This is a genomic window from Nonomuraea solani, from assembly GCF_900108335.1.
In the GTDB taxonomy this organism is placed as follows: domain Bacteria; phylum Actinomycetota; class Actinomycetes; order Streptosporangiales; family Streptosporangiaceae; genus Nonomuraea; species Nonomuraea solani.
The window spans coordinates 173,015-288,084 of record NZ_FNVT01000002.1 but is presented as its reverse complement, the minus strand read 5'-3'; the positions used below and the strand labels follow the sequence as shown (position 1 = coordinate 288,084).

The 115,070-nt window shown below is 68.4% G+C and carries 98 protein-coding genes and 2 pseudogenes (2 of these 100 running past the window's edge); 56 read left to right on the top strand and 44 right to left on the bottom strand.

What is annotated here, in order from left to right; all coding sequences use genetic code 11:
* The 5 genes from C4V41_RS06975 to C4V41_RS06955 form a co-directional block, all read left to right on the top strand.
* Positions 1-923 carry the 3' portion of a CHAT domain-containing protein gene (locus C4V41_RS06975; RefSeq protein WP_103954951.1) on the top strand. The gene continues 346 nt to the left of window position 1, outside the view, so the window shows 923 of its 1,269 coding nt (coding positions 347-1,269); its start codon lies off the left edge, out of view; its stop codon occupies positions 921-923.
* Between the two features lie 9 nt (positions 924-932).
* The gene (locus C4V41_RS06970) at positions 933-1,439 is read left to right on the top strand and encodes a hypothetical protein (RefSeq protein ID WP_103954950.1); all 507 of its coding nucleotides are present in this window, start codon (positions 933-935) and stop codon (positions 1,437-1,439) included.
* Between the two features lies 1 nt (position 1,440).
* Complete coding sequence (locus C4V41_RS06965) at positions 1,441-2,967, top strand: hypothetical protein (protein ID WP_103954949.1); 1,527 nt, start codon at positions 1,441-1,443, stop codon at positions 2,965-2,967.
* Between the two features lie 10 nt (positions 2,968-2,977).
* Positions 2,978-5,650, top strand: a complete 2,673-nt coding sequence (locus C4V41_RS06960) for a hypothetical protein (RefSeq protein WP_103954948.1) — start codon at positions 2,978-2,980, stop codon at positions 5,648-5,650.
* Positions 5,651-6,099: 449 nt separating this feature from the next.
* Entirely contained in the window at positions 6,100-6,309 is a 210-nt protein-coding gene (locus C4V41_RS06955) for a hypothetical protein (RefSeq protein ID WP_200823808.1), read from the top strand.
* Between the two features lie 207 nt (positions 6,310-6,516).
* On the opposite strand, the gene C4V41_RS06950 is transcribed toward C4V41_RS06955, so the two are convergent.
* A complete protein-coding gene (locus C4V41_RS06950) occupies positions 6,517-7,389 on the bottom strand; it encodes an alpha/beta fold hydrolase (RefSeq protein WP_103954947.1) in 873 nt (290 codons plus the stop codon).
* Positions 7,390-7,628: 239 nt separating this feature from the next.
* On the opposite strand from C4V41_RS06950, the gene C4V41_RS06945 reads away from it, so the two are divergent.
* The 5 genes from C4V41_RS06945 (at position 7,629) to C4V41_RS06930 (ending at position 11,145) form a co-directional block, all read left to right on the top strand.
* Positions 7,629-8,066 (top strand): hypothetical protein, encoded by a 438-nt coding sequence (locus tag C4V41_RS06945; protein WP_235029955.1) that lies wholly within the window; start codon positions 7,629-7,631, stop codon positions 8,064-8,066.
* A 172-nt stretch (positions 8,067-8,238) separates the two neighbouring features.
* Entirely contained in the window at positions 8,239-8,487 is a 249-nt protein-coding gene (locus C4V41_RS60620; RefSeq protein ID WP_146103575.1) for a hypothetical protein, read from the top strand.
* 60 nt (positions 8,488-8,547) lie between these two features.
* Positions 8,548-9,243, top strand: a complete 696-nt coding sequence (locus C4V41_RS06940) for a TetR/AcrR family transcriptional regulator (RefSeq protein ID WP_160150206.1) — start codon at positions 8,548-8,550, stop codon at positions 9,241-9,243.
* A complete protein-coding gene (locus tag C4V41_RS06935; RefSeq protein ID WP_103954945.1) occupies positions 9,236-10,732 on the top strand; it encodes an FAD-dependent monooxygenase in 1,497 nt (498 codons plus the stop codon). The genes C4V41_RS06940 and C4V41_RS06935 overlap by 8 nt, the downstream gene beginning before the upstream one ends.
* Positions 10,733-10,743: 11 nt before the next feature.
* Positions 10,744-11,145, top strand: coding sequence for a nuclear transport factor 2 family protein (locus C4V41_RS06930; RefSeq protein WP_160150205.1), 402 nt, complete (start codon positions 10,744-10,746; stop codon positions 11,143-11,145).
* A gap of 64 nt (positions 11,146-11,209) precedes the next feature.
* Here C4V41_RS06930 and C4V41_RS06925 read toward each other — a convergent pair whose 3' ends face one another.
* Positions 11,210-11,545 carry a winged helix-turn-helix transcriptional regulator gene (locus C4V41_RS06925; protein ID WP_235029954.1) on the bottom strand — a complete coding sequence of 112 codons (336 nt, stop codon included), beginning with the start codon at positions 11,543-11,545 and terminating at the stop codon, positions 11,210-11,212.
* Positions 11,546-11,714: 169 nt separating this feature from the next.
* Here C4V41_RS06925 and C4V41_RS06920 point away from each other — a divergent pair, with 169 nt between their 5' ends.
* The 4 genes from C4V41_RS06920 (at position 11,715) to C4V41_RS62790 (ending at position 14,337) form a co-directional block, all read left to right on the top strand.
* Entirely contained in the window at positions 11,715-12,533 is an 819-nt protein-coding gene (locus tag C4V41_RS06920) for an NAD(P)H-binding protein (protein ID WP_103954942.1), read from the top strand.
* Positions 12,534-12,903: 370 nt separating this feature from the next.
* Positions 12,904-13,887 carry an aldo/keto reductase gene (locus C4V41_RS06915; RefSeq protein WP_103954941.1) on the top strand — a complete coding sequence of 328 codons (984 nt, stop codon included), beginning with the start codon at positions 12,904-12,906 and terminating at the stop codon, positions 13,885-13,887.
* A 130-nt stretch (positions 13,888-14,017) separates the two neighbouring features.
* Positions 14,018-14,170 carry a hypothetical protein gene (locus tag C4V41_RS62795; RefSeq protein ID WP_200823807.1) on the top strand — a complete coding sequence of 51 codons (153 nt, stop codon included), beginning with the start codon at positions 14,018-14,020 and terminating at the stop codon, positions 14,168-14,170.
* Positions 14,170-14,337: a hypothetical protein gene (locus C4V41_RS62790; protein ID WP_200823806.1), complete on the top strand. Its 168-nt coding sequence runs from the start codon at positions 14,170-14,172 to the stop codon at positions 14,335-14,337. Before C4V41_RS62795 ends, C4V41_RS62790 begins: the two co-directional genes overlap by 1 nt.
* 14 nt (positions 14,338-14,351) lie before the next feature.
* Here the strand turns inward: C4V41_RS62790 and C4V41_RS06905 are convergent, their stop codons facing one another.
* A complete protein-coding gene (locus tag C4V41_RS06905; protein WP_103954940.1) occupies positions 14,352-15,218 on the bottom strand; it encodes a polysaccharide deacetylase family protein in 867 nt (288 codons plus the stop codon).
* Between the two features lie 134 nt (positions 15,219-15,352).
* Between C4V41_RS06905 and C4V41_RS06900 the strand changes: the two genes are divergently transcribed.
* Positions 15,353-16,252, top strand: a complete 900-nt coding sequence (locus tag C4V41_RS06900; RefSeq protein ID WP_103954939.1) for a LysR family transcriptional regulator — start codon at positions 15,353-15,355, stop codon at positions 16,250-16,252.
* A 146-nt stretch (positions 16,253-16,398) separates the two neighbouring features.
* Here C4V41_RS06900 and C4V41_RS61710 read toward each other — a convergent pair whose 3' ends face one another.
* Positions 16,399-17,142, bottom strand: coding sequence for a hypothetical protein (locus C4V41_RS61710; protein ID WP_160150204.1), 744 nt, complete (start codon positions 17,140-17,142; stop codon positions 16,399-16,401).
* Positions 17,143-17,467: 325 nt separating this feature from the next.
* Positions 17,468-17,926: a hypothetical protein gene (locus C4V41_RS06890; RefSeq protein ID WP_103954938.1), complete on the bottom strand. Its 459-nt coding sequence runs from the start codon at positions 17,924-17,926 to the stop codon at positions 17,468-17,470.
* 194 nt (positions 17,927-18,120) lie between these two features.
* Between C4V41_RS06890 and C4V41_RS06885 the strand changes: the two genes are divergently transcribed.
* Complete coding sequence (locus C4V41_RS06885; protein WP_146103574.1) at positions 18,121-18,345, top strand: ANTAR domain-containing protein; 225 nt, start codon at positions 18,121-18,123, stop codon at positions 18,343-18,345.
* On the opposite strand, the pseudogene C4V41_RS06880 reads toward C4V41_RS06885, so the two are convergent.
* Positions 18,339-20,120, bottom strand: a pseudogene (locus C4V41_RS06880) (acetolactate synthase large subunit); the annotation flags it as partial. The gene C4V41_RS06885 and the pseudogene C4V41_RS06880 sit on opposite strands and share 7 nt — an antisense overlap.
* A 357-nt stretch (positions 20,121-20,477) precedes the next feature.
* On the opposite strand from C4V41_RS06880, the gene C4V41_RS06875 reads away from it, so the two are divergent.
* The gene (locus C4V41_RS06875) at positions 20,478-20,876 is read left to right on the top strand and encodes an ArsR/SmtB family transcription factor (RefSeq protein WP_235029953.1); all 399 of its coding nucleotides are present in this window, start codon (positions 20,478-20,480) and stop codon (positions 20,874-20,876) included.
* A gap of 2 nt (positions 20,877-20,878) precedes the next feature.
* The gene (locus C4V41_RS06870) at positions 20,879-22,219 is read left to right on the top strand and encodes an alpha/beta fold hydrolase (RefSeq protein WP_103954934.1); all 1,341 of its coding nucleotides are present in this window, start codon (positions 20,879-20,881) and stop codon (positions 22,217-22,219) included.
* Positions 22,220-22,371: 152 nt separating this feature from the next.
* On the opposite strand, the gene C4V41_RS06865 is transcribed toward C4V41_RS06870, so the two are convergent.
* Entirely contained in the window at positions 22,372-23,025 is a 654-nt protein-coding gene (locus C4V41_RS06865) for a hemerythrin domain-containing protein (RefSeq protein ID WP_103954933.1), read from the bottom strand.
* Positions 23,026-23,150: 125 nt separating this feature from the next.
* Between C4V41_RS06865 and C4V41_RS06860 the strand changes: the two genes are divergently transcribed.
* Positions 23,151-24,011, top strand: a complete 861-nt coding sequence (locus tag C4V41_RS06860) for a MarR family winged helix-turn-helix transcriptional regulator (RefSeq protein WP_235029952.1) — start codon at positions 23,151-23,153, stop codon at positions 24,009-24,011.
* 93 nt (positions 24,012-24,104) lie between these two features.
* Here the strand turns inward: C4V41_RS06860 and C4V41_RS06855 are convergent, their stop codons facing one another.
* The 3 genes from C4V41_RS06855 to C4V41_RS06845 all read right to left on the bottom strand — a co-directional run bounded on the left by C4V41_RS06855 (position 24,105) and on the right by C4V41_RS06845 (position 35,296).
* Positions 24,105-24,938 (bottom strand): HEAT repeat domain-containing protein, encoded by an 834-nt coding sequence (locus tag C4V41_RS06855; protein ID WP_103954932.1) that lies wholly within the window; start codon positions 24,936-24,938, stop codon positions 24,105-24,107.
* A gap of 57 nt (positions 24,939-24,995) precedes the next feature.
* Positions 24,996-33,164, bottom strand: coding sequence for a DNRLRE domain-containing protein (locus C4V41_RS06850; RefSeq protein ID WP_103954931.1), 8,169 nt, complete (start codon positions 33,162-33,164; stop codon positions 24,996-24,998).
* A gap of 1,181 nt (positions 33,165-34,345) precedes the next feature.
* Positions 34,346-35,296 carry a LysR family transcriptional regulator gene (locus tag C4V41_RS06845; RefSeq protein ID WP_103954930.1) on the bottom strand — a complete coding sequence of 317 codons (951 nt, stop codon included), beginning with the start codon at positions 35,294-35,296 and terminating at the stop codon, positions 34,346-34,348.
* 99 nt (positions 35,297-35,395) lie between these two features.
* Here C4V41_RS06845 and C4V41_RS06840 point away from each other — a divergent pair, with 99 nt between their 5' ends.
* Positions 35,396-36,208, top strand: a complete 813-nt coding sequence (locus tag C4V41_RS06840; protein ID WP_160150203.1) for a TIGR03619 family F420-dependent LLM class oxidoreductase — start codon at positions 35,396-35,398, stop codon at positions 36,206-36,208.
* Positions 36,209-36,252: 44 nt separating this feature from the next.
* Here the strand turns inward: C4V41_RS06840 and C4V41_RS06835 are convergent, their stop codons facing one another.
* Positions 36,253-36,549, bottom strand: a complete 297-nt coding sequence (locus tag C4V41_RS06835) for a hypothetical protein (RefSeq protein ID WP_103954928.1) — start codon at positions 36,547-36,549, stop codon at positions 36,253-36,255.
* A 2,781-nt stretch (positions 36,550-39,330) separates the two neighbouring features.
* Positions 39,331-40,110, bottom strand: coding sequence for an NPP1 family protein (locus C4V41_RS06830; protein WP_160150202.1), 780 nt, complete (start codon positions 40,108-40,110; stop codon positions 39,331-39,333).
* 374 nt (positions 40,111-40,484) lie between these two features.
* Here C4V41_RS06830 and C4V41_RS06825 point away from each other — a divergent pair, with 374 nt between their 5' ends.
* Positions 40,485-40,898, top strand: coding sequence for a hypothetical protein (locus tag C4V41_RS06825; protein WP_146103571.1), 414 nt, complete (start codon positions 40,485-40,487; stop codon positions 40,896-40,898).
* Positions 40,899-41,095: 197 nt separating this feature from the next.
* Here C4V41_RS06825 and C4V41_RS06820 read toward each other — a convergent pair whose 3' ends face one another.
* A complete protein-coding gene (locus tag C4V41_RS06820) occupies positions 41,096-43,138 on the bottom strand; it encodes an ATP-binding protein (RefSeq protein WP_103954925.1) in 2,043 nt (680 codons plus the stop codon).
* Between the two features lie 280 nt (positions 43,139-43,418).
* On the opposite strand from C4V41_RS06820, the gene C4V41_RS60615 reads away from it, so the two are divergent.
* Positions 43,419-43,811, top strand: a complete 393-nt coding sequence (locus C4V41_RS60615) for a hypothetical protein (RefSeq protein ID WP_146103570.1) — start codon at positions 43,419-43,421, stop codon at positions 43,809-43,811.
* A 796-nt stretch (positions 43,812-44,607) separates the two neighbouring features.
* Here C4V41_RS60615 and C4V41_RS64050 read toward each other — a convergent pair.
* From C4V41_RS64050 to C4V41_RS62775, 3 genes are read right to left on the bottom strand one after another with little or no spacing between them, the layout of a single operon-like run.
* Positions 44,608-45,588 (bottom strand): glycoside hydrolase family protein, encoded by a 981-nt coding sequence (locus C4V41_RS64050; protein ID WP_103954924.1) that lies wholly within the window; start codon positions 45,586-45,588, stop codon positions 44,608-44,610.
* Complete coding sequence (locus C4V41_RS62780) at positions 45,585-46,028, bottom strand: alpha/beta fold hydrolase (RefSeq protein WP_327536767.1); 444 nt, start codon at positions 46,026-46,028, stop codon at positions 45,585-45,587. Before C4V41_RS62780 ends, C4V41_RS64050 begins: the two co-directional genes overlap by 4 nt.
* A complete protein-coding gene (locus C4V41_RS62775; protein WP_200823804.1) occupies positions 45,941-46,207 on the bottom strand; it encodes a hypothetical protein in 267 nt (88 codons plus the stop codon). Before C4V41_RS62775 ends, C4V41_RS62780 begins: the two co-directional genes overlap by 88 nt.
* Before the next feature lie 503 nt (positions 46,208-46,710).
* Between C4V41_RS62775 and C4V41_RS06805 the strand changes: the two genes are divergently transcribed.
* Complete coding sequence (locus C4V41_RS06805) at positions 46,711-47,001, top strand: hypothetical protein (RefSeq protein ID WP_103954923.1); 291 nt, start codon at positions 46,711-46,713, stop codon at positions 46,999-47,001.
* A 69-nt stretch (positions 47,002-47,070) separates the two neighbouring features.
* Here the strand turns inward: C4V41_RS06805 and C4V41_RS06800 are convergent, their stop codons facing one another.
* Positions 47,071-47,613 carry an RICIN domain-containing protein gene (locus tag C4V41_RS06800; RefSeq protein WP_160150201.1) on the bottom strand — a complete coding sequence of 181 codons (543 nt, stop codon included), beginning with the start codon at positions 47,611-47,613 and terminating at the stop codon, positions 47,071-47,073.
* Positions 47,614-48,008: 395 nt separating this feature from the next.
* On the opposite strand from C4V41_RS06800, the gene C4V41_RS62770 reads away from it, so the two are divergent.
* Genes C4V41_RS62770 through C4V41_RS64040 form a run of 3 tightly spaced genes read left to right on the top strand, consistent with a single transcriptional unit; the run spans position 48,009 to position 48,977 of the window.
* A complete protein-coding gene (locus C4V41_RS62770) occupies positions 48,009-48,482 on the top strand; it encodes a reverse transcriptase domain-containing protein (RefSeq protein ID WP_200823803.1) in 474 nt (157 codons plus the stop codon).
* A gap of 19 nt (positions 48,483-48,501) precedes the next feature.
* Complete coding sequence (locus C4V41_RS64045; RefSeq protein ID WP_235029951.1) at positions 48,502-48,723, top strand: alpha/beta fold hydrolase; 222 nt, start codon at positions 48,502-48,504, stop codon at positions 48,721-48,723.
* Positions 48,720-48,977 carry an alpha/beta fold hydrolase gene (locus C4V41_RS64040; protein WP_235029950.1) on the top strand — a complete coding sequence of 86 codons (258 nt, stop codon included), beginning with the start codon at positions 48,720-48,722 and terminating at the stop codon, positions 48,975-48,977. The genes C4V41_RS64045 and C4V41_RS64040 overlap by 4 nt, the downstream gene beginning before the upstream one ends.
* A gap of 65 nt (positions 48,978-49,042) precedes the next feature.
* Here the strand turns inward: C4V41_RS64040 and C4V41_RS65275 are convergent, their stop codons facing one another.
* Positions 49,043-49,168 carry a hypothetical protein gene (locus tag C4V41_RS65275; protein WP_268808546.1) on the bottom strand — a complete coding sequence of 42 codons (126 nt, stop codon included), beginning with the start codon at positions 49,166-49,168 and terminating at the stop codon, positions 49,043-49,045.
* Between the two features lie 146 nt (positions 49,169-49,314).
* Here C4V41_RS65275 and C4V41_RS06775 point away from each other — a divergent pair, with 146 nt between their 5' ends.
* On the top strand, positions 49,315-50,796 hold the full coding sequence (locus C4V41_RS06775; protein WP_103954920.1) for an NAD(P)/FAD-dependent oxidoreductase: 1,482 nt from the start codon (positions 49,315-49,317) through the stop codon (positions 50,794-50,796).
* Here the strand turns inward: C4V41_RS06775 and C4V41_RS06770 are convergent.
* Positions 50,793-51,515 (bottom strand): hypothetical protein, encoded by a 723-nt coding sequence (locus tag C4V41_RS06770; RefSeq protein ID WP_146103569.1) that lies wholly within the window; start codon positions 51,513-51,515, stop codon positions 50,793-50,795. The genes C4V41_RS06775 and C4V41_RS06770 overlap by 4 nt on opposite strands.
* Positions 51,516-52,143: 628 nt before the next feature.
* On the opposite strand from C4V41_RS06770, the gene C4V41_RS06765 reads away from it, so the two are divergent.
* Positions 52,144-52,719, top strand: a complete 576-nt coding sequence (locus C4V41_RS06765) for a ricin-type beta-trefoil lectin domain protein (RefSeq protein WP_103954918.1) — start codon at positions 52,144-52,146, stop codon at positions 52,717-52,719.
* Positions 52,720-52,823: 104 nt separating this feature from the next.
* Here the strand turns inward: C4V41_RS06765 and C4V41_RS06760 are convergent, their stop codons facing one another.
* Positions 52,824-53,264 (bottom strand): hypothetical protein, encoded by a 441-nt coding sequence (locus tag C4V41_RS06760; protein WP_103954917.1) that lies wholly within the window; start codon positions 53,262-53,264, stop codon positions 52,824-52,826.
* Positions 53,265-53,318: 54 nt separating this feature from the next.
* Positions 53,319-53,621, bottom strand: coding sequence for an ATP-binding protein (locus C4V41_RS61705; protein ID WP_160150200.1), 303 nt, complete (start codon positions 53,619-53,621; stop codon positions 53,319-53,321).
* Between the two features lie 414 nt (positions 53,622-54,035).
* Between C4V41_RS61705 and C4V41_RS06750 the strand changes: the two genes are divergently transcribed.
* Both C4V41_RS06750 and C4V41_RS06745 read left to right on the top strand, forming a co-directional pair.
* Positions 54,036-54,458 carry a nuclear transport factor 2 family protein gene (locus C4V41_RS06750; RefSeq protein WP_235030039.1) on the top strand — a complete coding sequence of 141 codons (423 nt, stop codon included), beginning with the start codon at positions 54,036-54,038 and terminating at the stop codon, positions 54,456-54,458.
* Positions 54,459-54,701: 243 nt separating this feature from the next.
* On the top strand, positions 54,702-55,313 hold the full coding sequence (locus C4V41_RS06745) for a TetR/AcrR family transcriptional regulator (RefSeq protein WP_103954915.1): 612 nt from the start codon (positions 54,702-54,704) through the stop codon (positions 55,311-55,313).
* A gap of 447 nt (positions 55,314-55,760) precedes the next feature.
* Here the strand turns inward: C4V41_RS06745 and C4V41_RS06735 are convergent, their stop codons facing one another.
* From C4V41_RS06735 to C4V41_RS06725, 3 genes are all read right to left on the bottom strand, one after another.
* Positions 55,761-57,029, bottom strand: coding sequence for a M48 family metalloprotease (locus C4V41_RS06735; protein ID WP_103954914.1), 1,269 nt, complete (start codon positions 57,027-57,029; stop codon positions 55,761-55,763).
* Between the two features lie 262 nt (positions 57,030-57,291).
* Positions 57,292-57,489, bottom strand: a complete 198-nt coding sequence (locus C4V41_RS62765) for a hypothetical protein (protein WP_200823801.1) — start codon at positions 57,487-57,489, stop codon at positions 57,292-57,294.
* A 450-nt stretch (positions 57,490-57,939) separates the two neighbouring features.
* On the bottom strand, positions 57,940-58,395 hold the full coding sequence (locus C4V41_RS06725; protein ID WP_103954913.1) for a hypothetical protein: 456 nt from the start codon (positions 58,393-58,395) through the stop codon (positions 57,940-57,942).
* Between the two features lie 388 nt (positions 58,396-58,783).
* Here C4V41_RS06725 and C4V41_RS06720 point away from each other — a divergent pair, with 388 nt between their 5' ends.
* Positions 58,784-59,236 (top strand): hypothetical protein, encoded by a 453-nt coding sequence (locus C4V41_RS06720; protein ID WP_103954912.1) that lies wholly within the window; start codon positions 58,784-58,786, stop codon positions 59,234-59,236.
* A gap of 272 nt (positions 59,237-59,508) precedes the next feature.
* Positions 59,509-60,024: a nitroreductase family deazaflavin-dependent oxidoreductase gene (locus C4V41_RS06715; protein ID WP_235029949.1), complete on the top strand. Its 516-nt coding sequence runs from the start codon at positions 59,509-59,511 to the stop codon at positions 60,022-60,024.
* Here the strand turns inward: C4V41_RS06715 and C4V41_RS65790 are convergent.
* Positions 60,021-60,236 (bottom strand): annotated as a pseudogene (locus C4V41_RS65790) (IS630 family transposase); the annotation flags it as partial. The gene C4V41_RS06715 and the pseudogene C4V41_RS65790 overlap by 4 nt on opposite strands.
* Positions 60,237-60,603: 367 nt before the next feature.
* On the opposite strand from C4V41_RS65790, the gene C4V41_RS06710 reads away from it, so the two are divergent.
* The 5 genes from C4V41_RS06710 to C4V41_RS06690 all read left to right on the top strand — a co-directional run bounded on the left by C4V41_RS06710 (position 60,604) and on the right by C4V41_RS06690 (position 74,237).
* A complete protein-coding gene (locus C4V41_RS06710; protein ID WP_103955655.1) occupies positions 60,604-61,500 on the top strand; it encodes a helix-turn-helix domain-containing protein in 897 nt (298 codons plus the stop codon).
* Positions 61,501-61,997: 497 nt separating this feature from the next.
* Positions 61,998-65,921 (top strand): LamG-like jellyroll fold domain-containing protein, encoded by a 3,924-nt coding sequence (locus C4V41_RS06705; RefSeq protein ID WP_160150198.1) that lies wholly within the window; start codon positions 61,998-62,000, stop codon positions 65,919-65,921.
* Positions 65,922-65,941: 20 nt separating this feature from the next.
* Positions 65,942-72,019, top strand: coding sequence for an RHS repeat-associated core domain-containing protein (locus C4V41_RS65270; protein WP_160150197.1), 6,078 nt, complete (start codon positions 65,942-65,944; stop codon positions 72,017-72,019).
* Positions 72,020-72,184: 165 nt separating this feature from the next.
* A complete protein-coding gene (locus C4V41_RS06695) occupies positions 72,185-72,568 on the top strand; it encodes a hypothetical protein (protein WP_103954909.1) in 384 nt (127 codons plus the stop codon).
* Positions 72,569-73,031: 463 nt separating this feature from the next.
* Positions 73,032-74,237, top strand: coding sequence for an alpha/beta hydrolase family protein (locus C4V41_RS06690; protein ID WP_235029948.1), 1,206 nt, complete (start codon positions 73,032-73,034; stop codon positions 74,235-74,237).
* Between the two features lie 157 nt (positions 74,238-74,394).
* Here the strand turns inward: C4V41_RS06690 and C4V41_RS06685 are convergent, their stop codons facing one another.
* Entirely contained in the window at positions 74,395-75,585 is a 1,191-nt protein-coding gene (locus C4V41_RS06685) for an MFS transporter (RefSeq protein ID WP_200823800.1), read from the bottom strand.
* 78 nt (positions 75,586-75,663) lie between these two features.
* On the opposite strand from C4V41_RS06685, the gene C4V41_RS06680 reads away from it, so the two are divergent.
* Positions 75,664-76,053 (top strand): MerR family transcriptional regulator, encoded by a 390-nt coding sequence (locus tag C4V41_RS06680; RefSeq protein ID WP_103954908.1) that lies wholly within the window; start codon positions 75,664-75,666, stop codon positions 76,051-76,053.
* 38 nt (positions 76,054-76,091) lie between these two features.
* Here the strand turns inward: C4V41_RS06680 and C4V41_RS65265 are convergent, their stop codons facing one another.
* Positions 76,092-76,223, bottom strand: a complete 132-nt coding sequence (locus C4V41_RS65265; RefSeq protein WP_268808545.1) for a hypothetical protein — start codon at positions 76,221-76,223, stop codon at positions 76,092-76,094.
* A gap of 381 nt (positions 76,224-76,604) precedes the next feature.
* Positions 76,605-77,117 (bottom strand): cupin domain-containing protein, encoded by a 513-nt coding sequence (locus C4V41_RS06675; RefSeq protein ID WP_103954907.1) that lies wholly within the window; start codon positions 77,115-77,117, stop codon positions 76,605-76,607.
* A gap of 27 nt (positions 77,118-77,144) precedes the next feature.
* Here C4V41_RS06675 and C4V41_RS66035 point away from each other — a divergent pair, with 27 nt between their 5' ends.
* Both C4V41_RS66035 and C4V41_RS06670 read left to right on the top strand, forming a co-directional pair.
* A complete protein-coding gene (locus C4V41_RS66035; protein ID WP_407669931.1) occupies positions 77,145-77,342 on the top strand; it encodes a putative leader peptide in 198 nt (65 codons plus the stop codon).
* A gap of 86 nt (positions 77,343-77,428) precedes the next feature.
* Positions 77,429-78,718 carry a dicarboxylate/amino acid:cation symporter gene (locus C4V41_RS06670; protein WP_235029946.1) on the top strand — a complete coding sequence of 430 codons (1,290 nt, stop codon included), beginning with the start codon at positions 77,429-77,431 and terminating at the stop codon, positions 78,716-78,718.
* 108 nt (positions 78,719-78,826) lie between these two features.
* Here C4V41_RS06670 and C4V41_RS62760 read toward each other — a convergent pair whose 3' ends face one another.
* On the bottom strand, positions 78,827-79,024 hold the full coding sequence (locus C4V41_RS62760; protein ID WP_200823799.1) for an integrase core domain-containing protein: 198 nt from the start codon (positions 79,022-79,024) through the stop codon (positions 78,827-78,829).
* Positions 79,025-79,304: 280 nt separating this feature from the next.
* Here C4V41_RS62760 and C4V41_RS06660 point away from each other — a divergent pair, with 280 nt between their 5' ends.
* Together C4V41_RS06660 and fabD are read left to right on the top strand one after the other, a co-directional pair.
* The gene (locus tag C4V41_RS06660) at positions 79,305-81,074 is read left to right on the top strand and encodes a polyketide synthase (RefSeq protein WP_103954905.1); all 1,770 of its coding nucleotides are present in this window, start codon (positions 79,305-79,307) and stop codon (positions 81,072-81,074) included.
* Positions 81,071-81,949 carry an ACP S-malonyltransferase gene (gene fabD, locus C4V41_RS06655; RefSeq protein WP_103954904.1) on the top strand — a complete coding sequence of 293 codons (879 nt, stop codon included), beginning with the start codon at positions 81,071-81,073 and terminating at the stop codon, positions 81,947-81,949. The genes C4V41_RS06660 and fabD overlap by 4 nt, the downstream gene beginning before the upstream one ends.
* On the opposite strand, the gene C4V41_RS06650 is transcribed toward fabD, so the two are convergent.
* A complete protein-coding gene (locus tag C4V41_RS06650) occupies positions 81,935-82,714 on the bottom strand; it encodes an AfsR/SARP family transcriptional regulator (protein ID WP_103954903.1) in 780 nt (259 codons plus the stop codon). The two genes, fabD and C4V41_RS06650, sit on opposite strands and share 15 nt — an antisense overlap.
* A gap of 78 nt (positions 82,715-82,792) precedes the next feature.
* Here C4V41_RS06650 and fabG point away from each other — a divergent pair, with 78 nt between their 5' ends.
* The 5 genes from fabG (at position 82,793) to C4V41_RS06625 (ending at position 87,659) form a co-directional block, all read left to right on the top strand.
* A complete protein-coding gene (fabG, locus tag C4V41_RS06645) occupies positions 82,793-83,644 on the top strand; it encodes a 3-oxoacyl-ACP reductase FabG (protein ID WP_200823798.1) in 852 nt (283 codons plus the stop codon).
* 91 nt (positions 83,645-83,735) lie between these two features.
* Positions 83,736-83,996 carry an acyl carrier protein gene (locus C4V41_RS06640; protein WP_103954901.1) on the top strand — a complete coding sequence of 87 codons (261 nt, stop codon included), beginning with the start codon at positions 83,736-83,738 and terminating at the stop codon, positions 83,994-83,996.
* On the top strand, positions 83,993-85,816 hold the full coding sequence (locus tag C4V41_RS06635) for an acyl-CoA dehydrogenase family protein (protein ID WP_103954900.1): 1,824 nt from the start codon (positions 83,993-83,995) through the stop codon (positions 85,814-85,816). Before C4V41_RS06640 ends, C4V41_RS06635 begins: the two co-directional genes overlap by 4 nt.
* A 98-nt stretch (positions 85,817-85,914) precedes the next feature.
* Positions 85,915-86,889, top strand: a complete 975-nt coding sequence (locus tag C4V41_RS06630; protein WP_103954899.1) for a beta-ketoacyl-ACP synthase III — start codon at positions 85,915-85,917, stop codon at positions 86,887-86,889.
* Between the two features lie 380 nt (positions 86,890-87,269).
* Positions 87,270-87,659 carry a hypothetical protein gene (locus C4V41_RS06625; RefSeq protein WP_103954898.1) on the top strand — a complete coding sequence of 130 codons (390 nt, stop codon included), beginning with the start codon at positions 87,270-87,272 and terminating at the stop codon, positions 87,657-87,659.
* Between the two features lie 203 nt (positions 87,660-87,862).
* Here the strand turns inward: C4V41_RS06625 and C4V41_RS06620 are convergent, their stop codons facing one another.
* The 4 genes from C4V41_RS06620 to C4V41_RS06605 form a co-directional block, all read right to left on the bottom strand.
* Positions 87,863-90,610: a heparinase II/III family protein gene (locus C4V41_RS06620; RefSeq protein ID WP_146103568.1), complete on the bottom strand. Its 2,748-nt coding sequence runs from the start codon at positions 90,608-90,610 to the stop codon at positions 87,863-87,865.
* Between the two features lie 474 nt (positions 90,611-91,084).
* Positions 91,085-92,122 carry a CU044_5270 family protein gene (locus C4V41_RS06615; protein ID WP_235030037.1) on the bottom strand — a complete coding sequence of 346 codons (1,038 nt, stop codon included), beginning with the start codon at positions 92,120-92,122 and terminating at the stop codon, positions 91,085-91,087.
* 23 nt (positions 92,123-92,145) lie between these two features.
* Entirely contained in the window at positions 92,146-92,694 is a 549-nt protein-coding gene (locus C4V41_RS06610) for an RNA polymerase sigma factor (RefSeq protein WP_103954895.1), read from the bottom strand.
* A 785-nt stretch (positions 92,695-93,479) separates the two neighbouring features.
* On the bottom strand, positions 93,480-94,007 hold the full coding sequence (locus C4V41_RS06605; protein WP_200823796.1) for a hypothetical protein: 528 nt from the start codon (positions 94,005-94,007) through the stop codon (positions 93,480-93,482).
* A 403-nt stretch (positions 94,008-94,410) separates the two neighbouring features.
* Between C4V41_RS06605 and C4V41_RS06600 the strand changes: the two genes are divergently transcribed.
* Positions 94,411-94,626, top strand: a complete 216-nt coding sequence (locus tag C4V41_RS06600; RefSeq protein WP_103954894.1) for a hypothetical protein — start codon at positions 94,411-94,413, stop codon at positions 94,624-94,626.
* Between the two features lie 121 nt (positions 94,627-94,747).
* Here C4V41_RS06600 and C4V41_RS06595 read toward each other — a convergent pair whose 3' ends face one another.
* Positions 94,748-95,932 carry a DUF2786 domain-containing protein gene (locus C4V41_RS06595; RefSeq protein ID WP_146103567.1) on the bottom strand — a complete coding sequence of 395 codons (1,185 nt, stop codon included), beginning with the start codon at positions 95,930-95,932 and terminating at the stop codon, positions 94,748-94,750.
* A 123-nt stretch (positions 95,933-96,055) separates the two neighbouring features.
* A complete protein-coding gene (locus C4V41_RS06590) occupies positions 96,056-97,411 on the bottom strand; it encodes a YncE family protein (RefSeq protein ID WP_103954892.1) in 1,356 nt (451 codons plus the stop codon).
* Between the two features lie 152 nt (positions 97,412-97,563).
* On the opposite strand from C4V41_RS06590, the gene C4V41_RS61700 reads away from it, so the two are divergent.
* From C4V41_RS61700 to C4V41_RS06580, 3 genes are all read left to right on the top strand, one after another.
* Entirely contained in the window at positions 97,564-97,728 is a 165-nt protein-coding gene (locus C4V41_RS61700; RefSeq protein ID WP_160150196.1) for a hypothetical protein, read from the top strand.
* A gap of 233 nt (positions 97,729-97,961) precedes the next feature.
* Positions 97,962-98,405: a DUF6623 family protein gene (locus C4V41_RS06585; protein WP_103954891.1), complete on the top strand. Its 444-nt coding sequence runs from the start codon at positions 97,962-97,964 to the stop codon at positions 98,403-98,405.
* Between the two features lie 76 nt (positions 98,406-98,481).
* Positions 98,482-98,703, top strand: coding sequence for a hypothetical protein (locus C4V41_RS06580; protein WP_103954890.1), 222 nt, complete (start codon positions 98,482-98,484; stop codon positions 98,701-98,703).
* A gap of 75 nt (positions 98,704-98,778) precedes the next feature.
* Here C4V41_RS06580 and C4V41_RS06575 read toward each other — a convergent pair whose 3' ends face one another.
* The 5 genes from C4V41_RS06575 to C4V41_RS06555 all read right to left on the bottom strand — a co-directional run bounded on the left by C4V41_RS06575 (position 98,779) and on the right by C4V41_RS06555 (position 105,678).
* Positions 98,779-99,705, bottom strand: a complete 927-nt coding sequence (locus C4V41_RS06575; protein WP_160150195.1) for a LuxR C-terminal-related transcriptional regulator — start codon at positions 99,703-99,705, stop codon at positions 98,779-98,781.
* A 161-nt stretch (positions 99,706-99,866) separates the two neighbouring features.
* Positions 99,867-101,285 carry a tryptophanase gene (locus tag C4V41_RS06570; protein ID WP_103954888.1) on the bottom strand — a complete coding sequence of 473 codons (1,419 nt, stop codon included), beginning with the start codon at positions 101,283-101,285 and terminating at the stop codon, positions 99,867-99,869.
* Between the two features lie 7 nt (positions 101,286-101,292).
* On the bottom strand, positions 101,293-102,327 hold the full coding sequence (locus C4V41_RS06565) for a methyltransferase (RefSeq protein ID WP_103954887.1): 1,035 nt from the start codon (positions 102,325-102,327) through the stop codon (positions 101,293-101,295).
* Positions 102,324-103,913, bottom strand: a complete 1,590-nt coding sequence (locus C4V41_RS65785) for an O-methyltransferase (protein WP_327536224.1) — start codon at positions 103,911-103,913, stop codon at positions 102,324-102,326. Before C4V41_RS65785 ends, C4V41_RS06565 begins: the two co-directional genes overlap by 4 nt.
* 490 nt (positions 103,914-104,403) lie before the next feature.
* Entirely contained in the window at positions 104,404-105,678 is a 1,275-nt protein-coding gene (locus C4V41_RS06555; protein ID WP_103954886.1) for an aspartyl protease family protein, read from the bottom strand.
* Positions 105,679-105,811: 133 nt separating this feature from the next.
* Between C4V41_RS06555 and C4V41_RS06550 the strand changes: the two genes are divergently transcribed.
* A complete protein-coding gene (locus C4V41_RS06550; RefSeq protein WP_103954885.1) occupies positions 105,812-106,333 on the top strand; it encodes an RICIN domain-containing protein in 522 nt (173 codons plus the stop codon).
* Between the two features lie 671 nt (positions 106,334-107,004).
* Complete coding sequence (locus tag C4V41_RS65780; RefSeq protein ID WP_327536766.1) at positions 107,005-107,109, top strand: aromatic-ring hydroxylase C-terminal domain-containing protein; 105 nt, start codon at positions 107,005-107,007, stop codon at positions 107,107-107,109.
* Positions 107,110-107,134: 25 nt separating this feature from the next.
* On the opposite strand, the gene C4V41_RS06540 is transcribed toward C4V41_RS65780, so the two are convergent.
* Complete coding sequence (locus C4V41_RS06540) at positions 107,135-108,301, bottom strand: sensor histidine kinase (protein ID WP_146103565.1); 1,167 nt, start codon at positions 108,299-108,301, stop codon at positions 107,135-107,137.
* A gap of 130 nt (positions 108,302-108,431) precedes the next feature.
* On the opposite strand from C4V41_RS06540, the gene C4V41_RS06535 reads away from it, so the two are divergent.
* A complete protein-coding gene (locus C4V41_RS06535) occupies positions 108,432-109,169 on the top strand; it encodes a PIG-L deacetylase family protein (protein WP_200823795.1) in 738 nt (245 codons plus the stop codon).
* 7 nt (positions 109,170-109,176) lie between these two features.
* Here the strand turns inward: C4V41_RS06535 and C4V41_RS06530 are convergent, their stop codons facing one another.
* Entirely contained in the window at positions 109,177-109,836 is a 660-nt protein-coding gene (locus tag C4V41_RS06530) for a M15 family metallopeptidase (protein ID WP_103954881.1), read from the bottom strand.
* Positions 109,837-109,924: 88 nt separating this feature from the next.
* A complete protein-coding gene (locus tag C4V41_RS06525; RefSeq protein ID WP_103954880.1) occupies positions 109,925-112,936 on the bottom strand; it encodes an AfsR/SARP family transcriptional regulator in 3,012 nt (1,003 codons plus the stop codon).
* Positions 112,937-113,032: 96 nt separating this feature from the next.
* Here C4V41_RS06525 and C4V41_RS06520 point away from each other — a divergent pair, with 96 nt between their 5' ends.
* Complete coding sequence (locus C4V41_RS06520) at positions 113,033-114,610, top strand: FG-GAP-like repeat-containing protein (RefSeq protein WP_160150194.1); 1,578 nt, start codon at positions 113,033-113,035, stop codon at positions 114,608-114,610.
* Between the two features lie 21 nt (positions 114,611-114,631).
* Positions 114,632-115,070: the 5' end (the start) of an FG-GAP-like repeat-containing protein gene (locus C4V41_RS06515; protein ID WP_103954878.1), read on the top strand. Its footprint extends 1,106 nt past the window's final position; 439 of the gene's 1,545 nt are visible here — the first part of the coding sequence; the start codon lies at positions 114,632-114,634; its stop codon lies beyond the right edge, outside the window.

Genomic DNA, 115,070 nt, shown 5'->3' with positions numbered 1-115,070 from the left:
CGCTGTCTCGCCGGAATCCGGTGGTGGTGACGCCGAGCGCGTCCGTGCTGCAGTACTGCCTGGCCAAGAGGACGGAGCGGCGGCGCGACTCCGCGCTGATCGTCGCGGACCCGCCCTCCGATCGCCCCCTGGTCTTCGCCCGCGAGCAGGCGCGGGCGATCGCGTCGCAACTCGGGCACATCCGGATGCTGGTCGGCAGGACCGCCTCACGGGCGGAGCTGCTGGCGGCGCTCGCGTCGAAGGACGCCTCTCCCGCAATCCTGCACTTCAGCGCGCACGGCGTCTTCGACCCCGACGAGCCCATGCGGTCCGGCATCGAGCTGGCCGACGGGCGCCTGAGCGCCCAGGACCTCCTCGGTATGACTCTCGACGTGGATCTGGTGACGCTGGCCGCGTGCGAGACCGGCGTCAGCGACCGGCGGCCGGGCGACGAGCTGATCGGGCTGACCCGCGCCCTGCTCTACGCGGGCGCGCCGTCGGCGCTGGTGACCTTGTGGCGCGTGGACGAGCTGTCGACCAGCATGCTGCTGCGCGACTTCTACGCCGCCCTGGCCGGCGGCACCTCCAAGGCCGAGGCGCTGCGGCAGGCGCAGGCCCTGCTGTGCGAGCGGACGCTCGCGGACGTGCTCGCCCATGCCCGCGAATCACGCGAACGCCTCGGCGACGATCCCGCCGCGACGGCCACCCTGGCCCGCGAGGAGGCCCGCATGCTCGCCCGCTCCGGCGACGGCGAGGCGGCGCTGCGCCTCCTCGCCGACACGCTTAGGACACCCGGCCTGAACGCTTCGGACCTGGAGCTGCTGCGGGTGGCCCAGAAGCGGATCATGCTCGCCGGGCCCGCCACCGACGCCGGGCCCGGGTCCCGGGTGTTCGCGGACCCCTACTACTGGGCTCCTTTCATCCTCGTCGGCGACTGGTACTGAGAGGTGGAGATGGGAGAGGTGACCTCGGGGCGGCCGGTCTCCGAGCTGGCGGACGCCGACTTCCTCCACGGGCAGAGCGTCCCCGAGCAGGTGGGAGAGCGGCCGTTCGTGCTCGTGGACGCGCAGGGCCGCACCGCCGGCCTGGTGGGGCCCACCGGGCCGGGCCCGGCGATCGCGATCCCCGCGGACACCCCGCTCGCGGTGGTCCTCAACTCCGAGGAGGTGCTGGACGCGCTGCTCGCCGGCGCCGACGCGCTGGTCCTCACCGATCTAGGGGAGCGCCCGGTCGGCGTCGTTCCCGTGTCCGTCATCCGCGCCGAGCTGGCCCGCGCGCTGGCCGACCCTCACGAGTTGGGCGCCGGCGGCGGGCTCGGCCGGCCCCGGTCCCTGGCGCCGCCCCTCCGCATCCGCTGCCGGACCTGCGGGGAGGTCAACACCTTCGCCCGCTTTCAGCAGACCCAGACCTACGACTGCGTCTCGGGCCACGAATTCGTGCCGTTCTACGGGGCGGGCTGACGTGGGTGGCCTGTTCGACGCGCTCTTCGGCGCCCTCGATCGCCGGTTGTTCTCCACCGTGCTCATCCCGATCCTGTTCTTCCTGTCCGCACTCGGCGCGCTGATCGCCGCGGGCGTCGGCTGGACGGAGACCCTGCGCTGGTGGACCGGCCTGAACGCCGAGTTACGCGTCCTGCTGGCCCTCCTGGCGCTGGTGCTGGTGCTGCTGTCGGCTCAGCTGTTCGCCGCGCGGCTGCCCGCCCTGATCAAGCGGTATCAGGGCGAATGGCGCGACCTGCCCGGCGGCGAGTGGCTGGCAGGGCGGCTCACCCGCCGGCACCGGGTGTTCTTCCAGTGGCTCACGGAGGAGGATGATCGGTGGGCCTCCTACCCCGTGAGCGAACGGCAGCTCATGCCGACCACGTTCGGCAACATCCTGCGGGGTGCCGCCGAGCACAGCGCCGACCGCTACCGCCTCGACTCCTCCACCGCCTGGCCGCGCCTCTACCCGGTGCTGCCGGAGGCGTTTCGGCAGGCGTTCGCCCTGGCCACCGCGGACCTGGAGCACGCCATCACGATCAGTGCGCTCGGCGGCGCGTTCGCGGTCGTCGGAGGGCTGCTGGGCGCGTTTCTGCTGCCCTGGTACGGGGCGTTCCTCTGCTTGTCCGGCGGCCTGCTGGTCGCCTGGGGCGGCTACCGGGCGGCGATCCGCGCCGCCGAGCCGTACGGGCAGCTCTACCGGGCGGCGTTCGACGTGCACCGCTGGCTGCTGCTGGACGCCATGGGGCTCGACCGTCCCGCTGACTTCGACGCCGAGCTGAAGCAGTGGACCGCGCTCGACCAGATGTGGATGCGCGGCAGCGTCAGCACCGACCGGGCCGCCCACCTCGGCTACCCCAAGGGGCTGCCCCCGGCTCCCGAAGGCGGCGAGTCGGAGCCCACGCCGCTCCCCCCGTCCGCGTCCGAACCTCCGCCGGAGATCGAGCGGCCGCCCAGCGTGGCCACCAGGCCGATACCGCCCTCCCGGGTGCGGCGCTCGCGCACCCGCCCGGTGCTCGTCGCCCTCCTGGCCGTGGTGTTCCTCGGGTGCGCGGTCCTCAGCGTCACCGCGGTCGGGCGGTCCTCCGGGTCCGGCGCCGCCGCCCGCGACCTGCCCGCCTACCACGTGCTCGCCGCCGGCGACGTGACCGGTGCCGCCGCCGACCGCCTGCTCGGCCGGTACACGCTCCGGCCGATCGCGGCGAAGTCGCCGATCGCGCCTGGCGAGCTCGGGCCGCCTCTGCCCAGCGGGCGCCTTACGAGACGTTCCGCCCTCGCGCTCGGGCCGCCCCAGGTGACGGTCATACCCGCGCTGGGCCGGGGAGGGATCATCACGATCCACGTCGTCCCGAAGAACCGGGAAAAGGCCTCTGTCACCGCCTCAGGCGCCGTGGTCCTCGACGTGCTGGGCGAGCGCGGCGTCGTCCTGGCCGTGACCCGCGACCAGCTTGCCGCGCTCACGGCCGCCCTGCCCGACGGCACCGTCCACCTTGTGCTCGAACTCCCGTAGGGAGGGACTCATGCGTGTCAACCTCAGGTTCTTCCGGTATCCGGAGTTCATCGAGAAGACATTCGTCAACGCCGATCTGGCTCTGCGCGTGCGGCAGGAGGGTGCGGTGGTGGCCACCTTCCGGCCGGGCCGGGTCGTGTGGTGGGCGCTGGTCGGCCTGCTGGCCGTCGAGCCGTACACCGCGGTGTTGCGGGCCGGACCGGGCGCGCTGACATGCGTGGCCGCGCTGGGGTTGGCGCTCGGGCTCCTCGGCTGCCTGGCGGCGCTGGCCGCCGGCGCCGCGATGGTGACAGGCGGCATGCCGTTCGCCGATCTGTCCTGGTGGACGATCCCGCTGCTGGCCGGCTGGGTCGTCGGGGCGCTGCCCTGGCCGCTGGCGAAGGCGCGGATCGCCAAGACGTTCTGCATCCTGGCGCCGATCGCGCCGATCACCGCCCTCTGGGTGCACGCCCGCTCGTGGCCTACCGCCCTGATCACCCTACTCATCATGTACGTGCTGCTGATCCGCCCGCACTTCGGCCTGGTGGGCGTCACCACGGCGGGGCTGACCCGCTGGCACCGCGGCCAGATCTGGCTGGGCGCGGTCATCTGGCTGCTCGGCATGACGCTGCTCGCCCTGGGGCCGGCGGGAGCCTGGTTCGTCCGGACGTGGCCGGCCGGCGTGCTGGGATTCGTGCTGGGCACGGTGTGCGTGGCGGCGGCCATGCTGGTCGTGAAGTTCGTGTACCTGCTGGTCGGCAGGGGCTCGCTGGCCAAGGTCACGCTCATCAAGGCCCCCGCGGGCATGCGGCTCAACCGCGACAGGTTCTCCGGCCTGTACGGGGCGGAGCTGGGCCTGGCCTGGTTCTGCGTGACGGCGGCGGGCGTCTTCCACGACGACCTCGGCGCCCTGATCGGCTCCACCATCGCCCTCGTGCTCTTCTCCACGCGCTACGCCGAACGCCGGATCGAGGTCCCCATCCGCCACACCATCGACCGCCTCGACGCCGCGCACTATCTGTTCTCCGTGTGGCTGCGCCGCGAACAGCTCCGGCTCGCCTGGTCCGACGACCTCGGCAGGGCACTGAGTGTCATGGAGCGGATCCGCCTCGCCCGCAATCGGCTGCGGCCGGAGCACCAGCGCAAGGCTCGGCAGCTCGAGCGCTTGTGGAACATCCACGCCAACTCCGCCCTCCAGCTCGTGGAGGTCATGACCGACGAGAGTGAGAAGACGGCTCTAGGCGACGTCGACGACACGCTCTGGCTGCCCTTCGAGCGAGCCGAGGGCCGCCCGCCGCTGCTGGACGTCGCGCTCAGATGGGCGGACGAGGCCCTGTCCCTGCTCGACCTGGCCGACAGCACCTACCCGTGGCTGCTGACGGCCAAAGAGCCCCTGCGTTCCACCTACGCCGCGTACCGCTGCTATCTCCACACCGTCCGCGGGCTGGCCAACCGCCTGCACGGCCGCCACGAGGAGTCGGTCATGGAGTACTGGACCGCCGCGCGGCTGTACCGGGACACCGGGGCGGTCAACGCGGAGGCGATGGTCCTGGTGAACATCATCACGACCTTTCCAGGCGTCGATCCCCGACGGCCGACCGCGCGGCGTACGGTGCCGCTGGCCGAGGCTGACGCCGGGGTGCTGCGCGCCACGACGGACGAGCGGGTGCACCCCGAGGTGCGCCGGGAGATCGCCGTGACCGCCGCACTGATGCACGCCTCCTACGGCGACCTCCGGTCCGCCGAAGAGCTCCTACGGCGGGCCGCCGCCCTGCCACCCGCCCAGCCCGGCACGACGACGATGGGAGTGGAGACGATCGTCGCCGACGCGGACACCATCCGGAGCAGCGTCGGGAGGCATGAGATGCGCCTCTCACGCAACCCCACCGACTACGGCCGGCTCCTGCGCGGCGAGGTGACCGCCGCCCACTTCCAGCCCGGCTCCTTCCTGAGCAATCCCTGGATCCTCCGCGAGCTCATCAACGGGAGCGTCCCTGCCCCCGGCCAAGACCGGCTCGCCCGGGGCATCATCGGCATCGCCCAGCCGGACGGTTTCAGGGTCGAGATCCCCGACACCATGGTCATCGAGGAGTGGATCGAGCGCACGGAGAAGCGCGGAGGTTTCGCGATGAGCGCCCAGTTCCACGAACTGCTCGGCCTCGCACTCCGCCGGCTCGACCCGTACCCGGCCGCGGGTCATCTCATCGCCGCCCTCGACCACCTGCAGACGGTGCACTTCGCCATCATCGACGACGAACTGCGCGGCGCGGCCCGAGGCGCCGCCGAGAGGTCCGCCGAGCTCGTGATCGACCACCTGGCCACGCTGGCCACCCAGCCGGTGCCGCCCGGCGTGCAACCTGAGCCGGGCGACCTCGCGGCCCACGTCGTCCGCACGGTGAAGTCCAGGGCACTGAGCGAGCTGCTCGGCGAGACCGTTCCCACGCCGGGCGACGACGCGCTGATGACGCGCGAGCAGGAGGCCCGAGCGCGCTACCAGGACGCGCGGGCCGCGGGCGACCACGACCGGCTTCGGCAGGCCAGAGAGGAGCTCGAACACTGCTGGGGCGAGCTCATCGAGCTCGGCGGACCCGGCGCGGAGTACGCGAGCCTGCGGGCGGGCTTGCCCATCGAACCGGAGCGCATGCCGGCACTACTCGCCCAGCTCGCCTCCCCCAGACGACCGCCTCAGTTACAGGCGACGTGATGTAGAGCAGGTCGCGGTCCCGGAAGAAGCTGCGGACAAGCTCAGGCGTTGCCTGGAGTCGGTCAACGGCTCGCCCGCTCCTGTCCGTCAACTCCTCTACGGAGCGGACGATGGCCCGGCCAACTCGATCATGGTGAAATCGACCCAGGGCGCGGTTCCGGTCTCTCGATCGGTCCGTTTCCCTGGGCCGTTTCCCGCGCCCGGCGTGCCCCTCTCAAGGCACCGGGCGCTCCACAAGCCCCGTGCAGTGTCGCTCTGAGTGGCCTCATGTCTTGCTCGGCCAGGGCGAGGGGATGACTGATCCTCGGTAGCGGTAGCGCGTCGTGCGCACCTTTGCCGGGTTGAACAGTTCTCGTTCCTCGCTGGCTGGCCTGTTCCGCGTCAAATGCAGCCACGATGGCTGACCTGTGGTTTGACGGGTTCCGTACCTGCAGACAAGATTGCGTCTTGTGTTTGTCCGCCTGCTCTATCTGATCATGCTCCGGGTGTTCGGCTGGCTGATGTTGCTGGGCCGCGGCCAGGCGTCGAAGGATGCAGAGATCATGGTGTTGCGTCATGAGGTGGCGGTGCTGCGGCGTCAGGTCGGACGGCCAAAGCCGGACTGGGCCGATCGGGCGCCCGCGTCGAACTTGGGGCCTTTCCCTGGCCTTTCCCCTTGAACGTGGACACCTTGGAACGCAGGAAGTCGGCCCACGTGGTGGATGCTCGCTGGGGTGCCGGATCAAGGCATTCAGGCGCAAGGTAGGTCTGCGGCATGCGTTGCATGCGCCGTGCACGTGGCCGTACGGGCTGCTGCAGCGTTCCTTGTCCGCCAACTGCTGCCGGTACGGCTTGGCGGCCCGGCCGCCAAGCCGTACCCGGCCTTGCTAGATCGCCGCCTTGTCCAGAATGGCGGCCACCTCATCGGCCCTGAACAGGAACCCCACGTGTGAGGTGTCCAGGGTGTGCACGTCGTACGGGTTGCCGGGCGTCAGGGCGTCCGCTTCGGCGATCAGCCTGTCCTGCATGGCCACCGGGAGGGCCCGGTCGCCGGTGAGGCGGATGTAGGTGCGGGCGATCGTGCCCCAGGTGCCGGCGTCGACGCGGGCGTCGGCCGTCATCACCGCGATCGACTCGTCCGGCTGCAGGATGTTGAGGAAGGCACGGAACTGCTCGTCGGTGACGTCCGCCAGGGTCGCGGCCTTGAGCGCGTTGAGCAGTTCCACGTCTGCGGTGCGGTAGTTGGCCCGGCCGACACCGAGCTGTGCGGGGTCGCCGACGTTGAACGCGTACAGCGGGCCCATCAGGTTGTCGGCGAACTCCGGCTCCTGCATGTACTCGATCGGGTTGGCGCGTTGCACGCACGACCAGGCGGAGATGTAGACGAGCCGATCCACCAGTTCGGGGATGGCGTTGCCCACACCGGTGATGGTGACGCCGCCGAGGCTGGCCGCCACCAGCACCACGGGCCCGTGCTCCGCCACGCGTCGGACCACGTCGACAACCGCGTCGACGTTGTCCCGCAGGGTGACCCCGGCCAGCGTGGACGGCTCGGCCGCCCACGCGTCGAGGTCCTGGGGGGCCTGGAAGGCGAGCGGGTACTGCGCGTCGAGGCCATGGCCCGGCAGATCGACGGCGAAGCTGCGGTGGCCGAGCAACGCCAGTTCGCGCTGGACGGGAGCCCACATGAAGGAACTCGTGCCGGAGCCGTGGACCAGCACGAACGTAGGCGACGACGAGTGGTTGGAGATGGATCGCATGAAGAACAGTCCGTTTCGATGAAAGGCATGGCGAACATGCCTGCATTGCCGGGGAACGGCATGCGGCTGCCGGACGAGAACGCAGCAGGACAAGCCGTGAAATGAAGCCGGCGGTCGGCGGCGGGCGAGCTCCCTGTGGTGCGCTGCTTGTGCTGTGGCACCTGTCTGCGGGGTCGCCTCAACTGGCGCTGGTCGCTGAACGACCGGCGGGCAGACCGCGTCAGCTGTTACGAAGACGGATGAACTTCTGGATCATGCCTGTCACCATAGCAGGGGTCGGTCACCAGCAGGACGCCGCTCCCAGAGCCCTGACCTGTGCTGGTGGTGGTCATGCGACACGCTTGACCGGCAAGATGGCGGCCATGTCCGTCATCCCCGCCTCCGCCAAGACCTTCCTGCGCCAGCGGCTCCGCGAGCACGCCAGAAAGAGTTGGCCCCAACTGGCCATGGTTTACGTGCGCTTTCGCGCGTCGTATGGCTACGTCAGCGTGAAATTGATCGACGGTGATGTCCTGCCGTCGATGCGCCTGCGCTATGACAGGTCAGCCGACCGCTGGGGAGTGGCCATTTACTCGGCGCGCAAAGGCGGCTACGAAGACCAGCTTGGGTTCACCGGCAGCCCAGAAGACTCCCTCGACTTCATGTGCGACCCATACCTGACCAAGGCTGACCGTTGAAGCCAGCCCGCCCACACGATCGACTCTCACGTCAACCTCCGAAGGACTTCCGAAGCCGACCACTGCCGGGGTGCCCGTCCATGTGCCCGAATATCGCGGTTCGGGTGACCTTTGCGGGCTGAGTTGTCCGGCTAGAGCTCATCTGACGCTACCGCGTTCCGTCGCCGATGTGATGTCCGATCACGTGGTCTTCGAGGTCGAAGCAATCGATCGGATGCTGCTGCACCTCTATCAGCCGCGACTGCAGTACGCACCCGGGGTGTCCATTTTCCTTGTTGTCCATTGTGGCAACAAGTACGCCTCATCTGTGCCGACATCCATCACCACATCGCGGCTCATGATCTGGACCTGGTGCGGAGACTTCGCCAGAGGCGAGGCGGCCCTCCTCGGCTGCGGAAATGCGCCGCCGACCAGCCGGTGATGTGAGTCACAGATCGCAATGGGCTAGAAAAGTAAGCGATCGATCACATATATTTCAGCCGTGAGCACGGAACCTCAACGGCCCCGGCGGCCGGGACGCCCGCCCAAGTCCGAGGCCCAGGACACCAAGGGCGCGCTGATCGAAGCGGCGCTGGACCTGTTCGCCCGGCACGGCTATGGCGGCACCTCGGTACGCGCCATCGCCCAGGCCACCGGGCTGAGCGAAAGCGTCCTGTACCGGCATTTCGCGAACAAGCAGGCGATCTTCGAGGAGGTGCTGTTCCAGGCCGGCGTCGGGCTGTTCGAAAGCCAGCGCGCACAGGTGGATCCCGCGCTGGCGGCACACGATCCCGCCGCCTTCCTGCGCGCCCTGGCCAGGAACCTGGTGACCGCCTGGACAGAGCCCCGCAACCGCCTGCTGACCAGCGTCCTGGTCAGGGCCATCGGCGACAGCCACCTTCAGGTGATCTCAACGTTCAAGACCGCCCAGGAGGAGATGAGCCACCTGATCGCCCACTGGATCGGCGCCGGCCTCATCCCGCCCGACCGCGGCAGGCCCGACCAGCTCGCATGGGAGCTGTTCGCACCGGCCGCGTTCGTCCGGCTGCTGTACCTGCACGCCGAAGCCGACCCGGACACGCAGCGGGCCGGACACGAGCTCGTGCTGGCCCATGCCGAATTCTTCATCGCCCGGGTGCTGCCCACCTCGGCAAAGCCGACAGCCGTTTCGACCGACTCGGGAGACGACCATGACTGACACCCAGGTTCTCGTGGCAGGCGCGGGCCCCACCGGGCTTATGCTGGCGGCCGAACTGGCCCTTCGGGGCGTCGCATGCCGTGTCGTGGAGCAACGCGCGCAGGAGTCGAACCTCACCCGCGCCTTCGGGGTGCACGCGCGGACACTGGAACAGCTCGACATGCGCGGGCTCGCCGACCCGCTGGTGACGCAGGGAATCCAGGTCGCCGAGATCCGGCCCACCTTCGGCCGGGCATCGGTACGGCTGCCGATGCGGCACCCGGAAAGCCGGTTCCCCTACGTCCTGATCGTCGCGCAGGCACGTACCGAGGCCATGCTGACCGAACGGGCCCGCGCGCTGGGAGTGGAGATCGTACGCGGTGCCAAGGTCGTCGACGTGCGGGAAGACGGCGACGGCGTCGAGGCGACCATCGAAGGAGCTGACGGCACGCGAACGGAGCGGGCCGGCTACGTGGTCGGCTGCGACGGTGCCCACAGCCAGGTCAGGCGGAGCATGGGCGTGGGGTTCTCCGGGTCCACCTACGCCACGCACATCCTGCTCGCCGATCTCCGCCTGGCCGACGCCGACGTGATGGCTGTGCGGACCTTCGTGGGACGGGACGGCATGGTGTTGATGCCGCCCTTCGGCGACGGCTGGGTACGCGCGGTCATCTGGGACCGCCGGCGCCAGGATGTGCCGCTCGACGAGCCTTTAGGCATCGAGGAGGTGGCCGCGTCGCTGAACCGGCTGGCGGGTCACGACCTCGGCGTGCGTGAAATGCGATGGTCGACCCGCTTCCGCAGTGAGCGCCGCCAGGCGGACGCCTACCGCAAGGGGCGCGTGTTCCTGGCCGGCGATGCCGCCCACGTTCACTCTCCGCTCGGCGCCCTCGGTATGAACACCGGCATCCAGGACGCGATGAACCTGGGCTGGAAGATCGCCGCCGCGGTCCACGGCTGGGCCGCGCCCTGGCTGCTGGACTCCTACCACCCCGAACGCCATCCCGTCGGTGCGGCCGCCCTGCGCCTCACCGACCTGCTCCAGCGCATCAGCGTGGCTCCGGCCCCCATCCGGGCCATCCGCCCCTTCCTGGCGCGAGGCGCGCTCGCCATACCCGCGATCAGCGACACGCTGCGCCGACGCGTGGCGGGCCTGTCCATCGCCTATCCACCGCAAGACCCCGGCCACGCGCACGCCTGGGAAGGCCGCCGAGTCGCCGATGCCCCGCTATCCACCGGTCGCCTGTACGAGGCACTGCGCCCCGGCCGGTTCCTGCTGGTCCAGCGCGGCGACACCAAGCCACTGGACACCGGCGACCGGGCCGATCGTCTCGACACCGCGCGCCTGGCCGAGACAGCGGACTCCGCGATCCCGGCGGTGATGCTGGTCAGACCCGACGGATACGTCGCCTGGGCCGCAGACGAGGGCACCAAAGATCATCCCGACGAGGTCCGCACCGCGTTATCCCGGTGGTGCGGACCGGCCCACAACCACACCCCGACCACATGAAGGAGACGAACATGAGTGTCGAGCGTTCCCCACAAGAAGCCGTGACCGCCCTGTACGACGCCTTCCTCGCGGGTGACTTCGGGGCGGTGGAACTCGTGCTGGCCGACGACGTCCAGTACACCTACCTCAGCGGCGGGCCGTCCCCCCAACGACTCACGCGGCGCGGGAAGGCCGAGGTCCGCTCGTTCTTGATGGACATATCCCAACAGGCTGACCTGCAGGACTTCTCCGTCCACCGCATCCTGCCGAGCGCCACAACGGTGGTCGTCCAGGGGTCGGAGACCGCGCGCCTGAAACAACAGGGCATCGCGGTGACCAGTGACTGGGTGCAGGTGTTCGATGTCCAGGCCGGGGCCATCACTCACATGGCTGAATACAGCATTCCGGTGCCCTCCCCGACCGCCGAATCCTAGCCGCCGGCCGTAGTCACGTTGGCGCGCATTCTGCGCCAGCCCATGTTCCGGTGAACCCATCGGGTCAGGTTCGGCGGCTGCGGACCGGTTCCCTGGCATCGTAGTCCTGCCGGGCCTGCTCGACCTTGCCCAGGTTGATCGACCACTCGCCGAGTGCTGCGAACAGCGGCGCCAGGCTTCGTCCCAATTCGCTGATCTCGTACTCCACCCGCGGCGGAACCTCGGGGTGGTAGGTGCGCACGACGAGTCCGTCGCGTTCCAGTTGCCGTAGCCGTTCGGTCAGCACTTTGGGCGTGATCGTGGTGATACGGCGTTCCAGCTCCACGAACCGATGCCGCCCGTGTTCATTGAGCACCCAAAGGATGGGAGTGGTCCAGCGGCTGAAGACGATGCCGACCACCGGGGCGATCGGGCACGCCTGTTCCGGGGCGACGTCGACAGGGGTCGTTCAGGCTGTGTCGCTGGTCACAATGAGTCCTTCCTCCTATTACTTTCGTCTAGGTACCTACTATCTCGGCACCAGTAGCTTCCATCGAGTCCACAAAGGGCGTCGACAACTGGGAGTGAACATGATTGTGGTGACCGGAGCCACGGGCAACGTCGGGCGGCCGCTCGTGCAGGCGCTTGTCGCGGCCGGCGAGCAGGTGACGGCGGTGTCACGAAGGATCTCAGACGTGCCGGTGGGGGTGCGGCACCAGCAGGCCGACCTGGCCGAGCCGGAGAGTCTCAAGCCCGCCCTCCAAGGAGCCGAAGCGCTGTTCGTGCTGACCTCCCCCGACTTCATGGCGAACGGCGATCTCGGTGACGTCATGAACGTCGCGCGGACGGCCGGCGTCCGGCGGGTCGTGTTGCTGTCCTCCCATGGTGTAGGAACGCAACGCCACCCCTCGCATCTGGAAGATGCCGTCAAGCGGTCGGGTCTGGAATGGACGATGTTGCGGCCGGGCAACTTCGACTCCAACGCGTTCCAGTGGGCCGATTCGGTCCGCGCGCACCGGGTGGTCCGGGCGCCGTTCGGCGCCGTCGCGGTCCCGGCCATCGACCCGGCCGACATCGCCGAGGTCGCCGCCGTCGCTCTGCGCGAGCCGGGCCACGAGGGCAACATCTACACGCTGACCGGACCGGCACCGGTCTCACCCCGGCAGCAGGCCACGGCGATCGGGGACGCCTTGGGCGAGTCGGTGAGGTTCATTGAGCAAAGCCGCGCGGAGGCGCGGAACCAGATGCTGGCATACATGCCCGAACCGGTCGTTGAGGCCACCCTCGGCGCCCTCGGCGCACCGTCCGCCGCCGAGCAGCGGGTGAGCCCCGACGTCGAGCGGATCCTCGGCCGTCCACCCCGCGCCTTCGCCGAGTGGGCGGTGCGCAACATCGCGGCCTTCAAATAGTCCGTCCGGAGACCGGATATGGCACCGCTACCGGCCCCGGCCATGGCCCGCCTGGCCGAGGCCGCACGACTGGGTCCACCACGTTCGCCTACCTGCAGACCACGATGCACGCAAAGGATTCGGACCGACCGACCGTATCGGGCAGCACGTTCTGGCCCAAGCCATCGCCACCGGTCATGACGTCACGGCGGTGGCGCGCAATCCAGCCAAACTCAGTCCCGGCTGCTGGCGTGGAGGCTGGGGGGCAATGACAGGGACTCTCACCTGCGCTTCGGACGTGTCTAGCGTGGGGACGTGGCATGCGGGACGCGAGGGCGAACATCGCCCTCAACGGTCTGGCCGCTACTCAAATCACTGAAAGGGCCATCTGATGGATTACACACTGCTCGGCAGTTCGGGCCTGAAGGTCAGCCGAATCGCGCTCGGGTGCATGAGCTTCGGCCGGCCCGCCCCGGGGCGAAGCTGGACCCTCGACGATGACGCGGCCGAGCCGATCTTCCGGCAGGCACTGGAGTTGGGCATCACGTTCTGGGATACCGCGAACGTCTACGGCATGGGCACCAGCGAAGAGATCGTCGGGCGTGCGATCAGGAAGTACACGACCCGCGAGCAGATCGTGCTGGCGACCAAGCAGTGGGGGCCGATGCACGACGGCCCCGGCGGTTCTGGGCTGTCGCGCAAGGCGATCATCGAGCAGACCGACGCGTCGCTGCGACGACTGGGCACCGACTACATCGACCTGATGCAGATCCACCGCTTCGATCCGAACGTCCCCGTCACCGAGACGATGGAAGCGCTGCACGACGTGGTCAAGTCCGGGAAGGTGCGCTACATCGGCGCCTCATCGATGTGGGCCTGGCGGTTCGCCAAGATGCAGTCCGTGGCCGAGCTGCACGGCTGGACGAAGTTCATCTCCATGCAGGACCAATTCAGCCTCACCCACCGCGAAGAGGAGCGAGAGATGTTCGGCCTGCTGGCCGACCAGGGCGTGGGCTCGATCCCGTGGAGTCCGCTGAACGCCGGGATCAACGCGCGCCCGTGGGGGGATCAGAGCACCGAGCGGGCGAGGCAGAACCCGAAGGTCGACATGTTCGGCAACCCGCTGTATCTCGACAGCGACAAGGCGATCGTCGACGCCACGGAGAGGATCGCCGTTGACCGCGGCGTACCGATGGCGCAGATCGCGCTCGCCTGGGTGTTGCGCAATCCGGTCGTCGCCTCCGTTCTGGCCGGCCCCACCAAGCCGCACCACCTCGCCGACGCGGCGGCCGCGCTGAAGATCGCGCTCACCGACGACGAACTGCGCGCCCTGGAGGAGCCGTACGTGCCTCGCACGCCCACCTATTTCCAGTAAAGCCTGCGAACGCCGAGCCCCACTAGGGAGGCCGCCGGCCCGGCACGCCGTCGCGGCCGACCCATCCCGACCCGCGAGGACCTGACTTCCGGCCCGAGTGGGCGCCACCGATCACACGAGGAGGAGCCTCATGCAGAGCGTCATTCTGAACAACGGCGTCCAGATGCCGATCCTGGGGTTCGGGGTCTTCGCCACCAAACTCTGGGTCCAGGACAACCCCGCCGAAGAGCACACCCGGCGGGCGTTCGAGACTTCGGCCTGGACTACCTCGACCTGTACCTGATGCACCAGCCCTACGGCGACGTCTACGGCCAGTGGCGGGCGATGCGGGCCCTGCAGCACAAAGGGCGGATCCCTGACCGGGCGGTCGACCTCGTCGACCACAACGACATCACCCCGGCGGTCAACCGGCAAGACGTGTCAGGATCTCACGCCGAAAGCGGAGCATGAGGCACACGCGGCGGTCATGGTGTCATGGCGGTTGTGCGTGCGTAGTGCTCGGCGATCTCGTCGCTGGTCGTCAGCCACACGCCGGGGTGGTCGGCGACATATTCCAGCGCCTGGTCCAGGTACTTCGCCCGGAACGGCTGGCCGGTGACGAACGGGTGCAGAGCCAGCGCCATCACCCGGCCACTGTCGGCCGAGTCGGCATAAAGCTGATCCAGTTGATCCTTGACCACCTGGACGAAGTCCGGACCGCTGACGGCATGCATCGTGAACAGGCCGAGGTCGTTGAGCTCAAGGGAGTATGGCACGCTCAGCATCCCGGGCACCTTCAACCGGTACGGCTGGTCGTCGTTGGTCCAGTCCAGCACGTAGTTCAAACCGAGTTCGGCCAGCAGCGAGGGTGTCTGGAAGGTTTCGGTCAGCGCCGGCCCCAGCCAGCCGCGCGGCCGGTGACCGGTGGCCTTCTCGATGGTCTCGACAACGGCGGTCAGGTAGGCGTGCTCATCGGCGGCCACCTCGGTCTGCAGGGTCGAGTTGTTCTTGCCGTGGGCCAGCCAGGCCCAGTCCCGAGCCCGGCCTGCCTCGATGATCTGCGGGTAGCGCTCGGCGACATCGGAGTTGAGTAACACGCTCGGACGAATTCCGTGACGGTCGAACACCTCGATCATCCGCCAGATGGCCACGCGCGGTCCGTAGTCACGCCAGCCGTAGTTCAGCGGATCAGGCACCAGCGCCGCGGTCGCCTCATTGAGGCTCGTGGACGGGCGATCCACCAGGAAGTGCTCCACGTTGAGCCCCACGTAGAAGGCGACTCGGGCGCCACCTGGCCAGTGGATCGGCGCACGCTCGACGATCGGGCTGTAGTCGAACAGGTCATTCTCCATGATCGTTCTTTCTGGGAGATCGGTGCCGGCCCCGAGGGGTGACCTGCGCCATCCACTGTGCGACATGACGGAAAGCCCCAACAAGCAGGCAAAATAGAACAGTCATTTAGCCACGTTCAACGATCGGGGGCCGGATGCTCGACCGGGTCGAACTGGAATCGTTCCTGGTTCTGGCCGAGGAACTGCATTTCGGCCGCACCGCGCAGCGCCTGCATGTGACCACCGGCCGGGTCAGCCAGGCCATCAAACAGCTCGAACGACGCGTGGGCGTGCCGCTGTTCGAACGCACCAGCCGCTTTGTCCGGCTCACGGCCGTCGGCAGCCGGCTCTACGACGACCTGCGTCCGGCATGCGACCAGATCGAGGCAGGGCTGGCCCGGGCGATCGCCAGCGGTCGCGGGATCCGCGGTGTGCTGCGGGTCGGCTACTCCTCGCCATGGTGCGGCGACCTGGTGGTCAGGGCCGCGGACGTCTTCCGCGTACGCCACCCCGGCTGCGAGGTCCACATCCAGGAGGTACAGCTCCGTGACCCTCTCGGCCCTCTGCGCGCGGGCGAACTCGACCTCCAGCTCACCGAGTTCCCCATCGACGAGCCCGACATCACCACCGGTCCCGTGATCTACACCGAGCCCCGGGCCCTCATGGTCGCCTCCGGCCACCCGCTGGCACGCCACGAGTCGGTGTCCCTGGAAGACCTCGCCGAGACGACCCTCGTGAGCATCTCCGGCCAGGTTCCGGCGTACTGGCTCGAATACCACTACCCACGCCACACCCCGGCAGGCAGACCGATCCCGCAGGGCCCAGCGGTCGGCTTCTGGCAGGAGACGCTGTCCCACGTCTCCGCAGGCAAGGTGGTATCCACCGCCGCCGCCCGCGCCGCCCACTACTTCTCCCACCCCGGCGTCACCTACGTCCCGTACCGCGATGCCCCGCCCATCGAATACGGCCTGCTGTGGCCGGCCGCCGCCGAGAACACCCGCGTCCGCGCCTTCGTCCACATCGTCTGTGACCTGGCCACAGCATCACGCGCGTGATCTCTGCCCGCTCGGCCGCCACACACGGAGTAGCTCGCCGCGGCCCCCGGCGGCGGGGCGGCCGGACCGGGGCCGCACGCCGAATTCGTCGTACAGGCGCAGAGCCATGACGGACAGCCGGCCGGCCCGGGCGAACGCCTCGATCGTCAGCTCGCCACGACGGTGTCGACCTCGCTGTTGAGCTGGAGGATCAGCGACGGGTAGCCATTGACCTGTGCCCGCCGCAGCTCGCCGCGAAGGCGGTCGGCCCGATCCGCCGGCTCGGCACGGTGATCGACGACGACACCTATGAGGGCAGCGCAGCGATCGAACGCCGGCTGAACCGGGCCACCACCGAGTTCACATACACCATCGAACTCACCGGCGCCTCGACGCCGAAGCCGCGAAGCAGGCGGCCTGCTCTCCGGATGCAGAGGAAACCTCGATGCCGCCCAGTCCGGGCGCTCGCCCTTGGCCGGCGCGGCGTGCGCGGCGGCGAGCGCGTGGTGCAGCCGAACCACCCGTACGTAGGACTTGGGCCGCAGCCCGATCGCCACCCCGAACGCCGCCGTAGTTGCCGCCCGGACAACCCGGCCTGGGCGGCATGCCGGCGCACCTGGCCTCGCATGCATGGCCGCCAGTACGACGGGCATCCGCTCGTCGACCCGGCATCGCCCGGCCCGCGTCCGCACCAGGGCCAGCGCCCCGGCCAACCGCTCGGTCACCGACCCACCCAGGTGCCCGACCTCAATGGGCGCCCCGGCCAGCGGCACCTCATCGGCCGCGACCCCGAACAGCCCGGTCACCGTCCCCGGCCGCAGCCGCACCCCGACCAGTGGCCCGCCCTCGGGCAGCGTCCCCTGCCGGCCACGCGTCTCTGGTCCGGCCAGCCGGCACGCCCCATCAGGCATGACCAGCAGATCAACGGTGGGTTGCGGCAACCCTCTCGGCACCGCGCCGCCGTCCAGCACCCAATTTCCGGCCAGCCGTCTAACGAGCGGGCCCTGCCACGTTGAGGCCACCAGGGCCGCCGTGCCTGGATGGACACCACCGGCGCCGCTGATCAACGCTTGGAACAGACCGGGAGCCCCGTCCGCCTCCTTCGGGAGGCGGACGGGGCTCTTTCGCGTTGTCAGGCCAGTCGGTCCAGGATCTTGAAGCTGTAGCCGATCTCCTTCAGGTCCTCCGACGAAGATCAGGCATCACCTGGTACGCGTGCCGTTCGCGTTCAGGAACTCACACCCACCAGGTGATGCACTTGGCCGCGCTGCCGCCGGGCATGACGTCCTTCGCGCAGGCCTTGTAACCCCAGCCGGCCATTGAGCGGTGTGCCTTGGAGTAGGCGGTCTTGCTCTTGATCTGCGTAACGCCGCTGCTTGTCCACTTCTTCGTCTTGGGGTTGTAGACCTCCAGCCAGAGGTTGTCGTTGTCGCCCGCATCGCCAGCGGGGTTGGGGACCCGGGCCCACAGATAGTAGTTACCGCCCCACTTGCCCGACCGGATCTGCAGCGTGTAGGTGTCGGGCGTGACCGTGACCGTCTTCGAGGTCACCGTTCCCACGTTGGTGGCAGACGTGGGCGCGCTGGACGACCAGTAGTCCGCCGCCTGGGCGCTGGAGGTGCTCATGGCCAGGGTGGCCGCCGCCACCAAGCTCACGGTGCCGATAGACGCGATGCGCCCCACGATCTTCCGCATGCGTACGATCTTCTCCTTCTGACGACTTCTTGACCAGCTCGACCCTAGGGAGCGCCGGTATAGCGCGGGTATGCCGCAACGGGCCGGAGAAGGCCAGGTCAACGATGGGATGCCGCCGAGCCGGTTTCGCCGGCGTCGGCTCGTGGAGGCGATGGCGTGTTGTGGTCGCCGGTCGCTCGCGGGTAGTTCCGGCCGTGCTCGGTGCGTGCTCGTACGCTCCGAGCACGCGCCGTCCGCTCGGCGCGCTGAGGTCGACCGCGGAAATTCACCAGGCCGGCCAACTCGGCTGCCCGCCTGATCAGGCGCTGTCGCGGCTCCGCGCCCACGTCTCCGCCGACGACGAGCCGCTGTCACAGGTCGCCCGCCGGGTGCCGGCGCACACGCTGCGGTTCTCCCGCGAGCCGTGGTTGGCTCAGTAGTCGGCGTCCCAGGTCGGAGCGGTGTCGCGGGCGATGCGGATGTCGTCGTTGGAGGCTCCGGCCGCGATCATCGGCCAGACCATCTCCTGCCGGTTCACGCGGAAGTCGATGACGACGGGGACGTCGTTGATCTCCATGGCCTTGCGGATGGTCGCGTCGAGGTCGTCGGCGTGGTCGCAGCGCAGGCCGACGCCGCCGTACGCTTCGCCCAGAGCGGCGAAGTCCGGCAGCTGCGGGGTGCTGCAGTCGACGCCGAAGTGACGGTCGTCGAAGAACAGGGACTGGAGCTGGCGCACCATGCCCAGGCCGGAGTTGTTGATGACCGCGACCTTGATCGCGATGCCCTCGACGGTGCAGGTGGCCAGGGTGCGGCAGGTCATCTGGAAGCAGCCGTCGCCGTCGACGGCCCACACGGTGGTACCGGGATGGGCCAGCTTGGCGCCCATCGCGGCGGGCAGCGCGTATCCCATGGTGCCCGCGCCGCCGGAGTTCAGGAACGAGCGGGGCCGTTCCAGCGGAAGGTAGTGGCTGGCCCACATCTGGTGCTGTCCGACGCCGGAGACGTAGACGGCGTCGGGGCCGGCGAGCTGCCCGATCCGCTCGATGACCTGTTGTGGCGCCAGCGAGCCGTCGGCGGGCCGGTCGTAGGTCATCGGGTGGGCGGCGCGCAACGTTTCGATGGCGTCCCACCATGGTCCGGAAGCCGGCCAGGGGGTGGGGTCGCCGATCTGGCGGACCGCTTCTATCAGGCCGGTCAGGACGTCGCGGGCGTCGCCGACGATGGGGATGTCCACCGCGCGGTTCTTGCCGATCTCCGCCGGGTCGATGTCGGCGTGCACGATCTTCGCGTGCCGGGCGAAGGTCTTCGGGTCGCCCGTGACGCGGTCGTCGAAGCGGGCTCCCAGCGCGAGGACGAGGTCGGCCTGCTGCAACGCGGTGACGGCGGGCACCGTGCCGTGCATCCCCGGCATGCCCAGGTTCTGCGGGTGGCTGCGCGGGAACGCGCCGCGGGCCATCAGCGTGGTGACCACGGGGATGCCCGTGAGCTCGGCGAAGGTCATCAGCTCGCCGGCCGCGTCGGCTTTGATGATCCCGCCGCCGGCGTACAGGACCGGCCGCTCCGCCGCGCGCAGGGCGGCCGCCGCCTGCGTGAGACTGCGCGGGTGCGGGCGCGGCGTCTGGGGCACTCCTGGCAGGTGGATCCGCTCCGGGCGCACGTACGGCGCATGTTCCTGCAGGACATCCTTGGGAATGTCGACCAGGACCGGGCCGGGGCGGCCGGTGGTGGCGACGTGGAAGGCTTCCGCGATCGCACGCGGGATGTCCACGGCCGCGCGCACCAGCCAGTTGTGCTTGGTGATGCCCTGGGTGATGCCGCAGATGTCGGCCTCCTGGAAGGCGTCGGTGCCCAGCAGGGGGCGACTGACCTGGCCGGTCACCGCCACCACGGGCACCGAATCCATCGCGGCATCGCACAGCGGCGTCACCAGGTTCGTCGCGCCGGGCCCGGAGGTCGCCATGCACACCCCGGGCCGGCCGGTCGCGGTGGCGTAGCCGGCCGCCGCGTGACCGGCGTCCTGCTCATGCCGCACCAGAATGTGGCGCAGCCGGGTGGAGTCCATCAGCGGGTCGTAGGCGGGCAGGATCGTCCCGCCCGGCATCCCGAAAATGAGCTCCACACCCGCTTCTTCCAGGGCCTGGATCAGGATCTGGGCACCCGTCATCGTCTCTGTCACAGCGTCTTCCTCATGTGAGCGCGCGTGTGCACCATCCCGATGGGCTCGCGGACGTCGCGCGTTGCTGGATTCGGACGGCTCTCACCATTGCGCCATGAGCGGATCGCGTACGGATCGGGCGACGCGATGGAGAGCCGGAGCAGACAACCGCACGAGGATCTACTCGAAGCAGTAACGACGGAACCCGCCCGCGACCCCCGTGATTTCAGGGCCTGCCCGGTGTCTCCGCAGGTTCCGTCCGCCCACTATAGGCGCCCCCGCCAACTGATCGGCAACCACCCCCGAGGGCGCGCACGCGGATCACCTGGGGAGATCAGAGGCGAAACCGCTCGGTGGTGGTGGCACGCGCACACAGCTCACCGCTCGTTACATATGCTTGCGTGTATATACACCTTCATGTATGTTCGGGTTGTGGTCAACGACGTGCAACAGCGAATGACGGCGATCGCGGAGCCGAACCGGTTCCGGATCGTCGAGTTGCTCAGGGACGGCCCGCAGCCGGTGGGGGGCATCGTCGACGCGCTGGGCCTGGGCCAGCCGCAGGTGTCACGGCATCTGCGGCTGCTCGCCGAGGCGGGCGTGGTCGAGGTGACCAAGCGGGCCCAGCAGCGGATCTACCGGCTGCACCCCGAGGCGATGCGTGAGCTGAGCGACTGGGTGCAGGGATTCGCCGCCCTGTGGTCGGAGCGGATGGATCGCCTCGGCACCTTCCTCGAAGACGACCGTGGCCTCGAAGACGACCGTGGTCCCGAAGACGACCGTGGCCCCGATGAGACGAACCGGAAAGGAGCCTGAGCATGTCCGGAGACACCGCGGACGGCATCGTGATCGACAGGTCGACCAACACCGTCCATATCAGCCGTACCTACGCCGCCGGCGTCGACCGGGTGTGGTGGGCTTGGACCGACGCCGAGGCGATCACCCGCTGGTGGGGCCCGCAGGGCTGGGCCGCGACCGTGTACGAGATGGACGTGCGGCCGGGCGGACGCTGGCGGTTCCAGATCGCGCCGGTGGACGGATCGGCCGCCCCGGTCCGCAGTATCGCCACCTACAAGACGGTCGTCGCCCGCGCCGAGCTGGACTACGACGACACCTTCGCCGACGAGGCGTGGCAAGCCGACGGCACCGGCACCTTCCCGACCACGGTCACCTTCGCCTCGGCCGGCACCGGCAGCACCGTCGAGGTCGCGGCGAGCTTCCCCGACGGCCAAGCGCTCCAGCGGGCGGTCGAGCTGCAGATGGCCGAAGGCTACGCCGAGGCCCTCGACCGGCTCGCCACCCTGCTGGACACCCACCCCCATACACCCGCAACCGAAGGAGAACCGATCATGTCCCACCTTTCCACCGTCACCTCCGCCGACGGCACCACGATCGCCTACGAAAAGACCGGTTCGGGCCCCGCGATCATCGTGATCAGCAATGTCGCCGAGGACCACACCGGGGTCGCGGGCATGGCCAAGGCGTTGTCCGAGCACTTCACCGTGATCAGCTTCGACCGCCGCGGCCGCGGCGCCAGCGGTGACCCCCAGCCCTACGACCCGGCCCGCGAGATCGACGACATCGCCGCACTGATCGAGGTCGCCGGCGGCTCCGCGGCTCTGACCAGCGGATCCGGCGGCTGCGGGCTCGCCATGGACGCGGCCGGCGCGCTGGGCGGCAAGGTGACGGGGCTCTACCTCTACGAGCCGCCGTTCATCGTCGACGACTCCCGGCCCCCGGCGCCCGCCGACTACGTCGAACACCAGGAAGCCCTGGTCGCGGCGGGCAAGCGCAGCGAGGCCGTCGAATACTTCATGACCGAGATGATCGGCGTCCCGGCCGAGTACATCCCCGCGATGAAGCAGGACCCCTCCTGGGACGCCATGGCCGCATACGCCCACACCTACGCCTACGACGGCCGGATCCTGCGCGGGCTCCAGGACGGCAAGCCGCTGCCTGCCGACCGCTGGTCGATCGACGCCCCGATCGCGGTGGCCGTCGGCGGCAACGGCGAGGCCTTCATCCGTGCGGGTGCCGACGCGCTGGCCGCGATCCTGCCGGACGTCACCGTGCTGACGCTGCCCGATCACGATCATTCCGCGTTCTGGACGGCACCGGAACCGGTCGCCCGGCAAGCCCGCACGTTCCTGCTCGGCTGACGATCACACGCTCCAACTCATCGTCCTGGCCACTCATGCCACCAGGACACGATCAGAGATGGCGGCCATCGTACGGCTCGAGAGCCTGGAGGGCGTTCGCGATCCCTCCCGAGGCGGTGTACCGGGCCAGGACGACTCGATCGCTGCCGGGGTCACGCGGCGTGGTCGTGACGGGTGGGGGTCCACAGGCCCAGCTCGATGTAGGCGGGGCGCCATTCGGCGGCGTAGGCCTGGCGGATGGGTTCGGGCAGGGCCGCCAGGATGGCGGCGGAGCGTTCGGGCGCCAGGTCGTCGAGCATCCATGGCAGGTAGCGCCGCACCTCTTCGGCGCCTTGGAGTTCGTGCTGCCGTTGGCCGACCCGGCTCCACTGCTCCTGGGACAGCACGTCGTCGATGAGCGCCAGCGACTGGTTCTCCTCGTGCTCGAGGTGGGCGGTCAGAGCGCTGCGCAGATAGTCGACCAGGCTGCCGAGCCGTTCCGGTCTCGCCTCGCGGTCGGCGAGTGTGGTGTCGATGGCCGCCAATATCGGGTCGATGACCGCGTGCTCGGCCTCCATGGCGTCCAGCAGCGCCAGATCGGCCTCGCGGCCGGTCAGCAGCTCGGCCATCACCGGCCAAAGCGTCTCGTCCTCGGCTGCGTGGTGAGCGCGCAGGTATTTCTTGAACATCTCCCAGCCGGCGGCCGTGCGCAGGATCTGCCGGGGGTCGTCGCCCGCCCTGTCGATGATGCGGGCGATCCGCTCCAGCTCCCGGCGGAGCGCGTCGTGCATCACGTACATCATTGTCATGTCCAGCGAGAAGCTCATCGCTGCCACCTCTTCCCATCTCAGTCGACCGCCAAGGTAATCCGCGCCCGACGCAACTGTCAACTTTCCAACTATCAATTCTTCATTCATCAACTCTCGTATCGTCATGAGGTAGCCTGATCGCCGTGCCGGATGAAATACAGGCCCCGCTGGGTCACCTGCTGCGCCGCGTATACACGTTCGCCGCCACGCTCGCGATGGCCGACGGCCCCCGGTCGCGCGAGTTCGTCGTGCTGGACGCCCTGGCCCAGGAGGACGCCCGGTCGCAGCACGACCTGGCACACCGTCTCGGCATCAACCGAACGCTCATGGTGAAGGTCCTGGACGGGCTCCAGGAGGCCGGCTACCTGACGCGCACCCGCAACCCGGCCAACCGCCGCACCTACGTGCTGTCACTCACCGGCCCGGGCCGGCAGGCGCTCGCCGACCTGCGCGAAGCCGCCGCCGACAGGGATGCCCAGATCACCGCCGCGCTCACTCCGGCCCAACGGCACCGGCTCAACGAGTTGCTCACCCGGCTGCTGCCCGAGCCCGAGCGGCCCGCCCTCCCCAGCACCGCGCATCTCATCACCCAGGCGCACTTGCGCATGCGGGCACTCGGCGACCGGTTCCTGGATCCGTACGGGCTGCGCACCCGGCACTTCCTGCTGCTGCCCGCGCTGGAGCGGCTCGGCCCGTGCCCACAGCAGACACTGGCCCGCGCGGTCGACCTCACCGAGCCGGCCACCGCCTCGGTCGTCGAGGAGCTGGTCCAGGCCGGACTGGTGGCGCGCGGTCAAGATCCCCACGACCGCCGCCGACACGCGCTCGAGCTCACCGACCTCGGCCGCTCCACGATTCCAGCCGTGCGGCAGGCACAGCACCGGATGACCGCCGCCACGACAGAGCTGCTGGGCCAGGACGGCACGGCCGAACTCCAGGCCCTGCTGTCGGCGCTGCTCGCCGACGCGTCCGCTGAAGTGCCTGTCTCGGAACAGGCACTTTAGCGGGCCGGGCTCGACCTGCCCCATTCTGTACGTGCCCGATTTTCAAGCGGGACAGGTCAGAAGATTTTGTCGACGGGACCCAATGGCTCGGGTTCAGTACGGGGGCTCCGCACCGGATTCCCGGCGCATGAGCCAACTCGCCAAGAGACCCGTTGTGCCGTTCATGAAAGGAATCGGGGTCCGGTCTGCCGAGGCACATTCCTCGAGTGTGTCGATGATGCCTGGTGCGCCGGGCACGCCGTCCCAGCTTACGGCGATTGCCGCACCCCACCTGATAAGCGTGTTCGTATGGTGCAGTCGTTCGTACAGGGCCGGCCTGACTTCGGGTGTGGCGCCCTGGCCGAGGAGGCCCAGCGCTATTTCGAGGGTGGCTACCACCGCCGGATCGGCATCCTCGTGCATGTGGTCGAGCAGATGGGGGACGGTTGTGGCCCTCTGGAGGGGGAAGTAGCTCAGCAACGCGGCGGCTTGGAGCCGTTCTTGGACGTCGCCCGTCCGGAGGGACTCCAGATAGACGGGGACCCCGTCCATGACCTTGTGGTACACCCCGATGCTGGTGCCGTCTTCGTCTCCCAAGTGGTCGCTGTCGTTGTGGCGCGCTTCCGGGATGAAATAGCCGAAGATGTATTCGTGTTCATCGCGAAATGCGAGTTGGCGCAGCAGTTGCAGGATGGCCAGGCGATCGATGGCCAGGTCGTCGCGCAGCAGGCTCAGCAGGAAAGGGGTGACGTGGAGCGCCGCCTCGAATTTGAGGTCCTCGGCCATTATCGCATTTCTGATTTCGAGAAGTGCCTTGTGCCGGACCTCGGCGTCGTCCGTGGTGAGCGCGACGATGTGCTCGGGCAGGCGACCGGCATCACCGTATGCCACCTCGAACTCGGTCCAGGCCTTCTCGTGCAGCTCGGACAGCCATGGAATGGTCGGCACGGGATCTCCACTTCCGCGGCAGCCGCAGGAGTCTCCTCCTGCGACTGCCAGTGCAATCTAGGCCAACAATTGCTCACGTGACGCGCATGCGTCCCCTGGCATGGTGGCACAGTACATCATGCCTAACCATGCGTCGAATCCGTAGCGATATATGTAGAGGCCGTGCTGGGTCGCGCTGAGAATGTCACCTGCGATTCCGAAGGCACCGAGCATGCGGCCTCCCATTCGGCCGAAGCCGCGCATCGCGCCGGCCGGTTTTCCGGTCCCCGTGACCTTGGGTGAGGCTATGGTGCCCTTCCAGGTTCCGTCGGATTCGAAGACGTCGTCCACCGCCAGTCCGCCGCCTCCCATATTGGGTCTGCCGTATGGGGCTACAGCCGCTCCTCTCGAAGTCCACTGGATATTGACTCCGTTGTTCTGGCTGTACTCCCTGAGGAAGGTGTCGCAGCCCTTTTTAAGGCCTTTTCCGCAGGGGGCCTGCGTGCCGCTTGTGATGATCTGCAGGGTGTTCCCTTTCTGGAGAAGTCCCTTCTTCTCGAGGTAGGCGACTATGCGCCTTTCCAAGTGTGAGCTTCCCTTGTCCATCTTCGCGTTGTAATGCCCGCTGAAGAAGCCCGTCTCGAAAGCGATCATCTTGCCGTTCTTGTCGTAGACGGCTGCCGCGCCGAGCATGCTCTGGCCATTCCGAGTCACCCAGTTGGGGTCCTTGCCTGCCATTCGCCAGGTCCACTGGAATTCCTCCTGCCAGGACATCATCCCCTTCGCGTACCGATAAGCCTTGTATGCCTTGTAACCACCCTTGTGGGCGCCGTAGCCGTGTTGGTACGCATTCCACTCGCCGGCCGTGAAACCGTCTGGAATGTGGCCGTCGAGCTCGATGCCGGTGATGGGATTGCCGCCCGCGAACGCGTAGCGATTGGCTGTCCAGGGGTCCAGGCTGAGAGACAGGTCGGCGAGGGCGCCGTTGTAGGCGTCGAGGTTGAGGAAGCGGTTGAGACCGGGGTTGTAGTTACGGAACCCCATGTCGTACATGCCGGTGGAGTTGTCCCAGCGCTTGGCGTTGAAGCGGTAGGGGTTGTACTCCTCCTTGGCCGTGGGGTCGGCCGGGTCGGGTTTGTCGACACCGGTGAACAGGTTGTCGTCGTTGTTGCCGTAGGCGGTGTAGCCGTAGGTGGCTCTGGTGTCGCCCGACTCGTTGGTGATCTGCTCGACATCGGTGTGCGCGTTGTAGCCGTAGTAGGAGGATTCCTCCGTGTTGTCGGGCTTGATCTTGACCTGTGACAGTCGCTCACCCCATGGCGAGTACTGGAAGGACTTGGTGAGCTTGCCGGCCACCTCCTCGTCCAGAACCTCCTCGGAGAGGCCGAGGTAGGAGTAGGCGGTGGTCTTGGCCGTGCCGGTCCCCACCTTCTCGGTCTTGGACGTCGTCCGGTCGAGCGGATCGTAGGTGTAGGAGGTCGCTGTGCTGGTCACGCCGTCGCCACCGAGCTTGTCGTGTCGGGTGACGTGGTCGAAGCCGTCGTAGGTGTACTTCTCCCAGGTCAGGCCGCCTCCCTGGACCGTACGCAGCCGACCGTAGGGGTCATAGGTGTAGGTGCTGCCGGCTCCTTCGGTGTCGGAGGACACCAGGCGGTTGCGGTCGTAGGTGAAGGTGGTCTTCACCCCGGAGAGGTCCTGCTCCCAGACATTGCCGTTGGCATCGTGGGAGTAGGTCTCGATCTCGACCGGGCCACCCCCGGCAGAGGTCCTCATCGACTTTGAGACCCGGTCGCGGGGATCGTAGGTGTAGGTGGAGGTGTGGTCCAGGTAGGCGCCGGGGTTGTCGGCGTTCTGGATTTTGGCGTGGTCGCTGGCTCGGTGCAGGTTGCTCTGGTAGCCAATGGTGTGTTCGGCGACGATCGTGCCGTTGGACTTCTTCTCGACGGAGTGGCGTAGCAGGCCGGTCAGGAAGTAGTCGTAGTCGATGGTGTTGCCGTTGGCCTTGGTCTCCTTCAGATGCTCGCCGCGGGGTGTGTAGGTGTAGAGGGTGGTCTTGGGGTTGGTGTCGGTGGCGGACTTGCGGTTGGTGACCGAGCTGACCAGGTCGCGTGCGTCGTAGCTGTAGGTGGCGCGGGTCTTGTCGTGGGTGAGCTCGGTGACGGCGCTGTTCTCGTTGTAGGCGTAGGTGGTGGTGTTCTTGACGGCTCCGTCCAGCTTCTCGACGATCTTGGCGATCTGGTTCAGACCGGTGTACTCGATCGCCCAGTCGTCGATCTTGGCCGTGGTGGTGTTGTCGAGGATCTGGGTGAGGTTGGCGTTGGGGTCGTAGACGTAGCCGAAGTCCTTCTTCTCGACGTCGGCCGCGTTGGTGTCGCGGACCAGCTTGACCGCGTCGGCGGCGACGGTGCCGTTGGCGTCGTCGGTCAGGGTGATGGCGGCGGGTTCGCCGGCGGTGAAGGCGTGGCTGCCCAAGGAGACCCACTTGCCGGCGTGCTTGGTCTGGTCGACCGTCGCCTTGCCGTCGCCGTTGATGACGTAATGGGCGTTGGTGGCGGTGGCGCCGGCCGGATACTTCGCCCACACCTGGTACGTGCCGGTGGTGTTGGGCGTCACGGTCCAGGTGAAGGCGGACCTGCCCTTGCCCGCGGGGGCGGCGGCGTAGTCGTAGCCGGTGACCGGGCTCTTGGAGGTCGTCGTACGGGCGGCGAAGGCACCGGTGGCCTTGACCTGTCCGAGGTCGCTGTTGTCGGCGAGTACGACGTCGATGTCGAGGGGGACGCCGTTGTCGGAATGGGTCTTGAGCTTGCCGTCGGGGTAGTAGGACCAGTCCATGGCCCGCTGCGATGAGCCGCCCGCCGAGGTGAGGGTGCGGTTGGTCTGCAGGCCGAGCGTGTTGTAGTCGTAGCTGGTCTGGATGCCCCAGGGGTCGGTGCTGGTCTTGTTCCAGCCGGTGTCCCAGTAGGTCAGGGCGGTGACGTTGCGGACGGTCTGGCCGTGGGAGGGGGGTGCGCTGATCTCCTTCAGCCGGGACAGCTCGTCGTACGTGTACTCGACGTGGTCGGGCCGGTTGTAGGCGGGGTCGTCCTTGTCGTAGGGGTAGATCTCCTTGTTCGGCCGGTTGAGCTTGTCGTACGTCGTCTCGCTGACGAAATCGTCCGGGTCGTCGGTGGTCTCCACGCCGCGCGGGGTGATGACCTTGGTCCGGTTGCCGACCTGGTCGTAGGCGAACTGGGTGGTGACGTACTTGATCACGCCGTCGGTGGACGAGTGCGGCACCTTGGTCTCGATGACGGCGCCGCGCTTGTCGTAGACGGTGATCGTCTTGTTGCCTTCCTGGTCGGTCTGGCCGATGGGCAGGCCGTCGCGGTCGTAGTCGGCGCTCGTCTGGTGGCCGGCCGCGTCCTTGACGCTTTTGACCTGGTGGTTGCGGTCGTAGGTGGAGGTGGTGGTGTAGTCGGCCGCATCGGAGGTGGCGTTCTTGCGGGGGTCGACGACCTTGGTGACGTTGCCGACGTTGTCGTAGCTGTAGGTGATCTTCTGCTGGGCGGCGTTGACGACGTCGGTCAGCTGGTAGACCGGGTCGTAGGTGTAGGTGGTGGTGTAGTCACCGGCGGTGGCGGTGAGGTTGCCCTTGGGCTCGGTCTGGGTCTTGATGTTGCCGGCCGCGTCGTAGGTGACGATGGCCTTGCGCTCGGGCGAGTCGGTGGTGTCCTTGGGCAGCAGCGACTCGATGAGCTGGTCGGCCTTGTCGTAGACGGCGGTCGAGGCGGCGCCGTTGGGCGCGGTCATCTTGGTGACGTTGTCGTTGGCGTCGTAGACCGGGGCGGGGGTGGTGATGAACACGCCCGCGTCCTGGTCCTTGGGGATCTTCGATTCCAGGGGCCGTTTGAACAGGTCGTAGGTCTGGGTGGTCTTCTTGCCGAGCGCGTCGGTGACCGACAGCACGTTGCCGCGCACGTCGTAGGCGGTCGTGGTCACCTTGCCGTTGGCGTCGGTGATCGCGCGAGGGTAGCCGGTCGGGTCGTAGTCGGTGTAAGCGGTGGGGTTGCCGTTGGCGTCGGTGCTCTTGGTGAGCTGCCCGTAGCCGTTGTACTCGTAACCGGTGGTGTAGTCCCCAGCGGTCGTGGAGGCGACACCGAGGGGGTCGGTGACGGTCTTGAGGTTGCCCTTGGCGTCGTAGCCGAAGGCCCACTTACGCCCTTCGGGCGACGTCTTCTCGATCAGGTCGGCGATGTGGCCGTTGAGCGCGGTCGTATAGACCAGCGTGGTCGCCGCTGTGTTGTTGGCGGTCGCCTCGGCGTCGCGCAACTCCAGTGGGTAGCCGGTCTTGGCGTCGAACTTCCAGGTGGCGTACGCCTGGTTGGGCTCGGTGAGCTTGACGACGTTGTGGTCGGTGTCCCATTGCAGGGCCGTGGTCTCGGTCTTGGCGTTGGTGATCTGCTCGGCCCGGCCGTACGGATCGAGCAGGTATTTGGTGGCGTTGTTGAGCGGGTCGGTGACGGTCGCGCGGACGTATTTCGAGGTCGGCCCGTTGTCGTAGTCGAAGCGGGTGACGCCGCCCAGCCGGTCCTTGATGGTCTCCACGCGCAGCTTGCACCAGCCCAGCACAGGGGTGCGGTGGTAGGTGAAGGAGGTGGTGTTGCCGCGCGGGTCGGTGACGTCGGTGAGCTTGGCGTTCTGGTTGCCCCAGCCGGCGTCGTAGCCGAAGCCGAACGTCTTGGCGGCGGCGTCCCCGGCGCCGTCGACCATGCGCGCCATCAGGCCCTTGGCCGTGTAGGTGAAGGTGACCTTGCGGCCGGCGATGTCGGTGACCGACTCGACGTTGTCGATGATGTGCTTGTTCGACAGTTTCCGGGCGGACACCTCCTGGCCGTTGCCGTCGATGTAGGCGTAGTCCTGGCCCTTCTTGTAGTAGTCGACGCTCAGCGTGCGGAGGCCGGTCGCGTCGGTGATGTGCTGCAGGAACTTGGTCGTCTTGCCGAAGCACTCGTTGCGGCGCTCGTAGGCGAAGTTCATGGTGTTGCCGTTGGCGTCCACGACCGCCGACTGGTAGCCCTCTTCGTCGAAGAAGAACTGGGTGCGGTCCGGCTTGGTGAACACCCACCGGCGCAGCGGGTCGGTCGAGATCCGCGTGGGGTCGTCGGCGCGGGCCACCCGCTGCAGGTACAGGTGCACGCCCTTGGGGCTGACGTAGTCGCACACCTGCGGGTTGCAGGCGGAGTTGCCGTGCTTGTCCAGCGTCCACATGTGCGTGGTGCCGTCCCCGTCGGTCAGCCGCACCTTGTTCGGCCAGGTCTGGCGGCGCGGCTCGAACGACAACGCCGTGCCCAGCCGTTGCAGCGTCGAGGTCTGCAGCGACCAGCCGTACCCCATCGAACTGGAGGCGGTGTCGAGGCTGTTGTAGGTGGTGCGGACGAACGTCTGCGGCCCGCGCGAGGGGTTGGACAACACGTTGTAGGACCAGTTCAGGTTCCCGGCGAACGTGTTGACCAGCGCGACGCTGCCCGCGCCGGTGTTCTTGCCGGAGTAGGAGTAGAACTTCTCCGCACCGAGCTGGTCGCTGGTCGGCGAGGCCAGCCGGATCCGCTGCGGGTGCTGCGGCGTGTGGTGGCTGGCCGACTTCCAGGTGCCGGCCGCGCTGTCGTAGACGTCCCAGTCCAGGGTGGTCGCCTCGGCCTTGTTGGTGCCGTCCCCGGTCAGCGCCGGGGCGGTGATGTCGGCCGTGACCAGGACGGACTCGCCCGGCGGCAGCGCCTCGGGCAGCGCGGTCTTGATCTGGTTGGCGGTGGTGGACAGGTCGGTGCCGTCGGGCTGCTTCCACCGGTAGCTGAGCTGGGTCGTGCCCGTCGGCCAGGTCTGGTCGGTGGTGTTGGTGACGGTCACCGGCACCTGCGTGCTGCTGCCGGTGTCCATTTCCAGCGGTGTCTCGGGCGCGTAGAACGCGCTGGAGCCGTCGCTCTTTTCCAGGTACGTCACCCGCAGCCGGGGGCGCAGCACCGGCTCATCGCCCTCGGTGGACAGGAACGAGGCCGCCTGCTTGCTCGTCCCGGCCTCGTTGGCGACCTTGACCAGCAGGCCGTGGTTGGTGGCCGGGTCGGCGGTCCACGCGGTGGCCGCGGCGGTGACGTTCCACTGCTTCCAGCCCGGCGCTGCGGTCACGTTGGCGATGCTGGACAGGGCGGTGGCGTCGAAGTCGCCGCCCGGCGTCGTCCAGGGGCTGGTCCAGGTCGCCGCCTCATCGAAGGCCTTGGTCAGCTTGTGCGCGCTGAACTGCGCTCCGCTGCCGGTGGCGTTCGCGTTCCACAACGACAGCGTCGCCTCGGTGATGCGGGCGTCGGCCGGGATCTTGTCGGCATAACCGGCGAAGCCAACCACCGCGCGGGTGTTGCCCGGCGTGCCGGTGGTGTTGCCCACCGCCAGCCGCTTGCCGTCATGCCCGACGGCCGGTTCGCCGGAGGCCAGCGCGGTGTCGGCGCCGCCGTAGATCGTCGTGGTGATCCGGCCCGGCCGCGGCAGCACCACCGTGGCCTGTTGCGACGGCACGATCTGGCCGTTGGCCAGCACCGCCTCCACCCAGTAGGTGGCCTCGTGAATGTAGGACTCATCGGCCACCGCTTCGGGGTCGCCGCCGCTGCTGGTGTCGGTGAAGGAGGTGGTGTCCTTGCCGATCGAGGCGACCAGCGTGTCGTAGTCCTCGGTCGGCGAGTTCTGGCAGCCGGACGGGCAGGTGCGGTGCAGCCGGTACTCCACCAGATCGTCGGAATTGTCGGAGGGGGTCCGGTCGGCGTAGGCGGACCACGACAGCGACGCGCCCTGCGAGGTCACGGTGTCCGCCGGTTGCAGGACGACCGACGGGTTGCCGTAGGTGATGATCAGGCGCGGGTGGTTGGCGGTCTCGCCGAACATGCCGTCGCCGCCGTAGACGTCCTCGCTGGCCTCGTACACCGGGCCGCCCACCTTGCCGGCGGTGCTTTCGTCGGCGGCCTTCAGCATGAACCCCGGCGTATCGCCCTCGGACGTCATCCACTTGTTGACCACACTGGTCACGTTGAAGGTGTGCCAGCGCGAGGCCTCGCCCGGGCTGCGGGTCACCGTGGCCGCCGCGGTCGCCGCGACCGCGGGCTGGGTGTTCCAGGTCACCGTCCAGGAGTCCCACTCGCCGGTGATCTCCCGCGCCTCCACCGTGACCGGCCCGGCCTCACCCAAAGCCTGGTCGAAGTACGTCTCCAGCCGCGCCTCATCCACCGTGGTGCCCAGCGGCATCGGCAGGTTGAACCGCAGCAACGACCGATTCACCCCGGTCGCCGTCTTGCCCACCGGCAGTTGCCACGCCGCGTCGAAGTTCGTCGTCTTCTTCGCCGAGTCGACATAGGTGTCGAACGCCTCCGGCGAGATCCGGATCGTCGGATCGATCACCACCGGCCACGTCCGTCCGGCCGCCGCCAGCCAGCCCGGATCCGGCGTGAGGGTGATCGTCGCCTGCCCGTCCTTGTCCGCGACGCTCTGGGTGACCGCCTCGGAGAAGCTCTTGCCGTACGGCGAGGCCGGATCGTTCGTCTGGTCGATCATGAACGGCTTCGGCACCGTGAACGCCGTCGCCCCGTCCTGGCCCACGAACGCGATCGACCCGTCCTGCTGCGCCTGGGCCAGCAAGCCGTCCGTCCTGACCGTGAACTCCAGCGGCACCGACGGCGCCTTGTGCAGCACGACGAACTCCTTCACCCCCTCAGGAGTGATCTTGTAAACGAGATCGACGCCGTCCCACACGCCCGCGTACGTCACCGCGGACCCGGTCACCTTGGGCGCGATCTCGCGGTCCTCGCCCGGCACGCCCAGCGTCAGCCGCCGCCCGTCCAGCTCGACCTCGGCCAGGCTGCTCGACCGGCCGCCAAACCGGGAACCGAACCCCGAGCTGTCATTGACCGCCGCGACGCCGTCCCCGGCCCGCAGCCGCGTGTCGATCTCCTGCCAGGCGCCCTTGGCGTCCTGGAAGTGCACCGGCACGGACGACAGCTCCACCTGCAGCCGCCCGTCGTCGAGCTGCCACACCTTGCCGCCGGCCGTCCGCCGGCCGGTCAGCTCCTTCACCCGCCTGCCGGGCGGCTTGGGCTGCCGAGCTTGTGGGGGAGCCGCGCCGTCGCGGCCGGGCAGCACGACGGGCGCCCCGCCCTGCCGCATCTCACCCTTCGGATCCTCGGTGAACAGGCCGCTGACGCCTTCCGACACCCAGGCGGCGAATCGCGCCATGATTCCTGCTTCGTGCGAGGAAGCAGGACTCTGCGCGGACGCCGGCAGTGTCGAGGCGAGCGAGACGACCAAAGTGGTCGCCAGGATCATGCTGAATGCTCTACGTAACCGTCTGTGGTGGGATGGAACGGAGGGTCTCTTGCTCGATAACCAGGACAATCTTCTACCTCCATGCAGGTCAAAGCAGCCCTCGGCGTGCGAGGGCCGACTTGGAGGGAACTCAGAAAGATCAACGCATGTCCTGACGACCCAGTCAACGGTTACTCATAGTGATGATCCTTGACTCGAACGCACTCTCGAATCTGACGTGATCGCCGGGCCTATCAGGGAAAAGGCGTTGGGGATATATCGATTTGCCGGCCAATCGTCAATGTCACCGTTGGTAAACGATGCAGGTCGCAACAATCTTCTCGTTATGGAAACGTGACATTCGGAAACTCGGCAATGGCAAAGTGCGGCCGAATGGAACGCTCCCCAATGGGCGAATCGAATATAGATGGAATCTAGAGGCGCTGTGCTAGAAGAGTTGGTGGGCGGCACCATGATCTCTCACGGTCGACAGAAATCTAACCGAACCTTCAGCTTGACGGTGGGCCAATGCTATGCATAATTGCACTTCTTCTGGCCGGCGCGAGCACGGCGAGACCACCAGGCATTGACCCATGAAGCTTGACCTGCATGGGTGAAAGTCGGCAAGTTCGATCCTCGAAGGAAAATTTATTTGTCCTTCGCAACGAGACCCGAATCAACGTTCCGCTGTCGGCGCGGGTCGTACCTTAAGAGGCGACCATTCAAGAGAGCCCGGGTTGATCCCGTTGGCCGGATCCTCCCGGCGAACTTCCTCCCGTAGGCCCATTTCCACAGCGTCGGTGGCGAATTCCCTCCACGTCCTTGGAGGCGTTTTCCCGAGTGAGCAGGCGGGCGCGGGCTTGATGGCGGCGTTGCCAGGTCGACCAGTGGGCGGCGTGTTCGAGCGTCGGTATGTGGCCGGTGACGGCGTTGAACAGGCGTTTGACCTCGGCCACCGTCAACGGGTGTTTCGTTGGGGCGGGTGGGGCGTGTCAGGTTGTACCGGGATCCCGCCAGAAGCTCACATCGACCCGGCGCCATGTCGTCCCAGTTCACACGGGAAATGGCGGCTGCCGTACTAGACCGCACCCTATTAAATGAGCCTCAAAGGATCACAGAACGCCGCCGTGGCCCTTTAGTGCGTTCAAACGTTCTTCGTCACCGCGATGATCTGCCTGGTGGGGTGCTGATGACCACCTGCCTGCGACGGAGGTCTCTCGCAGGCAGCGGATGAACTCCGACTGGAGCAGTGCCACGCCCTTCCTGGTGGCCGCGTAGACGGTCCTGGTCGGCTCGTCCTCCAGGCGCGCCAGCGCAATGTCGGGGCGGATGGCGCCCGCCGCCAATGACGGTACGAGTGCCAGCCCAAGTCCTGCGGCGACGAAGCCCTGCTTGGCTGTCCACTCCCTGGCCGCGAAGGCGATGTGGGGTCGGAAGCCGGTGCGTCGGTGGAGAGCGATCAATGTCTCCGAGCCGCCGGGGAAGCCCTCGATCCAAGGCTCGCCTTCCAGCTCGGCCAGGCGCAGGCTGGTCCTGCCCGCCAGCCGGTGCCCTGCAGGCAAGGCCACCAGCAGCGGGTCGTCCAGGAGGTGGTGCAAGGTGAATCGGTCCGCCTCCAACGGCCTGCCTGGGTATGCGCTCACCACCGCCAAGTCGATCTCGCCGGTCCGGAGGTGGGCCAGCAACGGGCCGGTCGTGCTCTCCACCAACGACAGAAGCACGCTCGGGTGTGCCCGCCCGAACGCGGCCATGGCGCGAGGGACCAGATCAGCGTCGGCGGTGTCGAACGCTCCGACGCGCAGCTGGCCCACGTCGTGCAGATCGTGCCTTGCCGCCTCCAGCCTGGCCAGGATCGCGATCGCGTGCTCCAGCAGGCGGCGGCCCTCCTCGGTGAGCTCCACACCGCGCGGATGACGATCGAAGAGCGCGACGCCGAGTTCGCTCTCCAAGGACGCGATCTGGCGTGACACAGCGGACTGGGTGTAGCCGAGTGCCTCCCCGGCCGCCGTAAAAGTCTTCCTGGCGGCCACCTCGGCGAACACCTCCAGCCAGGAGACATCCATGACGCTTCCTCCAACAGTGGCTTGATATGCGGGTTTCGCATGGTAGCGATGCCAGACATTCGTTGGTCACATCGGCGCGGAAAACCTACGGTGATCGTCATGAAGATCGGACTCTATGGGCTGCACCGCGACGAGAACGTCGACCCGGACACGCTGGCCAGGCGGGCGCGGTTGGCCGAAGAGATGGGCTTCGAGTCGATCTGGGTGGGTGATCACATCGCGATGCCCTCGTCCTTGGATGAGCAGGGCCGCCTGGAAGCCGTGGTCGCTCTGGCCCATTTGGCGGCCCTGACCACCACGATCAAGCTCGGCTTCGGCGTTCTGGTGCTGCCTCAGCGTCAACCGGTCCTGCTGGCCAAGCAACTCACCTCTCTCGACCTGCTCTCGCGGGGCCGCCTGATCGTCGGCGTCGGCGCAGGGTATGTGGAACAGGAGCTGGCCGCCATGGGAGTCTCGCTGGACAGCCGCGGTGCCCGTACGGACGAGTATCTGGCCGCCATGCAGGCTCTTTGGGACGATCAGCCATTTGCCGGAAATTTCGTGACCTTTGCGGATGTTGTGCAGCGTCCACGTCCGCAACGGCGCCCACCGATCGTGGTCGGCGGCCACTCCCGGGCGGCCATGCGCCGGGCGGTTCAGTCAGCTGACGGCTGGTACGGCGTCTACCTGACCCCGAAGGAGGCGGCCCGTGCGCTGTCCGACCTCCAGGACGCGGCCAAGCTCTACGACAGGCCTGCGGGCCTGGGTCAACTGGAGATCACGATCACCCCGCCCCCGGGCCCCGTCGATCGAGACAGCGCCCAGCGCTACGCCGCATTGGGCGTCCACCGGCTGACGATCCAGCCGCTGGACGCCGAAATGGAAGCCACGGTGAGAGCCGGCGCAGGTCTCGTGCATGAGCAATTCCGCTAGTACGGCAGCCGCCATTCGTTGGTTGAGCTGGATGTATGCGGTGGTCAGACGGGCTCGGTGATGGAACCGGCGGGCGCGGGCTTGATGGCGGCGTTGCCAGGTCGACCGGTGGGCGGCGTGTTCGAGCGTCGGTATGTGGTCGGTGACGGCGTTGAACAGGCGATGGTCCACCGGCGTTTCTGCCGCAGGTGCTTGGCCACGGCTTGTTCGCAGGTCAGGCAGTTGCCGCCGCCGAGGGTGAGGGCGAAGGTGGCGCGCACGCGCAGCACGTAGGCCTGCCCGTGGTCCTCCAGATAGGTGCGCGGCTCACATCGACCCGGCACCATGTCGTCCCAGTTCACGCGGGGAATGGCGGCTGCCGTACTAGAAGACCAGATCAACCCCTATGTGCGAGTTCTGGCACCGGACAAGGTCAAGCGGCATGTGAGGACCGGTCTCGTCGGCGTATGTTCAGGTCGATGATTCGCCCAGGGTCGGTGATCGGGTTTGGGGCTGCTTGGCCCAGGGCTTGGTGGGCGCGGTGGTGATTGTGGAACCGTTCGTATTGGCGCGAGAGAACCCGACCTGGGGCCACAGGAGAATCTAAGGCGAGTTGACCCGTATCCGAATGATCAGCGCCTTGACCGGCCGTCGGGTGCGAGGCCGTCCTGGGCGCCGTCTGTCCGTGAAGGTCCACTTACGCGCTACCAGGTGACGGTGCCAGCGCAAGATTGTCGCTGGGGTGACCGGGAAGACTTCCGCCCACCGGCGGCGATGGATCAGCCTCGACAACGCCGCTGGCCAGAGCCGGTCGGTGTGATCCAGCGCGGCCGGTGACCGAGCCGGCGGTGTAGTACCTGGTTCTCGTTCCGGAGCACCAGCAGCTCAACGCTCTTGTACAGGTCAGAGCGGACCAGCCCTGTCAGCAGGCGGAACAGGCACCTCACCAACCGATAGACAAGCGACAACACCACCTTGCGATGGTAGCAGGTCCTGATCACGCAGCAAAACCCAGTTCAGAGGGCGAAACCGTGTTTTCGAGCGGGGACACCACAGGTTGAGGCGACAGAGACGCGAAAGGCTTGAGAAAGAGGAGCTCATTACGGTTCACATACAGGGACTCGCCTGCGCATTCCTCGCAGGCATCAAGAGAGAAAGGAAGGAGAGCAGAATTATCCTCAACATCGGCTAAGTATCAGCCCAACTACCTAGGAGAATGCATTGAAAGCGAGAACAACTGCCGGTGCTCTTCTGCTCAGTCTCCCCGCCGCAGCTATTCTCGGCATGGCGATCGGGAGCCCGGCAAACGCATCACCCATTTCGGCTGCCGCCGGACCGGCTGTAGTCACACCGGGAAACACTGCTGCCGCAAAGATTCCTTACATTTGCTCTTCGCAACGCTGGGGGGCAACTGGCAACTCATGGTGGGTAAGCTGCACGGACACCGGTCGAACACGCTATCGGGCGGTAACGCAATGCGCCAACGGCGAAACGGCACGCGGGGCATGGGAGTACGCTCCAGCCAACAGTGTGGCTATATGTAATCCCGGAGTTACGGCAAGCAGCGGGTGGCCTGAGTTCGAATGCGCGGTCATCTGCCGCAGTGGCGCTACTGCGGCCCCACGTACTGAGAACACCCATACCGCGGGCCTGTCGCTTGCGCTTGCCGGGTAACCTCTCGAGCGATCGGCCCGTCGAAGTCGATCGGACGGGAGATCGCCGGAGCGTTGTCGCTAACGGTGTACCGCCATCGTAGATATGGCGTTCCAGGCTGGGCGTTGGAGTTCGTGGCTATCGGCGATCATTCTTGTTGTCGGCAAGAAGATCACATCAGACCAGCCACGAGCACGGTCGACGATGCGATGCTGTTGCCCGCCTGGGAGCTTGACCATCACCTGAGAGACATGAGAGTGACCTAGGGTGCACCTGGCCACACATGCTGGACAGGCCCGGGCCTGTCCAGCATGTCGACTGCTCGCGGTGCGGGCCAGAGCATCGGTGAGCACCCGTCCTCAAGACTTGCCCGTGGCGGGCAGGACCCCGTGAGCTGCGCTGGTTTCGTGGCAGCCGGTGTGCCCCCGTCGGCGTCGACCGAGCAGACCGTTCAGGCCGGTGTGGAATGCTTCGTCATGGCGCCTGCCGATGATCACATCGCCCAGGTCATGACCATGTGAGGCTTCGCGTCGCGGCGCGAACTCCAGCCTGTGCGTTGCCAAACACGGATACTGTTGTTGAGCTGGGCGTTCGCAGAGCGATGTGCACGCGCCCCGTGTTGACCTCCATCATGAGCAATACGTACAGGCGCTTCAGGAAGATTGTGTCAACGTGGAAGAAATCGCAGGCCAGGAGCCCTTTGGTTAGAAAGGTGCGCCATGGGGTGTCGAGATGACGGGGTGCCGGAGCGAAGCGGCGGGAGTGCAGAATGCGCCACACGGTCGTTTCGCTGATCTGAATACCGAGCCTTACCAGTTCCCGTGTACCCGTCGATGACCCCACATGGGGTTCTCCCGCGCGAGGCGAAGGATCAAGTCCCGGATCTCGACTCGTTGTTGGACGTCCGGGCCGATGTGGATAGGTGCAGGCCCGTCGGAGCAAACGCCGGGAGCGCGGGTCAGCGGCGCTGTGGTGGCTTCACGTGTCGCGTGGGGGAGGTGCACGCCAGTGCGATCATGATCGTCGATGTCACCCAATCGCGCAGAGCGTTCAGCACACGGGTTGCCTTCATGGTGCCCTTCTCTCGATTCGTCGTGAGGCTCGGAAAGACGATCGGCGGTCGAGGTGGCCGCCTGGAAGGTCGTTTCCTGTCCACTTACTGCTCATGAGGGCCGAGTCACGGGCTCGCTGGTCGTCGGCAGGAGCGGCCTGGTGTTGTCGAAAGGCCGTCGACCCGGTTATCCATCGGCGACGGTCCACGGTGCGCGTCACGCTGATACCGGAACACCGGCAGACCCGCCGGCTGAGCGGACGCGGGTCTTTATCTGATTCGTTCAGGTGCTGGATGGTCAACATGCCTCCGATGCTGAGGGCGGACGTTGGGGCGCACTTCGCATGACGGGCCGAGGCGTTTCCGGACGGCTCCCTGAAAGGCTCCGGCCGCCCGGGTCAGGTCTCACTCTCCGGAACCCCGGTCGGCCGGGAGCCGGTCATACGCCAGGTTCGTAGATCCAGGTGTACTTGCACAGGTTGCGGGAGACGACCTCAGGGGTGCTGGTCGCCGACCCCCAGTTGTATCGATCCCACAGGCCGGCGTGCAGCTTGTCGCCGACCAGCCAGGTGTTCTTGGGCCAGACTCGCCAGGTGGTGCTGCGGTATTCGTCGTTGGTGAACTGGGAGGTGAGGTCCTTCAGGCCGCCTTGGCTGTTGAACATGGCGTGCTTGCCCCAGCCGACATAGATGGCCGGATGCTCCAAGCCCAGGCCGGCGCCGGCGCGCGCGCCGTTCCAGCTCTCCACATCGGCCCAGTTGCGGCCGAAGTGCTTGCCGTGCCTGCTCATGATCAGCTTGTCCCGGTAATAGGCGCCGTCGCGCTTGCGCCACTCCACGATGACGTACTCGAAGTCGTGACCGTGTCCGAGCTCGCCGGGGGCGAACCCATCCTTCTTGAAGTAGAGCGTGTAACTGGTACGTACTACGCCCTCGGCGCACTTCCTGGCCGAGACGTAGGTCGGGAACGACGAGTTGACAGCGGGGCAGCCCGAGTCGGCGTCCGGCCAGGCCTTGCGGCCGGCGGTCGCGGACTGGGCGAAATTCGAGCCGACGAGGGAGTCCGAAGGCCAGCAGGTGGGGTTGTTGTTGGCCTGCGCGAAGTTCCACTGCGGCATCGCCGGCATGATCAGGTCGACGGGCGCCTTGGGGTAGAAGGGCTCGTTGGCCCAGGCGGGAGGGGTGGTGACGCTGGTGATGCCGGCCAGGGTGAGTGCCATGGTGGCACCGGCCAAGGACACGCGGCGCACAAGGGATGAGAGTTGCGCGACCATAAGGGTCTCGATCTCCAGGATGTCCGGCTGCGACGGGGCAGCGGTGGGGCTTACAAAGCCTGCACAGCGTCGTACGAACTTCTGTCCATTTGATAGATCATTCGGTGTTCAATGCCGCGCCCTGTTCTGCGTCCTCCGTCGCCCGGCGTGACCGCTAGACACCCTGGAGAACGGCGTCCAGACGGTCGCCGGCGCTTTAGGCGCGTTGGGCCGGTATGCCTCACGAAAGCCGGGTCCAGGCTCCGATGAAGTGCGGCAGGACGATGGTGGCGTTCGCGGCGGTCACCTCGGCGTGCAGCCGTTCCTCCAGCTTGTCGCACGTGTGGCTCATCCGCCACGAATGGCACGTCACGATCGGCCTCGGGAGCCTGGTGAAGGCGCTCGACTGGCCGATGTACCTCAAACCCGACCAACAGGGGCGTGCCATGACTGGAACATGGACACCCGTCTGGTCGGCTACCACGGCGACCCGCGAAGAGATCCAGGGCCTTCTCGACCACGCCGACGCACAGGTCGATGTGGCGCTGCGCCGCGGTAACAAGGGAGCCCTGGTCCGTTGCCGGGGCGCCACCGTCTTCAAGGTCCTCTACGCCTCGGAGGTGTCCGCTTTGGACGTCACCGACTTCCGCCCGCACGAAGCGGCACCGGAGCGGCGCGGTCGTCTGGGAACCAAGGGAGATCGAGGGGCCGGTTCGGGGCCTACCGGGACGCTCTCGGGCCGGACAAGGCGCTGACGCCGCATTGCCTGCGCGGCGCGTACACGGTGCATGTGCTGGAGAGCGGCGCGCGAGATCCTCAGTCGATCCACGGTGAGAAGTGACGTGACGGCGACGTTGGGCGTGATGCTCCGGCCGTCGACCGCCGAGGCGTGATTCGGCGGTGGAATGCCAAGGTCATGAGACGGGTCTTCCCGCACGGCCGCGACTCACCTTCAGCCGTCGACCGCCCCGTAGATCTCGCGGTGCCAGAGCTCCTCGCACACGCGCTCGATGCCGGCGGCGAGATGGCGGCGGTAAGTGGTGAAGGGCAGCCCCAGGCGCTCGGCGGCGGCTTCCTGCGTCGGGGCGCCACGGAGGTAGGTCGTGACCAGGGCCCGATGGAACTTGTCCGCGCGTGGATCGCCGCTCAGGCGGCCGATGGCCTGCTCGATGAGATCCCGCAGCGCCTTGGCGGGGTCCGTACCGCCGTGTTCGACGACGATCCTGGTGCGGGTCAGCGGATTGGCGGCCAGCTCACCAGGGCGGGACAGGTGACGCAGCGCCTTGCGTACGGCGTCGGCGAAATCCGCCTGTGACAGCACCGCCATGCTGGACGCCGGGACGGCCACGGCCTCCTGCGCGCCCTCGAGCAGCAGCCGGTCGAGCCGGTCGAGCCAGGCCTGCGCGGCGACCGCCCGCCAGTCGTGGGCGAACAGCGCGTACTCGGTGTTGCCGAGCCAGGCGTGCTCTCCGACATCGTGCATGTCGTAGGTCCGCAGGTAGTCACGCATGGGGTCGTCGTCGCGCATGGCCATGAACGACCAGGCCATGCGGTCGGCCCGCAGGCAGTAGCCGACGGCCCGCCACTGGATCAGGTCCGTGACCGGGGACGCGCCGCTGTATTCCGCGCGCACCCACGTCCGGCCGATGGCCAGGTGCTCGCCGGGCCGTAGTGGAGCCATGGCGCGGGCGTTGGCCCAGGCCGTGGCGACGATCGGATCGATCCGCGCCTCTTCCTCGGAGGGCTCGTACAGCCGCAGCCAGGAGCAGAAGCCCACCAGCTCGCCGGTCTCCGCCCTGCGGTAGAGGCGGAACGCCTGCGGCTGACGGGCGGTCCAGTAGGCCACGGCGGTGCCCGACTCGTCGTTCTCCACCTCCGAGGCCATCCGTGTCAGCGCCTCGGCGTCCTTGGGGCGGAGGGCGTCCTCGTACACCTCGCCGTCGCCCCGCCAGCTGTGGAACTCCGCCGTCGATCCGACGGCGCGGTACAGATAGAAGAGCGAGCCGACGGCTCCGAGAACCTGGGCGTCGCTCGCGACACGCGTGCGGCCGGCGAGGAAGGCGGTGATGCGCCGATGCATGTCCGCGTATCCCCGCGGGTCGCGCCAGCGCAGGTCGGCCTCCAGCACCTCGCGGACGACGTCGTGGGGGAACAGGCCGAGCCGGCTGGACTCCACGAAGGGCAACCGGCGCAGCCAGGCGAACAGAGCCGCGGCGTTGTCCGGCAGAATCTCGCGCAGCAGGTCTTCGGTCGTCACGTACGAGTGCGCGCAGACCTCCAGCGCGTGCCGGTGCGCGGCGCTGGGCACTTCGCCGACGAGCTGGTCGAGCAGGGTGGAGATCACGTCCTGCGCGGGCGTCCAGCGCGAACTCGCCCCATGGTCCTTGACCGCCACCGCCGCCCCCAGGGACAGGGCCAGGGGATGGCCACCCGCGAAGGCCAGCAACGGCCCGCGCAGGTCGTCCGCCACGCCGCGGACGTCCAGCAACGCCGCCGCGTCCGCGGGGGCCAGGTCGCGCAGCGGCATCACCCGCAGCGCCTCCGCCCAGCCGGGGTCGGCCGTCCACAGCAGGTCCGGCGCGATGCGCCCGGCCACCACGACCAGCGCGCCGACCGGCAAACGCGGGAGGAGCCGCTCGCGCAGCCAGCCCTCCAGACCCTGCACTCGCTCGAACGTATCGATGATCAGCACCCCGCGCTCATCGCCGAGCACTGATCCGGCCGCGGCCTCGAACGCCGCGGGCGTAGGCTCCAGTGTGTACGCGTTCAGTGGCGTCACGGGCCGCCCCGCCGCCTTCGCCTCCTGCTCGAAGCGCCTCAGCAGCGCGGACTTGCCCACACCGCCAGGACCGTGGACGTAAAGGACGCTGCAGGCGCCGCGCAGCGCCGACCTGAAGACGTCGAGCTCTTCCTCCCTGCCGATAAAGGTCCGCTCACGCATGGCCTGCAGACGTTGTTCCAACACCATGGCATCCTGCTCGTCCGCCGAACTCATGGGGACAACTGTAGTAACTCCAGACGGCCAGACCCGGCGCACAATTTTATGTACTTCTACGCATTCTGCTCCTGGGCCGTCTACGCCGACGCCAGGAAAAGGCAGGTCTCCGCATCATCCTCATAATCCGCTGGAGGCTTGCTTCATGTCCCCTAAACCCGCCGGCGCGGCCACTCGGCGGTGCCACCTGATCAGCGAAGGCCGGCCTTCAATGACGGGACCGGTCAGCGTCGGAGACGCGTGGGCGACCACCAACCCGACGCTCTGCCAAGGGGTGTTGATGGCATTGGTACAGGCGGAGTTGCTACGCGATGCGTTACGGGCGCAGACCGACCAGGAGAACCCCATCCTCCGGTACGAGGAGGCGGCCCTCGGCCCGTTCAATGAAACGCTGCGCTTTTGGGAACGAAACCGGCTGGCGGAGATCTACACCCGGATACGCGGCGGGCGCTTCTACGGCAGTGCGGGCTGGACCACCGCTAAGGCGCTGGAGGCCGCGACACCGGCCGACCCGGAGGTACTGACGGCCATGGGAGACATCGGTTCCATGCTGGTCTCCCCCGAGGAGGCACTGGCGAGCCCGGGCGTCGTGGGTCGGGCGATGTCCGTGGGGGCGGACGCGCCGGCGACCGGCCTGAGGAGGGCGGAACTGGTCGGCACGATCACCCGATGACACGACCCCTTCTCGCCCACGGCGGCCGTCCCATTCGGGCAGGACGGGCGCCCGTTCAGCCGGCGAGAGCGGCGAGTAGCTTCGCTCGGGAAACGGGGGGCGCCGCCGAGCGTGGCGAGGCGCTCGCAGCGGCCCGGGAGGCTCAGTACCTCCTCGGAGCGGCCGCCTCCTGGTCGTCCCATGCTGGACCCGGACGACGCCGTGCGAGTCGCTGTCACATATGCCGCAGAAGGCCGTCAGACACCATGTCGTCAATTCACTGCTCGCCCCGCGCGAAACCTCACGCTTCTGCTTCGATGTCGAGCACGCCGCCCGTCGAGCCCGGAGCACCTCTACGGCTACCGCGAGAAGCAGTGGCGGTTCACTCCCGCCCCTGGCCACGAGCACCTGGCCGACCAATGGCGGAGCGACGTCGAGAGCGGGCACCTGCTGCAGATCGGGGCGGTCCTGGACGTGCTGAGCCGCGCGTCAAGGAGGACGTATGACCGCGCTGGCCACCCGCGGGGGCACCGAGGCAGGGCTCACGGTGCAGGACAGCGGCACGGAGCTCACTGTCCTGCAGTGACGGAGCTGCTGCGCCTCCTCTACCGCTCCGGCACAGCCGGCTGGAGTCCCCGAAGTCGTATCTGCACCCGGTGTGGACCCGCTCCGGCCGCCTGGTCAGCCTGTTCCGGCTCTGGGACCACGTCTGGCAAAGGGTTCGCCGGGCGAACGCCCCTGCCAGACCTTCCCCTCCTCGGCGTCACCTCCCCAGTCCCAGCTCAGAGAAGCCGTCGAGCGCGAGCGCCGAGGCCGCTCAGACGGCCCGGGCTATGCAGATACGCGCCTTCAGACGCGCTCCGGCCTCGTAGAACATGTACTCGGTGCCGTCCTGCGTGCCGAAGGACGGCGCGGCCACCCGGCCTTCGTCCGAGGCGATCGGCGAGTGGAAAACGCCGAGGTGGACCTCCTTGTCGAAGTTCTCGCCGACTTCAGTGATGCGCATCTTGCCGTCGCTGCCGTGGTAGGCGACGTACACGGTGCCATTGCGCTTGACCAACGTGGGGCCGGAGATGTCGCTCACGCCGTCGGCTTCGTGGTTGACGAGCGGGGTCGAGCTGAACTGCCAGTTGTCCCAGCCGTTGGGAGACCAGCCGTAGAAGATTCGCCGACCGTTCCTGACACCCATGAAGACCATGACGTATTTGTTGTTGCGTCCCGGCAGAGCGTGCTCGAACACCCGCGCATACGACGTTTCAGAGGTCCCCGGGATGAGGCGAGTGCTCAGGATGGGCGTCTCGTCGGTGAAGTTGATGCCGTCTTGGGAGCGGGCCACCCGAGTCACGGTGTTCTCACCATGGAAGTAGCAGAAGAACTGCTTGGTGGCCGAATCCCAGATGACGTGCGGAGAGGAGACGTGGCTGACGGTGGTGCTCGGCAGCCATCTGTCGATCACCGGATTGGCGGTGTGCTCGACGAATTCCCGGTCGAGAGAGTCACTGAACGCCACACAGATGCCGCCGGGATTCTCGTGCGGGGCGTAGTAGAGGTAGTAGCGGGCGCGAGCATTGCTGATCTTGTCTCCCACTCCCCGGATCGTAGGGAAGATGAACTCGCCATCGCGGTTGTAACGCAACTTCGAAACGTTCAGGGCGTCACGCACGTAGCGGTAGGTCGGTATCCCGGCAGGACCGGCGGCCGCGGGGGCTGCTGTCACACCCACGGTGGTCGCCGCTGCGCCGAGCAACACCGCGCCCCGCAGCACACCGCGCCGGCTGACGGGCCGGACCATCATCATGTGTTCTCCAGAAAATCGAATACTGTGAACCGTCCCGGCATGGTCGCCCCGCTCCCTGTCCACCGGCCAGGCCATTTCCTGTCCACCTGCCGCCGGCCATCCGCCGTCGGCCCGTCGCGTGAGGCGACGGCCTTGACCGCCCGCTGAACGACCTCGGTCACCGCATGCGGCTGAGAAGCCGGCAGCGCGTGCGAAGCTCCGGCGATCTCCACGACCTCGCGGGCACCGGCCCGCTCGGCCATGAACCGGCGCGCGGGCAGGGGGATGTTGGAGTCCAGCTCGGGATAGACGAACCACGACGGCGGATCCCGCCAGGCCGGCGCACCCGCCCGGTCGTTCAGCGCCCGATCGTTCAACGGCCGCCGCGTGACGGCGTCCAGAGCAGCACGCTCCGCCGGCAGGTCAGCGGCGAACTGCGCGTGGTAGCGGTCCTGACGGATGTCGGGCCCTCGGTCGCCGAGACCAGTCCGGCCACGACGTCGGCGTCGCCGGACAAGCTGCGCAGTGGGTTGGCTGCCGCGATCACGCTCAGCCCGTGCTCACTCAGCCGGGCGATCACCCCGTTCCAGCTCGCCGACTCGGCGAACGCACCATGGACCAGCGCCACGGTCGGCGACACGGTCGTACCGATCAGCTTGACGCCGCGGCTCTGGGCCTGGTGGTACAGCTTCTCTGAGGTGCTGGACGAGACTCCCGCGCCTGGCCGACCCGGTTCACGCCCGTCTGGTCCGCCGCTGGACGCGGGCGCGAAGGCCACCGGGCCAACACCGCCTGCGTCCGCACCTGAAGTCATGCGTGTGGACGCAACCGAAATCTGCCGGTCCGGGCGCGAACGGCAACTGGATCACAAATGGTCACTCGTTCGGCGCAGGCTGGTGCCCAGACTGCTTGCAGGCCCGCAAGCAGCCATCCGTTTCATCCTGACAGAGAGGGGCGCGCCGATGCGGGCGCTGTTCGAGGTTTGAACGGCCCGCCAGCGCAGCCAGTGACGCCCGGGTTCGGTTCGGCCGCTATCGGACGGTTTCCTTCGATGGCTGCAGCTCACTGAAGGTTTCCGATACCGGCCGGAACCGGGCGTGGCTCGATCGGCTGGCCCATGGCGGCTATCCCCAACTGGAGCTGATGACCCTGGTGGAGACCGGCACCCGGGCAATGATCGACGCCGTCTTCGGGCCCACCGCCACGGGCGAGACCGACTACGCCAAGCGGCTGCTGCACCTACTGAGGCCGGACATGCTGGTGCTGTGGGACAAGGGCTTTGACGGCCGCGCGCCGATCCTGTCCCACCTGGCCGACGGCTCCTACCTGTCAGCAATCGGCACGGTCAAAGTGCGGATCATCGACGCGCAGATCACCGTTACCTGCGCCGACGGCACCGTCTTCACGGCTCCTACCGGCTGGCCACCACCTTGACCGACGCCCGCCGCTACGCCACCAAGCCCAAGCCACTACCAGTGCAGATCCAACCACGACCTCAAGGGGTTACTTGAACGCCCATTTCTGCCACTGGTTGTCGGGCATGCACTTGCGGGCGTACACGATGAAGGGACTCTCGCTCTTGACGTCCAGACACTTCTTGGTGGCCCAGTTCTTCACATGGCCGTCGCTGTAGCGGGTCCACTTCTGGTAGTTGCCCCCGTTGCACGGGTTGATCTTCACCGGCTGCTCGTCGCCGTTGCCGTTCGCGTCCAGACAGTAATGGGTTGGGTAATGGGTCGACTCCATTCCGTAGTGGCGGATGCTGTTTGCGCTGCCGTGCTGGAAGAGTGAGTAGGTGTGATTGAACTCGCAGGTGGAACCCACGACGTCGCCATTGAGGTGGATGCACTGCTTGGTCTGGTAATTCACAATGTTGAACAGGAGGGCCGCCGCCTTGGACTCCCCGGAGGTGGCGCCGGACGTGCCCGCCGATGTTGCGGAGGCAGGCGGGGAGAGCAGGCCCAGTGTCAGGGCCGCGGCGGCCGCGGTCCCGAACAGAGCGCGTTGCGTCGGGGCACCCCGACGCATTCTGACGCGAGTAGACATTGTTGACGACCTTTCGGCTTGAGAACGAACGTTCGGTGCGCGCTGCGCCACCATGCTCGGGCGGTGCGATGTCCGAATCCCAGGCCGTTTACTGACCACTTCATATCCTCGGCACGACATCCTGGAGGACCGGGGAAACGTCTCCGAGGTCGTGGTCATGGTTGCCTCTAAGCTTGTTTTTAGTTCGCCACGAAGCGCAGAAGGTGAGGTTGTCGTGTAGGGAACCTTGCTGGATTGGGTGCTGTGTGAGAGATGAACGCCTCGATACCGCAAGAAGGAGTAAAGGCGAACAAGGGCGCACCGGGCATGGGCGGCCAGCCCATCGAGGAGTTCGAGAAAGATCTGAAGAATAACTTGTACCAGATCTGGAACAGAATGTTCTCAGGGACCCTCCGGTGCGTGCGGTGGAAATCCCCAAGACGTCGCCGGGAGGCGGCGTAAGGATCTTGGGTCTGCCCACGGTGGCCGACAGAATCGCCCAGACGGTGGTGGCCCGGCATCTCATGGAACGGGTCGAACCCATATTCCATGAAGACTCCTTCGGCTACCGCCCCGGGAGGTCGGTTCTGGATGCGGTGGAACGCTGCTGGAAGAGAGACCGGGTGATTGATCTCGACGTCCCATCGGCTCCTACCACGAGTTCGCCGAAGGGTATTTCCTGCGCCGCGACGGCATGCAGTGGTTCTGGGGCCAGTACACCACCGATCCCGTCGCTGCGGGCGAACCTGGAGGAGCTGGCAGGGCTGCCGCCAGCGCTGGTCGTCACCGCCGAGGCCGACCACAACTTCGTGATGCTCAACGCCTGCGCGGCACCCACGTCGCCGAAAGGGCCATCCGCCAGGCCGTCGACTTCCTGTCCACCGCGCTGAAGACCCTCAAGGAGGGATCATGACGACGTCGCCCACCGTCGTTCTCGTCCACGGTGCGTTCGCCGAGTCGGCCAGCTGGAACGGCGTCATCGCCAGGCTGCGTGAGCACGACCTGAGCGTGATCGCCGTCGCCAACCCGCTGCGCGGGCTCTCGGGTGACGCCGACGTCGTGGCGGGCCTGGTGGCCTCGATCTCGACGGCCCGGTCGTCCTGGTCGGCCATTCCTACGGCGGCCAGGTGATCTCGGGCGCCGTCCGCGGCGACGACCGGGCCCTGCAGGACAAGTCCGGTGCACCGGCCTGGCGGCACCTGCCGTCCTGGTTCGTCTATCTCGAGCTCGACTTCAACATCCCGCTTGCGGCCCACCGGTTCATGGCGGAGCGGGCCGGCGCCCGCGAGCAGGTGGAGATCCCCGGCGACTCGCACGCGTTGCCCGCCTCCCAGCCCGCCGCCGTCGCCGATGTCATCCTCCAAGCCGTCAAAGCCGTCGCCTGACGACCCTCCCGCCGCAGGCCGAGCAGGACCTGAACCACCACGAGTGCCAAGTCATGCTCGGCTGCTCACGTCGGCACCTGGTGGGTGGAGAACGCGGGCGCCATCACCGTCACCGACGGCACCATGCTGGTGGACGCCCGCGCGACCGAGCGGACGGTGGCTGAGGCGGACGTGGAGCGGCTGGTGCTCAACCTGCGTGGCGAACCCTGCGGACCACGGTCTGACAGGACACCGTGTTCGTCGGGAGATGCCACGAAGTGGCAGCCGTTTGGCCTGGTGAGTGAGCAGTCGCCCGCAGCACTCTGACCCATCCAGGATCCTTACCAGGAGGTCGAAGATGTCGGACATCGTCGTGGCGGGGGCCGGTCCCGCCGGCCTGGCCGCCGCCCTGCTACTCGCCGCCGACGGGCACCGGGTCACCGTGCTCGACCGGGACCGGGACGGCCCGGGCAACATTCATCGGGCGTGGGAGCTGTGGCAGCGGCCGGGCGTGAGCCAGTTCCGACTGCCGCACCGGCTGGCGGCGGCGGGCTGGCGGCTGCTGCGGGACGAACTGCCGGAGGTGGCCGCCGAACTGGAGCGCGCGGGCGCCGTCGTGCGTAACCCTCTCGCCGGTTCCTGCCCGGAGCGGGCGCTGGGCGCGGCACGGGAGGGCGACGAGCGGTTCGAGACGATCGCCGCCCGCCGTCCCGTCCTGGAGGCGGCGCTGGCTCTGGTGGCCGGGCGGGCGCCGGGCGTCACCGTCCGCCGGGGTGTCACCGTGGCCGGGCTGCTGGTCGACGTCCCCGTGAAAGGTGGGCGGCCGCGTGTGCGCGGGGTGCGTAGCGGCGAGGGCGAGGCCATCCGTGCAGACCTGGTGTTGGACGCGACCGGGCAGAGGAGGGAACTCGCCGGGATGCTCGGCGAGCCGGACGCCACCGAGCCGGACGCCACCGAGCCGGACGCCACCGAGCCGGACGCCACCGAGCCGGACGCCCCCGGGGCAGGCACCGCCCGGGGATGCGCGGGGTCGGGGTTCGCCTACTACTCCAGGCATTTCGCCGGTCCCATGCCCGCGCCGCCGATCCGGCCGTTAGAGCATCACGACAACCTGTCCACCCTGGTGCTGCCGGGCGACGTGGGGACCTGGTCGGTGACGCTGGCCGTATCGCGAGATGACGTGGAGCTGCGGGAATTTCGGCATGCCGGTGTCTGGCAGAGGGTCGCGTCGATGTTCCCGAACGTGGAGCAGTGGGCCGCGGGCATCCCGATCAGCGACGTCCTGAGAGCGTCCGGAGAGGCGAGCGGCCCTAGCCGGCTCGTGGCTGGCGGGCGGCCGGTGGTTCACGGGCTCCTCCCCTTGGGAGACGCCTGGGCGGTCACTAATCCGCTGTTCGGGCTGGGTATGTCCATGGCGTTCGCGCACGCGAGTCTGCTGCGCGACGCGGTACGCGCTGAAGGCTTGGACACCCTGGAAAAGCTGACGTTGCGGTTCGACGAGGTGAGCCAGGGCGTGCTCGCGCCCGTGTGCGAACGGCTCGGCCGCTGGGACCGGCATCGGCTCGCCGAGCTCGACGGTGAGCGTCGCGGCCGGCCGTACGAGAGCGGCGATGCCGAGTGGATGCTGAGTAAGGCGCTGGATGCGGCCACGCTCCTGGACAGCGACGTGCTCCGTGGTGTCACCGACGTCTCCCACCTCCTCGCCACGCCGCAGGAGGCGATCGAGGCGACAGGTCTGGACACGAAGGCGCTCACGCTCGCCGGGGATGCTCCGCGCTTTGTGGCACAGGGACCGGCGCGTGGCCGCCTGCTGGCGGCGATTCACAGCGCTCGTCCCTAGCGTTCCTCGCACGGGGCCTCCGGACCAACCCTCTGCGCCGGTACAACTGGCCGGCAAGAGCGGCGAGTAGCTTCGCACGGGTTGCGCCGCACTCGGGGAAACGGGGCGCGGCCGCCGAGCGTGGCGATGCGCTCGCAGCGGCCCGGTACGCTCAGTACCTCCTCGGGGGTGGCACACGTCCAGGCGATGTCAGTCATGGCGCGCAGCAGGTCACCGTCGAAGAGCTTGGCCGTGTCCAGGCTCTTGGCGACGGCCCAGCTCGGGTCGTCGCCGTCGTAGGGCAGGCCGTGCCGCACGCCTTCCAGCTCCGCCAGCCGGTGCTCGTCCCAGGCCCGCAGCCGCTGGTAGATCGGGGGGAGCGTGGCGCCAGTGGCCGCGTCGAGCCGCCGGATGAGCTCCTCCGGCTCCTGCAGGCCGATGTCGCCCAGTAGGACGGCGTGCGTCACGCCCATTGTCATCCCCAGTCCGAACGTCGGGTTGGTGGTCGCCCACGCGTCCCCCACGTTGACCATGCCGGGGCCACCGGCTGCCCTGCTCTCCGATCCGGACATGACCAGCACCTCGCGGAACGGCGTGCCCGCCGCCCAAGGCGTGATGGGCGGGAACAGCGCGGCGGCCCGCTGCCAGACCTCGGGTTCTCGCAACGCGCGCATGTCAGGGTCTCGTGCCGCGACCACGAGGCCCACCGCCCAGGTGCCGTTGTCTCCTGGCAGGAGCATGGTCGACAGGCTGTCGTAGTGGTTCAGCGTCCACGCGTACGGCCCGAGCGGCGGACCTTCGAAGTATCGTCCGTAGGCGGTGAACCGGAGGGCGGGCCCCGAGCAAGTCGAACCGCTCGTCACCCGGCAGCCGGCCGCCCACGGCCGGGATCGCCCAGACTGTGCGTCGCGGCTCCGGCCCGCTCCAACTCGGGAATGACCCCGGGCAACTCGCGTCGCAGCAGGCTCCTGCCCCCGCCGAGCAGGGCGTGCGGAAGGTGACGCCGGCTTCTAGCACGATCACATCAGGCATTTCTGCCTCCAGCACTCCGTCATCAGTAGCGGACGAGGTCTCACGTTTGCCCCGGATGATGCTCACTTCCTGATCAATGGCCGGTTTCTACTTACTTGCGGGAGTGAGGTCCGCAGTCCCACCGCACCGCGTTCCGCCTGGCCGATCCCGGTCCGCGCCCTGCGTCGCGACGCCGCAGTCTGAACGGGCGGGGATCGGCCAGAAAGTGGTCTGTGGAACGGACAGTGCTCACGCCTAGATTCGGCCTCGCCTGCCAACTCCGGATGCAGGAATGCGGTCAGATCCCACATGGCTGGGCGAACGCTCGCCCTGCCGCGTTGTAACTAGGAGAACGTCATGAAGCCCGCTCTGCCCATCAGTGCCGTGATCGCGGCTCTGGCCGCCATTGCTGTCGCCGCACCCGCGGCCGCTTCCGCCAATGTCCCGGCCGGCGCCGCGACAGGGACGTCGGTCGCCGCCCCGCCCGCCGGCACCTTGAACCTCAGCAACCGCCGGACCAACCTGCAACTGGAGGTCGGCGACGTCGGTGCCAGCGGCAAGGGCAGGGTCTTCAGCAGGTTCGCCCGCGGAGGCGGTGACACCGAACAGCAGTGGAACTTCATCAACGGCGGCAAGCTGGTGAGCAGGAAGCTCGTCCGAGGGCAAACCGTGTGCCTGGAGACCGACAGCGGCAATCGACTGTTCGTCGCCCGGTGCGTGGGCGGCAAGCAGACTCAGAAGTGGGCGTTCAAACTGGCGCTCGACGCTCCGGGTGCCTTCAAGGACGCCTTCGTCATCCAGAACTTCGCGACGAAGAAGTGCTTGACCAGCGCCGAGGCGAACGCGCGGCGTAACGCCGCGGTAGGAGTCGGCTCCTGCAAGAGCGGCAACCCGCTCCAGCAGTGGTTCGCCGCACCGCTCGCGGGCGACTAGTGTCCTGCGCGGCGCTCTAGGTCCATACGACGGCATTGGCCTTGGAGCGCCCAGCGGTCGCCGACGAGGCTCGCTGCCAGCGGCTGCTGCGCCACCCGTCGCGGCTAGACACCGCCGATGCCGCCCATCGCCTGGGCCGCGTCCCGGTGCAGCTCGATACGCAGCACCGCCGGCATGCCGTCATAGAGCGCATGGCGGATCAGCGGATGCCGGAATCCCATCCGCTGACCGGCATCGACGAAGGTCCCGGCGGCCACCGCCTCCTGAAGATCATCGGCGAGATCGATGATGGACGGGCCCAGGAGTGTTGCCACCTCGGTGCCCGCGAACTCGCCGCCGAGCAGCGCGGCCATTCGTAACACGTCGAGCGCGCCGGCTCGCACGAAACTCAACCGGTTGTCCCGTGCCGCGGCCAGCGGCCTTGGAACCGTGCTCAACGAGGGCTCCCGCAGCTCGGCATGCTCGCCGATCGTCACCACACCTTCACGCGCCAGGGACTCGACCAGCCCCCGCACGTACAGCGGATGGTGGGCGAGTCCGCGCACAGCTCGTCGATCAGGGCGATGAGCATCTCAGCCACCGCGGCGTGCGCGGCAGTGTCAAGGAAGACATCTGGCCGCTGGGCGCGCGCTTTCCGCGTGTCGGGGGTCGGGCGCGCGCAGCGTGATCTCCAGGCAGTCGAACAGCAACCGCAGCGGCAGCGGGTTCGTTACCTGGTCTGCGGTGCCGCTCAGCACCGTACAGCCGGACTCATGGCTGACCGCGGCCGCCGCGGCGACCAGCGACGACTTCCCGATGCCGGGTTCGCCCTCGACCAAGACCACGCCGCCGGTGCCGGCTCGCAGCTGGGCGATGGCATCTCGCAGCACCGCCATCTCGGCCTCGCGTCCGACCAAGGACATCGTCGCGTTCCCCTGCCGCATCGGGGACTTGGCGGATCCGTGACCGGTATCCCGCGCATCCGTCGTCAATGACCAGATGTCCCGCCGCCGTACCTGATGTCTCCCAAAGGGTACTTCCACTGCGGGATCATCCTCTTCGTGCGGATCACGTCCTGCTGGACTGCCGGCCACGGCCCGCATCCGTGGCCTCACGATCTGACCGGGAATGCGCGCCCGTTTGAAGGAGGCAGGTGGTGAACGGCGCCGTACTCCAGCCCGCCGCCAGGGCGAACCGCCGCGACAACGCCGGCATGGGCACGCCTGGGCATGAGCACTGCCCACGCCGACGTGGACAGGAGTTGGTGGCCGGATGGTCTGGGAAACGAGCAGTCCTTCGAGGTCCTCTGGGCCCATACGACGAAGGAGCCGTACGTGATGGAAACCGAGGCGAAGACCCTCACCCCGACCGAGTCGACCAACCGCAGGACCGTCGCCGAGATCTACTCGGCGCTGGCCACCGGCAACACGGAGGCGTTCGAGGAGCGCCTGGCGCCCAACGTGAAGTGGACGGTGATCGCCGGCGCCGGGAGCGGCGGCACCTACTACGGCAGGCACAGGATCGTCGGCATGGTCCTCGCACCGATCGCCGCGGACTGGGCCGACTTCGAGGTGACCCCCTTCGAGCTCACTCCGGCCGGCGACAAGCTCTTCGTCGTGGGCGAGTACCGTGGGGTGCACCGAGCGAGCGGGAAGCTGGGAGTCGCCAGGTTCGTCCATGTCTGGCACCTGCGGGATGGGATGGCGCAACGATTCGAGACCGTGTACGACAGCCACGCCATGTGGCGGGCGACACAGTAGCCCCCGACGCGCCAAGCCGAGACACATCCCGGCCTCTCCCGCTTCAGGCGTGACGCCTTGCGACGGCCGAGCCACATGACATTGACGGCCCGTGTGAATGCCCGGCCGTGATGCGAGGCCCGCGTCCTGAACCGTCGTGCCGGGCGAAATGAGCACTTTGTGGACACGGACCGGCCTGGGAATTGAGCAACGATCCGCCCGAGGCTGGTCCGGCACGATGCCTGACCGAGGGAGCATCCACACATGCTTGCCAAGCCTTCCGCTCCGCAGGAGCGCAGCGCCGCCGCCCGCGCCCGGCTGCTGGCCGCCGCCGACGAGCTCTTCTACGCCGAGGGCATCCATGCGGTCGGCATCGACCGCGTCATCCAGCACGCCGGCGTCGCCAAGGCCACCCTCTACAACACCTTCGGCAGTAAGGAAGAACTGGTGCGCGCCTACCTGCGGGCCCGCCACGCCGCCACGCGGGAGCACATGAGCCGCGAGCTCGAACGGCGCTACCGCACGCCACGAGAGCGCCTTACCGGGGTCTTCGAGGTGCAGGGCCTGTCCTTCACCGCACCGGGCTTCCGCGGTTCTGCCTTCGTCACCGCCGGCATCAACACGCCACCGGGTGGGGCTGTCGAGGAGGTGTCCTCCGACTATCGCGCCTGGCTGCACTCGCTCTTCCACGATCTCGCCGAACAAGCCGGGGCCAACGACCCCAAGGGATTGGCCCGCCAACTCGTCCTGCTGTACGACGGCGCGGGCATCAGCGCCTGGCTGGATCACGACCCGAGCGCCGAAGCCACTGCCCGGACCGTTGCTCAAGTACTGGTCGATATCGCGATACCCGAGACCATAGCCGTGTCTTCGTGATGGCTTTTGGTCACTTCTGGGGAGCGGGAGTCGCGGTAGTGCCACATGGGCGGTCGTTCTCGGGGCCAGCCGTCGCAGGCGGCCAGGCGTGATCCGGCCGCTGCGGAGCAGGGGCGCCTCGTGCAAACGGCGGCATTCGTGTGGCCGGCCGAGCGCCGGCGTTGTGCCTGCTGATAAATTCCATCCATGCTGGTCAAGCGGCATGTGAGTATTCGTGGAGGACGCCGCCGAGCCGGTCTCGTCGGCGTATGTTCAGGTGGGTGATTCAGGGTCTGTGATCGGGTTCGGGGCGGGGCGGCTTGGTGGGTTCGGTGCTGGTTGTAGAAGTGTTCGTACTCGCGTAGGGCGTGCCGTAGGTGGCGTTCGTTCCAGGGCAGGCAGCGGTCGAGGAGTTCACGGCGGCCCATCGCTCCATGATCGAGTGCCTCCTGCGGAATCCGATCCTGCTCACCCGCCCACGATCTCCTTGGCCCGTTCCACCACGTTCACCCTGTCCCCGGATGGGCCGACCAGCACGCGCTGGGCGAACACCTGCTCGTGCACGTACCCCTTGCGCCGCAGCGACACGTCGACCAGCGGCACGAGCACGCACACGTCGCGCGAGGGGTGCGGGCAGATCGCGTGGGCGTGCCACCAGTCGAGCTCCGCCGCCCGCCCGGCGCTCGCGAGCGCGATGATGTCGGCGTCGGTGGCGGGCCTGCGGTCCAGCAACACGGCGGCCGCCTCCAGGACGGCCTCCCGCTCGGCCTCCAGGACGTCGCCCCACTCCCCGTCCGGCAGCTCGCCCAGCCGGTACGACGCCCGCCCGGTCTCATCCAGCATCAGGCCACCGAGATGCCGGGCGAGCCGCCATTCGAGCCTGTCACGCATATGGAGTCTCATCCCGTCGGGAAGCTCGCCGGTGCCCCACGGCCCTTCGTCGAGCTCGTCATCGATGATGGTCTGGGGTGAGATGCGGCCCAGAAGTCCGTCGTGCTCGACCTTCCATCGGAAACCGCCGTAGAGATCACGGGCGCTCCCGCGATGCATGAAGTGTGCGGCATAGCGGGTCACGTACCAGTCGAAGGCGCTGTCCACGACGGCTTCGGCCCACGAGGCCGTCCGCAGCCGGTCGGCGCCGAGCAGGGTGCGGGCCTCTGCCCAAATTGAGCGCCGCAGCGATTGGCATGCCTGCTCGGCCCAGGCCGCCTCGCCGCGCACGTACAGGGACAGGGCCCAGTGCTCATGCCTCCTCAATCGTTTGGCGCCCAGCAACTCCCGTGCCAGGACGGCGTGCAGGTCGCGTTCGCTCATCCCGATGAGCATGGGCAGTCCGATGATGAGTGCCGGCCGGCCGTTCAGCTTCCTGGTCGCGAAGATGAAACACCTCGAGGTCAGCCACACCTTTGGCGTGGCGGCGAAGCCGGCCGTCCGCGCCGCGTCGGCGATCACCGCCGCCACCTGAGGATGATCGCGCAGGGGGAACCGGAACGTCCGGTACCGATGCATGCGCCACCAGCGCCTGCGCACCAGCGACAGCGCGACCGCCGCGGCGCACACGGCCACCAGCCACGCCGCCCAGACATGCCCGAAGGCCACGGCGACCAGCGCCAGCACTCCGGCATTTCCCGCCATCCCGGCCAGTTCGGCGAGCAACTTCACGCGCTCGCCGAGCCAGAGCCGCCACCAGTACTTTCTCAGCCACAACCAGGCCAGCCGCAGCCGCGGTAACTTCACTCGGGTCCGCCCTCGTCAGATAGTCAGCGGCACCCTAGCCGGGGCGTGAGCCCTCCGCGAATCGGCGGGCCCAGCAGGACGTCTGCAGAGGTCGGATCACGCCTGCCTGGACGCGCGAGAACGGATCTCCTTCCGGGGCGTCACCGGGTTCGGGTCGTGGCCGGTACCCGTCGGCGGCGAATGGCCGGGTGCCTTCGTTCACGCGGCTCGTGACCGAGGGCACCCATCCTCCCGCAGGTCAGCCCTGTGCGTCCCGCCGCGGTCAGGGTCGCCGTGTGGGCGACAGCGTTGGCCAGGGCATCAGGGCGGCGATGGTCGAGGCCGCGCCGGCCGGCGTGACGGCCGGCCCCAGGGCCGCGATTTCGCCCAGCGCGCCGCCGGCCGCGGCGGCCAGGCCCTGCCGCGTCATCGTTCCGGTCAGCAGCAGGGCGAACGCCCGACCGCGCTGCGTCTCGGGCACCGTGCCGAGAAACCTGCGGGCCAGCGCGAGTTGGTAGGCGACGCCGAACCGGACACCGTCATCAGGGTGGCGGCGTACCCCGGTGCGGGGTGCAGCGCGAACCCCGGCAGCGGCAATCCGACCGCAAGCGCGAGAGGGCCGGCCAGCTCCCGACCCGCAGGGCGTACCAGACGGCCAACCGGCAGGTTGCCGGCGAACATTCCGGCGGCGACCGCCGCGAACAGCAGACCAGCCGCGTCAGGTGCGCCGGCCTGCGCGGCGTACGGGACCAGCACGCCCTCGGCGCCGACCATCAGCGCCGGTGCCGGCCCATTGCGCCAGCAGCAGCGCCCGTACCGCAGGCCGGCCAGGCGGGCGACCTCGCCACGGGCGCGGAGTCGAGTGCGCTGGATCTGAGCGGGCACGCACCCTCGGCCGGGTGCGGCCTCAGCGGCCGTCTTCGACTTCGTGTCAGATGCTCCGGGTGCGGTACATCTTGAGGCAGTCAAGGGTGCTCGCGTGGGGAATGTCGAACCTGAACTTGAAGTCAAACCAGACGCGGTCCCTCCGGTTGACGGCGATGTTGATGCTGCGGCCTCCGGAGCCCTTGCGGGTGTTGATGGCCCAGCTCTTGAGGGTCTGGTCAGGCCCGGTTCTGTGCTTGCGGAGCCTGATAAAGATCTTGTTGTTGGTCCCCTGACCTGGGCCGTAGCTGTACCAGTTGAGCCGGTTGAAGAAATCGTGCGTGGAACTGCTGTTGTAGTACACCCGCAGGCTCCCGCGGTACCCGCCGAAGGGGGTGCTGATAGTGCACTGTGCCTCCAGGTAGGAGGCGGTTGCCTGCGCTGGCGCGGGCAGGGCCAGTGACCCCAGTGGGACGACGGTGGCGGCGGCGAGCGCCGCGCCGATCGTATGGATGCGTTTCATGCCGAGACCCCGTCCTGGCTTCCGTTCCCCGGCGGCGAGCGGCCCGTCTGACCGCTTGCCCTGAAGACCTGTGCCTACCGTGGCGCCCATCTGGCCGGACGCCCCCCGATCAGGTAGATCGAGGCTATCTGTCACACCCTCGGCGGGTCGTCAACCGCCAGGTGGAACCTTCCCCTCCACCAATCGCGGTAGCGCACATCCGGGCGTCAACCACGGAGGTATGGACGCGAGACCGTCTGCCCCGAGGAAGCCTCGTGCCCCAGGATCAGGGGCCCATCCAAGTTGTTCGGCACCCCTCATCGAGCCGGGTCAACCAGGACTCAACAAGAACTCAACGAGCCCTGGCCTACCTTTCCCATGTCCACGACGACCAGCGAAAGGAAGCACGATGAGACGCCTACCACTGATCCTGGCCGCCGGCGCTCTTACGGCCGGCACGCTTCTCGCCCCCGCTGCCCAGGCGGCGACTGCGGCGACGGCCGCCGTCTCCGTCCAGCAGGTGAGCCAGGCCCGCTGGTTCACCATCTGGGACGGCGGCGGGAACACCAGGGGCATCGATACCGGGGCGATCAAGAGCCAGGCCAAAGTCCTGCAGATCGTCACCCAGTGCTGGAACGGCGGTGACGGTACCGCGGCCACGGCCACCCTGTGGAAATGGGGGCCCAGTGGTATCGGCCCAGGTGGGGGGTGGATGAAAATGAAGCGCGACCGCGGTTACTGCCTGGGCGGGAAGATGTACACCCGTATCCACAATGCGAGGGCCGGCGAGAAGTGGAGGGCCACCGTCACTCTCAGCCCCAAGTCCCACACGGTCAGGGTGTGGGTTCAGAACTACGGCTGATCGGCCCACTGATCGGCGGCCTTCTGGGCCATCCCTTCCCCGTTGGCCGACTACTGGCGGAGGTGGGCCAGTCGGGGGAGCAGGATCGATCATCCTGCCGTACGCGCTTCCGTCTCCCGGGTGATCGGAGCTCCCGTACGCCATAGGAAGCCCTCACAGAGTCATGACCTGTGCGGATGCAAGCGACAATGCTGCCGACACCCGATAGACCAAACGCTTGCTAGGGCACTATCCTTTCCACACCGGCTCACCGAATCGAACGTGAGGTCATCGTGGTCGACCAGCAGCAGTCCAGCGGCGGAGTCAGGGCACGTGTCAGCACCGCGCTGCGTCCGTTCTTCCAGTGGCTCGCGGGCACCAAGGGCTTCGCCAAGATCGCGCCCAGGATTGTGCCGCCGCTCGACCGCCTGATCAACCGCATGACCGGCGGGCGCGTTCTCATGGGTGACCAGATGATCCCTCACCTGCTGCTCACCACGACCGGCAGCAAGTCGGGGCAACCCCGCGAGAGCCCGCTCGCCTGTCTGCCCGAGGAAGGCGGCACGTTCCTCGTGGTCGGCAGCAACTTCGGCCGAGACCACCACCCCGCCTGGAGCGGCAACCTGCTGAAGACCCCGCAGGCCACGGTGAGGTTCCGCGGTCACGTCGTCCCCGTGACGGCGACCCTTCTGGCGGGAGCCGACCGCGAGCAGGCCTGGCGGATCCTGGTCGGTTTCTGGCCGCTGTACCAGGGCTACACCGAGCGCTCCGGCCGCGAGCTGCGTGTCTTCCGCCTGTCCCCGCGCTAAGCGGCATTCCAGTGATTCCGCTTGTAATCGGTGAGGAGCCACGGGCCGACCCGGCGAGCTGCGGCGGTCAATAACTGGTCGGGCGAGCGGGCGTGGAAGAAGGCGTGGATTTGTCTGAGGCGGCCGGGCCAGATGGCGGCGGTGTTGGCGATGGACGCCTTTAGCGCCGCCCAGAGGCGTTCGCCGGGGTTGTCGTGCGGCTGCAGCCGAGATTATCTCTCGCAAATTCCGGCCCGATGTGGGAGATGATGGCCTGTCGTGGTCGGCACGATGGTCGCGGGCGTGCTCGTACGCCCCATCACACGTCGTCAGGACCCGACACTGCCGGACGCCCAAAGCATCAGTGGGCGCGGGGCACTCGTAATTGTTCAGGGTCTTCTGTACGTCCCCGGGCGGCGCCTGAACTTTCAGCGGCTGATCAAAGGGTGGGGAAACGTGCCGGAGGGCAGGTGAGGCGAGTCGCGTTCGGGGCAATGTCCGAACTCTCCGTATCGCCGTGCGCGGCACGAGGGTTGTCCTTGAGCCCTTGTTCGGGCGATGCTGATCCGGGCCGGCGGCGACAGCACTCGGGTGGAGGTCATGGACGAGATCAGCCCCGGTGGGGAACCGGTGGAGCGGTTCGCCCTCGGGCATGAGGTGAGTGAGTTCGGCCCCGTGCAGGTGACGCTGATGACTACGATGCCGCACTCGATCCTCACACCTGCGCCCATTGGCCTGGTCGATCCCGACGTGTTCCATCTGGGCTGCGTCGTGCGCGGTGGCGGCGTGCTGGCGCAAGACGACCGGCACGCGGATCTCGGAGCCGGGGATCTGGTGCTGTACAACCCCTCGCGTCCCTATGTGGCCGCGTTCGCACCGGATGGTCCAGCGCACCAGGTGCTGCTCCTGCGGTTTTCGCGCTCGTTACTGCCGTTGCCCAGCCGGGAGGTGCGGCATTTGAGTGCGGTTCGCCTCCAGGGCACCCGGGGCATCGGTGCGCTGTCGTCACAGTTCCTGCTGCAACTCGCCCGCCGGATGCATGAACTGACCCCTTCTGATACCGCCCGGCTGGCCACCCTCACGATTGACGTGCTGGGCACGGCGCTCGCCGATGCGCTGGACGCTCAGAACGCGGTGCCGCCGCACACCAGGCGGCGGGCGCTGCTGGCCCAGGTTCACGCCTTCATCCGGGACAACCTGGGTGATGCGCACCTGACCCCGGGCGCCATCGCCGCGGCACACCACATTTCCCTGCGCTACCTGCACAAGCTGTTCCACCAGGAGGGGCACACCGTCGCCGGCTGGATCCGCGAGCGTCGCCTGGAGCGATGCCGGCGCGACTTCGCCGACCCCCACCTGGCCGCCCACCCGATCCACGCGATCGCCGCCCGGTGGGGCTTCACCAGCCCCGCGCATTTCAGCCAGGCATTCCGCGCCGCCTACGGCCTCTCACCGCGCCAATTCCGCGAACAGCGCGCGACAGTGCACGCGGACTAAAGACGTGTGCGCTCAGCCGTAACGACAGGCACCGGCTACGGGTGGCACCCTCCTCGGTGAGGACCCCAACGATGAGCCGAAGCCCGGCGACTCCGTGAACGAAGATGTCGCCGGATGATTTGGCCTGCCGGTAAGGACGCGATGAAGTATTCGACCTTGTTCTCAAGGCGTCTCGGTTTACGACACCATGCCTGGCAGAAATACGACGTTCCATCGCCGCAGGAATGTCCCAGGCGCCATCGGTCACTCCGCGGGCTGTTACCCGGTCAACTCCTGGAGGCAAGGTGTTGCGACGTTTACGCATTCTGATCGTGGGTGTGACGACCGTGCTTTCTGGCCTGCAACCGGTGGTGGCCCCGGCAGGCGCATCTGCGGCGAGGCCGTCCGGGAACACGGCCATGGTTTCAGCGGGGGCGGAAGATTTGGGGATTGACGATCCGGTGGGTTCGGCCCCGTGGGCGGCCAGAGAGGCGAAACGCACCGGCAAACGTGTGGCGGTGACCGCGGAGCGGTCCGAGGTGCGCGATGTCCACGCCAACCCGGACGGAACATTCACGGCCGAGTTGAGCACCGTTCCGGTCCGTGTCAAGCGCGGCTCAGGGTGGGTCCCGGTCGACACGACGCTGCGCCGGCGAGCCGACGGCGGCGTGGAGCCGGCCGCCGCCACGGCGCCTGTCGTCTTCTCCGGGGGAGGGGACCAGCCCCTGGCGAGGCTCGGGCAAAGCGACGCGCACATCGAGTTGCGCTGGCCGGCGCCCTTGCCCAAGCCCGTGCTGAACGGCGGCGCCGCCACCTATCCGGAGGTCCTGCCCGGGGTGGACCTGCGGATGGCCGCGACGGCCCAGGGCTTCACCGAGGTGCTGGTGATCAAGGACAGAGCAGCGGCGGCGAATCCGAAGCTGGCCGAGCTGAACTTCGGACTGCACGCCAACGGCGCAAAGATCCGGGACGATGGACATGGGAAAATCGGCGCCTATGACGCCAAGGGAAAACCGGTTTTCGTCTCCGGAGCACCGATGGCATGGGACTCGTCGCCGGATGCCAAGCGGGCGGCCGGCGAATTCCTCCTGGGCAAGGACTCACTGATTCTGAGACCGGGCCAAGCACTCCTGGCGGACACGAATACGAGATTCCCGGTCGAGGTTCGGGCGGACTTTCCAGCGGGCAGGACCGGGTTCGCCCTGGTGTTCTCCAACCACCCAAGAGACCCTTACTGGGGCGGCGACGGGCAGAATCTGGCGAAGGTCGGATACTGCGACTGGCCGTACTGCAACAACATCGGAGTGGCGAGGTCCTACTTCCGGTTCGACGCCGCATTCCTGCTCGGCAGGCACGTCCTCAACGCCGAGTTCAACATCTTCGAAAATTACGCCCCATCGTGCAACGCACGGGACGTGGAGGCGTGGGGCACCAACGCGATTCATGAAGGAACCACGTGGGAGAACCAGCCCTTCCCCGGCGGAGGACCGGTTCACTTGGGCACGGCCAACGTCGCCCACGGCTACAACGCCGGTTGCCCGGGCAAATCAATCGGATTCAACGCCACCGCCGCCGTCAACAACGGTGTGGCGTTCGGCGGCGGTCACTTCTCCATCATGCTGAAGGCACGGGATGAGGGCGACCGCTTCGCCTGGAAGAAGTTCAACACCGACCCGAGCGTGAGCGTCACCTACAACAGCTATCCCCATGCCCCCACCGGCCAGACCGTGGAGAACAAGGGCTGCGCCGTTCAGCCGGACGAGCCGCACATCAACCCCTACATCGGCAACGACCCCAACCTCGGACCACGCGGACCGCAGATGGCGGCATTCGTGACCGATCCCGACGGCGGTCATGTGGCCGCCCAGTTCGAGTGGTACACCAGGTTCGGCGCCCGGCTCGGCACGGTCACCACGGCGGGAAAACTCTCCGGTGCCTCCTTCACCGCCGATGTGCCGGCGGCGGATGCCGTCGACGGGGCCAAACTGGCCTACCGGGTGCGCGGCGTCGACGGCATCGACGCCGGGCCGTGGGGCCCGTGGTGTGACGTCACGATCGACCGTACCGCCCCGAGGGCGGCGCCGAAGGTCAGCTCGGTGACCTACCCCGAATGTGAGCCACCGGACTACGACCCCTGCGACGCGGGCGGGTCGGTCGGTTTCACGGGCGGGTTCGCCTTCGCCCCCAACGGCGAGACCGACGTGGCGCAATACCAGTACTACGTGTACGGCCAGGAGGGCGTCTTCTACGCCAGGGCCGGGTCCGGCACGGCGAATGCGCTGGTCACCCCGCCCGATGACGGGTCACTCGACCTGTACGTGCGCAGCATCGACCGCGCCGGCAACGTCGGCCCCGAATACCGGTACCACTTCTGGGTCGGGCGAGGTACGCCCCCGAAGGGGCACTGGAAGCTGGAGGGCTCCTCGGAGATGAAGGCCGTCGACGACTCGCCGAACGGTCACCACGCGACGCCCGAGGCATCGACCCGCTGGCAGATCGGCCGGCACGGCGACGCCCTGTGGATGAACGGCACCACCGGATACGCCGCCACCGCAGGCGGTCCCACCGTGGAGACCGACAAATCGTTCTCCGTTTCGGCATGGGTGCGCCTGGACCGGCTGGACACCACCTTCCGGACGGCCGTCAGCCAGGACGCGACCGCCATCAGCGGATTCTTCCTGCAGTACAACCCGGCCGGCAAGAAATGGAACTTCATGATGCCGGCCGCGCACGACAACGACGCCGTACGGCACATCGCCGAATCGCCGGCCACCGCGGTCGCGGGACGGTGGACGCACCTGGTGGGCCTTTATGACGCCGGAGCCAGGCAGATCAAAATCTACGTAGACGGCGTCGCCGGGCAGCCCGCCGATCACACCACCCCGTGGAACGCGACCGGGGCGGTGCAACTGGGCCGCGCCCAGTGGCGCGGTGGGCCCGTCGACCATTGGCCGGGCGCGCTGGACGAGGTGCGGATCTACGATCGGGTCCTGGCGGCCGAGGAGATCCACGACCTGGCCGGCGCACCCGCCGTTGAGGAGGCATTTCTCCCCTTGGACGAGGGGACGGGCACGACGGCTCAAGAAGTCTCGGGCAACTACCGGATCGCCACTCTCAGCGGCGCGACCTCGTGGACGGCGGGCAAGGTGGGCACCGGAGCGGTGCGGTTCAACGGCGGCGACGCGGCTCTTGCGACCACCGGCCCCGTCATCCGCACCGACGCCGGTTTCACCGTCACCGCGTGGGCCAGGCTGGACGAGACCGGCGATCAATGGCGGACGATCCTCAGCCAGGACGGCACCCAGGCGAGCGGCTTCCAACTGCGCTATCGCGCCGACACACGCAAGTGGTCGTTCGCGCTGGCGCAGTCGGACACCGGCGACGGCGACATGGTCAGCGTCGACTCCAGCGGACCCGCGCGCGCCGGGGAATGGACGCATCTGACCGGCGTGTACGACGCCGCTGACGCGCGGCTCCGGTTGTACGTCAACAGCGCCTTCGAAGGCAGCGTGCCCATGACCGCCAAATGGAACGCCACCGGCGCCTTCCAGGTGGGCCGCGGAAAGGTGAACGGCGCGGCGGCGACGCCGTTCACCGGGGTGATCGACGACGTGCACGCCTGGACGGGCGTGCGCACGCAGGACCAGATCCGGGACGAGTATCGTGACCAGCCGGTCACCCGGCAGACCAACCATTACGGGAGACAGCTCGGACGCTTCTACAATCTCGCCGGCCACCACATCGTGACCAGCGGGCAGGTGCCGCCGGGCTCGCATTTCGAATTCTCCCTCGGGTTGCTCGCGCCGCAAGGTGCCCCCGACACGCGTGTCATTTACTCCTGCCGCAGCGGGGCCACGGACTATTTCCTGTCGCCTGATTGCGGGACCCATACCAACCTCGGCAGCGTCGGGCGGCTCTATTCAACGCCGCCCGCCGGCGTACCGACCCTTCAGGTGTACCGGTGTGCCATTTCCGGTGGAGGACACTTCGCCTCCACGGATCCCGGTTGTGAGGGCAGAACCACGGAGTTCTCCCTCGGTCACACCCGCGCCTACACCCACTTGATCAGGCATGTCACCAGCGGCTACCCCTACGATCACGCGTCGTCCACGGCCCGGATCGAGCGGAACTACCGCCCTGAAGGCAATTACGGCACGGTGGCGATGTTCCAGTTGCCCGGCACCACGGCGCTGATGAACTGCCGCGACGGACTGGACACCTTCACCTCCGCCGACCCCGCCTGCGAAGGCAAGACGGTCGTGCGCAGGCTCGGCTACATCTGGACCGCCCCGCCGCAGGGCGTGCCCGGCGCGCCTGGCGCGGTCGGTGCGGAGCTGTTCCGCTGCCGGGCGAGCTGGGGCGATCTGTTCGACTCGCGTGATCGCGACTGTGAGGGCCAGGAGCTCGATCGCTCACTGGGCTTCGTCGGCACCGGACTGTGAGCCAGGAAGGAATGAGCACCATGCGCTTATGGCCGATCACGGTCCTCAGCTGCTTGTTCATCATGCTGCTGGCGAGCACCCCCGCCGGAGCGACACCGTCGATGATCCTGGCCGCCACCACCGCCCAGGCACCGGTCCGGCCCAGCAAGCCGCAAGAGGTCGAGCCGGTGCCGGGCAAGGAGTTCGTGCCGGCCGAGGCCCGGCCCGATCCCGAGGCCCCGCCCGCCAGGCAGAGCGCGGCGAGGGCGGACTGGCCCTCGGCCGGTGCCGCGGACGTGGCCTTGCCCGCCGCCCTGGGGAACGGCGCGAAGGGAGTGGCCGGGATACGGGCCGGGTCGCTGCCCGTGTCGATAGCGGCCACGGGACGGTCAGGACCGGAACGGGTCAAGATCGAAGTCCTCGATCGTACGGCGGCCGCACAGGCGGGCGTGGACGGGCTGCTGCTGTCGCTACGGCGTACGGACGGCAAGAGCGAGCGCGGTCCGGTGGCAGTGACGGTGGACTACTCCGCCTTCCGGGATGCCTACGGCGGCGACTGGGCCTCCCGGCTTCGGCTCATGCCACACGGCAGCGGCGACGCACCTGTCACGGGGACGCGCAACGATCCGGTGAAGGGCACGGTGTCGGCGACCGTCTCGATCGGTGACACCGGCAGCACCTTCGCCCTTGCCGCCGCCAGTGCGGGGCCCAACGGCGATTACCAGGCGACCTCGCTGGCGCCCTCCGGCAGGTGGCAGGTCTCCACCCAGGGCGGCGGATTCACCTGGGCCTATCCCATGGACACACCGCCGGTGCCCGGGGATCTGGCTCCGGAACTGGCGCTGTCCTACTCCTCGGCCGCGGTGGACGGCCGTACCGTGTCGACCAACAACCAGTCGTCCTGGGCGGGGGAGGGCTGGAACCTGTCGCCCGGATTCATCGAACGCTCCTACAAGGGCTGCGCCGATGACCTCGGCGGGAACAACGGCCAGACCAAGACCGGAGACCTGTGCTGGGAGACCGAGAACGCCTCGCTGTCGTTCGACGAGCAGTCCGGGCGGATGGTCTTCCAGAACAATGTCTGGCGGCCCGAGCGCGACGACGGCACGCGCATCGAGCACCTGTTCCGCGACGGCCAGGACGTCAACGGCGACGACAACGGAGAGTATTGGAAGGTCACCACCACTGATGGCACTCAGTATTTCTTCGGGCTGAATCGGCTGCCCGGCTGGACGGCCGGCCGGGAGACCACGCAATCGACGTGGACGGTACCGGTCTACGGCAATGACGCCGGCGAACCGTGCTTCCAGAGCACCTACGCCGCCTCGGCGTGCACGCAGGCCTATCGCTGGAACCTGGACCACGTGGTCGACGCCCACGGCAACTCGATGAGCTACTTCTACCAGCCCGAGACCAACAGGTACGCGCAAAACCTGGCGGCGGCCACGGGGACCTACACCCGAGGGGGCACCCTGGCGCGGATCGACTACGGCACCCGCAGCGGCGCCGAATACTCCGGGCCCGCGCCCGCCCGGGTGGTCCTCGACACCGCCGACCGCTGCGCGCCCGGCCAGAACTGTGCCGCTCACAACACCACCACCTGGCCCGACGTCCCGTGGGACGCCGACTGTTCGACGGCCCCCTGCGGAACCCGGTATTCACCGTCGTTCTGGTCCACCAAACGGCTGGCGAAGATCACCACGCAGGTCTCCACCGGCGGCGGGAACTATCGCGGCGTCGATCAGTGGGAGTTCGCGCACACCTACCCGACGACCGGAGATCACACCACCCCGTCGTTATGGCTCAACAGCATCACCCGCACCGGCCTCGCCGGCAGCACCGCGATCAAACTGCCGCCCGTGACGTTCGACGGCACGATGATGGCCAACCGGGTCAACTCCGCCACCGACGGCCTGCCCAAGCTGAACAAGCCGCGCGTCACCACCATCACCTCCGAGTCCGGTGGGGAGATCAACGTCCACTACAAGACTCCCGACTGCGCCCCCGGAGCCGTACCGGCCAAGCCCGAGTCCAACACCAAACGCTGCTTCCCCGTGCGGTGGACGATGCCGCCGGCGACCGAACCGGCCGACGACTGGTTCCACAAGTACGTCGTCGAGCAGGTGGTCGAAGACGACCTGGCCACCGACGCCAAGGACATGGTGACCAACTACGACTACGACATCAAGGGCGGAGCCTGGGCCTACATCGACGACCCCCTGATCGACCCCAAGTACCGGACCTGGGCGGAGTGGCGCGGATTCGAGAAGGTGACCGTCAGGAAAGGCGATCCGGCCAACGACGAGAACAAACCCGAGAGCAAAACCCAGTACCTGTATTTCCGCGGCATGCACGGCGACCGGCTCAGCCCCGCCGGCGGCACCAAGCCGGCGGAAATCATCGACTCCGCCGGTGTGAAGATGTTCGACATCCCGCCGTTGGCCGGTTTCCTGCGCGAGGAGATCAGTTACACCAGCGCCGCCGAACACGTCGGCCGGATTCATGACCCCTGGACCAGGCTCACCGCGACGCAGGGCAGGGACACGGCGTACCAGGTCGAGATCAAGGCGAGCCAGACCCGGGAGCGCCGGAACGAGGGCACCTACCGCGTCACCCGGGTGGAGACGGCCTACGACGAGTACGGCAATCCCACGCAGGTCAACGACCTCGGCAACACCAGCGGGCCCAGTGATGACCAGTGCACCACCATCACGTACGCGCACAATGTCGAGGCGATGCTGGTCGAGTTTCCGAGCGAGAAGACCACCGTTGGCGTCGCCTGCGGAAACGCTCCTTCGTACCCGGATGACGCCATCTCCGGCACCAGGATGTCCTACGACGGGCAGGCGCACGGCAGAGCGCCGCTCCGCGGCGACGTCACCACGACGGAGAACGCCGAGTCCTATACCGGCGCCACCGCCGTCTACCTGGTCGGCCACACCTCCACCTTCGATTCCCACGGCCGGGTGATGGAGTCACGCGACGCGCTCAACCGGCCTACCACCACCTCCTACACCGAGGTCAACGGTCTGACCGTCACCACCGCGGTGGCCAACCCGCTGCGGCACACGGTGACCACCACGCTGGACCCCGCCTGGGGGACGGCGGTCCAGGTGGAGGACGCCAACGAGCTGATCACGTCCCTGACCTACGACGCTCTGGGGCGTCTGACCGAGGTCTACAAGCCGGGCCGCACCGAGGCCGCCGGCGACAGCCCGCACCTGCGCTACGACTACGGCATCTCCCGGAACCGCCCGAACTGGATACGTACCACCACGCTGCGCGCCAACGGCAACTCGGTCGCCGGCTACGAGTTGTTCGACGGATTCTCCCGGCCACGGCAGACGCAGGCGCCCAGCCCGAGCGAAGGCCGCATCCTGACCGACACCCTGTACGACTCGCGCGGTCTGGTCAGTGTGACGCGGGCGGCCTACCACGAGGACACCACCGGCCCAGGGACGACCTTGTTCCAGCCGGACGCCGGCAAAGTGCCGGCCGCGGTCGTCACCGTCTACGACGGCGCGGAACGCAAGACCGCGGAGATCTTCCTCAAGCTCAACGTCGAGAAGTGGCGCACCACGACGATCCCCAACGTCGACTCGGTCACCACGATCCCCCCGCAGGGCGACACCGCGACCACCAAGTGGATCGACGCCCGCGGCCGGATGGCCGCCCTGGTCCAATATCACAACCGCACGCTCCCCAGCCCCAGCGACATCACCCGGTACGCCTACACCAAGCGCGGCGACCTGCGCATGGTCACCGACGCCGCGGGCAACGTCTGGCGGTACACCTACGACGTCCTCGGCCGCAAGATCAAATCCCAGGATCCCGACAAGGGCGTCTCGACCATGACGTACGACGACGCCGGCCAACTGCTGAGCGTCACCGACGCACGCGACAAGACGGTGGAATCGGTCTATGACGCCCTCGGCCGGGTCACGCAGACCCACCTGGCCACGGCCCCCGGCCGGCCACTGACGAAGACCGTCTACGACTCACTGGCCAAGGGCGCCCTGACCTCCTCCACCCGCTACGTCGGCGGGCACGCCTACACCAAGCAGATCACCGGCTACGACGAGGCGGGGCGCCCGCGGGGAACGTCGGTGACCATCCCGGCGGTGGAGAACCGGCTCGCCGGCACCTACACCACCACCATGACCTACGCCGCCGACGGCAGCCCGGCCGCCAAGACCCTGCCGGCCCTGGGCGACCTCGGCCAGGAGACGATCGTCTACGAGTACGACGACCTCGGCCGGCCGGACAAGGTCACCGGCAACCTGACCTACGTCACCGATACCGAGTACAACGCGCTGGGCGAAACGGCTCAGGTCGAGCTCGGCGGCGGCGACAAACGGCTGTGGCGCACCACGTACTACGAGGAGGGTACGCGGCGGGTCACCGAACAGCTCACCGAGCGCGAACAGGTCAACGGCGTCATGGTGAACGACCTCACCTACGACTACGACCCGGCCGGCAACCTCACCCGTGTCACCGACCGCACCGCCGGCGCGGCGAAAGACACCCAATGCTTCGCCACCGACCACCTGCGCCGCATCACCACCGCCTGGACCCAGGGCACCGACACCTGCGCCGCCACCCCATCCGCCTCGGTCATCGGCGGCGCGGCTCCCTACTGGCACGCCTACACCTACGACGCGACCGGCAACCGCCGCACCAAGACCGTCAAGGGAGCAGGCGGCGCCGCCGACCTCACCACCACCTACGCCTACCCCGACCCCGGCGACGGCGTAGCCAGGCCGCACGCCACGACCGCCGCGATCACCGGTTCGACGACCGCCGCCTACTCCTACGACGCGGCCGGCAACACCCTCACCCGGCCGGGCCCGTCCGGAGCACAGAGCCTGGTGTGGGACGACGAAGGGCTCCTGACGTCGATCGCCTCCGGGGGCACGACCACGTCCTACGTGTACGACGGCGAAGGTGGGCAACTGATCCGCCGCGACCCCGGCGCGGTGACCCTCTTCGTCGGAGACGGCGAAATCCGGCTCAACACCGGCACCGGCTCGGCAACCGGGACCCGCTACTACGACGGCCTGGGCACCCGCACCAGCGCCGGCTTCACCTGGACGATAGCCGACCACCACGGCACCTCCCATCTGGCCGTCAACGCCATCAACCTGGCCACGACCACCACCCGCCGCATGGACCTGTTCGGCAACCTCCGCGGCGTGGGGGCGGAGTGGCCCGCCGGCAACAGGGGCTTCGTCGGCGGAACGACCAACCCCGGCACCGGGCTCACCCGCCTGGGCGCCCGCGAATACGACCCCGCGATCGGCAGGTTCATCTCCGTGGACCCGGTCATCGACCCGTCCGATCCGCAGCAGATGAACGCCTACGCCTACGCCAACAACAACCCGGCCACGATGACCGACCCTGACGGGCTCCGCTATTTCGACTCGCTGAAGGATCGCCTCAAGAACGCGGCCAAGGCCAGGAACGCCAGGCAACAGCAGAAGGCCACCAAGAGCCGGTCGGTCGATCGAATGCGGGACAAGGTCAAGTGGCGCGACAAGCTGGACAAGACATTCGCCAAGGTCGGGGATCGCATCAAGCGCCAACTGAAGGATCCGCGGGGCGCCGGCCCCGATGCAGGCAGGAATTGGCCTTCGACGGATGACTGGCTGGAGCTGGCGCTGCGTGTCGCGCCGCACGTGCTGAGGGGGATGAAGGACTGGATCACGGAAGGACTGGAGAGGATCGGCAGCGGGCTGGCCTGGCTCTTCGAAAATCGAGGCAAGATTCTCGGCACGCTCGGGTTCGTCGCGGCCCTGCTGTGCAACGCCGGTCGGGTCTGTCATTTGATAAACACCGGGCTCTTTCTGGTCGGTCTCGCGGACAATGTCGTTCAATGTATTTTCGGTGGAAGCGACGCCTGCGTGCTGGGAGCGCTGAGCCTGGGAACGTTCGCCTTGGGCAAGTTCTTCTCCAGCGCCCCTTTCGAAAGCAAGACAGGCTCAGTGGCCGTTGCGGGGCTGGACCTGGCGCTGTCATGGGTCCCGACGGACTGGCTGTTCGGTACGGAGCCAGAGTGGAGCCGGCTGGAGCGGCAACCGCTCCGCCAGATCCCGCGGGGGTGCGAAGACACCGATTGCTGAGCACTTCGGCGTAGTTGTCGGTGATATGTCGAGAAATATGATTTATTTGCTGATCGGCACATCAAATCTTTTCGGAGGTCGTCGGCCGCGGTGCGATGAGCACAATCAAGGAGCCGATTTTCGGGTAACCTCGTGCCGAAATCCCGAAAAGAAAGAGGGAATCTCGTGAAATCCCTGACGGCAGCACTGACGACGGTCGCGACAGCGGCGATCCTTACCGTGGTCGCGGCGCCCGGCGCCGGCGCGGGGGCCTACCACCTGCTGGCACAGTCCAGCAAGGGCGGTGTCACGGCCAAGCTGTGGCTGAACACCCAGACCCGGGCGGTCCATGCGCAAGGGCTGGGCCTGAGGTCGGGGGAGATGGTCAGGATCGACGCCTATGCCGGCATCACCAAAGACAGAAGGAGCGTGGTAGCCGGCGGGCAGTCGAATGTGAATCTCGACACCCAAGCGTTCAAGATTCATCCGGAGAGGTACTCGGCCTGCGCAGGGTCTCCGGTCGGCGGGGCGCGTTTCGTTTGTACCCCGTACATTCCCTTCAACGGCTGATCACCGCGACATCGGCGCGGACCAGGGCCACGTGTGGTGTGGCGCGTTACAAGATCGCGATTGAGGCGGCACTGGCCGGGCCCCAGGCGGTCCGCAGCAGCGGCCGCGGCGTCGCGATCCGTCCGCGCCACTGGCATCACTCCAAGTAATTGATCGTCGAGAGTGAGCCAGAGCCCGAAAACGTCAGTCAACTCGGCCCCTCGCCGGGTCTCGGTGCGTGGCTGGGGAATGTCCCCGGATGGACGCCGCCGCCCGGGCGCCACGCGTGACCCGATCGCGGTCAAGATGACGGCAACGGGACCCCGCCCGGAGTGCGACGTGAGTATGACCCGATGGCCGGATTGATCACTTCGGTCATACCCGGGTGGCACGCGGAGTTCGTTCCACCGCAGGATCACCGTGAGGAAGAGCGCTGCAAGGCTCCTTCACAGGAAGATTCATCCGCCCGTGAGGAGAAAGCGCGATGGGGACGACTGTCACACGACCCGGCCGGACGGGGACGATCGCCGCCCTGTGCCTGGCGCTGGCCGCCGGGCCGATGGCCACAGAGGCGGCGGCGGAGCCCGCCATCGGCGGGGCCGGGATCCGGGTGACCTTGCCGCCGCCCGCCGGGAAGTATCCGGTCGGCACCGTGGCGCTGCATCTGGTGGACCGGTCGCGCCCCGATCCGTGGGTGGCGGGGCGGGCGTATCGGGAGCTCATGGTGAGCGTGTGGTATCCGGCGCGGCGGAAGGCGGGGCTCCCCACCGCGCCGTACATGTCGCCGCTGGCGGCGGCCGACTTCGGCCGGACCCTGGCGCCCGGGGAGGTGGACTGGGCCGGGGCCACGACGCACTCCCAGGAGGGGGCGCCGATGGACAGAACCGGCGGGAGGCTGCCGGTCGTGTTGTACTCGCCCGGGTTCCGGGTGCCGCGCACCTTCGGCACCACCGTCGTGGAAGACCTGGCCAGCCGCGGGTACGTCGTCGTCAGCGTCGATCACACCTACGAGACGGCGCAGGTCGAGTTCCCCGGCGGACGGCTCGAACGTACCGATTTCACGGCGGAGTGGACGGCAGAGGACATGAGCAAGGCGGTGGACGTACGCGTCGATGACATGACCTTCGTCCTTGACCAGCTCGCCCGCCTGAACCTGGGACACAACCCCGACGCCGACCGGCGCAGGCTCCCGGCGGGGCTGCGCGGCGGGCTGAACCTGTCCCGCATCGGAGCGCTGGGCCATTCCATGGGCGGCTCGTCGGCGCTGCAACTCGCCCATGACGACCGCCGCGTCGACGCGGGAGTCAACCTGGACGGCGGGCACCGCGGCCCGGTGGCGCAAACCGGCCTGGCCAAGCCGTTCCTGCAGATGGCGGCCGAGTCGCACACCCGGGCGAGCGATCCCACCTGGCAGTCCCTGTGGGACAGGTCGACGGGCTGGAAGCGCGAACTGCGTTTCACCGGAGCCGAGCACATCTCCTTCAGCGACGCCCAGGCGCTGGTGCCCCAGTACGCCGAGAAGCTGAACGTCGACGCCTCCGGCCTCATCGGGACGATAGACCCGAGCCGCTCCCTCGCCGCCCAGCGTGCCTACTCCGCCGCCTTCTTCGACCTGCACCTGAAGAAGCGCGGCACTCTCCTCTTCGACCGCCCGAGCCCGCGCCACCCCGAGGTGACCCTCATTCCGTGAGCCCATGCGTATTCAGCGGCCACCGAGCCCGCGCCGGCGCTCCCGTTCTTGGCGGGGGCGGTGAGGGGCTTGGACGGCAGAGTTCGGGCCCGACCTCCCGAGCTCCTGGAGCGATCTGGATCGCGTGCACGGCGACCTCCCTTGCGGGGTGAAGGGGTCAGGCGGCGATGGAAACTTCGGGTTCGGCGTCCCGCGCCGGCGTCCGTGTCCGGGGCAGGACGAGGTAGGTGAGGGCCAAGCCGATCAGGCTCAGCACCGCGCCCGCCAGGCCGGTCCAGCGCAGAGCGCCGGCGGCGACGATGGCGCCGCCGACGACCGAGCCGGCTGCCGCGCCGAGGTTGAAGGCACCCACGTTGGCGGCCACGGCCAGGGTCGGAGCGGCGCCCGCGTGGTGCAGGATCAGTCCCTGCAGCGGGGCGATGGTCGCGGTGGCGAGCAGGCCGAGCACCAGGACCACGACCACGGCCGTGGGCTGCCACACCGCGGCGAACGGGATGAGCAAGAGCGTCCCCGTCAGCCCGCCGAAGACCCCACGTACGGTTGCGCTCATCGACCTGTCGGTCAGCCTTCCGGCGGTGAGGTTGCCGAGGAAACTCCCCGCGCCGTAGGCGAGCAGCAGACCGGAGACCGCCGCGGTGGAGAAACCGGATACACGGGTCAGCAGCGGGGCGATGTAGGTGAACACCGTGGCGACCCCGGAGAAGCCCACCGCGGTGGTGACGATGGCGAGCAGGACCGGCCGACGCGTCACCACGCGTACCTCGTCACGCAGTCGGGTGGTCGGCGCCTCCTGCCGGGGCAGCACCGCGGCCAGGAGCACGACGCCCGCCAGAGACAGAGCGGTCAGCACGGCGAACGGAGCCCGCCACCCAGCGCTCTGCCCGAGCAGCGCCCCCAGAGGTACCCCGAGGAGCGTGGCCACGGTGAAGCCGGACGCGACAGTGGCGATGGCCGAGCCCGTCTTCTCGGACGGGACCACCCGGGTGGCCGTCACCAGCGCCAGGGCCAGGAAGACGGCGTGGCTGAGCGAGGACACTACGCGGCCCACCAGGAGCAGGCCGAACGAAGGCGCCACGGCACTGATCGCGCTACCCGCCGCGAACAGTAGCATCAGGCCGATGGCGAGCCCCTTGCGCGGCAGTCGCGCGGTCAGCAGCGCCATGACGGGCCCTCCGGCCACCACCCCGAGCGCGTACGCGGTCACCGCTTGTCCCGCGGTTCCCACGGAGACGTCCAGATCGGCTCCGACCTGGGGTAGCAGCCCGGCGATCAGATACTCCGAGGTACCCACGACAAAGACACTCGCGCACAATGCCGCAAGCGTCGCGAACCCCTTGTTCACGTTCATGCCGCACACGCTAAAGTCTCATATCGGTATGAGAGTCAAGGCGGGCGGCAATGTCCGCCCGGCCATCAGGAGGTCCTCGTGCGCATCGGCGAGCTGTCCCGGCGGACCGGCGTGGCCGTGCACCTGCTGCGCTATTACGAGGAGCAGGGTCTGCTCCACCCGCAGCGGCGCCCCAGCGGTTACCGGGAATACGTCGAAGAGGATGTTGCCATCGTCCGCCGCATTCGTAGCCTGCTGGCTGCCGGCCTGAGCACCTCGACGATCACCACGGTTCTGCCGTGCCTGCGGGACACCGGCGACCGTCTCGTCCCCACCTGCTCAGACCTGCTCGCCGACCTTTACCAGGAGCGCGACCGCATCGCTCAGGCCATCACCGACCTTCAGAACTCGATGGACGCACTCAACGGCGTCATCGCCGCAGCCCCGGCCGACGTCACTCGCCGGGCACTGACCGCACTCGGCGCGTGACGAAGTGGTTCTCATGAATGGCCGATTCCGCGAGAAGATCACCAGCGCGCCTCGCCGATGCCGGCCTGCAGCGTCGGCGCGTCGAGGCTGACGCCGCCGCCGGAGGAGGTGCGCTCGACGAAGCCGTCGCGGGTGCTCCAGGTGCTGGAAGGCGTCGCCGCGATGATCATCCTGCACCGCACGGCTGCTGGCCGCGCTGGTGCTGACGCTGACCCCGATCACCGTGGCGATCAATCGGGACAACAACCCCGACGCGCTGCTGGCGGCGGCGGCCTGCGCGCCAACGCGAGGGCAGAGCTGATCCCTTGAGGTTGTCGCTCGGGGAGAAAGTCTGCGAGGGGTGAGCGTGCGAGGTCGCCGCCAGGACGGCGACGGGGGAAGATGCCGTCCTGCAGATGGCGGTGCCGTGCTGTTCCGCCGGTACTGCCTGACCGAGCCGGAGCCCGGGATGCGGCAATGGTCGCAGAGCCTGGTGGACGGGCCGGCCCCGGCGGCGGGGTAATGACTTGGGCCGTCCGGCCCGTGCTCGACCTGACCGCTGGTGATCTCGATCAGCCGACGCCGAGCGCCTCCCGCAGCCCCGGGCTCGGTGGCGAGGCCTCGTCAGGGGAGCCGGGCGTACGTCGCAGGAACCCGTCCACCACCTCGTAGTGTCCGATGCCGCGCAGTGGTGGCGAGTAGACGTGGATCGTGATCGCGCCCGCCTGGTGATCCATCCGGTGGATGCCGGTTCCGGGGAAGGAGAACGACTCGCCCGCTCCGTAGACCCCGGCCCGCCGCGCGCCTCCGATGGGAAGCCCTTCGTTGGAGACTCTTCCTGCCAGGACGTGCACGCCGACCGCCGATCCGTCGTGGTCGTGGAAGCCGGTGTCGCGAGCCTCCCACCAGGTGTTGAGCCATGCGATGGAGTGCTCGTCCGACCACAGCAGCACGTATCCTCCGGGCCCGCCGCGCGGTAGCTCGCCGATGTCGACGAGCTCTGCGGCCCGGCGGGCGAGTTCGGCGCACTCCTCCGGTTCGTACGGCCGGTGGGTGGTGGCGAGGGCGGCGAGATCGGTGCCCATAATCCCTACTTTCTCTACTAGAAAGATATGGAAAAGCTAGCACAAGATCGCCCGCAGCGTGTGTCCCAAATTTCCGATCGGGAAAGTCTTGATTTGGGAAGGAGATCACTCTTACAGTCGGGATGCCAACCCATTCGTACGACTTACTGGCCGTTTCTGCCTGTGTGGCCCATTGAGCGACCGCACATCGATCTCTGCCGTCTGACCGGCTCCCTCTGCCACTGACCGCGCTCGGATGTAGCGCCCGCCCCTCACTCACCCCCTTCTCGCATGCCCTCCCAGGCATGCGCCCTTTCGGAGCCTTCCTCATCGTGAAGAGATTCTCTTTCTCCCTGCAGTTGCTGCTGGGCCTGGTCCTGGGGGTCGCCCTCGGCTTCGCCGCCCGCGTCTGGGACCTCGCCTGGCTCGCCGCCACCCTCACCGAAGTCGGAGCGATCTTCGTCCAGCTGCTCAAGCTGGCGGTGCCGCCGCTGGTGTTCGCCGCCGTCGTGGTCAGCGTCGCCAACCTGCGCAACGTCAACGGCGCGGCCAGGCTGGCGGGCAAGACGTTGTTCTGGTTCCTGGCCACCGCGCTGATCGCCGTCATCGTCGGCATCGGCCTCGGCCTGATCATCAATCCCGGTCAGGGCGTTGCCCTGAGCACGGCGGGTGCGAAGGCGCCCGAGCACGTCGGATCCTGGGTCGACTTCCTCACCGGCATCATCCCGACGAACATCGTCACGGCGTTCACCGAACTCAATGTCCTCCAGATCGTCTTCCTGGGGGTCGTGCTCGGCGCCGCGGCCCTGGCGGTCGGCGAGAAGGCCGAGCCGTTCCTCACCTTCAGCCGCTCGGTCCTCGAACTGGTGCAGAAGGCGCTGTGGTGGGTCATCCGCCTGGCGCCCATCGGTACGGCGGGCCTGATCGGCAAGGCCGTCTCCACGTACGGCTGGGACCTGCTCGCGCCGCTGGCCAAGCTCAGCCTCGGCGTCTATATCGGCTGCTTCATCGTCCTGCTGGCCGTCTACCCGGCGCTGCTCGCGCTGGTCGGCAAGGTCAACCCGATCGCGTTCTTCCGCAACGCCTGGCCCGCGATCGAGCTGGCCTTCGTCTCGCGCTCGTCGGTCGGCACGCTGCCGCTGACGCAGAAGGTCACGATCGAGCGCCTCGGCGTCGATCGCGACTACGCCTCGTTCGCGGTGCCGTTCGGCGCCACCACCAAGATGGACGGCTGCGCCTCGATCTACCCGGCGCTGGCGGCGATCTTCGTGGCCCAGGTGTTCGGCGTGTCGCTCGGGGTGGGCGACTACCTGCTGATCGCGTTCGTCTCGGTGGTCGGCTCGGCCGCCACGGCGGGTTTGACGGGCGCGACCGTCATGCTGACCCTGACGCTCAGCACGCTGGGCCTGCCCCTGGAGGGCGTCGGCCTGCTGCTGGCCATCGACCCGATCCTCGACATGATCAGGACCGCCACCAACGTCGCCGGCCAGATCGTGGTGCCGGTCCTCGTCGCGCGCGGCGAGGGACGTATCGACGAGGCGGTGCTCAACGCTCCTCCGCAGCCGCTCGACGAGGGCCCGGTGAGCGCGCCGCGCCCCTCCGGCGAACCGGCGCTCGCATAACCTCCTCACCCGCACGATCGGACGGGCCGCCCCGTCCGATCGTGTTCCGCCGTTCGCTCCGAGCACCCGGGGCGGCGTCCTCGCAGGCGTTGCCGGCCGTCGAGAGGCTTACGCCGAAGGTACGGATCGCACAGGGACGTCCACCGCGACGACCAGAGATCCATAGTCCACGCTGAACTCCGCTGCCCGGTGCTCGTTCGAGTGGATCAGATACCCCTGGGCCAGGTGGTGTTCATTGAGGATCAGGATCCGGTCCAGGAGTTCGCGGCGCAGGGTGCTGATGACGCGCTCGCAGATGGCGTTCATCCGAGTTCCATGAAGCTGTCCTGGTCGACCAGCGTCTCCACTCTCGACCTCGCCTCGGTGATGAGGGTCATTCGGCGATCTCCGTACGGTCGGGCCATTCGTAATACGAGGCCAGGGCTACGAGCACCACGCCTTCGCTGACACCGCTGCTGACACGTGGGGTGGCCAGATGGTTGGGTGGCCGGTCAGCCGATGCGGCGAGACTGGGACCGGCTATGGGGCGGCGGGTTCGCCGGGCGCACGTTCCGTAGACATCCCCGCGAACGGAAGGCACTCACAGATGACGACCACCGCCCTCCCTGTCGCCGTGATCGGCATGTCGGCCCGCGTACCGGGTGCCGACGACGCCGAGGCGTTCTGGGACCTGCTCCTGGAGGGCCGGACGACCATGGAGCCCGTCACCGGTGATCGGATGATGGGGTTCCGTCCGGAGCTGGCCGGCGTCGAGAAGCCGTGGGCTTCCCTTCTGGACGACATCGACGGCTTCGACGCGGAGCTGTTCGGCATCTCGCCCCGGATGGCCGCATGGCTGGACCCGCAGCAGCGCCTGCTGCTCGAAGCGAGCTGGCACGCGTTCGAGAGCGCCGCGACGGTGCCCGAGACGCTGGCCGGGAGCGACACGGCCGTCTTCGTCTCGACCACCGCCCACGACTGGCGTCAGCGCATGGCCGACGTGGGTGCCGTGGATCGCTACTCCGCGCTCGGACTTCTGCAGACCTTCCTGGCAAACCGCATCTCCTACCAGTACGACCTGCGCGGCCCCAGCATCACTCTCGACACCGCCTGCTCCGGGGGCCTCACCGCCGTCGGCATGGCGGTCTCCGGCCTGCGTGCGGGGGATTACCGCTGCGCGGTCGTCGCCAGCGCCAACCACTTCCTGCACGGTTACATGCATGCCGTGATGATGCGGTTCGGAGCGCTGTCGCCGACCGGCCAGGCGGCCAGTTTCGACGCCTCCGCCGACGGCTACGTACGAGGCGAAGGTGCGTTCTGTTTCGTGCTCAAACGCCTGGACGATGCCCTCGCCGACGGTGACCCCGTACACGCCGTCATTCGCGGCTGCCGGCTCAACCACGACGGGCGCTCCGGGGGCATGGTTCTGACCGACCCTGAAGGGCAGTCCACGCTCGTCGGCGGTGCTCTCGCCCAGGCCGGCCTGAACCTGGCCGACATCGGATACATCGAGGCTCACGCGGCCGGGACCCAGCTCGGTGACTCCCACGAGGTCAAGGGCCTGCTCCGGCTCATGGAGTCGTTGCCCGGCGGCGCCCGGAAACGGATCAACGGGCCCGAAGGGAGGCTCTGGCTCGGATCGGTCAAAGCCAACATCGGGCACCTGGAAGGCTCGGCCGGGGCCGCCGGCCTCGCCAAGGCCATCCTCGTACTGCGGCACCGGGCCATACCGCCGACACCCGGATTCCGCCGCCTCAACCACCGCATCGACCTGACCGACATCCCGATCGCGATCGCCGAGCGGACGGCCGACTGGCCCGATTCCGGTCAAGGGCCGCGACGGGCCGGAGTGAACTCGTTCGGAGTAGGAGGCGCCAACGCGCACGTGGTGCTCGAGGAGCCCGGACCCCGGCCCGTCCGGGAGCAGCCGCCCGTGCGGACGACGATGCCGGTCCCACTGAGCACCGCCACCGAGGAGGCGATGCCCGTACTCGCCGCAAGGCTGGAGGCACTGCTTTCCCGGCCCGGCGCACCCGCCTTCGACGCCGTCGCCCACACCTTGCAGAACGGACGAGCCCAGCTCCCGATACGGCGGGTGCTCCTCGCACGCGACAACGCCGAACTGGCCGTCGCGGCGTCGGCGCTGGCGCGCGGAGCCGCGAACGAAGCCGTGCTCGTTCCGGACCAGACCTGCGAGGCTTTCCCCGCGGCGCAGACCTGGCTGAACGGCGGCCCCGCCGACTGGGCCGACCAGTGGCAGGGGGCTCCGCCCCCGGCCCGGATACCGCTGGTCCCCTACCCGTTCCAGCACCGCCATCTGCCCGCGTTCACCCCTGACGACCTGCCGGAAGGCCAGACGGGAAGGCCGCGACGATGAGCGAGACGGTGGTCATGTTCCCCGGGCAGGGCGTTCAGGAGGCCGGCATGGGCCGGGAACTGTTCGACGAATACCCCGACCTGACGGCCGAGGCCGACGAGATCCTCGGATACTCGGTGCGCAGACTGTGCCACGACAACCCTGACGGGCTGCTGGACGACACCCTTTACACCCAGCCCGCCGTGTACGTCGTCAACGCTCTGGAGTACCGCCACTGGCGTGGGACGGCGGGTGAGCCCGACGGGGCACTCGGTCACAGCCTGGGCGAGTACAACGCACTGGAGGCCGCCGGCGCTCTCACTTTTGGCACCGGTCTGCGGCTGGTCCAGGCCCGTGCCCAGCTGACCGGTGCGGTGCGCGGTGCGATGACGGTCGTGCTCGGCCTGGACGAGGAACGGATCCGCCACGTGCTCGCCGCGAACCACCACGAAGATGTCGAGATCGTCAACTTCAACACGCCCACACAGTTGGTCCTGGCCGGCCCGCCGGACTCGATCGGCGCGGCGGAAGTGGCCCTTGACGCCGCCGGAGCGGCCAGCGTCAGGCGGCTCGCGGTGAGCGGCCCCTTCCATTCGTCCCACATGGCGCGGGCGGCCACCGAGTTCGCGGCGCGATTCCGGCACATCGGCGTCGAAGAGCCGCGCTTCCCCGTGATCGCCAATCTGACCGCCCGCCCGCACCGTCGCGAGGAGATCATGCGTTCCCTCGCCGCGCACATCGATCATCCCGTGCGCTGGGCCGACTCGATCCGGTGGATCCTGGAACGCCATCCCCGGGCTACGTTCGAGGCGATGGGGAAGGCTCGCATCCTCATTCGCATGCTGAAACGAATCCGGTCCGAGCTCTCCCTGACGGCCGGCTCAGCCCGCGGCTAGACGGTGCTCATCGCACGGGCTCCACAGCGCCGGATCGTGCCGCAGGATCTGGGTCATCCTCTGGTGCAATCTGGGTGACGGATCCACTCCCAGCGACTCCGACAACCTGCTGCGAGCCTGCTCGAAAGCCGCCAGAGCCTCACCTTGCCGGCCGGAACGGTACAGGGCGAGCATCAACTGCTCGTAGAACTTCTCCTGAAACGGGTGTGCCACCACCAGTTGCCTCAGCTCACCCACCGATTGCCGATGCTGGCCGAGCTCCAGGCTGGCGTCCATGAGCATCTCAAGGGTCGCCAGCCTGGTCTCCTCGAGACGTACCTTCGCCATCTGGCCGAGTGCGCCGAGCTGATGACCTGGGAAGGGGCTGCCCAGCCAGAGCGCGAGCGCCTGACGCGCATGCTCCACGACGGCGACGGGGCCAGCGGGCCAGTGCCGCCGGCAGGCCTCCGCAAGATGGGTGAACCTCGTAATGTCGAGCGACGACTCGTCGATCGTGAGCACATAGCCCGGATACTGTGTGGACAGGCCGACCGGCGCCCAGCCGGTCAGGGTCTTACGCAGCCGTGAGACCTGGGCGTGCAGCGAGTTGGCGGTGCCCGGGCAGGGATCTTCGCCCCAGAGCTCCGCGCTGATCTGGTCGATGGACAACACGCTGTTGGCGTTCACCAGGAAAGCGATCAGCAGTCGCGCTCTCCGGCAGGGCTGGATGACGATTTCGGAATCACCCATGCAGACCATGAAAGTGCCCAGGCAGCGGACGTACATATCAGTCCTCGGGTGAGGTGGACGAAAACATCAGCTTGCGCCCGCGCCCCCTCCAGATGGCAGAAAGTGTTCCGACGGGTGGAACAGGCGCCGGGTGTCAGCCCGCATGTAAGGCACGGCGTCAGTCATGCCGACCACCATGTTCTCCATTCCGCTCCCGGCTCCGCGATGACAATGGAAAGGAAGGCTTACATGACCGAGCGACCTCGCGCCCTGGTCACCGGCTTTTCCCGTGGGATCGGCCGGGCGATCGCGCTGCGACTCGCCCAAGACGGCTATGACATCGCCGGCTGCTCCCGGCATGCCGGCGACGAGGCCGAACATAGCCGGGCCGCGATCGGGCGGCACGGCGCCACCTGCCACGCGGCCGCATGCGATGTCAGCGATCTCACGGCCGTCGAGGAATTCGTCCGCGAAGCGGAAGACGCCATCGGTCCCATCACCCACGTCGTGAACAACGCCGGCATCCTGCGCGACCATCCCATTGTCCTCATGTCACAAGACGACTGGCGAGAGGTCATCGACGCCGACCTGACCGGCGTCTGGAACATGTGCCGGGCCATGGCCCTGCGGTTCGTGAAACGCCGGGCCGGCGTCATCGTCAACATCTCCTCCGCCGTGGGAGTCCTCGGAGGCGAAGGGCAGTGCAATTACTCCGCCGCGAAAGCCGGGGTCATCGGCCTGAGCCTCTCCTTGGCGAAAGAACTCGGCCCCCGGGGTATCCGTGTGAACGCGGTCGCCCCCGGCCTGGTCGAGACCACCATGATCTCGGACATGCCGGGAAAGGCCCGCGACCGCGTCCTGGAAAGAACCTCGCTGCGCCGGATCGGCACCCCGGACGACATCGCCGGCGCTGTCGCCTTCCTGTTGTCCGACGACGCCGCGTACGTCACCGGACACGTCCTGCGGGTCGACGGGGGCCTCGCCTGACGACGGGCGCCAGCTGTTCCGCCCCACGGAACAGCGAATTGTCTCCCGCTCGCCACCCACGGAAGGTGAAAGCACACAGAAAGGAGCAACAATGGCAAACGCCTACGAACAGCTACACGAAGTACTGGTCACCAAGTTCAATGTGTCCTCGGACGACCTCCAGCCGGAGACCACCTTCGAGGCGCTGGACCTCGACTCACTGGCCATCGTCGAAGTAGCCGTATCCCTGCAGGAGCGGCTCGGCGTACCCATCGAAGAGGAAGAGTTCGCCACCCCCGAGACCACCCTGCGGCAAGCTGCCGACCAGGTGGACGCCAAGGCCAACGGAACCGGCGAGGGTGCGGTGACGTGAGCAGCGGCTCGCCGGCCGTGTCCATCTCGCGCGCCGGGACGGACGCGGCGGCCCATCCGGACCTGCTGAGGCTGGTCTACGCAGGCTCCTTTCACAAGCTCCACGACGAGCCGCGGCAGGCCATGCTGGATTCCATCTTCGATCCGCGCGAGAACCTGACGGCCGCGCAGGCCTGCGACCTGGCGTACGAGCGCGCCGATCATCTCCGCAAGCGACTCGCGATCCCCGCTGACATCGCCCACGACCCTCTCCGGCTGTTCGCGATCACGGAGTGGGCATGCCTCCTCGACGGCACGACACAAGCGGTGCTGTCCATCCACTACGCCGTCTGCCTCGGCAGCATCCTCGCCCACGGCCGCGAGCGTACGGATCTCACTGATCATCTTGAGGCCCTGGGCTCGATGCGGTCCGTGGGTCTCTACCTCGCCACCGAACTCGGCTACGGGAACAACGTCGTGGCGCTGGAGACCGAGGCGGTCTACGACCACGCGACCGGGGAGTTCATCCTGCGTACTCCCCGTCCCCAGGCGCAGAAATTCATGCCCAACACCGTTCCCGGCGCCTTTCCCAAACTCGCCGTCGTCATGGCCCGCCTCAAAGTGGCGGGCACCGACGAAGGCGTCTTCCCTTTTATCGTCCGCATCAGCGACCGCGACGGGCCACGCCCCGGGATCCGGGTACGCAGTCTGCCGGAAAAGCCCGGCCTCAGCCTCGACAACGGGCTCACCTCGTTCGACGACGTACGCCTTCCCCGGCGCGCTCTGCTGTCCGGCGCCATCGGCACCCTGCGCCCGGACGGCGTCTTCGAAGCCACCGTCCGCGGCCGTCAGTCGCGATTTCTGCGCGCGATCGAACCCATTGCGACCGGACGGGTGGTTTTGACGGCCGCATTGCTCGCCTGTGCCCGCGCCGCCGTCTTCGTGGCAGTCCGCTACGCCTGTCAGCGCCGGACGTTCGCACCAGGGCGACAGGACGTCCCCATCATCGAATACCGCAGCCACCAGCGCGAACTGTTCGGCGCCCTGGCCACCGCCTACGTGATGACGTCGCTGGTCAACGAGACCAAGCGGCAGTTCACCGCCCCTCACAAGGAACCGGGCGAACACCGGCTGGACGATCTGATCGCGGTCGCCAAAGCGGTCGCCACCTGGTCGGCCTCCGACGTGATCCACACGTGCCGGGAGCGATGTGGCGCACAGGGAATGTTCTCGGTCAACCGTATCGCCGACTACGTCGGCATCGCCCAGGGAGTCGTCACCGCCGAAGGGGACAACGTCGTCATCCTCACCAAGGCCGCCACCCACCTGATGCAACGCTCATCAGGCGCCTCGTCCGCCCCTGGCCAAGGTGATCTGCTCGACCCCTATTACCTGCTCGACCTCCTCGCACACCGTGAGACATCACTGCGGAACGACACCAGTAGCCGATTCGGGAACCGGATGGTGCACGAAGACACCCGCTTCGACGCCTGGAACCAGGTGGTCAACCCCGTACTCGACTTCGCCCGCACCCACGGTGCCCGGATCTCGCTGCAGTGGTTCCTCCGCGATATAGAGACACTGAGCGAGGACGCGTCAGTACGGCAAGCGCTGCGCCGTCTCGCCGTGCTGTACGGACTCATGGAGATCCACCGCGAAGCCGGCTGGTTCCTCGCCCGCGGCGCCGTCACCGCATCGCAGGTGACAAGCCTGCCGGCGCTCATCGACCAGACCTGTGCCGACATCCTGCCCGACGCGGTCATGCTCGCCGAGGGGTTCGGCATCACCAACGACGTCCTGCGCACCGCGATCGCAGACGACTACGTCGCCTACTTCGCCTGAGGGGACGCCAAGTCGCCCCTTCGCCGCGTCGGCCGCCACAGCCCTTCCGCGCTCGATCGTGTGCGCGGCCATACTGACGCCTATCCGAACGGAATGACATGACGACCCCCAGCCACCGCGCTCCCGGCCATATCACGGCAGGCTCGCGCATCATCGCGCTCGGCCACTACCAGCCCACGGAAGTCCTCGGCAACGAGGAAGTCGGCGAACGCGCCGGCGTGCAACCGGAATGGATCGCCAAACGCACCGGCATTCGCCAGCGGCACGTCTCACCTAGCGAGGAGACCGTGACCGACATGGCGGTCAAAGCCGCTGAACATGCCTTGGCGTCCACGGACGACGCCACCGACATCGACACCCTGATCGTGGCGACCTCCACTGCCGCCTCCACGATTCCCAGCACCGCCGCCCAGGTGGCCTCCGAGCTGGGCCTGGCGAACCCGGCCGCCTTCGATCTCAACACCGCCTGCTCCGGCTTCTGCTACGCGCTCGCATGCGCCGACGCGCTCATCCGAAGCGGAACCTCCCGCAAGGTGCTCGTGATCGCGGCCGATCAGTCGACCTCCTGGCTGGACTGGAACGACCGCGAAACCGCCATCCTGTTCGGCGACGGCGCCGGAGCCGCTCTCGTCGCTCCCAGTACCACCCCGGACATCGGGCCCGTCGTGTGGGGAAGCATGGGAGAAAAGGCCGACGCCATCGAGATCAACGCCGACGACCAATTCATCCACCAGAAGGGCCGAGCCGTCTTCCGCTGGGCCAGCGATCTCGGCACCGTGGCGAGAGAGATCTGCGAGGCCGCGGGCGTGGCCCCCGAGCGACTCGCCGCGTTCGTACCCCATCAAGCGAACACCCGCATCATCGACGCCCTCGCCGAGGACCTCGGCGTCCCGCCCGGCAAAGTCGCCAAGGACGTCACCCACTCGGGCAACACGATCGCCGCGTCCATCCCCCTCGCGCTGTCCCGCATGGCGGCCGACAACGATCTTCCGACCGATGAGCCGATCCTCCTCTTCGGGTTCGGTGCCGGACTCGCCTACGCGGGCCAAATCGTGACCCTCCGAGCTTCGTAGCGGGCCCTCCACTCGGATCAGCGCCGAGCCCGAAACTGCCGCCCGGCAAAGGGGTGCGCCGGGTAAAGCCGCAGGCACCCTCGGCCAGTCGACCGCCGCTCATCGTGGGTTCCGCCACAGGGCACGCTCTGGCACACGGTTCCGAGAGGGCTTCGTCGGTTCAACGGCGCTGCGCAGTGCTGAAGCATGCGGCCGCCCTCCTGCGACGGCCGGACCCGGCTCGCGATATCGCCCCGGGAACCGGCAGGTCGGACACATCGATGTCGTGTCCAGGATGCCAGGCACGACGTGGGGACCGAATCGGACCTGCCTTTACTCTATTTTGGTGTTGTCGGTAAGGTGGCACGTCAAGATCTACTGGACTCTCTCGAGGTTGAGGTATGAACCCCAAGAAGCTCGCATCCGTCCTGCTCGGCTCCGCTGCCACAGCGGCCCTGTTGCTGGCCCCGGCAACGGCCGCCTCCGCGCAGGCTCAGGTCGGCGCGGCCACGACGGCAGTCGAGCGCGACAGCGTCGGCTGCTCCAAGCCCAGCGGCAAGCGGGCCAACTTCTCCTGGGGCGAGGGCAACACGAGCGCGACCATCTACTTCAACAACCACTGCAGTCACAGGCTCAGCGTCAAGATCACGTTCGTACGTAAGGGCTCGGTCGGCGACAAGGCATCCAAGGCCCGCTGCATGACGGTCAACGCCAAGACCCAGGGCAAGAAGAAGTTCTACGCCGCCGCCTACAAGCCGTTCTCCGTGACCCGGGTCGCGCGCTGTAGCTGACGTACGAGCCGTCCGGCTCCACAAGGCTGCCAGGCTGGTCACCGCGGTGACCAGCCTGGCAGACCGCGGATCTTCGAGGGCGGTCTCGGGCTGGTCATGCGGGAAAACGGCGCTCCTCCCTGGCCGGGGCATGATCGCCAAGGACGCCGGCGGGCAAGTGGTTCCAGCCCTGCGCCGTACCCGCACCTCGACGATCCGGGCCTTCAGGCGGCCGCGTAGATGAGCGCGCCTTCGCGTTGGAAGGGAACGGCCTTGCCGTTGAGGATCACCTTGGCGGCATTCGGCGCCGCGATCGCGATGGCCTTGGCCGGGTCGGTGCTCGCGGTCAGCCCGCTGCCGTCGATGCGTACGGTCCCGTCCCCGCCGAACGTCACGGCCAGGTCCTTGACCGCGGCCGGTGCTTTGACCAGGGTCGCGCCGGCACGTTCGACCGACGAGCCGTCGACCATCACGATCGTCCCGGCGTCGGCGTAGAGCAACTTGCCGTCGAAGGTGTAGGACCCGAACGTGCGCGGCGTCTTCGCGGTCCAGGACTTGTAGTAGACCGCCGTGTCGTTCAGGCTCAGGGCCGTCGCCTCGTACGGCTGGGCGGCGGCGACCGGGAGGCGTTCCACCGTCGCCGAGGTGTCGGCTGCGCCCTTGGACGGCAGCAGGAGGGTGTCGAAGGTCGTCTGGCCGGGGGCCGTCTTGACGTAGGAGGCGTACTTCGCGTTCTCCACCGCGTAGAAGCGCGGCGCGTAGTAGCCGTCGCGCAGGGTGGAGGCGACCTCGGCCGGGTCGGCGGGGACGATCGCGAGGTTCGCGCCCGTGGCGAAGGCGGTGGTCGTGGCCTCCGTCCCGGAGCGGATCGAGGGGTTGGCGTCCGCGGCGAAGTGCCAGTTCTGCTCGTAGCGGTGCTGCTTGACGGTGTCCACCGGCTTGAGCCGGTCGGAGACCACCCACAGGCCCGAGTGCAGCGACAGGACGGATCGTTCGTGGCGAGCACCGGCGGAGCTCTCGGTGTTGGCGCCGATCACGTCGAAAGCGGGGTTGGTGATCAGATGCGAGATCCCGCCCGCCGCCGTCGAGGTCTGCGGCTGGTCGTCGATCTCGATCGTGCTGTGCGCCTCTGTGGTCAGGCGCAGCCACTTCGCGCGGGCGTCCGTGCTGTAGGTGAAGGTGCCCATGTCGGGCAGGAGCGGCCGGCCGTACGCATAGGCGGTGATCGCCAGCTCGTCAGGGTGGCTGTGGTTGCCGCGGTCGGCGTTGATCCGGAGATGGGAGTCGTCGGCGGTCCAGCCGGAGCGGGAGATCGCGACCCGGGTGTCCGGGTAGAGCGCGGAGGTGTGCGCCGGCTTCTCGCCCGACTTGCCGGAAGTGCCGACGTAGAGGAGCTCGGGGTCGTCGAGCAGTTCGCCCAGCTTCTCGAAGGTGCTGCGCAGGTCGAGGGAATCGCTGTCGCCGTAGGCCGGGCCGTACCCGCTGGGATAGCTCTGGTCCATGAGGAAGCGGCTCAGCTGCCGCAGCTTGGCGGTGGCGGTGAACGTGATGCCGTTGCGCCGCATGAAGGCGACGACGTCCACGTACTGTCTGAGGTAGCCCCGCAGGTACGCGTCCGTGGACTCCTTGTAGCCACCGTCGGCGTAGGTCGAGTCGTTGAGCTGGGCCGAGAGGAAGTCGGCGGCGTTGGTCCGCCACGCGGGCGCGACGCGGAACTCCGGGAAGTAGACGGAGGCGTGCAGCAGTGTGATCTTCTGTGACTGCATCTTGTTCGGCGTGCCGTTGACGTTCACCTGCAGATAGAGGCCGGCCCGGTTCATCGTCTTGAGGATCGCGGCGTTGGCCTCGGGGGTCAGCGACGGGCTCTTGCGCAGGATCTCGTACGCCGCGATCCAGTTGTGCAGGCGGCGCGCGGCGTGCAGGTTGCCCGGATAGGAACCGGCGCCCTGGTCGGCGTCATAGACGTCGGCGTCCTTGATGAAGTCGGTCATCAGGCCGATGAGCGTGCGTGCGTGCTGCTCGTTGCCGGTCTTCTGGTACTCCAGTGCCAGCGGGCCGGCGAAATAGAAGCGGGGGAGTTGGTAGAGGTATTCATTGTCGGCGCCGTCGGGGAGCTTCCAGTCGAAGCCGCCGGGGTCGCCCTCCCAGGAGAACGTGTTCTGTACGGTGTTCGTCCAGGTGCGGGTGGCTTCGTCGAAGGTCTCGGCGTTGCCGTACAGCATGATGTCCTTGGCCGTCTCGGCCGTGCCGGTCAGCGTGAGCTCCGCCTTCTTCACGCCGGCGACGCCTCCGAGGTCGAACCCCAGGTACGCCTTGCGCGTCTCGCCGGTGAACGGCCCCAGGCCCTGGTCGCTGACCTGCATGTAGTACTTGGTGCCGTACACGCTGCCCGGGTGGGCCTGCCAGATGTAGGTGTCGTGCGTGGGGTGCAGGGTCTTCACCGAGCCGTCGGCCAGGGTCAGGCGGAGGGTGGGCTTGCCCGACCCCTTGCTCCTGCTGTTGATGAGGGCGATGACCGCGTCCTTGTGGCGGCTCATCAGGAAGAACCCGGGCTTGCCGCTGGCGATGCTGCTCGTGACGTCCGCGGTGACCGTCTTTTCCCCCGGGCCGAAGGTCAGCGTCTTGACGTAGACCTCGCCCGATCCCAGCGTCCAGATGTGGCTGGGCGTCAACTCGAGCACGCCCGGCCAGGTCGTGTGCGAGAAGCCGCCCGCCTCGATGGCCGGGCGCGCGCGGTAATAGTCCAGCAGCCGCTGCTTGGCCAGCGCGTAGTTGCCCGCCTTCACCGCGCTCTCCACGGGCTTCAGGCCCGCGTGCGCATAGTTCAGTCGCGGTCCCACCGTCCAGGCGCCGGCGCTCCACCTGCCGAAGAAGCCCGCGTCGGACAACGCGGCCGCGGCGGCCGGAGGGGCCGGCACCAGGAACGCGGCGACCAGCATCAGGACGGCGAGTCGCCGCCACGAGGGAGACATGCACGCCAAAGTAGTGGTGCGCGGTATGTCCGCGGTATGCCGGACGCAGGAGGCCAGGCGAAGATCGTCGAGGTCCATCGCCAGGTTGCGAGCCTGCTGTACCGCCCACGCCCCGGCCGGGTGTGCGATCACTGATCGCGTGGGCTTGGTAGGTCGGAAACTGTCGCCAGGCCGGCCCGGCCCGGTAGGGCGCCGGATCGATGCCGGCCTGCAGAATCTCCCAAACCGTGGAGGCCCCAGGCGGGCCGACTCGCCTGGGGTTCTCCGGTGCCCCCAGGTCGGGTTCTCCCGCGCCATCCGCACGATCAATGCCAGCGGGTGCCGAGTCGCCCCCGGCATCAGGTCCACGCTGCTCCTCACGGCCATCGGATCGCTCGCCTCGTTCGCCTGACGTACGGGGGCGGCGCCAGAGGGTGGCTGGTACGCCTCTGGCGCCGACTTCGCCATCAGACAGGAGGGCCGGCCCGGTGGCCTTCACTCAGTTGAGGGCGGGGATGGCTTGGTATCGGTCCAGCCGGACTCCAGCACCACTTCGACCACGTCATTGACTGCGACGGCCAGCACCTTGGAGGTGTCGGGGTCGACGATCAGCCTGCTCCGGGGGGTTCGGTCCCCCTGGATCAGGAAGGTCACGGCGATACCTGAGCGCCCTCGCGGGTCGGTGGCCGGGCCTTCGACCCGTACCGCGGGCATCGTCGCCAGCGCCTGGTAGGCGGCGCTGCGCACCTTGGGAGAGGCGGGCAGTTCGTACAGGAGCGAGGCCAAGGTGCGCGGCAGGGCGTCCTGCGCCGGAGCGACGCCGTTGTCTCTGCGGATCGCCTCAAGGGCCCGCTTCTTCAGCGCTTCAGGATCGGCGGGCAGCGCCTCGATCTCCTTCAGGGTCAGGGGCATGGCACTCCAGTGGAGTTTCTGCTCTCCCCTGAGCCGGCTGAGTGTGCCCTCGCCGGGCGAGGTGGAGTAAGGGGGGCCGGGGTCCCTCCCTACCGGCCATTCGGTCGGCGAGCCGTCGCGGCGCCAGGCGTCCAGGTCCAGGGGGCGCGCCGCCAGCTGCCTGCGGCCGATCCAGGTCCGGCCGTCCTTGGCCACCCACTTCTCCGAGAGACTGGAGGTTTCCAGGTGGTAGGTGTTGCCCTCCTTGCCGTACGGCCCAGGCCGCGATCCTGCGTACAACGTCTTGAGGTGCCAGTAGGCCCCTTCAGGGGCGGCTTCGGCCTTGGCGGCGGCGGCCAGCAGGATCGAGGCGCCCGACAGGGAGGTGCCGCCGGGGGAGGGCACCGCCGTGGGGGTGACCTGACCGAGGAATATCGCCGTTGCGCCCGCAGCCGCGACAAGCCCGACGACACCCGCTCGCCATGGCAGGCGCCGGACACGCTGGGGGCGGGCAAGGCGTGGTCGGGGGGCGGCTGTGGCGGGGTCCTCAGTTGTGATCAAGGTCAGCAGCGTTTGTGCCTCCGCGTCGGAGGGGTGGCCTCCTGGCTGTCCCGGCGCGACCCGGGCCAGCGACCTCGTCATGGCGTCGATCTCGTCGGCGTTCTTCACAGCGACCTCTCCGCCGGCGCAAGCCGGCTTTCCGGCGTTGAACAGATGCCCGCTTCGGTCAGCGCGCGGGAAAAGCGCCGGCGAGCGCGGTGGAGTCTGACGCGTACGACGTTGCGCGACAGGCCCAGCGCCGTGGCGATGCCCTTGGGGTCGAGGCCCTCCCAGGCGACCAGCGCCAGCAATTCCCGGTCATCGTCGGTCAGGGTCCGAAATATCTGGGTGATCGCCTCCCGTTCGAGCCTGCTCTCGGGGGAGTCGGCGTACCGGTCGGCCATCCTTACATCGAGCTCGGCACTGCGGGCCTTGCGGCGGCCCTCGCTACGGTGGTGGTTGGCCAGCACGTTGCGTGCCACGCCGTAGAGCCACAACGTGGCTTCTTCCCCTGACGGCAGATCGTCCATCCGCCGCCAGGCGATCGTGAAGGTCTCCGCGACCACGTCCGCGGCATCCTGCGGTGAGTCGCAGCGGCGTACGGCATACGCTGTGATCTGGCCATATGTCTCCCGGTAGACGGCCTCGAATCTGGCCAGCCGTTCGTCATCCACGGGCGGTTCCCATGAGCGATTCCTTAGTCAGCACGAAATACAGACATGCCTCCTATGTGTGGAGCGAGCTCATCATTACGCGCCGGCTCAAAGAAGTTCGGCGTGGTGGTGACGCAGCGGCGTGCCCTCGGGTTCTCGGAAACGCTCGATCGCGAGAGAAGATCGCCAGGCGGCCCCGGGCGCTATTGAGCTACGCGTCCTGAGCTGCGGTTATGTGGCGTGGTGGGATTCGCTGATCATGCCGGCGACGACGGGTTTTCGGCGGACGATCCGCTGGTCGTTGAGGTTGGTCAGGTACTTCTGGAGCACACGGGCCAGGCGGCGTTCATCCTCGGTGTCTGGCCTCCAACACGATCGTGTGCCGCTTGCGCCTTTCCAGGAGGAGCAGTATCCCTCAGCCGCCGGCCGCGATGCCCGGCGGGCCGTAGTACACCGGTTCGAAGTAGTCCTCGGAGAACTTGTTCAGTTCGAGGGTGTTCGGGTCCATGCCGAGCAGCGCGCCGTTGAAATCTCCCAGACGGTGGAGGGCGCGACCTTGGTACCGAAAGCCGTGAGTTCGCCGTGATGACGGATTCTCGTTGACCAGCCACAAACGAGCGCGCGAACGGAGCGCACAGTAGGCGGCCGTCCGGGCGGATGAGTGGCCGGAGCCCGCGCAGGGCGTCGCGCGGCAGCGAGGTCAGGAGAGCCGCAAGGAAGGCCCGGTCCTCCGGGACGAAAAGGGCCAGGAAAGCCTGTACGGATGACTTATCGGCAGGGTTAGCGGTGATGCCGAGCAAGCATCTCTAGTACTTGCGGCAGTCGTGCTTGGCGAGAACCAGCGACATTCCGGCGACCCGGTTGTCCTTGTAGGACAGGTAGAAGAGGTAATAAGCCTTCTTGTTGCCCGGCACGCCGGCAGTGGGGAAGCCTCCCGGGCCGCGCCGCAGGTCGGGGTAGGCGGCTTTGAGCTGCGCCTTGGTGGAGCCGAAGCGGATGCCCTTGGGCGTTTTCATGCCGGCGTGCGCGACGATCATGGTGAGCCCGTACCTCTTGGATATGATCGCCCCAACCTGGTATTCGCCGTACGGCTTCTCCTTCAGGTCCCAGCCCGTGCACCCGGCGTGGTCTCCCGCTGGTTTGCGGACGACCGTGCCGGTCGCCTTGGCCTTCGTGGCGCTCATGCCGAGCTTCAGGCTGCCATATCCGTACGGCCCCAGCGTGGCCTTTTGAGCGGCGAGCGCGGGGGGCGCGACGGCGATCGACGTGACTGCTCCCGCCACCGCCACTGCCAGCACCGTGCGTCCGATTCGGTAGACGTTCGATTTGTTCATGGCCCGTCCTCTTGATCGACTCAATCGAGCGGATCACTCTAGCAACGGCCCGGCCCGGCTTCGGCAATTCGGCGGAACTCCCGCTCTCAAGACGCTATGAGCAGGGCCCCGGCGGTCTTGGGCTCTGATGCGGTACGGCCTGGCGGAGGGTTCCCCTTCCTGCTCAAAACGGACAGAGGCAGTAAGCGGGTGTGAAGCTCTGTGCTGAGGGGTGTGGCAAGGAGGCATCCTCCACGGGCTCGCGAACGAGCTGTTTCAGCACGTGGACGAGGCAGAAGCTGCCGATATCGGACCGGGCCCGCACAGAGAAGCCGGGACCGGATACCAAGAAAGTCGTTTGAGGATGACAGGTCTCGGCAGTCGGTGAGACTGTAAAGGGCAAGGCGACCTGCTGGAGGAGATCGTGGAGCACCCCGAGCTGAACACGGACAGGATCCTCGCCGCCGTCCGGGACCACGGATTCGCAGCCTATGACGTCCTGGTCAAGGAGTTCCCGTCAGACCTGGTGATCGCAGAGTTCACGAACGCGGCCAGGTCGGGCTTCACCACCTTCGGTGTAGGCGTACACCTGGCGTCGTTGACGGACAAGGGACGCAAGCGTCTCGACTCCCTCGCGTAATAGTCTGCGGAGTTCTGAGTATTCTGCAGGTCGCTGGAATGCCACCTGCAGAAAATCGAGCACGTCGACCGTCCGTGTCGTCGAGTCCTTGGACGGCTACCGCCAGGGACACTTGCAGGCGCTATCGTTCTCGCGCCCCGAGGTTGGCCTGATCGGCGGCGGTACGGCCGGCCGCCCAGCCCTCCCGGTCCCAGGACGTGCGGATCGCGTGCGAGACCAGGTCCGGGAACATGCGCTCGACCGCCTGCTCCACCTCCTGTTCGCGGGCCGCCAGCACCGGCACCAGGTCGGTGCCCCGGTCGGCGCTCTCCTGCGAGACCGCACCCGCCGTGGCCGCGGCGAGCCGCTCCCCGATCCGGGAGGCGAACGCCGACAGGAACGACTGGCGGAACGTCTTACTCCTCGACCGGCCGGTGCCGTGCTTCTTGGTGCCCGAGTTCACCAGCGCGGTCTGCGCCTGCACCAGCAGCGAGGTGAACAGCACCTCCACCCAGGACAGGTCCGCCCAGAACCCCAGCACGGTGGCGAACCCCAGCTCCTTCGACCAGATCACCCGGCACCTGTTGGCCTCGGCGACGAGGTTGAGCAGCACGGCCTTGGGCTGCTCGTACGGCGCGTCGATGCCGACCCGGATGCCCGCCGGGGCCTCACCTCCGCCTGGCTGTGCGTCCAGCATCGCCGCGTCGATGCTGTACTTCGCCATCAAGCTCTGCGCCGCCGACGTGAACGTCTCCGCCTCCGCCTCGTACGTCGTCGACTCCGCCTTGGCGAGCAGCGCCCGTACCCGCGCGAACGTCTTCTCGCTGACCGCGTGCGGGCGTGCCCGGACCGTACGGCGAGCGGCCCCGGGCCGCGGGCTCAACGACTCCAGCCGCGGCAGCCCGGTCAGCAACCCCAGCAGCTCCAGCCCACCGGAGACGGTCACCAGCCGGCCGGCCCCGTCGCGCGCCTGCCGAGCCGCCAGGTAGTCGCCCTTCCACCACACCGCGGCCTCGAGGCCGGCGAGCTGGTCGCGCCAGCGCTCATCCACCGTGGCCGGCGCGTAGGCCCGCATCTCCCAGGCGATGAGGTCGGCCGCCACCCGCCCGTGCCAGTCGGTCAGCCGCCTGGCCGCGATCCTGACCACGTCGGCGGGCTGCCAGCCGTTCCGCCACAAACCCTCGATCGCACGGGTCGCAACCTCCACCAGCACGCGATCGGCGTCGTCCCGGTCGGCCAGGAAGGCGGCGGCGGAGTCGAAGGCCGCCTCATCCTCGCGGGCAAGGGCCTCCATCGCCGCGCCGATCAGCTCATTAGCCTTACTCACCCGTGCCGTCCACCTCAAAGAAAGTCCGCCAGAACCCTACCGCGACGGAGCCTCGTCCCCTGCTCGGCATCCATCGGGCTCTACGGCGCCGGTCGGCTCCATGGCCGGGCAGACGGCGCCTGACTACGGCCCGTCCGTGGTGAGGGTGGATCTCTGCCTGACCGTCACGGTGACGGAGGCGCTGGTTCGGCGGTGGTGGTCGTCGCCGTCCCAGAACACCAAGTAGGTCACCTGACCGGTGTCCGGCGGCGTGTCCTCGAAAGTGAATGTGCCGTTCTGCTGCGTCGTCACGCCGGTGAGCGGCTCTTTCGTCCCGTTGAGCAGATGACGGGTGACCGTGAGCGGCTTGAGCCCGAGCGCCTTGCCGTCGGAGCCGGTGAGCCGTCCCTCGACGGTGACCGGCGAGCCGATGTACGCGCGCGCCGGGGCCGTCACCGTCAGACTGGATGCCGGCAGCGCGACGCCCGTCACCCGCCACAGCAGCAGCCGGTCCGCGGAGCTCCGCAGCAGCACGAAGACGTCCGGGCCGGAGAACGCGACGCCGTTCGGGAGCAGTTCGGCGTCCGGCTGGTCGGCCGCGAACATCGCCTCGCCGGTCGCGACGTCGTAGACCGTGAGGTCGGTGCTGCCCCACTGGCGTCCCGCGGCGACGTAGGCGTCGCCCGAGCCGAGCGCCACGGCCGACGGATATCCGTACCAGTCGTCGTCGTCGCCGTAGGTGCCGGTCGGCACCAGAGTCCTGGTGTCGTACCTGGTGAAGTGACCGGGGGTGTCGGCCGCGGAGAACAGGGTGGTGCCGTCGGCGGTCAAGGCGAGGTCGCTCAGGTAGTGCATGTCCCACTCATCGCCGTCGATCGTGCCGCGTAGCTCCGGGGTGCCGTCGCCGACGTCGTAGACCAGCATGTCAGTGCGGTGCAGGTGGGCCTGGCCGACCACGAGCGTGTCGCCGGCGGCCGAGAGCACGGGAGCGCGCAGGTGCTCGCCCCCGACCGCCACCGGCACCGGTCTGGCCGCGCTCAAATCCAGGCCGACGACGCCGCCAGGGCCGATGTCGCACCCGTGCCCTACCCACAGCCGCTCGCCCAGCAACGCCAGTGTGGACGGGCACAGGTGGGCCAGGTCGATCCGCCGGGTGACGGCGAGGCTCGCGGTCTCGATCTCGACCACCTCGTTCGAGCCGGCGAGCGCCGCGTACAGGCGGGTGTCGTCCGCGTTCATGGCCAGCCCGCGGACGCCGGACAGGCCGGTGACCGCGCCGGTGAGGTTTCCGCCGGTGTCGGTCACGATGATCCGGTCGTCGGCGCGCACGAACACCCGGCCGCCACCGACGGCCAGGTCGGCGGTCCAGGAGTCGGCCACCCCGAGGTCGGTCGTGGTGCCGGCCGCCGAGGCGGCGGGGGCCGCGACAGTGAGCAGGCCGATGATCAGGCCGGCGGCGCCGCAGTAAGCGGCTAATCGGCGAACCAGTGGGTGACGCACAAAGACCTCCTGCACGAATGGGAACAGACGTTCTAATAACGTCTTATGTGCGCTCCCACGTCAAGATCGGCTGGTCGCACGACACCAAACCGTGATCAAGGATGTGGGTGCCGAATGTCCGTACGGGTCCGGCCGGCGAAGGTGTTGGCGAGTTGCGCCACCTGAACGTGCTGGAGCAACCCGGCCCGCCGCTGACCCTGAGCCGGCTGATCGGCACGCTCCCACTGTTCGGCCTGATCGCGCGGATCGCGGTGGTCTGGCGCCGCACCCGAAGGACCGCCGCCGGCGCGGGCGCGCTGCCTCCTCTCCTGAACTGATACGAGGACGTACGGCATATCCGCGCACCCATGGTAATGCTGCGGCGAATTTTGCCCTATTGATGTGCTTTTTCTGGGAAATGCGCATCCCTAACCTTAGGGATATCAAGATTTGCCCAAGGCATTTTATCGTTGAGCCAACAGAAAGAGCCGGACCGTAAAGACCCGAACGGGTCCGGATTCCGGGGTCACCACGAAATCAACAGCCGGCCAGAACCGCAAGGAGAAAGACAATGTCGAAATTGTACGCGTCATGGCAGCACGGCTTCACGGCTGTGGCCGAGAATCCCGGTACGAGCGCGTTCCGCCAGGGATTCGGCGTCACCTTCTCGCTCCCGGCAAACGGCGGCGACTGGATCCACCTGGCCATTCCCACCCCCGTCATCGTCGAGGACCGCCGGGCCACCCTGGACAGGGTGCTCATCCTCTTCCACGCGCGGGAGACCAGCTCGCTCCTCCACGTGCACGTCTGGGACGGCCCGAACCGCATCCTGGCCAGAGACGACCTCAAAATCGAAGGTGATCACGTGCACGGCCTGAGCGCGAACAACGTCTTCCCCGTAGGCCGCGACGGCATCAACTTCGGATGCGGGATCTCGATGTACTTCGCCGCCGGTCAGATCGACAGCCACGTTTTCATCGCGGGCTTCGGCGGGGACTTCTCGCACAACATCTGACCTCACCCCGTCGTGGCACACGTCCACCTCTTCGGGCCCGAGCCCGACGACCATCACAGGAAAAAGGAAAACGATCATGCGTTATCGAGCCCGTCTGTTCGCCGGCCTTGCCGGCGCCCTCTGCCTGGCGCTGGGCGCCGGCGTCGCTCCCGCGACGGCCCAGTCCGTGTACGGCCCTTATGCCAGCTACGAGGTCTGCTGGGTGTCCGGCAACCAAGGGCAGCAGGCCGGTCAATGGGTGTCGTATTTCTGCGCGCAGAACGGCACCCCCCAATGGTGGCTTTTCACGACCCCCTGACCGGTCGTTTACACCGGCCCCGATATCCCATGCCGGGCGTGGGATATCGGGGCCGGTGTTACGCGTGCGGGCACGTCACGTGTTGAGCGAGGCGATGAGTTCATCGCGTCCGCTCGTGCCCGTCTTGCGGAAGAGAGCCTTGAGATGGTCGCCGACCGTGTAGACGGACAGGTCGAGCGCGCGGGCGATCTGCTTGGGCGCGGACCCGCTGTAGAGGTGCTGCATGATCTGGCGTTCGCGGGCGGTGACCCCGTACCAGTCGCAGAACGAGGGCATCAGCGACGTGCCGGTCGCGCGCTGGATCATGATCGCCACGTCTCCGTCGTCCCCGAGCCGCTGGGCCTCGATCGTGGTCCACCAGCCGCATCCCACCGAGGGCACGCAGAGCCGCAGGTGCCTCGGGTGCTCGCGCGCCGCCGCCGCCAGGCACGAGAACGAGCAGTCGGCCAGCCACTCGGGTACGGCCAGGTGCGTTCTCATCGCCGCCAGCCACGGCCGCGCCTGCGGCGTCATCGTCTTGATCCGGCTGTCCGCCCCGACGACGAGCATGCCCGGCGGCGGCTCGGGTGGGAGGGACGTGGCCGGCGAGGCCGTCACATAGCCGCGAAACGCGGCGACCAGCGCGGGCCCGACGCCGGCCAGCCGGCGTGCGTCGGCGTCGTCGAACGGACGGGCGCCCGCCGCCCGCATCAGGCAGAGCACGCCCCACACGCCCTGCGCGGACCGCAGCGCCAGGCACAGCTCCTCGCCGGCCCCGTGTTCGTTCAGCAGCCGGTCGCGCATGCCCGGCCGCGCCTGCCGGGCCACCGTCACAGGGACCTGCTTCAGCGCCAGATGGGCCAGTTCCCCCATGTACTCCGCCACACGGTCCGGCCTGAGCAGGTCGCGGCCGAGATCGGGCGTGTATCCGTGCCAGAACGCCAGCGTGGTGATGCCCGGGCCCGACGACGGATTGTTCGTCCCGCAGCGCAGCGCGTCGTGCGGCACCACGGTCGCGATCACGCGTGACAGCTCCGCCGCCACCGCTTCCATTCCGGCGCCAGGGACCAGCGCCCCACACAGATCCCGATGCAACCGGACACACTCCGTAATCACGGTTTCAGTGTGCGCCGGAGCGCGCCGTGCGGGCCACCGAATTTTCGTGCACGTCGGAACGAACGGTCTCAGGGCTCCCGTGCCGGCCGGGTCAGGATGGAGTCCGGAGCGGTGGGCAGGAAGCGGGCCTGGAAGAAGCGCAGCACGTCCGGCTCATGGACGAACCGCAGACCGCTGTCGAGCAGGTCCCGCTGCTTGTACACGCTGATCACGCCGTCGGCCACGACGTCCATGTGGCTCTGGGTGTAGACGCGTCGCGGGATGGTGAGGCGGATGAGTTCGAGCCGGGGATGGCGGTTGCCGCCCGTGTCGGGGTCGCGGCCGGCGGACACGGTGCCGCGTTCGGCGGCACGGACGCCGGAGTCGAGGTAGAGGGCGGCGGCCAGGGTCTGGGCCGGGAACTCGTCGCGGGGCAGGTGGGGCAGCGTGGCCGCGGCGTCGACGCAGACGGCGTGGCCCCCGATGGGGTGGACGAGCGGTATCCCCGCGTCGGACAACTGCCGCCCCAGATAGGCGACCTGGTCGATGCGGGCCCGGATGTTCTCCTCCTGTACGGACTCCGCGATGCCTTCGGCGACGGCCTCCATGTCGCGTCCCGCCATGCCCCCGTAGGTGTGCAGGCCCTCGTACAGCACGACGAGATTGCGGGCCTGCTCGGCCAGGCCGGCGTCGCGGACGCCGAGCCAGCCGCCGATGTTGGCGAGGCTGTCCTTTTTGGCGGACATGGTGGCGCCGTCGGTGCGCGCGCAGAGCTCCCGGAGGACGCCGGCCACGGTGTGGTCCTGCCAGCCCGGTTCCCGCTGCCGGATGAACCAGGCGTTCTCCACGGCGCGGGCGGCGTCCAGGATGATCGGAATGTCGTGGCGCCGGGTGAGGTCGCGTACGGCGGTCAGGTTGGCCATGCTGATCGGCTGCCCGCCCGCCATGTTGACGGTGGCTGCGACCGACACGTACGGGATGTGCTCGGGGCCCACCTCGTGGATGAGCCGCTCCAGCTTGGCGAGGTCGATGTTCCCCTTGAAGGGGTGCTCGCAGCCCGGATCGTGGGCCTCGTCGATGATGACGTCGTGGAAGGTGCCGCCGTTGAGCTCCTGGTGGGCGCGGGTGGTGGTGAAGTACATGTTGCCGGGGATGTGGCAGCCGGGCCGGATCAGGGCGCGGGAGAGGATGTTCTCCGCGCCGCGGCCCTGGTGGGTGGGGATGACGTGCTCGTAGCCGTAGTGATCACGCACCGCGGTTTCGAACCGGTAGAAACTCCGCGCTCCGGCGTAGGCTTCGTCGCCGGACATGAGCGCCGCCCACTGGCGGTCCGACATGGCGTTGGTGCCCGAGTCCGTGTACAGATCGATGTACACGTCCTCGGAGCGCAGCAGGCTGATGTTGTATCCCGCGTCCCGCAGGGCCCGCTGCCGCTCCTGCCGGGTGGTGACCGGCAGCCGTTCGACCATCTTGATGCGCCACGGCTCCGCCGGGTGGCGTCCGGACATGAGGTTCTCACTCCTCCGGGGAAGTCTTGCGGGCGATCAGGACGCCGTTGGCGCCAAGGCCCTCGAACGGCAGGACGCCCTCGGGTTCCAGGCCCTCGGCGCGCAGCCAGGCCGAGTACTCCGCGGCGGTGTAGTTCCTGCCCCAGGTCTCGATCAGCATGTTGAGGCTCATCAGCGCGGCCAGCGGCGGTCCCTGCTTGTCGTCGTCGACGAAGGACTCGCAGATGAGCAGGAGTCCGCCCGGGGGCAGGGCGCCGGCGCAGGCGTGCAGGATCTTCCGTACGTCGCTCTCGCCCCAGTCGTGCAGGATGTTCGACAGCAGCACGGCGTCGTGCCCGCCGGGCAGCGGGTCGGTGAAGAAGTCGCCGGCCACCAGGCTGATCCGGTCCTCCAGCCCGGCTTCGATGATCCGGGGTTCGGTGAGCTCGCAGACGAACGGAAGGTCGAAGATCGTCGTACGGAGTTGCGGGTGGCCGCGGCACAGCTCGACGGCGAAGGCCGCGCCACCGCCGCCGACGTCGAGGAGGCGGCGGACGGGCCAGGGGTCCAGGGCCTTGGCGAGCATCCGGCCGGTATATCCGGACAGCGCGTGCATGCCCTCCCAGAAGTGCTCGGTCATCACGGGGTCGTCCGGAGCGAAGAGCGACTCCTGACGCTCGGGGTCCCAGGTGGCCGGATGATCGCCGCGCAGGGAGCCGGCCAGTTCGAGGTAGGCCGGATACTCGTGGCGGTCCACGAGCGTGACCCAGCCACCGAAGTAGTAGGGCTTGCCCGGCACCAGGTACTTCTCGGACATGGGGGTGTTGGAGTAGACGCCCTTCTCGTCGAGCCGGAGCAGCCCCAGCGCCGTGCAGGCGGTCAGCAGCAGCTCGGCGGGACGCCGTTCGATGCGGTGGCGTTCGGCGAAGTCGTCGAGGGTCAGCCCGCGGCCGCCGGACAGTTCGGCGAACACGCCCAGTTCGGTGGCGAGGGCCAGGGCCTTGAAGGCGTACACGCCCGAGGTCAGGCGCATCAGCGGCAAGGGGGTGGCGGCGGACGTCATCTGCGGTCTCCAGTCGTGGCGAGCGGCTTGCGGGCCAGGGTCAGGCCGTCGGCGATGGGCAGCATGACCTGCTCCATGCGAGGGTCGGCCTGCGCGTGGTCGTTGAAGGCGCGGATGGCCGCCGCGTTGCCCACCGCCTCCTCGTCCACCACGTCGCCGCCGTAGAAGACGTTGTCGACGGCGATGATCCCGCCGGGCCGCATCCTGGGCACCAACTGCTCCCAGTAGCCGATGTACCTGGGCTTGTCGGCGTCGATGAACGCCAGGTCGACGCTGGGCTCCTCGGGCAGCCCGGCCAGGGTCTCGGAGGCCGGCCCCAGGCGTACCTCGATCCGGTCCTCGACACCTGCCCGCCGCCAGGCCTCGCGCCCGATGTCCGTCCACTCCCGGGACAGGTCGCACGTCAGCACGTGGCCGTCCGGGCGCAGCCCCCGGGCCAGGCAGAGCGTGGAGTAACCCGTGAACGCCCCCACCTCCACCACCGAACGCGCACCGACGAGCTGGGCCAGCAGGGTCAGCAGGGAGCCCTGCTCGGGCGGTATCTGCATCTCGGCGATGTCGCCGAGCTCATTGGTGCGTGCGATCAGCTCCTCGGCCACGTCGTCGGGCGGGGAGCCGTGGTCGACCATGTACCGGCGGAGTTCGTCGGTGACTTCGACGTCCTTGGGCAGAGTCATGATTCCTCCGGAGATCGGGGCGAGCGGTGCGGAGGCAGGCGGCGCGGGGCGCTGGGCGGCCGTGCTCTCCGGCACCGCGACGAGGTTTCTGACCTGCTGCTTGAGCAGGCGGGACGTGGTCCGCTCCAGGTCGGCGATGTCCTGCCGGTCGTCGTCCGGCGCGCTCGCCGAGACCGGCCGGTCGAGGTAGTACAGCCCGGAGCCGGCCAGGTCGGCAATGATCTTGATCAGGCGGTACAGGAGTTGCAGCCGCGTGGCGTGCGCGCACACGGGTGCCCTCTGGGTGAGGAAGAAGTCGTCGTACAGGTCGGACTCCTCCGTCGACGGATCGTCGCCCGCGCGCCGCCCGGCGTCCTGGAGCAACGAGCCTCCCTGCGGTACGAGCCGGGCGGCCACCGCGGTGTGCACCCGGAGGTTGCGCCGCATGGCCGGCCGCACATCGGAAGGAGACTCGTCGGCCGCCTGTTTGAGCAGGTAGGGAAGCCCTCTGTAGTCGCGCGCCCATTCGCCGCTGAACGCCGGATGCCACTCGGTCATCCGCGGCCGGATCGACTGCTCGTAGATCTCGGGCGGGCAACTGCCCGAATACAGCAGGAGCACCGAGTAGAGGTCCAGTAGCCGGACGGCGGCCTCCGCGGGAACGGGATCGGCGTCCGCCAGCGTCTCGCGCAAAAGCTGCCATTCCAGGAAGGCCGCCTGGTGGCCCACCATCCACCGGTACCAGGCCAGCGCCCTGGGCCGGGTCGGGGGAGCGAAGATGTCCAGGCCACGATCGAGGTCGGCGGCTCGCACCAGCGCGGCCAGCTCCGCGAACTCGGACTTGGCCGGGCAGTCGTCCCGGCACTCTCCGGGCGCTCCTGGAAGGGGGAGACGCAACACCTGCGCCCCGGCCCCGCCGTACGGCTTCATCGCTTCATCACGTCTTTCCCGGCATCGTGGAACAGAGCACGTGGACGGCCGTCCACCGCGGATCGCCGGGCGAGATCAGCCACAGCGCGTCCGCGACTCCGTCAGGCTTCCTCGCCGGGAACGAGGCGGGCCAGATGCCGTTCCATCTGATGGAACCCACGCACGAGAAGCCGTTGCTGGATCACAGCTGGTCGGCGACCTCGTCGAGAACCTCCGGCAGGTCCCGCTCCGGAGCCCAGGGCAGCACCGCGATCTCGCGCCCGCAACTCCGCGGGCGTCCTGTACGGGATGCCGTAGACGCACCTCGGCTCCGCCTGATCACGACCGGCCGCGACCCACTCGGCCCGCAGCCGGTCCGTGGTCTCGACGACCTGCTCCACCGGCCGCCGCCAGGACGATGAGCGGGTCGAACCAGCCCCTGCCGGGCGGGAGCTTCGGGTATGGATGGTTCCTCCCGTGGACAAGGTCAGCGTACGCCTCCGTGCGGGGCTCAGGCCGTGACGTAGAAGTTCATTCCGGCATAGTCGAACGTGATGGCGCGGGACCTGAAGAACTCGTGGGTGAAGTTGCCGACCGTCTCGAATCCGAACATGTCCAACCATGGCCAGGCGCCCACCACACCCGGGACGTTCCGGCCCACCGCCCGCCCCAGGCTGATCCGGGCCGGGGTGATCGGGTAGGACGGCATTCCGCCGGAGTTCTGCGGATGGTCGTAGTCGATCTCGACGCCGGCCCGTTTGGCCCCGTCCTCGGTCATCAGGATGCCCAGGCCCATGCCGCCGGTGTCGACCGAGGCCACACCAGGCCCGTAGTCGTTGACGCTGCCCAGCGTGCAGGGCACGTGGTCCTTCGCCAGCCACAGCGGCAGGCGGCCGGCGCCCCTGCCCGCGGCCTCGGCCCAGGCCTGGCGCGCCTGCGCGGCGGTCTTGCGCCGCAGGACGAGCGCCTGCTCGGCGTAGTCCATGGTGGCGATGAAGTGGTAGAGCAGCGTGGTGCCGATGACGCCGGCGGGCCGGGTGCCGTCCGGCAGGTTGGGCATGCGCAGGTCGTACCAGACCACGGGGACGGTGCCCAGCGTGATGTCGCCCAGCCCGAACGACGGCATGACGCCGTGGTAGGTGGTGAGGGTCTGCCCGGCGGGATGGGTGGTGCTGGTGGACACCGCGCGCAGGCCGGCCCGCTCGGCCGTCGTGGTGGACAGGGCCAGGGTGCCCCCGGTGTCGATGAGGAACGTCTGCGGCTCGCCGCCGTTCACCGAGGCCCGTACGGAGGGGAGAGGATCGACGCCGACGAACGGAAGCCGGGTCTGCTGCGCGCCCTGGAGCCGGTACGGGGCGCCGGTCACGCTCGCGTACTGGACGGCCTCCGCCGCGTCCATCTGGTCGCCGGTGCCTTGGAGCAGGGGGACGGCGGGCGGCAGGTCGTCCTGGCGGATGTGGCACTCGGCGAGTTGCCGCTTGGAGAAGGCGTCGCCGGGGGCCAGGCGGATGGCCTCGGTGAGGAAGCGTTCGGCCCGCTCGAACCGGTTCGCCAGCAGCGCGATGCGGCCGCGCCGCGCCAGTGCGTGGGCATCGGCCGGGTTCGCGCGGAGCAGGCGCGCGTAGGCGCGGTCGGCTTCGGCGAACCTGCCCGCCCTGAAGAGCCGGTCAGGTTCGCCGCCGGGGGACGACAGGGCCGTCGCGGACTCCGACGGCAGCAGGGTGAGCATCGCGGCACCGGCCGTCAGGCCCGCTCGCGTCAGGAAGTTCCGTCGATCTATGGTCACGGCGGCTCATTGAAGTCCGGATCGTGTTTCCTCGGCGTTTCCGCCTCTTGGGGTCGCTGAGCGGAAACTCAACGGATCCTCAACAACGCCCCGGTTACCGTCCTCCCCAGTGACCACAGAGAGGACGGAACGTATGCGTACAGCGATCACACTCCTGACCGGTGTCGTGCTGGCCGGTGGCCTGATGGCGGTGCCCGCCCAGGCGGCCGGTGGATCCGTCGTCGAGCTCAAGAACGTCGCCACCGGCATGTGCCTGGCGATCGGCCACGGCGAGGCGCGCAAGGGCAAGGCCGCGATCCAGTGGCCGTGCAACGGCGGGCGGGAGCAGCACTGGCTGATGTCGTCCGATGGGTACATGGCCAACGTCGCCACCGGCATGTGCCTGGCCATCGGCCACGGCGAGGCGCGCAGGGGCAAGTCAGCCATCCAGTGGCCGTGCAAAAGAGGGTGGGAGCAGCGCTGGAAGCCCAGGTCGGCGCCGCGGGACAGGAGCCTCAGGGCGGACGACTTCAAGGCGCATCACTTCATGAACGGCGCGACCCAGATGTGCCTGGCGATCGGGGGCGGCCAGGCGCGCAAGGGCAAGGCCGCCATCCAGTGGTCGTGCAAGAGGGGAGCGAGCGAGCAGGCCTGGGTGATCACCACAGTCGGCTAGGCGGGGCGGTCTCGCATCATCGCGACTCCGACGGCGAGCAGCCAGATCGTGATCGCGGCGCTGGACAGCGACACCAACGCGCGGCCGCCGCGAAGGCGTCAGTCGTTCGTCAGGACGAGGCCGGCGAGGTCGCGGCGGGAGTTGACGCCGAGCTTGGGGAAGGCCCGGTAGAGGTGGTGGCCGCGGCGCCCGCGGTGAGCTCGTGATGGGTGCGTTCGGCCCAGGGGTGGGCGCCGATGCGGTCGAAGGTCTCCAGTGCCGCCGAGTGCTGCTCGCGTGCCTCGGCCTTGCGGCGGGTACGACGGAGCCACTCGCCGTACAGCAGGCGGGTCCGGGCGTGCTCGAAGCGGGTCAGGGCACCGGTGGCCAGGTTGTATCTGCCCAGGCGTACGGCGGCCTCGACCAGGTCGGGCAGGCTGCGCTCGGCGGGGAGCGGGTGGCGGGCGGCGCCGTCGTACAGGACGAGCAGGTGTTCCAGCGCCTCCGCGGCCCGCCCGTGGCCGAGCTCCAGCAGGCCCAGCGCCCAGCGGGCCCGGTGCCCGCCGCCGCTGTCGTCGTCGAGCACGCGAGCGGCCCGCTCGCGGCAGCCCTCCTCCTCGCCCTGGACGGCCAGCAGATAGGCCTGCACGCCAAGGGCCTGACCGGCCCAATGGGGCTGGCCCGCCGACGCCCTGCTGATCCGCCCGGACGCCCACATCACCTGGGCCGCGACCACCGGCGAACCCGCCGCACCCGCGCTGCGACAGGCCCTCACCGACTGGTTCGGCACACCCTAGAGCGGAACCGGGCCACGGTGCGCCGCTACCAGGGCAGGGTCACCTCGACCCTGAACCCGCCCTCCGGCAGCGGTGCCCCGTGCGCCGTGCCGCCGAGTGCCTCGGCGCGTTCGCGCATGCCGATCAGGCCGTGCCCGCCCCCGCCGGTCCACTCGCGCTCCGCGCCCCCGGCGCCGTCGTCGGTGACCTGGATGTGCAGGGCGTCCGCCGTGTAGCGCAGCACCACCTCGGCCTCGGCGTCCTTGCCGGCGTGCTTGAGCGTGTTCGTCAACGCCTCCTGCACGATCCGGTACGCGGCCAGGCCCATGTCATCCGGAACCTGACGAGTCGGGCCCTCGACACGTAATCGCACGTCGATGGGCAGCCACTCGGCCAGCTCCCGGATCGCCTCGATCCCCGGCCGCGGCACCGTCGGGCCCTCCCGCAGCACGCCGAGCAGCAGCCGCAACTCGGCCAGCGCGGTACGGCCCACGTGCCCGATCACCTCGACGGCCGCGCTCGCCCCGGCCTTGTCGTCGCTCAGCAGCGAGACGCCCGCGCTCGACGACTGGATCACCATGGCGCTCACGTTGTGCGCCAAGATGTCGTGGAGTTCGCGGGCGATGCGGATGCGTTCCTCGGCCAGCGCGGCCTGGGCCTTGCTCTCTTCGGCGCGGGCCGCGGCGCGCGCCACCGCCTCGGCCTCCGACCGCCGCAGCCTGCCCAGCATCCATGCCGCCACACAGGTCACGAACGACACCGCGAACAGGTCGTCCGGCGGCTCGGGCACCACCGGCCCCGCCCACATCCGCACCACCGTCACGATCGTCGGCAGCAGCGTGCCGGCGAGGAAGACGACCGGCCAGCGCGAGGACGTCCACCGGCCCGCGGTGTAGAGCACGAGCATGAGGGCGGTCGGCGTGCTCAACTCCGACCACGAGGCGTTCCACTCCGCCCAGATGTCCCACCGGCCACCGGCGAACCACAGCGTCCACACCAGCGCCAGCACCGGCACCGGGTACGTGCGCCGCACGGCGAGGCTCGCATAGGCCAGCAGGTCACCCCAGAACGTCACGGGCAGGCTGCCGGGACTGGCGATGGTGTGGTCGCTGTAGGGCACCTCTACCAGGAGGAACGTACAGGCTGCCACAGCCAGCAGCGGATCGGCGAGCTGAGGATGCTCGCTCCACCAGTCCAGCACTCGCCGCATCATGATCAAACGCTATGCCGGTACGTCGTGCGCGCCAAACGTCATTCGGCCGGCCCGCCGCCACGGTGGCGCTAATGCGTGCGAATGGAGTTTCGCCGCCCAAAACGGCCCGCAACGCGGAAGGATGTCCCGCATGACATTGCCTGCTCTCCCCGAGGAGTCCTTCCAGCGCGTGCTCTGCGTCGTCGCGCATCCTGACGACATGGAGTACGGCACGTCCGCGGCCGTCGCTCGCTGGACCGCGCGCGGCATCGAGGTCGGTTACCTCCTGCTCACCCGCGGCGAGGCCGGCATGCCGAACCCTCCGGAGGAGACGGCTCGCCTGCGCGTCGCCGAGCAGCGGGCCGCCTGCGCCGTCGTGGGCGTCAAGCACCTGACCGTCCTCGAACATCCGGACGGTGTGCTCGTCTACGGGCTCGACCTGCGCCGGGACATCTGCCGGGAGATCCGCCGGTTCAAGCCCGACGTCGTACTCGGCACCGGTTATGAGATCGAGACGCCCTATGGCTTCGACCAGGCCGACCACCGCGCGGCCGGGCTCGCGACGCTTGACGCGGTGCGCGACGCGGGCAACCGGTGGGTCTTCCCGGAGCAGGTCGACGACGATGGCCTCGAACCGCACTCCGCGCGCTGGTACATCGTCCCCGGGCTCGCCGGCTCCGCGACCCACGGCGTGGACGTCACGGGTGAGCCGCTGCGCCGTGGCGTCGCCTCGCTGGAGGCACACGCGGCGTACCTGGCCGCGCTCCCGGACCACCCCGCCCCCGGGGATTTCATCCCGAAGTTCACCGCGATGAGCGGCGAGGCCATGGGCGTCGAGCACGCCGTTCTGTTCCGCGCCCACGATCTGCAGGCACCACCGGAGATATAGGACGTGTTCAATGGGCCGGTTCGGCCGCTGGGCCGTAGCCGGCGTGGCGGGCTCCCGAGAGGTGGGCCCAGTAGCGGTCTCCGTAGGACCAGTGCCACCACTCGGTCGGATAGTTCACGAAGCCGGCCGCCGTCATCGCCGCACCCAGGGTCTGGCGGTTCCGCCTGGCCTCGGCGGAAATGTCCGGCGCGTCGGTGTAGCAGGCCTCGTCGCTCTCCGGCGGGGTGGCGTTGACCGAGGTGCCCATCGGCAGCTCCACCCCCTCCGCCGTGCACAGGGTCAGGTCCACGGCGCCTCCGGAGGTGTGGGGGGCCACCTCGGGCGGGGAGACGTACCGGCTGGCCTCGATCCGCAGCCGTTCGCCGTCCCACTCCGGGTGCGCCGCCGACAGGCGGGCGAGGCTGGAGGCGAAATAGCGTTCCTGCAGGGCCGCGGGGCGGTAGCCCTCGACGACCAGCAGGCGCAGCCCGCGGGGGAGTTGGGTCTGGGCGGCGACCAGGCGGTCGGCGACGCTCAGCCGGACGTGCGCGAACGCGCCGGCGTCGTCGGCCAGGCGCGCGTCCAACCGTACGGCCTCCAGGCGACGCAGGTCGACCAGTGGTTCGCCGCACTCCCGCACCACCACTCCGGCGATCCTCGTGTCGGAAAGAAGAACGATCTCAGTCATGGGGCCTTCGGTGGGGACCAGGGGCGCCTCCCGCGTGAGACGCCGGCTCCATCGTGGTCCACGAAGCTCCAAAACCGCTGAAATCGCCTTACAGCGCGACGGGCTCGCCGTGCTCACGGGCGTCGTGCAACCGGAAGATCTCCAGGGCCTCCGCCCGCAGGGAGCCGGCGAGCGCGTCATCCCCGAGCGCCTGGTGCACCAGGGCGAGGTCGCGCAGCGTACGCCCGCGGAACAGGTCGATGCGCAGCGTCTCCCACAGCCGCAGTGACTCCTCCAGACGCTCTTTGGCCTGGTAGAGCCGGCCTTCTGCCAGATGCAGCTCGCCAAGGGTACGCAGGGTGCAGGCCTCGCCCCAGCGGTCGTGGACCGTGCGCGAGACGTCGAGCGACTCCTTCAGCAGGCGGCGGGCCTCGTCGTGCCGGCCGAGCCGGGTCAGGGTCTTGCCCAGGGAGCGCCGGCAGTAGGCGACCATGAACCGGTCACCCAGGTCGAGGAAGATCGCCAGCGCGCGTTCGGCCAGCTCCAGCGAGGGCTCCAGTTCCCCGCGCGCGCGGTGGTACAGCGACAGGTTGCGCAGGACGAGGCCCTCGCCGCGGCGGTTGCCGGCCTCCTGGTACAGCGACAGCGCGGCGGCGAGCGCGGCCTGCGCGGCCGGGTAGTCGCCGCGCTCCAGGTACACGGTGCCCGCCAGCCGCTTGACGTGGGCGACGGCCTGCGGATCGGCGAGACCGGCCCACAGGTGTTCCGCCCCGCCCAGGAAGTGCAGCGCCTCGGGCAGGTAGCCCTGCTCGCGGCAGGCCGCGCCGAGCGCGGCCAGGACGGTGGCCTCGCCGCGGACGTCCTTGGCGGTGCGGAACAGCGACAGCGCCTGGCCGAGATATTCGCGCGACTCGGCGTACAGGTCGCGCTCGTAGCTGAGCTGGCCCAGCCCGGCCAGCAACTTGGCCTCGCCGAGCGCGTTGTCCATCCGCCGCGCCACCGCCAGGGCGGCCTGATGGGTACGGTTCCAGGTCGTGAACGGGTTGTCGAAGACGTATTGACTGCCCTCGAACGCCACCGACGACAGCGCGGCGGCCAGCTCGACCGCGATCTCGTCCAGATCCATCGCGGCCGCCAGCTCCACCGCGACGACCAGCGCCTCCTCCTCCCGCCGGATCCAGGCGGGCGGGTCGGCGAGCACCGTCCGCGCCATCTCCTCCGCCAGCGGGTAGGCCAGTCCACCGGCGGCGCGCCTCGGGATCACCCCCGTGGGCCGTTCGGCGTCGAGCTGCTGCACCAGCCACAACCAGCCGCCCAGCACCCTGGTGACGGCGGCCGTACGGGCCTGCTCCGGCTCCTCCGCCACCGCGCGTTCCGCGGCGAACAGCCGGATCAGGTCGTGCAGCCGGTAGCGGATCTGTCCCGCCGCGTCCGTCTCCACCATGTCCACCAGCGACGCGTCGACGAGCTGCTCCAGCACCTGCTCCGCCTCGTCCGGGCCGGTCTCGGTGGCCGCGGCGGCGATCCAGACGCCGAAGTGCGGCAGCCCGAGCAGGCCGAGCCGGCGCAGCGCGCTCCTGGCCGGCTCGGGCAGCAGCCGGTAGCTCAGGCCGATGCTGGCGCGCACCTCCTGGTCGCCGACGGCCAGCTCGTCCAGCCTGCGGCGCTCGTCGGCCAGCCGGTCGGCCAGCCGCGCGACCGTCCACTGGCGGCGCGAAGCCAGCCGTGCCCCCGCCACCCGCAGCGCGAGGGGCAGACCGCCGCACTGGCCCACGACGCGCCAGGCCGCGTCGGGGTCGGCGGCGATCCGCTCCTCGCCGGTGATACGCGCCAGCAGGTCGAACGCGGCCTGCGCGGGCAGCAGGCCGAGGTCCAGGAAGGCCGCCCCGGCCAGCCCGGCGAGCCGGTTGCGCGAGGTCACGATGACGCCGCAGCCGCCGGCGCCCGGTAACAGCGGGCGTACCTGACTCTCGGAGGCCGCGTCCTCCAGCACCACCAGCTTGCGCCGGCCGGCCAGCAACGTGCGGTAGCGCCCGGCCCGCTCCTCCAGCGTGCCGGGTGACGGCGTGCCGGGCGGCTCCAGCTCGCGCAGCAGCCGGCCCAGAACCTCCTCCGGGGTGGCGGGCGTCTCGCTCGTGCCACGCAGTTCGATGTGGAGCTGCCCGTCCGGGTACGCGTCCGCGACCTGGTAGGCGGCCTGCAGCGCCAGCGCCGACTTGCCCGCGCCGCCCTGCCCGGAGATGACGCAGAGCGGCATGGTGTCCGATTTCATCAGATGTCCGCACAAGACGGACAGCTCCTCGGCGCGACCGGTGAAGTCCGGTACGGGCGGCGGAAGCTGCCGGGGCAGACGCGCGGCGGGCGTGGCGGCGTGCAGCAGAGCAGGGTCGGAGCGCAGGATCGCGGCCTGCACCCGGCGTAACTCCGGCCCCGGCTCGATGCCCAGCTCGTCGAGCAGGACCCGCCGGCCGTGCTGGTAGACGGCCAGCGCGTCGGCCTGCCGGCCCGCCCGGTACAGCGCCGTCATCAGGTCACGGCGCAGCCGTTCACGCCCGGGGTGCAGCGCGACGAGCTCGCCCAGCTCCTCGATGAGCTGTTCGTCCTGACCGGCGGCCAGGTCGGCGGCCACCCGCTCCTCGATGACCGCCAGCCGCAGCTCCTCCAGCCTCTCGGCCTCGGTACGCAGGAAGGAGTCGCCGATCCCGCCCAGCGCGGCCCCGCGCCAGAGCTTGAGCGCCGCCCGGAACAGCTCCCCGGCCCTGAGATGGGCGCCCTCCTTGGCCGCTGCTCGCGCTTCGGCGACGTGCCGCTCGAAGACGAGCTTGTCCAGGGACTGCGGCGGGACCTCGGCGAGGTAGCCCACGCGATGGGACACGATCACGGGCGGCAGCCCCGCGCCGGTGAAGGCCCGGCGCAGCGAGGCCACGTACGTGTGCAGGATCTGGCGTGCCGTGGACGGCGGGTCCTCGTCCCACACCGCCCCGATCAGCCGCTCCCTGGGGATCACCCGCCCCGCGTCCAGCAGCAGCGCGGCGAGCAGCGCCCGCGGTTTGGAGCCCCCGAGCGGCACCTGGCCGCCCTCACTCCATACCTCCACCGGGCCGAGCAGGCGAAACTCCATCGGTTCTCCCCAGGCTTCGCGTTTCAACGCCTTCGAAGGCTTTTTACAGCCACCCCAACCATGCTTCCCCACCAAGCGAACCCGGAGGAGAACGAGATGAACAGATCATTTGGCGGACTGATCGCGGGCGGCGCGGCCCTGACCCTTCCCGCCGCCCTCATGCTGACGACGGTCACCGGCCCGGCCGCGGCCGTCGAACGCAACCGCATCGTCGCCGTCGCCCAGGCCGAGATGGCCGACGGCGATCGTAACGTCGAGCGGCCCGCGGGCAGCAACTGCAACTACTACACCGGCGTCTTCCGCACGTGGAAGCCGTCGAGCGGCTGCGGATCCGCCGACGGCGTCCAGTTCCGCGACAGCGACTGGTGCGCCGACTTCGCCAAGTACGTGTGGCGTGGCGCGGGAGTCCCGTACGCCGACGTCGCCGAGACCTCCGGTGGCGTACTGACCGGCTGGGCCTCCTCCTTCCGCGACTACGGCACCCGGCACGGCACCTGGCACACCCGGGCCAGCGGCTACACCCCGCAGCCCGGCGACGCCGTGGTCTTCGACTGGGACCAGAGCGGCGACATCGACCACGTCGGCATCGTCACCTCGGCCAACGGCGGCACGGTGTACACCGTCGAAGGCAACAGCGGCAACCGCACCAAGGCGAACAGCTACGCCCGCGGCGACGTGGACATCGTCGGCTACAGCTCTCCCGTCGGAGCCGTCACCAGCCCTGAAGAGGTGGACGACACGACGGGCGAGGCCGTGGACTTCGACGGCGACGGCAAGCCGGACCTGCTCGGAACCACAGCGGACGGCACATTACGGATCTATCGCGGCACGGGCAGCCTGGGTCGGCCGTCGGTGGACGCCGGGACGACGATCGGCAGCGGCTGGAACTCCATCACCCGGATCACGGTGGCGGACATCGACAACGACGGCAAGAACGATCTCGTCGGCCGCGGCGCCGATGGCGGCCTGTATGCCTACCTCAACAAGGGTGACGCCGATTTCTCCGGGACCCGGGTGACCATCGGGTCGGGCTGGGAGGGCATCACCCGCGTAATGGTCGGCGACTTCAACGACGACGGCAAGACCGACCTGCTCGGTCAGAGCACGGACGGCACCTTGTACGCCTACCTCAACACCGGCACTCCGGGCGCGCCCAACATTTCCACCCGCGTCCTGGTGGGCACCGGCTGGGATGGTATTGCCCGGGTGCTGGTGGCCGATGCCGACAACGACGGCAAAACGGACGTGATCGGCCAAAGCGCGGACGGCATCCTGTACGCCTATCTCAACACCGGAGCGCCGAACTTCGCCAACCGGGTGCAGATCGGTACCGGCTGGGACGGGGTCGGTCTGGTCTCCACCGCCGACATCGACGGCGACGACAAGACCGACGTGCTGGCCCGGCACGGCGACGGCACCCTGTCCGCCTACCTCAACAAAGGCACCCCTGGCGCGCCGGACATTTCCGACCGCCGCCAGATCGGCACCGGCTGGAACGCCGTGGATCGGCTCACCTTCGCCGACATGGACGCCGACGGCCGCACCGACGTCGTGGGCCGTTTCACCGACGGCACCCTGAACGCTTACCTCGCCAAGGGCGCGGCCGACATCTCCACCACCGTCACCATCGGATCCGGCTGGCAGGGCATCACCCGCCTCGCCGTCGTCAACTGACACCCCGCAAAGGACACCCCCATGTTCAAGACTCTCGCGCTGACGACCATCACCGCCCTCACCCTGACCGCCACCCCCGCCATGGCCGACCCGCAGCCCACCCGGGCCTCGGACGTCACCGCCGCCTACGACCTGGCCGCGTGTGACCCCAAGGGCACCACCGCCACCGACGCCGCACTGGCGACCCGGCTCAACGGCACGCTGCAGGCCAAGATGCGCGGCTACATGTCGGCGTACCGCGTGTCCTGCGCCCGCATGGTCGTCAAGGCCGTACGCGACCGCGGACTGGACCCCCACGCCGCGGTGATCGCGATCACGACCACGATCGTGGAGACCAGCATCCAGAACATCAGCGAGGAGGTCGACCATGACAGCCTCGGCCTCTTCCAGCAACGCGCCTCCTGGGGCAGCCGCGCGCAGCGACTCGACCCCGTCTGGGCGACCAATGCCTTCCTGGACA

Excerpts from the sequence above, each read along its gene's own strand:
- fabD (WP_103954904.1), top strand. The coding sequence starts at position 81,071 with ATGAGCGAGACGGTGGTCATGTTCCCCGGGCAGGGCGTTCAGGAGGCC.
- C4V41_RS06585 (WP_103954891.1), top strand. The coding sequence starts at position 97,962 with ATGTCGAAATTGTACGCGTCATGGCAGCACGGCTTCACGGCTGTGGCC.
- C4V41_RS06540 (WP_146103565.1), bottom strand. The coding sequence starts at position 108,301 with ATGATGCGGCGAGTGCTGGACTGGTGGAGCGAGCATCCTCAGCTCGCC.
- C4V41_RS64045 (WP_235029951.1), top strand. The coding sequence starts at position 48,502 with ATGACGACGTCGCCCACCGTCGTTCTCGTCCACGGTGCGTTCGCCGAG.
- C4V41_RS61705 (WP_160150200.1), bottom strand. The coding sequence starts at position 53,621 with ATGTCCTTGGTCGGACGCGAGGCCGAGATGGCGGTGCTGCGAGATGCC.
- C4V41_RS60620 (WP_146103575.1), top strand. The coding sequence starts at position 8,239 with ATGTCCGATCACGTGGTCTTCGAGGTCGAAGCAATCGATCGGATGCTG.
- C4V41_RS60615 (WP_146103570.1), top strand. The coding sequence starts at position 43,419 with ATGGCATTGGTACAGGCGGAGTTGCTACGCGATGCGTTACGGGCGCAG.
- C4V41_RS06720 (WP_103954912.1), top strand. The coding sequence starts at position 58,784 with ATGAGACGCCTACCACTGATCCTGGCCGCCGGCGCTCTTACGGCCGGC.
- C4V41_RS06830 (WP_160150202.1), bottom strand. The coding sequence starts at position 40,110 with ATGGCACTCACCCTGGCCGGCATCACCAGCGTCACCACCCCTCCCGCC.
- C4V41_RS06800 (WP_160150201.1), bottom strand. The coding sequence starts at position 47,613 with ATGTCTACTCGCGTCAGAATGCGTCGGGGTGCCCCGACGCAACGCGCT.
- C4V41_RS06945 (WP_235029955.1), top strand. The coding sequence starts at position 7,629 with ATGAACTTCTGGATCATGCCTGTCACCATAGCAGGGGTCGGTCACCAG.
- C4V41_RS06920 (WP_103954942.1), top strand. The coding sequence starts at position 11,715 with ATGATTGTGGTGACCGGAGCCACGGGCAACGTCGGGCGGCCGCTCGTG.
- C4V41_RS62795 (WP_200823807.1), top strand. The coding sequence starts at position 14,018 with ATGCAGAGCGTCATTCTGAACAACGGCGTCCAGATGCCGATCCTGGGG.
- C4V41_RS62760 (WP_200823799.1), bottom strand. The coding sequence starts at position 79,024 with ATGAACGCCATCTGCGAGCGCGTCATCAGCACCCTGCGCCGCGAACTC.
- C4V41_RS06570 (WP_103954888.1), bottom strand. The coding sequence starts at position 101,285 with ATGTCCGGACGCCACCCGGCGGAGCCGTGGCGCATCAAGATGGTCGAA.
- C4V41_RS06890 (WP_103954938.1), bottom strand. The coding sequence starts at position 17,926 with ATGCGGAAGATCGTGGGGCGCATCGCGTCTATCGGCACCGTGAGCTTG.
- C4V41_RS06535 (WP_200823795.1), top strand. The coding sequence starts at position 108,432 with ATGACATTGCCTGCTCTCCCCGAGGAGTCCTTCCAGCGCGTGCTCTGC.
- C4V41_RS06750 (WP_235030039.1), top strand. The coding sequence starts at position 54,036 with ATGGAAACCGAGGCGAAGACCCTCACCCCGACCGAGTCGACCAACCGC.
- C4V41_RS06615 (WP_235030037.1), bottom strand. The coding sequence starts at position 92,122 with ATGACGAGGTCGCTGGCCCGGGTCGCGCCGGGACAGCCAGGAGGCCAC.
- C4V41_RS06840 (WP_160150203.1), top strand. The coding sequence starts at position 35,396 with ATGAAGATCGGACTCTATGGGCTGCACCGCGACGAGAACGTCGACCCG.
- C4V41_RS06845 (WP_103954930.1), bottom strand. The coding sequence starts at position 35,296 with ATGGATGTCTCCTGGCTGGAGGTGTTCGCCGAGGTGGCCGCCAGGAAG.
- C4V41_RS06620 (WP_146103568.1), bottom strand. The coding sequence starts at position 90,610 with ATGTCTCCCTCGTGGCGGCGACTCGCCGTCCTGATGCTGGTCGCCGCG.
- C4V41_RS06605 (WP_200823796.1), bottom strand. The coding sequence starts at position 94,007 with ATGAACAAATCGAACGTCTACCGAATCGGACGCACGGTGCTGGCAGTG.
- C4V41_RS06530 (WP_103954881.1), bottom strand. The coding sequence starts at position 109,836 with ATGACTGAGATCGTTCTTCTTTCCGACACGAGGATCGCCGGAGTGGTG.
- C4V41_RS06625 (WP_103954898.1), top strand. The coding sequence starts at position 87,270 with ATGAACCCCAAGAAGCTCGCATCCGTCCTGCTCGGCTCCGCTGCCACA.
- C4V41_RS06875 (WP_235029953.1), top strand. The coding sequence starts at position 20,478 with ATGTATGTTCGGGTTGTGGTCAACGACGTGCAACAGCGAATGACGGCG.
- C4V41_RS65785 (WP_327536224.1), bottom strand. The coding sequence starts at position 103,913 with ATGAAGCCGTACGGCGGGGCCGGGGCGCAGGTGTTGCGTCTCCCCCTT.
- C4V41_RS06685 (WP_200823800.1), bottom strand. The coding sequence starts at position 75,585 with ATGAACGTGAACAAGGGGTTCGCGACGCTTGCGGCATTGTGCGCGAGT.
- C4V41_RS06935 (WP_103954945.1), top strand. The coding sequence starts at position 9,236 with ATGACTGACACCCAGGTTCTCGTGGCAGGCGCGGGCCCCACCGGGCTT.
- C4V41_RS06960 (WP_103954948.1), top strand. The coding sequence starts at position 2,978 with ATGCGTGTCAACCTCAGGTTCTTCCGGTATCCGGAGTTCATCGAGAAG.
- C4V41_RS06745 (WP_103954915.1), top strand. The coding sequence starts at position 54,702 with ATGCTTGCCAAGCCTTCCGCTCCGCAGGAGCGCAGCGCCGCCGCCCGC.
- C4V41_RS06915 (WP_103954941.1), top strand. The coding sequence starts at position 12,904 with ATGGATTACACACTGCTCGGCAGTTCGGGCCTGAAGGTCAGCCGAATC.
- C4V41_RS06765 (WP_103954918.1), top strand. The coding sequence starts at position 52,144 with ATGAAGCCCGCTCTGCCCATCAGTGCCGTGATCGCGGCTCTGGCCGCC.
- C4V41_RS06550 (WP_103954885.1), top strand. The coding sequence starts at position 105,812 with ATGCGTACAGCGATCACACTCCTGACCGGTGTCGTGCTGGCCGGTGGC.
- C4V41_RS06850 (WP_103954931.1), bottom strand. The coding sequence starts at position 33,164 with ATGGCGCGATTCGCCGCCTGGGTGTCGGAAGGCGTCAGCGGCCTGTTC.
- C4V41_RS06775 (WP_103954920.1), top strand. The coding sequence starts at position 49,315 with ATGTCGGACATCGTCGTGGCGGGGGCCGGTCCCGCCGGCCTGGCCGCC.
- C4V41_RS06725 (WP_103954913.1), bottom strand. The coding sequence starts at position 58,395 with ATGAAACGCATCCATACGATCGGCGCGGCGCTCGCCGCCGCCACCGTC.
- C4V41_RS06675 (WP_103954907.1), bottom strand. The coding sequence starts at position 77,117 with ATGGGCACCGATCTCGCCGCCCTCGCCACCACCCACCGGCCGTACGAA.
- C4V41_RS61710 (WP_160150204.1), bottom strand. The coding sequence starts at position 17,142 with ATGCCTGATGGGGCGTGCCGGCTGGCCGGACCAGAGACGCGTGGCCGG.
- C4V41_RS06565 (WP_103954887.1), bottom strand. The coding sequence starts at position 102,327 with ATGACGTCCGCCGCCACCCCCTTGCCGCTGATGCGCCTGACCTCGGGC.
- C4V41_RS06770 (WP_146103569.1), bottom strand. The coding sequence starts at position 51,515 with ATGCTCCTGCCAGGAGACAACGGCACCTGGGCGGTGGGCCTCGTGGTC.
- C4V41_RS65265 (WP_268808545.1), bottom strand. The coding sequence starts at position 76,223 with ATGATCATCGCGGCGACGCCTTCCAGCACCTGGAGCACCCGCGACGGC.
- C4V41_RS06580 (WP_103954890.1), top strand. The coding sequence starts at position 98,482 with ATGCGTTATCGAGCCCGTCTGTTCGCCGGCCTTGCCGGCGCCCTCTGC.
- C4V41_RS06690 (WP_235029948.1), top strand. The coding sequence starts at position 73,032 with ATGGGGACGACTGTCACACGACCCGGCCGGACGGGGACGATCGCCGCC.
- C4V41_RS64050 (WP_103954924.1), bottom strand. The coding sequence starts at position 45,588 with ATGATGATGGTCCGGCCCGTCAGCCGGCGCGGTGTGCTGCGGGGCGCG.
- C4V41_RS65270 (WP_160150197.1), top strand. The coding sequence starts at position 65,942 with ATGCGCTTATGGCCGATCACGGTCCTCAGCTGCTTGTTCATCATGCTG.
- C4V41_RS06950 (WP_103954947.1), bottom strand. The coding sequence starts at position 7,389 with ATGCGATCCATCTCCAACCACTCGTCGTCGCCTACGTTCGTGCTGGTC.
- C4V41_RS06650 (WP_103954903.1), bottom strand. The coding sequence starts at position 82,714 with ATGTACGTCCGCTGCCTGGGCACTTTCATGGTCTGCATGGGTGATTCC.
- C4V41_RS06820 (WP_103954925.1), bottom strand. The coding sequence starts at position 43,138 with ATGAGTTCGGCGGACGAGCAGGATGCCATGGTGTTGGAACAACGTCTG.
- C4V41_RS06710 (WP_103955655.1), top strand. The coding sequence starts at position 60,604 with ATGGACGAGATCAGCCCCGGTGGGGAACCGGTGGAGCGGTTCGCCCTC.
- C4V41_RS06865 (WP_103954933.1), bottom strand. The coding sequence starts at position 23,025 with ATGAGCTTCTCGCTGGACATGACAATGATGTACGTGATGCACGACGCG.
- C4V41_RS06660 (WP_103954905.1), top strand. The coding sequence starts at position 79,305 with ATGACGACCACCGCCCTCCCTGTCGCCGTGATCGGCATGTCGGCCCGC.
- C4V41_RS06630 (WP_103954899.1), top strand. The coding sequence starts at position 85,915 with ATGACGACCCCCAGCCACCGCGCTCCCGGCCATATCACGGCAGGCTCG.
- C4V41_RS06870 (WP_103954934.1), top strand. The coding sequence starts at position 20,879 with ATGTCCGGAGACACCGCGGACGGCATCGTGATCGACAGGTCGACCAAC.
- C4V41_RS06805 (WP_103954923.1), top strand. The coding sequence starts at position 46,711 with ATGACCCTGGTGGAGACCGGCACCCGGGCAATGATCGACGCCGTCTTC.
- C4V41_RS06520 (WP_160150194.1), top strand. The coding sequence starts at position 113,033 with ATGAACAGATCATTTGGCGGACTGATCGCGGGCGGCGCGGCCCTGACC.
- C4V41_RS06905 (WP_103954940.1), bottom strand. The coding sequence starts at position 15,218 with ATGGAGAATGACCTGTTCGACTACAGCCCGATCGTCGAGCGTGCGCCG.
- C4V41_RS06970 (WP_103954950.1), top strand. The coding sequence starts at position 933 with ATGGGAGAGGTGACCTCGGGGCGGCCGGTCTCCGAGCTGGCGGACGCC.
- C4V41_RS06930 (WP_160150205.1), top strand. The coding sequence starts at position 10,744 with ATGAGTGTCGAGCGTTCCCCACAAGAAGCCGTGACCGCCCTGTACGAC.
- C4V41_RS06900 (WP_103954939.1), top strand. The coding sequence starts at position 15,353 with ATGCTCGACCGGGTCGAACTGGAATCGTTCCTGGTTCTGGCCGAGGAA.
- C4V41_RS06525 (WP_103954880.1), bottom strand. The coding sequence starts at position 112,936 with ATGGAGTTTCGCCTGCTCGGCCCGGTGGAGGTATGGAGTGAGGGCGGC.
- C4V41_RS06640 (WP_103954901.1), top strand. The coding sequence starts at position 83,736 with ATGGCAAACGCCTACGAACAGCTACACGAAGTACTGGTCACCAAGTTC.
- C4V41_RS62790 (WP_200823806.1), top strand. The coding sequence starts at position 14,170 with ATGCACCAGCCCTACGGCGACGTCTACGGCCAGTGGCGGGCGATGCGG.
- C4V41_RS66035 (WP_407669931.1), top strand. The coding sequence starts at position 77,145 with ATGGAAAAGCTAGCACAAGATCGCCCGCAGCGTGTGTCCCAAATTTCC.